This is a genomic window from Kitasatospora sp. NPDC092286 (assembly GCF_044755565.1).
Classification (GTDB): domain Bacteria; phylum Actinomycetota; class Actinomycetes; order Streptomycetales; family Streptomycetaceae; genus Kitasatospora.
In genome coordinates, this window is sequence record NZ_JBIVRD010000025.1 from 56,897 (window position 1) to 142,075 (window position 85,179).

Annotated in this window: 76 protein-coding genes (1 of these 76 running past the window's edge); 25 read left to right on the plus strand and 51 right to left on the minus strand. The window is 73.9% G+C overall.

Going from position 1 to position 85,179, the window contains the following annotated elements; all coding sequences use genetic code 11:
* Both ACIQIB_RS24435 and ACIQIB_RS24440 read left to right on the plus strand, forming a co-directional pair.
* Positions 1 to 419: the 3' portion of a response regulator transcription factor gene (locus tag ACIQIB_RS24435; protein ID WP_363609269.1), read on the plus strand. 409 nt of this gene lie to the left of the window's left edge; the window shows 419 of its 828 coding nt (coding positions 410-828); its start codon lies beyond the left edge, outside the window; the stop codon is at positions 417 to 419.
* The gene (locus ACIQIB_RS24440; RefSeq protein ID WP_400760594.1) at positions 416 to 1,735 is read left to right on the plus strand and encodes an ATP-binding protein; all 1,320 of its coding nucleotides are present in this window, start codon (positions 416 to 418) and stop codon (positions 1,733 to 1,735) included. The genes ACIQIB_RS24435 and ACIQIB_RS24440 overlap by 4 nt, the downstream gene beginning before the upstream one ends.
* 23 nt (positions 1,736 to 1,758) lie before the next feature.
* Here the strand turns inward: ACIQIB_RS24440 and ACIQIB_RS24445 are convergent, their stop codons facing one another.
* From ACIQIB_RS24445 to ACIQIB_RS24490, 10 genes are all read right to left on the minus strand, one after another.
* Positions 1,759 to 2,562 (minus strand): thioesterase family protein, encoded by an 804-nt coding sequence (locus ACIQIB_RS24445; protein WP_400760596.1) that lies wholly within the window; start codon positions 2,560 to 2,562, stop codon positions 1,759 to 1,761.
* A 150-nt stretch (positions 2,563 to 2,712) separates the two neighbouring features.
* The gene (locus ACIQIB_RS24450) at positions 2,713 to 3,624 is read right to left on the minus strand and encodes a VOC family protein (protein ID WP_400760598.1); all 912 of its coding nucleotides are present in this window, start codon (positions 3,622 to 3,624) and stop codon (positions 2,713 to 2,715) included.
* Positions 3,625 to 3,675: 51 nt separating this feature from the next.
* Positions 3,676 to 4,998 carry a hypothetical protein gene (locus ACIQIB_RS24455; RefSeq protein WP_363609262.1) on the minus strand — a complete coding sequence of 441 codons (1,323 nt, stop codon included), beginning with the start codon at positions 4,996 to 4,998 and terminating at the stop codon, positions 3,676 to 3,678.
* Positions 4,995 to 6,149, minus strand: a complete 1,155-nt coding sequence (locus ACIQIB_RS24460; RefSeq protein WP_400760600.1) for an NAD(P)/FAD-dependent oxidoreductase — start codon at positions 6,147 to 6,149, stop codon at positions 4,995 to 4,997. Before ACIQIB_RS24460 ends, ACIQIB_RS24455 begins: the two co-directional genes overlap by 4 nt.
* The gene (locus tag ACIQIB_RS24465) at positions 6,146 to 7,483 is read right to left on the minus strand and encodes a SidA/IucD/PvdA family monooxygenase (RefSeq protein WP_363609258.1); all 1,338 of its coding nucleotides are present in this window, start codon (positions 7,481 to 7,483) and stop codon (positions 6,146 to 6,148) included. Before ACIQIB_RS24465 ends, ACIQIB_RS24460 begins: the two co-directional genes overlap by 4 nt.
* 3 nt (positions 7,484 to 7,486) lie before the next feature.
* Positions 7,487 to 7,855, minus strand: coding sequence for an aspartate 1-decarboxylase (panD, locus tag ACIQIB_RS24470; RefSeq protein ID WP_363609256.1), 369 nt, complete (start codon positions 7,853 to 7,855; stop codon positions 7,487 to 7,489).
* 78 nt (positions 7,856 to 7,933) lie between these two features.
* Positions 7,934 to 9,508: a class I tRNA ligase family protein gene (locus ACIQIB_RS24475; protein ID WP_363609254.1), complete on the minus strand. Its 1,575-nt coding sequence runs from the start codon at positions 9,506 to 9,508 to the stop codon at positions 7,934 to 7,936.
* The gene (locus ACIQIB_RS24480; RefSeq protein ID WP_363609252.1) at positions 9,501 to 9,860 is read right to left on the minus strand and encodes a cupin domain-containing protein; all 360 of its coding nucleotides are present in this window, start codon (positions 9,858 to 9,860) and stop codon (positions 9,501 to 9,503) included. The genes ACIQIB_RS24475 and ACIQIB_RS24480 overlap by 8 nt, the downstream gene beginning before the upstream one ends.
* Before the next feature lie 655 nt (positions 9,861 to 10,515).
* A complete protein-coding gene (locus tag ACIQIB_RS24485) occupies positions 10,516 to 10,986 on the minus strand; it encodes a GNAT family N-acetyltransferase (protein WP_400658005.1) in 471 nt (156 codons plus the stop codon).
* 195 nt (positions 10,987 to 11,181) lie between these two features.
* On the minus strand, positions 11,182 to 12,450 hold the full coding sequence (locus ACIQIB_RS24490; protein ID WP_363609248.1) for an MFS transporter: 1,269 nt from the start codon (positions 12,448 to 12,450) through the stop codon (positions 11,182 to 11,184).
* A 71-nt stretch (positions 12,451 to 12,521) separates the two neighbouring features.
* On the opposite strand from ACIQIB_RS24490, the gene ACIQIB_RS24495 reads away from it, so the two are divergent.
* Positions 12,522 to 13,499 (plus strand): helix-turn-helix domain-containing protein, encoded by a 978-nt coding sequence (locus ACIQIB_RS24495; protein ID WP_400760603.1) that lies wholly within the window; start codon positions 12,522 to 12,524, stop codon positions 13,497 to 13,499.
* Positions 13,500 to 13,763: 264 nt separating this feature from the next.
* Complete coding sequence (locus ACIQIB_RS24500) at positions 13,764 to 15,158, plus strand: amino acid permease (RefSeq protein WP_400657999.1); 1,395 nt, start codon at positions 13,764 to 13,766, stop codon at positions 15,156 to 15,158.
* Positions 15,159 to 15,198: 40 nt separating this feature from the next.
* Here ACIQIB_RS24500 and soxR read toward each other — a convergent pair whose 3' ends face one another.
* Complete coding sequence (gene soxR, locus ACIQIB_RS24505) at positions 15,199 to 15,723, minus strand: redox-sensitive transcriptional activator SoxR (protein ID WP_363609243.1); 525 nt, start codon at positions 15,721 to 15,723, stop codon at positions 15,199 to 15,201.
* 56 nt (positions 15,724 to 15,779) lie between these two features.
* Here soxR and ACIQIB_RS24510 point away from each other — a divergent pair, with 56 nt between their 5' ends.
* Positions 15,780 to 16,493, plus strand: a complete 714-nt coding sequence (locus tag ACIQIB_RS24510) for a thiamine pyrophosphate-dependent enzyme (protein WP_400657996.1) — start codon at positions 15,780 to 15,782, stop codon at positions 16,491 to 16,493.
* A gap of 62 nt (positions 16,494 to 16,555) precedes the next feature.
* Positions 16,556 to 17,449 (plus strand): transketolase family protein, encoded by an 894-nt coding sequence (locus ACIQIB_RS24515; RefSeq protein ID WP_400760605.1) that lies wholly within the window; start codon positions 16,556 to 16,558, stop codon positions 17,447 to 17,449.
* A gap of 44 nt (positions 17,450 to 17,493) precedes the next feature.
* Here the strand turns inward: ACIQIB_RS24515 and treZ are convergent, their stop codons facing one another.
* From treZ to glgX, 3 genes are all read right to left on the minus strand, one after another.
* A complete protein-coding gene (gene treZ, locus ACIQIB_RS24520) occupies positions 17,494 to 19,224 on the minus strand; it encodes a malto-oligosyltrehalose trehalohydrolase (protein ID WP_400760607.1) in 1,731 nt (576 codons plus the stop codon).
* Entirely contained in the window at positions 19,221 to 21,743 is a 2,523-nt protein-coding gene (gene treY, locus ACIQIB_RS24525; protein WP_400760609.1) for a malto-oligosyltrehalose synthase, read from the minus strand. Before treY ends, treZ begins: the two co-directional genes overlap by 4 nt.
* Before the next feature lie 69 nt (positions 21,744 to 21,812).
* A complete protein-coding gene (gene glgX / locus ACIQIB_RS24530; protein ID WP_363609233.1) occupies positions 21,813 to 23,930 on the minus strand; it encodes a glycogen debranching protein GlgX in 2,118 nt (705 codons plus the stop codon).
* A 428-nt stretch (positions 23,931 to 24,358) separates the two neighbouring features.
* Here glgX and ACIQIB_RS24535 point away from each other — a divergent pair, with 428 nt between their 5' ends.
* The 3 genes from ACIQIB_RS24535 (at position 24,359) to ACIQIB_RS24545 (ending at position 26,995) form a co-directional block, all read left to right on the plus strand.
* Complete coding sequence (locus ACIQIB_RS24535; RefSeq protein WP_363609231.1) at positions 24,359 to 25,636, plus strand: SAV2148 family HEPN domain-containing protein; 1,278 nt, start codon at positions 24,359 to 24,361, stop codon at positions 25,634 to 25,636.
* A gap of 69 nt (positions 25,637 to 25,705) precedes the next feature.
* Positions 25,706 to 26,188 (plus strand): GNAT family N-acetyltransferase, encoded by a 483-nt coding sequence (locus ACIQIB_RS24540; RefSeq protein ID WP_400657986.1) that lies wholly within the window; start codon positions 25,706 to 25,708, stop codon positions 26,186 to 26,188.
* Positions 26,189 to 26,293: 105 nt separating this feature from the next.
* Positions 26,294 to 26,995 (plus strand): exonuclease domain-containing protein, encoded by a 702-nt coding sequence (locus ACIQIB_RS24545; protein ID WP_363609227.1) that lies wholly within the window; start codon positions 26,294 to 26,296, stop codon positions 26,993 to 26,995.
* A 10-nt stretch (positions 26,996 to 27,005) separates the two neighbouring features.
* Here ACIQIB_RS24545 and ACIQIB_RS24550 read toward each other — a convergent pair whose 3' ends face one another.
* The 4 genes from ACIQIB_RS24550 to ACIQIB_RS24565 form a co-directional block, all read right to left on the minus strand.
* Positions 27,006 to 27,749: a hypothetical protein gene (locus ACIQIB_RS24550; protein WP_363609225.1), complete on the minus strand. Its 744-nt coding sequence runs from the start codon at positions 27,747 to 27,749 to the stop codon at positions 27,006 to 27,008.
* Between the two features lie 218 nt (positions 27,750 to 27,967).
* Complete coding sequence (locus ACIQIB_RS24555) at positions 27,968 to 29,062, minus strand: polysaccharide deacetylase family protein (RefSeq protein ID WP_400760613.1); 1,095 nt, start codon at positions 29,060 to 29,062, stop codon at positions 27,968 to 27,970.
* Positions 29,063 to 29,176: 114 nt separating this feature from the next.
* The gene (locus ACIQIB_RS24560; protein WP_400760616.1) at positions 29,177 to 30,070 is read right to left on the minus strand and encodes a phosphotransferase enzyme family protein; all 894 of its coding nucleotides are present in this window, start codon (positions 30,068 to 30,070) and stop codon (positions 29,177 to 29,179) included.
* Between the two features lie 159 nt (positions 30,071 to 30,229).
* Positions 30,230 to 32,536, minus strand: coding sequence for an MMPL family transporter (locus ACIQIB_RS24565; protein WP_400658087.1), 2,307 nt, complete (start codon positions 32,534 to 32,536; stop codon positions 30,230 to 30,232).
* A 477-nt stretch (positions 32,537 to 33,013) separates the two neighbouring features.
* Here ACIQIB_RS24565 and ACIQIB_RS24570 point away from each other — a divergent pair, with 477 nt between their 5' ends.
* The 3 genes from ACIQIB_RS24570 to ACIQIB_RS24580 all read left to right on the plus strand — a co-directional run bounded on the left by ACIQIB_RS24570 (position 33,014) and on the right by ACIQIB_RS24580 (position 37,518).
* Entirely contained in the window at positions 33,014 to 35,194 is a 2,181-nt protein-coding gene (locus ACIQIB_RS24570) for an MMPL family transporter (protein ID WP_363609219.1), read from the plus strand.
* A gap of 298 nt (positions 35,195 to 35,492) precedes the next feature.
* The gene (locus tag ACIQIB_RS24575; RefSeq protein ID WP_363609217.1) at positions 35,493 to 35,696 is read left to right on the plus strand and encodes a cold-shock protein; all 204 of its coding nucleotides are present in this window, start codon (positions 35,493 to 35,495) and stop codon (positions 35,694 to 35,696) included.
* A gap of 157 nt (positions 35,697 to 35,853) precedes the next feature.
* The gene (locus tag ACIQIB_RS24580; RefSeq protein WP_363609215.1) at positions 35,854 to 37,518 is read left to right on the plus strand and encodes a DEAD/DEAH box helicase; all 1,665 of its coding nucleotides are present in this window, start codon (positions 35,854 to 35,856) and stop codon (positions 37,516 to 37,518) included.
* A 71-nt stretch (positions 37,519 to 37,589) separates the two neighbouring features.
* Here ACIQIB_RS24580 and ACIQIB_RS24585 read toward each other — a convergent pair whose 3' ends face one another.
* The 14 genes from ACIQIB_RS24585 to ACIQIB_RS24650 form a co-directional block, all read right to left on the minus strand.
* Complete coding sequence (locus ACIQIB_RS24585; RefSeq protein WP_363609213.1) at positions 37,590 to 37,799, minus strand: DUF397 domain-containing protein; 210 nt, start codon at positions 37,797 to 37,799, stop codon at positions 37,590 to 37,592.
* Positions 37,781 to 38,122, minus strand: coding sequence for a helix-turn-helix domain-containing protein (locus ACIQIB_RS24590; RefSeq protein WP_400760620.1), 342 nt, complete (start codon positions 38,120 to 38,122; stop codon positions 37,781 to 37,783). Before ACIQIB_RS24590 ends, ACIQIB_RS24585 begins: the two co-directional genes overlap by 19 nt.
* Positions 38,123 to 38,366: 244 nt before the next feature.
* Complete coding sequence (locus ACIQIB_RS24595) at positions 38,367 to 38,588, minus strand: hypothetical protein (protein WP_400760622.1); 222 nt, start codon at positions 38,586 to 38,588, stop codon at positions 38,367 to 38,369.
* A gap of 41 nt (positions 38,589 to 38,629) precedes the next feature.
* The gene (locus tag ACIQIB_RS24600) at positions 38,630 to 39,421 is read right to left on the minus strand and encodes a sirohydrochlorin chelatase (RefSeq protein WP_400760625.1); all 792 of its coding nucleotides are present in this window, start codon (positions 39,419 to 39,421) and stop codon (positions 38,630 to 38,632) included.
* 11 nt (positions 39,422 to 39,432) lie between these two features.
* On the minus strand, positions 39,433 to 40,335 hold the full coding sequence (locus ACIQIB_RS24605; RefSeq protein ID WP_363609205.1) for an ABC transporter permease: 903 nt from the start codon (positions 40,333 to 40,335) through the stop codon (positions 39,433 to 39,435).
* Positions 40,322 to 41,152: an ABC transporter ATP-binding protein gene (locus tag ACIQIB_RS24610; protein WP_400760627.1), complete on the minus strand. Its 831-nt coding sequence runs from the start codon at positions 41,150 to 41,152 to the stop codon at positions 40,322 to 40,324. Before ACIQIB_RS24610 ends, ACIQIB_RS24605 begins: the two co-directional genes overlap by 14 nt.
* A gap of 192 nt (positions 41,153 to 41,344) precedes the next feature.
* Positions 41,345 to 42,517, minus strand: a complete 1,173-nt coding sequence (locus ACIQIB_RS24615) for an aliphatic sulfonate ABC transporter substrate-binding protein (protein ID WP_363609203.1) — start codon at positions 42,515 to 42,517, stop codon at positions 41,345 to 41,347.
* A 272-nt stretch (positions 42,518 to 42,789) separates the two neighbouring features.
* Entirely contained in the window at positions 42,790 to 44,106 is a 1,317-nt protein-coding gene (locus ACIQIB_RS24620; RefSeq protein ID WP_363609201.1) for a GTP-binding protein, read from the minus strand.
* A gap of 2 nt (positions 44,107 to 44,108) precedes the next feature.
* A complete protein-coding gene (gene cysD / locus ACIQIB_RS24625; RefSeq protein WP_363609199.1) occupies positions 44,109 to 45,056 on the minus strand; it encodes a sulfate adenylyltransferase subunit CysD in 948 nt (315 codons plus the stop codon).
* The gene (gene cysC / locus ACIQIB_RS24630; protein ID WP_400657962.1) at positions 45,053 to 45,676 is read right to left on the minus strand and encodes an adenylyl-sulfate kinase; all 624 of its coding nucleotides are present in this window, start codon (positions 45,674 to 45,676) and stop codon (positions 45,053 to 45,055) included. The genes cysD and cysC overlap by 4 nt, the downstream gene beginning before the upstream one ends.
* A 32-nt stretch (positions 45,677 to 45,708) precedes the next feature.
* Positions 45,709 to 46,410: a phosphoadenylyl-sulfate reductase gene (locus ACIQIB_RS24635; RefSeq protein WP_363609197.1), complete on the minus strand. Its 702-nt coding sequence runs from the start codon at positions 46,408 to 46,410 to the stop codon at positions 45,709 to 45,711.
* The gene (locus tag ACIQIB_RS24640; RefSeq protein ID WP_363609195.1) at positions 46,391 to 46,570 is read right to left on the minus strand and encodes a hypothetical protein; all 180 of its coding nucleotides are present in this window, start codon (positions 46,568 to 46,570) and stop codon (positions 46,391 to 46,393) included. The genes ACIQIB_RS24635 and ACIQIB_RS24640 overlap by 20 nt, the downstream gene beginning before the upstream one ends.
* 34 nt (positions 46,571 to 46,604) lie before the next feature.
* Positions 46,605 to 48,329: a nitrite/sulfite reductase gene (locus ACIQIB_RS24645; protein ID WP_400760632.1), complete on the minus strand. Its 1,725-nt coding sequence runs from the start codon at positions 48,327 to 48,329 to the stop codon at positions 46,605 to 46,607.
* Between the two features lie 198 nt (positions 48,330 to 48,527).
* Entirely contained in the window at positions 48,528 to 48,683 is a 156-nt protein-coding gene (locus ACIQIB_RS24650) for a putative leader peptide (RefSeq protein WP_400760634.1), read from the minus strand.
* Positions 48,684 to 48,800: 117 nt separating this feature from the next.
* Here ACIQIB_RS24650 and ACIQIB_RS24655 point away from each other — a divergent pair, with 117 nt between their 5' ends.
* A complete protein-coding gene (locus tag ACIQIB_RS24655; protein WP_363609191.1) occupies positions 48,801 to 50,096 on the plus strand; it encodes a YihY/virulence factor BrkB family protein in 1,296 nt (431 codons plus the stop codon).
* Positions 50,097 to 50,109: 13 nt separating this feature from the next.
* Here the strand turns inward: ACIQIB_RS24655 and ACIQIB_RS24660 are convergent, their stop codons facing one another.
* Complete coding sequence (locus tag ACIQIB_RS24660) at positions 50,110 to 51,528, minus strand: FtsW/RodA/SpoVE family cell cycle protein (protein WP_400657957.1); 1,419 nt, start codon at positions 51,526 to 51,528, stop codon at positions 50,110 to 50,112.
* Positions 51,529 to 51,888: 360 nt separating this feature from the next.
* Between ACIQIB_RS24660 and ACIQIB_RS24665 the strand changes: the two genes are divergently transcribed.
* Both ACIQIB_RS24665 and rsgA read left to right on the plus strand, forming a co-directional pair.
* On the plus strand, positions 51,889 to 52,929 hold the full coding sequence (locus ACIQIB_RS24665; RefSeq protein WP_400760637.1) for a cytochrome c oxidase assembly protein: 1,041 nt from the start codon (positions 51,889 to 51,891) through the stop codon (positions 52,927 to 52,929).
* A gap of 304 nt (positions 52,930 to 53,233) precedes the next feature.
* A complete protein-coding gene (rsgA, locus tag ACIQIB_RS24670; RefSeq protein WP_400760639.1) occupies positions 53,234 to 54,349 on the plus strand; it encodes a ribosome small subunit-dependent GTPase A in 1,116 nt (371 codons plus the stop codon).
* Between the two features lie 150 nt (positions 54,350 to 54,499).
* Here rsgA and ACIQIB_RS24675 read toward each other — a convergent pair whose 3' ends face one another.
* On the minus strand, positions 54,500 to 54,955 hold the full coding sequence (locus tag ACIQIB_RS24675; RefSeq protein ID WP_363609183.1) for an ASCH domain-containing protein: 456 nt from the start codon (positions 54,953 to 54,955) through the stop codon (positions 54,500 to 54,502).
* 278 nt (positions 54,956 to 55,233) lie between these two features.
* Here ACIQIB_RS24675 and ACIQIB_RS24680 point away from each other — a divergent pair, with 278 nt between their 5' ends.
* Both ACIQIB_RS24680 and ACIQIB_RS24685 read left to right on the plus strand, forming a co-directional pair.
* Positions 55,234 to 56,754 carry a DNA-3-methyladenine glycosylase 2 family protein gene (locus ACIQIB_RS24680; RefSeq protein ID WP_400760642.1) on the plus strand — a complete coding sequence of 507 codons (1,521 nt, stop codon included), beginning with the start codon at positions 55,234 to 55,236 and terminating at the stop codon, positions 56,752 to 56,754.
* Positions 56,751 to 57,305, plus strand: coding sequence for a methylated-DNA--[protein]-cysteine S-methyltransferase (locus tag ACIQIB_RS24685; RefSeq protein WP_363609179.1), 555 nt, complete (start codon positions 56,751 to 56,753; stop codon positions 57,303 to 57,305). Before ACIQIB_RS24680 ends, ACIQIB_RS24685 begins: the two co-directional genes overlap by 4 nt.
* A gap of 125 nt (positions 57,306 to 57,430) precedes the next feature.
* Here ACIQIB_RS24685 and ACIQIB_RS24690 read toward each other — a convergent pair whose 3' ends face one another.
* A complete protein-coding gene (locus ACIQIB_RS24690; protein ID WP_363609177.1) occupies positions 57,431 to 58,024 on the minus strand; it encodes a MarR family winged helix-turn-helix transcriptional regulator in 594 nt (197 codons plus the stop codon).
* A gap of 100 nt (positions 58,025 to 58,124) precedes the next feature.
* Here ACIQIB_RS24690 and ACIQIB_RS24695 point away from each other — a divergent pair, with 100 nt between their 5' ends.
* Together ACIQIB_RS24695 and ACIQIB_RS24700 are read left to right on the plus strand one after the other, a co-directional pair.
* Positions 58,125 to 59,642: an MFS transporter gene (locus ACIQIB_RS24695; protein ID WP_400760645.1), complete on the plus strand. Its 1,518-nt coding sequence runs from the start codon at positions 58,125 to 58,127 to the stop codon at positions 59,640 to 59,642.
* Between the two features lie 20 nt (positions 59,643 to 59,662).
* On the plus strand, positions 59,663 to 59,857 hold the full coding sequence (locus tag ACIQIB_RS24700; protein ID WP_400760647.1) for a hypothetical protein: 195 nt from the start codon (positions 59,663 to 59,665) through the stop codon (positions 59,855 to 59,857).
* A gap of 80 nt (positions 59,858 to 59,937) precedes the next feature.
* Here the strand turns inward: ACIQIB_RS24700 and ACIQIB_RS24705 are convergent, their stop codons facing one another.
* The 3 genes from ACIQIB_RS24705 to ACIQIB_RS24715 all read right to left on the minus strand — a co-directional run bounded on the left by ACIQIB_RS24705 (position 59,938) and on the right by ACIQIB_RS24715 (position 61,931).
* Complete coding sequence (locus tag ACIQIB_RS24705; RefSeq protein WP_400760649.1) at positions 59,938 to 60,636, minus strand: DUF305 domain-containing protein; 699 nt, start codon at positions 60,634 to 60,636, stop codon at positions 59,938 to 59,940.
* Positions 60,633 to 61,298, minus strand: a complete 666-nt coding sequence (locus ACIQIB_RS24710) for a DUF3105 domain-containing protein (RefSeq protein ID WP_363614887.1) — start codon at positions 61,296 to 61,298, stop codon at positions 60,633 to 60,635. The genes ACIQIB_RS24705 and ACIQIB_RS24710 overlap by 4 nt, the downstream gene beginning before the upstream one ends.
* A 120-nt stretch (positions 61,299 to 61,418) precedes the next feature.
* Entirely contained in the window at positions 61,419 to 61,931 is a 513-nt protein-coding gene (locus ACIQIB_RS24715; RefSeq protein WP_400760652.1) for a hypothetical protein, read from the minus strand.
* 364 nt (positions 61,932 to 62,295) lie between these two features.
* On the opposite strand from ACIQIB_RS24715, the gene ACIQIB_RS24720 reads away from it, so the two are divergent.
* Positions 62,296 to 63,960, plus strand: coding sequence for a hypothetical protein (locus ACIQIB_RS24720; RefSeq protein ID WP_400760655.1), 1,665 nt, complete (start codon positions 62,296 to 62,298; stop codon positions 63,958 to 63,960).
* Positions 63,961 to 63,973: 13 nt separating this feature from the next.
* Here ACIQIB_RS24720 and ACIQIB_RS24725 read toward each other — a convergent pair whose 3' ends face one another.
* The 4 genes from ACIQIB_RS24725 to ureA all read right to left on the minus strand — a co-directional run bounded on the left by ACIQIB_RS24725 (position 63,974) and on the right by ureA (position 68,314).
* Positions 63,974 to 64,624 (minus strand): TetR family transcriptional regulator C-terminal domain-containing protein, encoded by a 651-nt coding sequence (locus ACIQIB_RS24725; protein WP_400760657.1) that lies wholly within the window; start codon positions 64,622 to 64,624, stop codon positions 63,974 to 63,976.
* Between the two features lie 115 nt (positions 64,625 to 64,739).
* A complete protein-coding gene (locus ACIQIB_RS24730) occupies positions 64,740 to 65,783 on the minus strand; it encodes an agmatine/peptidylarginine deiminase (RefSeq protein WP_400760659.1) in 1,044 nt (347 codons plus the stop codon).
* 28 nt (positions 65,784 to 65,811) lie between these two features.
* Positions 65,812 to 67,533, minus strand: a complete 1,722-nt coding sequence (locus ACIQIB_RS24735; RefSeq protein WP_363614897.1) for an urease subunit alpha — start codon at positions 67,531 to 67,533, stop codon at positions 65,812 to 65,814.
* Between the two features lie 70 nt (positions 67,534 to 67,603).
* A complete protein-coding gene (gene ureA / locus ACIQIB_RS24740) occupies positions 67,604 to 68,314 on the minus strand; it encodes an urease subunit gamma (RefSeq protein ID WP_363614899.1) in 711 nt (236 codons plus the stop codon).
* Positions 68,315 to 68,717: 403 nt separating this feature from the next.
* Here ureA and ACIQIB_RS24745 point away from each other — a divergent pair, with 403 nt between their 5' ends.
* Entirely contained in the window at positions 68,718 to 69,257 is a 540-nt protein-coding gene (locus ACIQIB_RS24745; protein WP_363614900.1) for an ATP-binding protein, read from the plus strand.
* A gap of 218 nt (positions 69,258 to 69,475) precedes the next feature.
* On the opposite strand, the gene ACIQIB_RS24750 is transcribed toward ACIQIB_RS24745, so the two are convergent.
* Positions 69,476 to 69,811, minus strand: a complete 336-nt coding sequence (locus ACIQIB_RS24750) for a hypothetical protein (protein ID WP_363614902.1) — start codon at positions 69,809 to 69,811, stop codon at positions 69,476 to 69,478.
* On the opposite strand from ACIQIB_RS24750, the gene ACIQIB_RS24755 reads away from it, so the two are divergent.
* Complete coding sequence (locus ACIQIB_RS24755) at positions 69,801 to 71,840, plus strand: SpoIIE family protein phosphatase (RefSeq protein WP_363614904.1); 2,040 nt, start codon at positions 69,801 to 69,803, stop codon at positions 71,838 to 71,840. The genes ACIQIB_RS24750 and ACIQIB_RS24755 overlap by 11 nt on opposite strands.
* A gap of 52 nt (positions 71,841 to 71,892) precedes the next feature.
* Here ACIQIB_RS24755 and ACIQIB_RS24760 read toward each other — a convergent pair whose 3' ends face one another.
* The 5 genes from ACIQIB_RS24760 to ACIQIB_RS24780 form a co-directional block, all read right to left on the minus strand.
* Entirely contained in the window at positions 71,893 to 72,945 is a 1,053-nt protein-coding gene (locus tag ACIQIB_RS24760) for a DUF2637 domain-containing protein (protein ID WP_400760661.1), read from the minus strand.
* Positions 72,946 to 73,170: 225 nt separating this feature from the next.
* On the minus strand, positions 73,171 to 74,106 hold the full coding sequence (locus ACIQIB_RS24765) for a (2Fe-2S)-binding protein (protein WP_363614908.1): 936 nt from the start codon (positions 74,104 to 74,106) through the stop codon (positions 73,171 to 73,173).
* 164 nt (positions 74,107 to 74,270) lie between these two features.
* Positions 74,271 to 75,113 (minus strand): hypothetical protein, encoded by an 843-nt coding sequence (locus ACIQIB_RS24770; RefSeq protein WP_363614910.1) that lies wholly within the window; start codon positions 75,111 to 75,113, stop codon positions 74,271 to 74,273.
* Between the two features lie 307 nt (positions 75,114 to 75,420).
* Positions 75,421 to 76,275, minus strand: coding sequence for a hypothetical protein (locus ACIQIB_RS24775; RefSeq protein ID WP_363615142.1), 855 nt, complete (start codon positions 76,273 to 76,275; stop codon positions 75,421 to 75,423).
* A 188-nt stretch (positions 76,276 to 76,463) separates the two neighbouring features.
* Positions 76,464 to 77,066, minus strand: a complete 603-nt coding sequence (locus ACIQIB_RS24780) for a nucleotidyltransferase family protein (RefSeq protein WP_363615154.1) — start codon at positions 77,064 to 77,066, stop codon at positions 76,464 to 76,466.
* Between the two features lie 168 nt (positions 77,067 to 77,234).
* Between ACIQIB_RS24780 and ACIQIB_RS24785 the strand changes: the two genes are divergently transcribed.
* Both ACIQIB_RS24785 and ACIQIB_RS24790 read left to right on the plus strand, forming a co-directional pair.
* Complete coding sequence (locus tag ACIQIB_RS24785; protein ID WP_363615144.1) at positions 77,235 to 78,005, plus strand: HNH endonuclease family protein; 771 nt, start codon at positions 77,235 to 77,237, stop codon at positions 78,003 to 78,005.
* A 121-nt stretch (positions 78,006 to 78,126) separates the two neighbouring features.
* Positions 78,127 to 79,728, plus strand: a complete 1,602-nt coding sequence (locus tag ACIQIB_RS24790) for an alpha/beta hydrolase (RefSeq protein ID WP_400760665.1) — start codon at positions 78,127 to 78,129, stop codon at positions 79,726 to 79,728.
* A gap of 103 nt (positions 79,729 to 79,831) precedes the next feature.
* Here the strand turns inward: ACIQIB_RS24790 and ACIQIB_RS24795 are convergent, their stop codons facing one another.
* Both ACIQIB_RS24795 and ACIQIB_RS24800 read right to left on the minus strand, forming a co-directional pair.
* Complete coding sequence (locus ACIQIB_RS24795) at positions 79,832 to 82,210, minus strand: ArnT family glycosyltransferase (RefSeq protein ID WP_400760667.1); 2,379 nt, start codon at positions 82,208 to 82,210, stop codon at positions 79,832 to 79,834.
* Between the two features lie 143 nt (positions 82,211 to 82,353).
* Positions 82,354 to 83,472 carry an alpha/beta hydrolase gene (locus tag ACIQIB_RS24800; protein WP_400660247.1) on the minus strand — a complete coding sequence of 373 codons (1,119 nt, stop codon included), beginning with the start codon at positions 83,470 to 83,472 and terminating at the stop codon, positions 82,354 to 82,356.
* 166 nt (positions 83,473 to 83,638) lie between these two features.
* Between ACIQIB_RS24800 and ACIQIB_RS24805 the strand changes: the two genes are divergently transcribed.
* Positions 83,639 to 84,586, plus strand: coding sequence for a hypothetical protein (locus ACIQIB_RS24805; protein ID WP_400760669.1), 948 nt, complete (start codon positions 83,639 to 83,641; stop codon positions 84,584 to 84,586).
* A 130-nt stretch (positions 84,587 to 84,716) separates the two neighbouring features.
* Here the strand turns inward: ACIQIB_RS24805 and ACIQIB_RS24810 are convergent.
* On the minus strand, positions 84,717 to 85,179 hold a 463-nt coding region (locus ACIQIB_RS24810), incomplete at its 5' end, for a transposase (RefSeq protein ID WP_400760671.1).

Below are 85,179 nucleotides of genomic sequence, written 5' to 3' on the forward strand. Positions count from 1 at the left end.
CGCCCGCCGCGGACGCCCCGCCGGCCCTCGCGCCGGTTCCCGTGCGGGCCGTTCCGACGGGCCCGACCGCCCCGACCGCCCCGGCCGTGCAGACGGCCCCGACCGTTCCGGCCGCACCGGCGCCGCGGACCGTGCGCAGCTTCGACGGGATGGAGGTGGACACCGAGAGCATGGAGGTACGGGTGCACGGCCGGCTCGTCCCGCTGACCCCGACCGAGCTGCGGCTGCTGCTGGAGTTCACCGCCGCGCCCGGCATCGTGCTGGAGCGCTCCGTCCTGTTGGAGCGGGTCTGGGACTACGACTGGGGCGCCGACACCCGGGTGGTGGACGTCCACGTGCAGCGGCTGCGCGCCAAGATCGGCGCCGGCCGGATCGAGACCGTCCGCGGGTTCGGCTACAAGCTGCGGCGCTCGGCATGACCCTGCGCCGCCAGATCGCCACCGCCGTCGCCGCCATCTCCGTCCTGGTCGCCGTGGCCGTCGGCCTGCTGGTCCACCAGGCGATGATCCGCCAGCACGTCGACCAGGCCCGGGCCTCCGCGCTGACCGCGCTGGACTCGGCGCTGGGCGCCTACGCGCGCGACGGCAAGGTCGCCGGCCTGGACGACCCGGCGCTGCCGCCCCGGCTGCGCGCCCTCGTGGCGGACGGCCGGCGGGGATCGCTGCTGGCCGGCGGTCCGCAGGGCGAGGCGATGTGGGCGGCCGGCCCGGTCCAGGGCGGAGTGGTCTCCGTCCGGGTCGACTTCGAGCCGGACCGGGCGGCGATCGCCGACCTGGACCGGATCATCCTGATCACCGTCGTCGCGTCGGTCTTCACGACGGTGCTGGTCGGGGTGCTGGTCGCGGACCGGATCAGCCGCCGGCTGCGCACTGCGGCGACGGCCGCCCGGGGGATCGCCGCCGGGCGCACGGACACCCGGATCGGAGAGCTGGTCGACGGGCGGGACGAGGTGGCCGACCTCGCGGCGGCCGTCGACCTGATGTCGCGGGCGCTGCACCGCCGACTGGAGGACGAGCAGCAGTTCACCGCGGACGTCGCCCACGAGCTGCGGACCCCGCTGACCGGGCTGGTCACCGCGGCCGAGCTGCTGCCGCCGGGCCGGCCCACCCAGCTCGTCCAGAACCGGGTGCAGGTGCTGCGTTCGCTGGTCGAGGACCTGCTGGAGGTGTCCCGGCTGGACGCGAACGTCGAGACGCCGTACCTGTCGGCCGTGCCGCTGGACCGGGCGGTGCGCCGTACCGTCACGCTCACCGGCCTGGACGTGGAGGTCGAGGTGGCGCCGGGCGCCGCCGACACGTCGGTCCGCACCGATCTGCGCCGGCTGGACCGCATCCTGGGCAATCTGCTCGTCAACGCCGACCGGCACGGCGGCGGTCCGGTCCGGCTGGGCGTGGACGGACTGCGGATCACCGTCCGCGACCACGGGCCCGGTTTCCCGGACGACCTGTTGCGGCACGGGCCCAAGCGCTTCCGGACGAGCGTGCGCGAGCGTGGGCGCGGCCACGGCCTGGGCCTGACGATAGCCACCGGCCATGCGCGGGTGATCGGCGCGGCCCTGACGTTCGCCAACCACCCGGACGGCGGCGCGGTGGCCACCCTGGTGCTGCCGCCCACGGTGACACCCGGCCAGGATGACGACCGGGCCGACGGACCGGCAGGCGACTCGACCGGCGGCCCGGCGCACGGCCCGGGCCAGGACGCCGGGGAGAAGCGGGGCGAGCGGCCGGCCCCCTGACGAGGGCGGCCCGGGCTCCCGCGTCAGCGGTCGGCGACGAGCAGGGTCTGGAGGATCCGGCCGCAGTCGCCGGCCGCGTCGTCGAGGCGGCCGGAGGCCAGGCCTGAGCCGTCCGGGCTGGCGGCCGTGGCGGCGGTCAGATGGAGCCAGGCGCCGACCGGGTCGCGGTGGAGGGCCAGCGTGACATCGGTGTTGATGACGAGCCGGCCCACGTGGTCGAGCTCGAAGGCGACCGCCCAGTTGCTGTCGGCGAGGGTGAGGGCGCGGGTCAGCGGGGTGTCCGGCTCGCCGTCGACGAGGGGGATCCGCTGCCGGGCCCACACTGTGCCGGGGCCGGGGGTGTCGAAGCCGCCGCCGGGCGGGAAGCGCCACTCCATCGCCGAGACGTACCCGCCGAGGTGCGCGCCGGCCATGACGGGCGGCGGCTGCGGGCCCGGAAGCGACGGTGGGGCCGTCTCCGGGCGGAGCGGCGGGGTCTCCCGCGGGCTCGCGGCGATGCGCCACGCCCGGGCCAGCAGGACGGGCCGACCGCCGGAGGTGAGCTCACCCTCCAGGAGTTCGGCGCGGCCGCCGGAGCGGATGGCGCGGACCTCGACCTGGAGGTCGCCGACGGGCACCGGGCGGGGGATCTCCAGCGTGATGCGGGCGATCCGGAAGCCCTCCCGCGCCCCGTGCCGTTCCAGGGCGCGGCCGAGCAGGGCGGACGGGGGGCCCGCGTGCTGCGCCTTCGGACTCCACGGCCCCGCCGTGGCGGCCGTGCTCTCGTAGCGCCCGTGGCCCACGGCCCGGTAGAAGGACCCGGGCAACTCCGCCGAATCCGGCGTCATCCGCCGACTCCCCTCATCGAGATCCACGAGAAGGTATACCGGTCGTCCGGGCCCGGCCGGGAGTGGCCCGGCCGCCATTCTCCCGCGCGGTTTCGGACGGAGGGCGGGTCAGGACCAGGCGGAGCCGCAGCCGTTCCGGGCCGGAGCCGGTCATGCCCGGTACGCGGTGGGCGGGCCGGCCCAGATCTCGGCCGACTCCCCACCGGGGAGCGGCACGACCGGGCGGCCGTCCACGCCGGAGCCCGGGCGGATGGCGGCGCCCGCCCGGGCGGCCGCCGCCTCGACCGACGGCGCCAGCAGGGCGAACGGGACCGGCGACGCGTCCTCGTGGGCGGCCTCGTCCGAGCCGACCAGCAGCAGGTTGCCCACGATCGCGAATCCGGCGCCGCCCGCCCGGCCCGGGGCGGGCGGCACGGCACCGGTCGCGGCCGCCGTCCCCGGAGTCGCCGACAGCGTCTCCGGGGCCGTCGCCGACGTCGTCTCCAGCGCCGTCTCGTAGAACCGGACGGCCCCGCCGAGCGAAGCGGCCGGCACGGCCCGCCGGACCAGGAGGCGCACGCCCCCGCCCCCGGGCCCGACTTGGCGAGGTACGGGCCGCTCCCCGGGCCGGGGCCGGTGCTCGACCAGCTCGGCGAGCGAGCCGTCCGGGTAACGCACCCGGGCCCGCGCGCCGGGCACGATCGCCTCGCGGGGCTCCAGCACGGTCGTGCCGGTGCGGCCCAGCAGGTCGAGCTGGCCGGCCAGCGAGGGCACGATCAGCGAGTACGCCGTCCGCCGCTGGACGGGGGTGAACGGCCGCTCGCTCGCGATCAGCAGAACGGTGCCCACGGCGGCCAGTTCGAGGCCGCCGAAGTCGGGGATCGGCATCCGCAGATCCGCGCGCACCCCGAGCAGCCGCTCGTAGAACGCGATCCGGTCGTCGAGGTCGGCCAGGTCGATCAGCGACCGGGCGAGCAGGCGTGGCCGGTCCAGGACGGACGAGTCGGGGGTGGTCCGGAACCAGCGCTCCGAGAGCCCGGGCGGGCCGGAGAGGCCGGACGGTGATGCGGTGCTTCCTGTCATGATGCTGTGCTCCCTCTTCCGACTGGGCTGTGATTCCCGTTCACCCGGCGGCTACCACCGCTGCGCCCGCAGCCCCCACGCGGCGAACTCGTCGGTGACGAGCCGGCGCAGGGACTCGGTGCCGCCGAAGTGGTCGGGCATCCCGGTGACGGTCACGGTCACCCGCTCGCCCGACCGCACCATGCACAGTGAGGCGCGCAGGGCGGCCTTCTCCGGCACCAGGCCCGGTACGTTCATCGTGCGCAGGGCGACGCTGTCCGCCTGTTCGCCGGCGAAGCGCGCCGCGGCCTCCGGTACGACGCCGAAGTTGGACGCGACGACGTCGGTCTGCTGCGCCCCGGGCGCCTTGAGACGGTCGGCGTACCGGCGGGGCAGCAGGTGCCACAGCGGCTCCGGCACGAGTGTGCCGCTGTGCTCGCCGGACTCCCGCAGGGTGGCCTTGGTGCTCCGGCGGGTCTGCCGCAGGTCCTCGTGCTGGGGTGCGCCCGCCGGGACCTCCAGCGGGACGACGACGAGGGCGTTGGCGCGGGCGTCGCCGTCCGGCCGACGCAGGTTCATCGGGATGCCGACCCTGACCGACGCGCGGTCGGCCAGCGGCACCCTGGCGCGGACCAGGTTGGCGGCGATCTCCACGAACAGGCTGTTCGCGGTGCCGCCGTACGCCGTCGCCCGTTCCTCCCACGACGCGGCGTCGAGGGTGAAGAGCGCGGTGGTGAAGAACCTGGGCTCCGAAGTCGCCTCGCTCCGGGGGGACTTCGCCGGGCCGGCCAGTGCCGACCTGATCCGGTCGAACTCCTGACGATTCGTCAGGACGCGTTCCGCCAGGGCGACCGAACCGGCGACGGCGAGTGCGCCCTGCTCCAGCAGCTCGCCGAGGTCCTCGCCGATCGGGCCGCCCGCCGGGGTGCCCCGGCGGGCGGCCGGGGAATCCCGCCGGTCGAGCGCGGTGAACACCCCGAGCCCGTCGGAGCGGAAGTGCGGCACGGTCAGTGACAGCAGCGTGCCGTTCCCGTACCGGGCGGCCGCGAGGCGCCACAGCGCGGTCGAGTCGGCCGGGAGCGGGGCGCGGACCTGCTCGTCGAGCCAGTCCGTCACCGTGTCGTCGGTCAGCCGCCCCGGGTACTCCCGCAGGGGTTCCCCGTTGTGCGCGCCGACCCACTTCCGCCGGGCCCCGGGCACCAGGGCCGGTACCGGCCGGCGGCTGAGCCTGCCGCGGTCCAGCCGCTCCCACTCCTCGCGCAGCGCGGCCGGGGACAGCTCGACCGGGAACCGCCAGAGGACCTGGACGATCCGGGAGGACCCGAGCTCCCGTTCGGCGCTGTAGAGCATCTCGTCGGTGGAGTTGAGGCGTGCGGTGGCCTCCCGGTGCGTCATGCGATCACCTCGCGGATCCGGGCCGCCGTGTGCCGTCCGACGGCCGGGGCCAGTTTGAAGCCGCCGCCGTTCCACCCGGTGGCGGTGACCAGCCCGTACGGCTCCGGCCAGACGGTCACGGCGCCCTTCCCGCCGGGCCCGAGGACGTCGTAGGCGGTGACCCCGCCGGTGGCGTCCGCGTCGGCCAGCGGCGGCCGGCGGTGCCGGACGACCTCGCGGATGCGCCGCTGTTCGGCGATCGGCACCCCCGCGGTCACGGTCGGCGGGACGTCGCACGCCGACGACGACACACCGGCCAGCACGCCGGTGCCGGAGTTCCAGCGGCGCAGCCAGGCACCCGTCGTCGAGTCGACGACGGTCGGCAACCCGTACGGCCCGCCGGGGCCTGCGCCGTGGACTGCGCCGGGGCCTGTGCCCGGACCCGCGCCGGGGCGGCCGCGCGGGGTGAAGACGCAGTAGCTCACCGCCCGTGTGCGCAAAGGCAGTTCCACGCCCGCCGTCCGTGCGAGCCCGGTGCTGTGGACCCCGGCGGCGAGCAGGACCGCGCGCGCCGACACGAGCCCGGCCGTGGTGCGGACGCCGGTCACCCGCCCGCGCGAGGTCACCACCTCGGTGGCCCGTGCCGAGCCGAGGAAGGTGACGCCGTCGGCGTCCCCGAGCATCGCCTCGGCGACCTCCCGCGCCGGCAGCCAGCCGGCGCGCGGCTCGTACACCCCGACGAAGTCCTCGGGCACGGTCAGACCGGGGAACGCGGCGGTGATCTCCGGTGCGGAGAGGACCAGCGCGGTGTGCCCGGCGGCCAGGACCTGGTCCGCGCCCGCCAGCGCGCGTTCGGTGCCGTCGGCGTCGAACAGCACCAGGCTGCCGTCCTCGCGCACCGCGGGCCAGCGGCCGCTCGGGCCCCGCCGCAGGTAGCAGGAGAGTCCCTCGGCCGCCCAGGGGTGGCCGTCGGTGCCGGCGGCGGGGTCGAACGCGCGGATCAGCCCGCCGGAGGCGCCGGTCGCCCCGCCCGCGACCCCGTGTTCGTCGATCACGACCACGGACAGCCGGTGCGCGGCGAGGCGTTCGGCGGTTGCCAGGCCGATGATGCCGCCGCCGACGATGACGACGTCGGCGGCGGCATCAACGGTGGTACGGGTGCCCGTGGTCACCGAACGGCCTCGACGGGGAGGCGTTCCGGGCCGGTGGGCTCACCCGGCTTGCCCAGGATGGACTCGGCGATGTCGGTCGACCGGGCGGACAGCACCGCCAGGGCTCCCGCGTCGCCCATGCCGTGGCTCGCCTCGCACAGGCCGTTGAGGTACAGCCGGAGCGGACGCGGCTGGTACGTCTGCCCGGTGACGGGCACTGAGTAGTCGCGTGCCACGTCCAGCAGCCCGTGCTCGTTGACGGCGAGCCGGTCGGCCACCTCTTCCAGCAGGGGGTGGCGCCGTTCGTCGTCCGGGCCCTCGCCGAAGTCGCGGAAGCCCGTCGCCAGGACGACGAGGTCGGCGTCGTAGGCGCTCTCCGTCCCGTAGTTGACGTCCCGCACCGTGAGCCGGTTCGCCGTGCCCTGGGCGTGCGGGGTGACCTGGACCACCTCGGAGTACGGCATGAGCCGGAACCGGTCCGAGCCGGTGATCTCGTACTCGTGCTGCACGCCCGCGAGCCGGTCGATCACGTCCTGGTCGCAGGCCGCGTAGTTGATCGACCTGAGCTCCCGCCGGATGCGGTTCTTGGCCTCGTTCGGAAGCGGGTAGAAGTAGTCGATGAAGTCGGGCAGGAAGACCCGCCGGCTGTACGGGCTGGTGTCCTTCAGCCGGAACCCGATGCCCCGCTGGAGCGACACCACCTGGTGGACCTCGGGCCGGTCGAGGAGGTCGAGCACGATCTCGATCGCGCTCTGGCTCGCACCGACCACCACCACCCGCAGCCCCTTGCCGGTCTGGCGCCGCAGGGAGCTGAGGTACCTGGTGGAGTGGAACACGGTGGGCCCCAGGCTCCGTTGGAACGGGGCCGGGATCCGGGGCGAGCGGCCCGTACCCACGGCGACGGTCTCGCCGAAGTACTGCCGTCCGCCGGCCGTCTCCACCCGGAACACCTCCCGGCCGCCGAGGTCCACCAGGGAGAGCCGGGTCGCCGACTGCCCGTAGTCGACCGACCCGCGGAACGAGTCGGCGACCCACCGGAGGTAGCCGGCGTACTCCCGCCGCAGCGGGAACTTGCTGTTGAGATGCAGGTAGTCGGTCAGCCGGCCCTGGCCGGCGAGGTAGTTGACGAAGGTGTACGGACTGCCCGTGTTGCGCGGCATCACCAGGTCACGGAAGGGGTTGTTCTGGATGTCGGCCCCGGGCAGCAGTTGCTCGCTCTGCCACTGGAAGCCGTCGGCCCGCTCGATGAACCGGGTCGTGCCGCTGTAGCCGAACTCCTCCAGGGTCACCGCCAGCGCGAGGTTGGCGGGCCCGAAGCCGATCCCGAGGACTGAGTGGATCTGCTGGTCTGCCATGGGTCACGCGCCGGCCGGGGCCGTTTCGAGCACCCGGTTCTGGTCGTCCACGTGGACGACGCGGGGCTCGTGCTTCTCCACCTCGTCATCGCTGAGCTGCCCGTACGCGATGATGATGACCTTGTCGCCGGTCGCCACGAGCCGCGCGGCGGCGCCGTTCACGATCACCTCGTTGGCGCCGGGGGCGCCGAGGATGGTGTAGGTCTCGAACCGCGCGCCGTTGTTGATGTTGACGACGTGCACCAGCTCGTGGATGCCGATGTCGGCGGTGTCCAGCAGCTCCGGCGAGATCGTGATCGACCCGATGTAGTTCAGGTTGCTGTCGGTGACGGTGGCACGGTGGATCTTCGAACGCATGAAGGTACGCAGCATGTCGGTATCCCTGTCTGGATTCATTCGGTGGACGGTTCTCACCGGCTCCGGCGGGTGGCTCTCACCGGGCCGGGTGGATCAGCCCGAGAGGCCCCGGAAGTGCCCGGCGGGCGGGGTGCGGACGTCCCGCAGCAGCGGGACGTCGCCGGGGGCGGCCTCGGCGCCGAACGCCAGGGCCACCTGCCGTGCGAGGTCCGGGGTGACGGGCCACGCGAGCGTGCGCAGGGTCCACAGGAAGAGCAGCGCGCCGGACACGTCGCCCGCGTCGTCGGTCCGGAGGTGCCCGCCGCGCAGGGCCAGCACCTCCAGGTGCAGCGCGAGCGCCTCGGCCGCCTTGCGGATGGAGAACGTCTCCAGGGCGTAGGCGGCCTCGAAGCGCCGCACGGACGCCTCGATGGCGGTCGTCCACCACAGGGAGGGCGGGGCGTCGACGGACCGGCCGGCCAGCTGCTCGCCGAACCTCGCCGTGATCGTGGCGAGCGGTGCGTCGAAGCGGGACTCCAGGGTGGCGGCGGCCACCTGCTCGGTGAACTCGGACTGCTGGAGCTCCGGGCTGGTGAGCGCGAGGACGAACCGCGCCCGGTCCCGGCCGGCCTTCTCCAGGAAGTCCCGCGCCCAGACCACGTCCCCCTTGCTGGTGGAGAACTTCCGGCCCTCCAGGAGGAAGTACTGGTTGGTGAGCGTGCGGGTCACCGGCAGTTCGACCGGCAGCCCGTGCCTGACCGCGAGGAGCTTGAGGGCCGGATAGACGAACGCGTTGTAGAACCCGTTGTCGATCCCGATGAACTGCACGAACTCGTCGCAGCCGGCCTGCCGTCCGGCCCGGACCCGCTGCGGCCAGTACAGGTGGCCGACGTAGATCTCCGGCCAGGCGTTGATGGCCTGCGGCTGCGCGCCCGGGCCGTCCCAGTCCACCGGGATGCCCCAGGTGCTCGGGTAGGTGACCGGGATGTAGGGCAGCCGGCCGGCGAGCGTCCGGGTGACGACGTTCTGCAGATCGGGCCTCAGCGGCACGTCGGAGGTCCGGTACCAGTTGCTGATCAGCGACCGGTAGCGCTCCAGGTCGAGGACCCAGATGGAGACCGGCTTCCTCGGCAGCGCCGTGGCCGTGTCGCCCGGCAGCAGCGAGCCGGGCAGGTTGTACAGGCCGCACGCCTCGCAGACGCCCGCCCTGGCGTGCGCCAGGCAGACCGGGCAGCGGCCCGTCACGAACGCCTCGGCCAGGTACTGCCCGGTTTCGGCGTCGTACGGCAGCTCGACCTCGCGCCGGTCGAACGCGCCGTGCCGCCACAGGTGGGTGAAGAAGTCCCGGACGAAGCGGTTGTAGTCCTCGTCGGGCCGTTCGAAGAGGTCGACGTCGACCCCGGCGAGGTCCAGCGACACCCGGACGCTGTCGAGCGCCTCCTGGATCAGCGCCTCGGGGGTCACTCCGAGCCGCTGCGCGGTCGTGACCACGTAGGTCTGGTTGTCGTCGGTGCTGCACGCGTACACCACGTCGTTGCCCAGGATCTTCTGCGACCGCGCGCACACGTCGCTGCCCAGCACGGGGCCCGCCAGGTGGCCCAGGTGCAGGTCGCCGTTGGGGGTCGGCGGCGAGAACGAGACGTTGACCTGGCGCGGGGCGCGTACGGCCGCGCTGTCCGGCTCAGGCATGCGCCGACTCCTCGGCCGGGGCCGGCTGGAGCCAGTAGATGCTGACGAAGGTCAGCGGGTCGCGGTCGCTGGTGTTGGTGACGATGTGCTGGTTGTCGTGCGGGATGTAGATGACGTCGCCCTCGGCGACCACCCGCTCCTCGTCACCGACCCGCACGACACCCTCGCCGCCGGTGAAGATGAACGTCTCGTCGGTGGCGTGGGCGTGCTGCTGGCTCGATTCCTGCGGCCGGATGGACACCAGGGAGCTGTTCCACGGCGGAACGACGACACCCTGCCAGGGGTAGATGCGCCGCAGGTCGCAGTTGTTCTCCCGGGTCTGGCCGTCCTTGACCGCACTGCGTACGTACATTCTGATTCCTTTCATGGTGGGACCGGCGGGGCGGGCTCCGCCGACGACAGGCCTCTGCTGCGTCGGCGGGCAGGCCGCAGGAAATCGCCGCAGGGTGCCAGGAATGGCGCCCGGGTGAATGCCGCCAAAATTCCAGGGAATTGCCTGGGTGGTGGCTGGATCGACCGCGCCGGATTGTTCGGCGGGATCGAGGAGAAGCTGGACATGGCTGTCACCCGTGTCCGGAGTATGGTCCTCCGGCCCGGGTGGGCTGCCGATCGGTGCGCTTGGCGGCTGGTCAGCCAGCGTCAACGGGCCTGACAGTTGGCCAATTTATATACCCCCTGGTGTCACAGCTCAGGAGCTGGTAAATGACATCTGGTGGCGCCGGATCGCTGTTGCCGTACCGGATGCACCGGTCCGCCGATGTTCTGCCCCGGGAGTGCCCGGGGACATAGACGATCCTCCATGAAAGATTGGTATGGGTCAACCCTGGATTTGCGCGGGCGGGCATTACGGGGTCTACCAGCGAAGATATCGGTGATCTTCCAAAATGTGTTTCGGAGGGGGGCATTCCGAATTCTGTGTACGCTCGAAAAGCGGCGACCGCGCCGGCTCCGGCCCTGGGCGGGCCGGGTCCGGCGCGGTCGGTCCGCGCGCGCGGCGGGGCGTGCCGCTACGCCTGGCCGGCCGGCGGCATGTCGTACGTCACCCACATGGTGCGCTTCGCCACCCGGTCGTACTTGGAGCGCGCCCGGTGGTTGTCGTCGGCCGTGATCCAGCGGACCACGCTCCAGCCGCGCTCGGCCGCGATCCGGCCCAGCCGGTCGAACAGCGCGTCCGCGGCGCCGCCGCCCCGGGCCGCGGGCGCGACGAACAGGTCGTCCAGGTAGCCGCCCACCGTCCCGGAGAGCGGCCGGGCGAAGGGCCGGTAGTGGGCCAGGCCGACCGGCGTGCCGTCCGCGTCGCGGGCCAGCAGGCCGTTCAGCTCGTGCGCCGGGTCGTGGAGCCACGACCAGACCGTCTTGAGCCGCTCCTCGGGCATGTCGACCCGGTAGAACTCGGCGTAGCCCAGGTAGAGCTCGCGCCAGGAGGCGAAGTCGGCCTCGGCGGGCGGGGTGACGGTCCAGGAGGCGGGGGTGGTCATCGGGTGGCTCCTTCGGTGGTCGGTGCGCGTCGGGGCGTGCTCTCGGACGCTACGGGGCGTCAGGCCGGGCGCGCGCTCACCGTCCCGTAGCCCGGGGCGAATTGACTGCTCCGCCGTGTCCGGTTGACAGCGCTGACGGGTCATCAGGAGGGAGTCGTGCGGTCGACGCGCGGTCGCGGGCCGGCCATCGTGCGGTCACGGGGCGGTCGGGGCGCCGGAGTCGGCCCGGCGGCCGCGCGTGGCCCCGGCCGCCGTCCACGCCAGCGTCAGGACGGCGAGCGCGGCCACGGCGAGCAGCAGCACGCTCGGCGACACCGAGTGCTGGAGCGCGGACAGCACGAACGGGACGGCGAAGCCCAGGTAGGAGAGCGCCTGGTAGACGGCGGTGAGCCGGGCCAGGTCCTCGGTACGGGCCAGGCGCTGCACCTCCAGCAGCCCGCACACCTGGCAGCAGCCGTAGCCCGCGCCGAGCACCAGGGTCGCCACGACGACGAGCGCCGGCTGCGTCGTCTGCGCGGCCGCCGAGGAGATCAGCAGACCGGCCACGACGATCGCCATCGCCATGACGAGCAGGCGGGGCCTGCGGGCGTCGTCCATCCTGCGGGCCAGCGGCTGGACCAGGATGCCGGCCAGCCCGGTCAGCATGGTGACCACGGCGCCGAACACCAGCGCGTTGCCGCCCATGCGCTCCCTGACCAGCGCGGGCAGATAGGCCAGCGCGATCGAGGCGGAGCCGAACACCCAGGGCGCCAGGGGCGCCACCACGGTACGGAACCGGCGTTCGCGCACCGCCGGCACCCGCAGCCGGCGCAACAGGCTGCCCCCCTGCTGCCCGGTCACCGTCTCCGGGGCGCCCAGGACCAGCGGGACGGCGACGGCCGTCAGGACGAGGTGCGGCAGATACGCCACCACGGTGGGGGACGGCGCCCACTGGGCCAGCAGCCCGGCGACCAGGGGGCCCGCGGCGAAGCCCGTGGTCATCGCCACGGTCGCCCGCCGGGGGCCGGGGTTGGCCTCGCGGGGGGAGCCGCCCAGCGAGAGTTCCTTGATCCAGGCGGTACCGGAACTGAAGGCCGCGCCGCTGGCGATGCCGGAGATCACCCGCCCGGCGAACAGCCAGCCGAGCCCCGTTCCGCCGGCGATCAGTGCCACGGTGGCGAGCAGGGAGGTGATCAGCGCCGGAAGCATCAGCCTGCGGCGGCCGTACCGGTCCGAGACCGGGCCGCCGAGCAGCAGGCCGGGGATCAGCCCGATGGCGTACATGCCGAAGGTGGCCTGGACCGTGGCGGCCGAGAGGCCCAGTTTGGCCTGATAGAGCAGGAGTAACGGCGCGAACTGATTGGCCCCCCAGCCCACCGCCGCCACGGCCACCCCGGCCCGCAGCCACGCCCGGTCGTCGCCGACGGCCGGGCGGTCGAGCGGACGCGCCGAGGTGTCGGCGGACGTCATCACGTGCTTGGTCATGTCCTCCATGCTGGCGACCGGTTCCGCCGAGCACGAGCGTCCGGAACGCCATCATGCGTACAGTTAAGGACATGGCTTCTGTTGCGCTGGCCGTCATCGACGGAATGCCGCTGTTCGAGCTCGCGGCTCCCTGCACGATCTTCGGCATCGACCGCCCCGACCTCGTCGACCCCTGGTACGAGTTCACCGTCTGCGCCCCGCCCGGCGTGCGGGTCGGGGGCTGGCTCCAGGCCGTCACGCCGCACGGGCTCGACGAGCTCGTCGCGGCGGACACGGTCATCGTCCCGGCCTGCTCCGACGTCACCGAGCCGCCGCCCGCCGACCTGGTCGAGGCCGTGCGCGCCGCGCACGAGGCCGGGGCCAGGGTCGCCTCCATCTGCACCGGGGCGTTCGTCCTGGCCGCCGCCGGCCTGCTCGACGGCCGCCGGGCCACCACCCACTGGATGCACACCGGGCTGCTGGCCGAGCGCTACCCCCGTGTCCAGGTCGACCCCGGGGTCCTCTACGTCGACGAGGGGAGCGTCCTGACCTCGGCCGGGAAGGCCGCCGGGATAGACCTGTGCCTGCACCTGGTCCGCACCGACCACGGCGGCGCCGTCGCCAACGCGCTGGCCCGCCGGCTCGTCGTGCCGCCGCACCGGTCGGGCGGCCAGGCCCAGTTCATCGCCGCGCCGGTGCCGGCCGACGACGGCCCCGCCCTCGCGGACCTGCTGGCCTGGGCGCTGGAGCATCTGGACCAGCCGCTGACCGTCACCGACCTCGCCCGCCGCGTCCACATGAGCACGCGCAACCTCGGCCGGCACTTCACCGCCGCCACCGGGACGACGCCGCTGCAGTGGCTGCTGACCCAGCGGATGCACCGCGCCCAGGAGCTGCTGGAGAGCACCGACGAGAGCGTCGACCAGGTGGCCGCCCGGGTCGGGATGGGCAGCGCGGCGACCCTGCGCCGCCACTTCAACCGCGTGGTCGGTGTCCCGCCGGACACCTACCGCCGCACCTTCCGCCCGGCCTCGGCTCCGGCTCCGGTCAGGCCGGCCGGACGGCGGTGACCGGACGGCGGTGATCGCACGCCGGTGATCGCACGCCGGTGATCGGGGGGCGTTTCGCCCGATTCCGCCCGGTTCCGGACGTGGCGGCCGCTGACGGGGTCGCAGGACGAGTGCCGGTGCGGAGCCGGTACGGCCGCCGTTTTTGCGGCGGTGTGCCGGGCGGACGGGAACAAATCGTTCCGTTTGGGTACGAAGTGCCGCCTGGGCGACCATGGCACCTGCTCCACAGAGCGCGAGCAGGACCACGAAAGGCGCACCACCCTGATGCAAGCCAGCCCGGCCGCCCTCCGGCGGACACCCGATTCGAGTGCGCCGGTCACGACCGGGGCGGGCGGGGGCGCGGTGCCCACCCCGTCCCCGCGCCGGGGCGGGCGCTTCGGCCTGGTGGCCGCCACCGCGCTGGTCATGGGGAACATCATCGGGGGCGGCATCTTCATGCTCCCCGCCGCCGTCGCGCCCTACGGGACGGTCAGCCTGGTCGCCCTGGGGGTGGTGACGGCGGGGGCCGTCGCGCTGGCGCTGGTCTTCGGGCGGCTCGCCCGGCGCGATCCGCGGACCGGTGGCCCGTACGTCTACGCCCGCGCCGCCTTCGGGGACTTCGCCGGGTTCCTCGCGGCGTGGTCGTACTGGATCACCACCGTGGTCAGCAACGCGGCGCTCGCCGTGGCCGCCGTCGGCTACCTCGACGTGCTGCTGCCCATCCAGCACTCCACCGGGCTGACGCTCGCCGCCGCGCTGGCCGTCCAGTGGCTGCCCGCGCTCGCCAACCTGGCGGGCACCCGCTACGTGGGTGTCGTCCAGGTGGTCTCCACCGTGCTGAAGCTCGTCCCGCTGGCGCTGGTCGCGATCGGTGGGCTGGGCTTCTTCGAGCCGGCCAACCTCGGCCCCTTCGACGCCTCCGGCAAGGGCGTGGTCGGCGGGGTGACGGCCGCTGCGGCGATCCTGCTCTTCAGCTACCTGGGCGTGGAGTCCGCCGCGATGAGCGCCGGCGAGGTCCGCGACCCGGAGCGCAACGTCGGCCGGGCCAGCGTGCTCGGGACACTGGGCGCGGCGGTGGTCTACCTGCTCGGGACGCTCGCGGTCTTCGGCACGGTCGCGCACGACCGGCTCGTCCACTCCACCGCGCCCTTCTCCGACGCCGTCGACGTCATGTTCGGCGGCTCGTGGGGCGGCACGGTCATCGCGGTCGCCGCGCTGGTGTCGATGGTCGGCGCGCTCAACGGCTGGACCCTGCTGTCGGCCCAGGCACCGTACGCGGCCGCGCGGGACGGGCTCTTCCCGGCCGCCTTCGCCACGAAGCGCCGCGGCGTCCCGGTCTTCGGCGTCCTGATCAGCGTCACCCTGGCCTCGCTGCTGACCGTCCTCAACTTCACCGCCGGATCCCGGGGTGCGTTCAACACCCTGGTGCTGATCACCACCTTCACCGCCGCCGTGCCGTACCTGCTGTCCGCCGCCGCGCAGTTGTACTGGCTGGTGGCCGGCGAGCGGGACCGGGTGACCCCCGGCCGGCTGGCCAGGGACGCGGCCCTCGGTCTCGGCGCCTTCGCCTTCTCCCTGTGGCTGGTCGCCGGCGCCGGCTACACGGCGGTCTACCAGGGCGTGCTCTTCCTCTTCGCCGGGATCCTGGTCTACGCCTGGATGGCGGCCCGCAAGGCCTGACGACGGCGCGGCCCGTGGGGGCCTCCGCGGGGGTGGGGGCTCAGGGCGCGTCCGGGGCGCCGCAGGAGTGGGCCTCGGCCGGGGCGGGTTCGGGGCCGGTGTCCGGGTCGCGGGTGAGGAGGTAGCGGGCGCCGGGGCCGGTGGCGGCGGCGCGGTCGGCGGCGTTGTAGAGGGTGCAGCGGGAGAGCGAGAGGCAGCCGCAGCCGATGCAGCCGGTGAGCTTGGCCTTGAGGCGCTGGAGTTCGGCGATCTGGTCGTCGATGCGGCTCTGCCAGGACCGGGCGACGCCGTCCCACTCGGCGGGGGTGGGCGCGCGGAGTTCGGGGAGCCGGTCGAGGGCGACCTTGGCCTCGTCGAGGGAGAGGCCGACGCGCTGGGCGGCCCGGACGAAGGCGACCCGGCGCAGCGTGGCGCGGGTGTAGCGGCGCTGGCCGCCGGTGGTGCGGGTGGCGTGGATCAGGCCGAGCTTCTCGTAGTAGCGCAGGGCGGAGGCGGCGAGGCCGCTGCGCTCGGCGAGCCGGCCGATGGTGAGCAGGTCGTGCCGGCTCGGTCCGGTGGCGGTCATGGCGCCCACTGTAACCGCTTGACTTCAAGCTGGCTTTAAGTTGCAGCATCGTGCGCATGAGCGCTGAAACGGCTGAAGCCGCCTTCGAAGACCTCCCGGGCCTGATGGCCCTGATGACCGGCGACGAGAAGCACGGCCCCGCCGCCACCTCCACCCTGGACGCCCTCTGGGTGCTCTACGACCGCGTGCTGCGGGTCACCCCCGCCACCGCCGAGGTGCAGGACCGTGACCGCTTCCTGCTCTCCAAGGGTCATGGCCCGATGGCCTACTACGCCGTGCTGGCCGCCAAGGGCTTCATCGAGCCGCGTCTGCTGTCCGGCTTCGGCGCCTACGACTCGCCGCTCGGCCACCACCCGGACCGCACGCTGATCCCGGGCGTCGAGATCGGCTCCGGCTCGCTCGGGCACGGGCTGCCGCTGGCCGTCGGCACCGCCCTCGGTCTGCGTGCCCAGGGGCTCACCGACCCGGCCGTCTGGGTGCTGGTCGGGGACGCCGAGTTCGACGAGGGCTCCAACCACGAGGCGGTGGCCTTCGCCGGCGCGTACGGGCTGGACCGGCTGCACACCGTGGTGATCGACAACTCCTCGGCCACGCACGGCTGGCAGGGCGGCATCGCGGCCCGGTTCGCCGCCGAGGGCTGGTCGGCCGAGACCGTGGACGGCCGCGACCACGAGGCGCTGTACGCGGCGTTCACCGCCGGGCACCCGGGACGGCCGCGGGTCGTGGTGGCCCGCGTCGAGCCCAAGGAGGACGGCTCCACGCGGGGGTAGCGGCCCCGCCCACCCCTGAACGCCCAGCCCGGCCCGACCCGCCCAGTGAGAGGGAACCTCCCGTGGACACCATGCGCGAACGCTTCTTCGACGTCACCACCCGCCTGCTCGACGACGACCCCCGGCTGGCCGTCGTGCTCGCCGACATCAGCGCCGCCGGCTTCGCCACGGCCGCCGGGCGCCACCCCGACCGGGTGATCAACGTGGGCATCCGCGAGCAGCTGCTGATCGGCGCCGCCGGCGGCCTGGCGCTCGCCGGGATGCGGCCGATCGCCCACACCTTCGCCGGCTTCCTGGTCGAACGCCCCTTTGAGCAGGTCAAGTTGGACCTCGTGCACCAGGGCGTCGGCGCGGTGCTGGTGAGCGCCGCCGGCTCGTACGACTGGCCGGCCGGTGGCCGCACCCACATGTCGCCCGGCGACGTCGCCCTGCTGGACACCCTGCCGGACTGGACCGTCCATGTGCCCGGACACCCCGACGAGGCCGAGCGGTTGCTGCGCCACGCCGTCGCCGACGGCGACCGCAATGTGTACGTCCGGCTCTCCGCGCACCAGAACGCGGCGGCGGTCCCGGTCGAGGCGGGCCGCTTCAGCACCGTCCGCCGGGGCTCGGCGGGCGTGGTGGTCGCGGTCGGGCCGATGCTGGACGCCGCGCTGGCGGCCACCGAGGGCCTGGACGTCACGGTGCTGTACGCGGTGACGGTGCGGCCGTTCGACGCGGCCGGGCTGCGCGCGGCCGCCGCCGGGCGGGCGGACGTGGTGCTGGTCGAGCCCTACCTGGCCGGGACCTCCGCCAACGAGGCGCACGCCGCGCTGAACGACCGGCCGCACCGGGTGCTGGGCCTCGGGGTGCCGCGCGAGGAGCACCGGCACTACGGCTCGATCCCCGAGCACCTGGCCGCCTACGGCCTGGACGCCGCCTCCCTGCGGGAGCGGATCGGCACCTTCCTCTGGTGAGCCGGTTTCCCCGGTGAGCCGGTTCCTTCGGTCGGCCGGACGGCTCAGGTCCGGACGACCGCGACCGACCCGGCGGCCAGCCGTGCCACCGTGCCGTCGAGCCCGCACCCGCCGAACGACGCCACCGTCTCCCGCCCGGCGGCGCCCAGCGGCACCTCGGCGGCCCCGGGGCCCAGGTTGACCGCCACCCGGTACGGCCCCCGGTGCACCACCAGCCAGCGGGCGGCCTCGTCGTACTCCACCCGGACGCCGGCGAGGTCCGGGTCGGACAGCTCCGGCCGGGCGCGCCGCAGCCGGATCAGCGTGCGGTACCAGGCGAGCAGCCCGGCGTGCGGGGCGCGCCGGGGTTCGGTCCAGTCGAGGACGGAGCGCAGTACGGTGGCCGGCTCCTGCGGGTCCGGCACCTCCCCGGCCTGCCAGCCGTGCTCGGTGAACTCCCGCCGCCGGCCCTGCCGGACGGCCTCCGCGAGGTCCGGGTCGGTGTGGTCGGTGAAGTACTGCCAGGGGGTGGTCGCGCCCCACTCCTCGCCCATGAACAGCATCGGGGTGAACGGCGAGGTGAGCACCAGCGCGGCCCCGGCGGCGAGCGGTCCGGGGCCGAGGCCGGCCGAGATCCGGTCGCCGAGCGCCCGGTTGCCGACCTGGTCGTGGGTCTGCAGGTAGCCGAGCAGCCGGTGTCCGCCGGCCGGCGGGAACGGGCGGCCGTGGCCGCGGCCGCGGAACGAGGACCGGCCGCCGTCGTGGAAGAAGCCGCGGGTGAGCGTTTTGGCGACGGCGGCCAGCGGCGCGCGCGCGAAGTCGCCGTAGTAGCCCTGGGATTCACCGGTGAGCGCGCTGTGCAGGGCGTGGTGGAAGTCGTCGCTCCACTGGGCGGTGAGGCCCTGGCCGCCGGCCTCGCGCGGGGCCGTGGTGCGGGGGGAGTTGAGGTCGGACTCGGCGACGAGGAACAGCGGGCGGTTGGTGGCGACGGCCAACCGGTCGACCGCGCCGGAGAGTTGTTCCAGGAAGTGGACGGCGCGGTCGTCGGCGAGGGCGTGCACCGCGTCCAGCCGCAGGCCGTCGATCCGGTAGTCGCGCAGCCAGGCCAGCGCGCTGCCGATCAGATAGTCGCGCACCTCGTCCGAGCCGGGGGCGTCCAGGTTGACCGCCGAGCCCCACGGGGTGTGGTGCCGGTCGGTGAAGTACGGGCCGAAGCGGGGAAGGTGGTTGCCGGACGGGCCGAGGTGGTTGTGCACCACGTCCAGGACGACGCCGAGGCCCTTGCGGTGGGCGGCGTCCACGAAGCGCTTCAGCCCCTCCGGGCCGCCGTAGGGCTCGTGCACGGCCCAGGGCGAGACCCCGTCGTAGCCCCAGCCGTGCCGGCCGGGGAACGGGCAGACCGGCATCAGTTCGACGAAGTCGACGCCCAACTCGACCAGGTGGTCCAGGCGTTCGGCGGCGGCCTGGAAGGTGCCGGCGGCGGTGAAGGTACCGATGTGCAGCTCGTACAGGACGGCGCCGGGCAGCGGACGGCCGCGCCAGCCGGTCCGCGACCAGCTGAACGCGGCGTGGTCCACCGGGCGGCTGGGCCCGTCCGGCCCGTACGGCTGCCGGGGCGAGCGCGGGTCGGGCAGCGGCGGGCCGCCGTCCAGGCGGAACGCGTAGTCCCCGGTGGGTGCCCCGCCGTGCCACCAGCCGGGCCGGGCGCCGTCCCGGGCCAGCGCGTGCCGCTCGCCGCCGACCTCCACCTCGACCCGTTCGGCGGCCGCCGGGGCCCACACCTCGTACGTCCTCACCCGCGGCCCCTCCGGGTCAGCAGCGCCACCGGGCAGGCGGCCAGCAGCTCGGCCACCGGCACCGCGCCCCCTGGGTAAGCCCGCCCGGTCAGCTCGTCCGTCCACACCGCGTCCGCCCCCGGTCCGCCGCTCCCGGTCCGGCCCGGCGGCAGCTCCAGCGCCGTGTCCCGCCAGCCGCCCGCCCGTTCGAGGCCGTACGGCAGCCGGGTGACCGCCGTGACCACGTCGTCCCCGCGCGCGAAGGCGAGCAGATGGCCGGCGGCGCGGCCGGTGGCGGTCAGCGGCCGGTAGGCGCCGAGCGGCCGCTCGCGCCGCAGGTGGAGCGCGGCCGCGGTGAGGTGCAGTTTCTCCCGCGCGAGGTCCCCGGTCCTGGCCGTGGCGGAGTCGGTGAGCCGGACGGCGAGCGCGCCGAGGTCCACCACGCCCCGGTTGTCCGGGTCCACCAGCGTGTACAGCGGCTCCTCGCCGCCCTGGTAGAGGTCCGGCACCCCGGGCACGGTCAGGTGCAGCAGCGCGGCGGAGAGGGTGTTGGCCCGGGCGTACGGCGCGAGCGTGTGCCCGTACCCCTCGATCCGGGGGAGCAGCCCGGGGTTGCCGTAGACGGCGCGGGCGCGGTCGGCGAGGGCCCGCTCGAAGCGGGCGTCGGGGGCCGTCCAGGAGGTGCGCAGCTTGGCCTCGCGGGCGGCCTTGAGCAGGGCGGTGACCAGCCGGTCCGGGTCGATCGGCCAGGCGGCGACCAGGGTCTGCCAGAGCGTCCAGTCGCTGTCCGGGTCACCGCCGGGGCCCGCGGCCGCGGACCAGGCGGCGGCCTCGGCGGCCCAGCGGTCCGGCTGCTCGGCGAGGACGGCGAGCCGGGCCCGGGCGTCGGCGCTGCGTTTGGTGTCGTGGGTGGAGAGCGCCGTCATGGTGTGCGGCCAGTGCGCCTCGATGTACCGGCACCAGTCGTGGAAGGCGCCGGGCGGGAGCCCGGGCCTGGCCGGTTCGCCGCCGACCTCGTTGAGGCTCAGCAGGGCGTTCCACCGGTAGAAGGCGGTGTCCTCGACGCCCTTGGCGGCGACGGCGGCGGCGGTCTGCCCGAAGCGGGCGCAGAACTCCTCCTTGGCCGGCCCGCCGCCGAGCCGCCCCAGCGCCAGGTCCGCGACCAGGGCGTCCGTGGCGTCCCCGGCCCCGTCCGCCGCCCCGGCCCCGTCCAGCGCGGCCCGCAACTGCCTGGCGGAGGCCTCCGGCACCGGCTCGCCGGGCCGCGCGTACGGGCGGTACGCGGGGTAGCCGGTGAGCACCCGCCGGAGCGCGGCCCGCAGCCGCCAGGGCGCGTGGTCGGCGTACGCGGGCTCGTCGGCGCCGATCCGGAGCGCGATCCGGACCAGCCGCTCGAGCTCGGCCGCCAGCTCGCCGTTCGGGCCGGTCATGTCGGACCGGCCGCGCCGGGCGGCGGCGACGGCCGGGTGCGGGTCGGCGCACGGCTCGCCGCCGCCGGGCACACCGCTGACGAAGGCCTCGTACGCCCCCGCCAGCCGGCAGGCGCCCGCGTGGTCGGTGAGCACGCCGTCGATCCGGCGCAGCGCGTCGTACCCGGTGGTGCCGGCGCACGGCCAGTCCGCGGGGAGCCGTTCGTCGCCGGTGAGGATCTTCTCGACCACGGTGTACGCCCCGCCGGTGGCCTCGGCGAAGCGGTTCAGATAGCCGCGCGGGTCGGCGAGGCCGTCCGGGTGGTCGATCCGGAAGCCGTCCAGGACGCCGTCGGCGTGCAGCCGCAGCAGCAGGCCGTGCGTCGCCTCGAACACCTCGGGCACCTCGACCCGGACGGCGATCAGCTCGTTGACGGTGAAGAACCGCCGGTAGTTCAGCTCGGTGCGGGCGAGGCGCCACCAGGCGAGCCGGTACCACTGCCGGGCGAGCAGCTGGTCGAGCGGGAGGCCGGCGGTGCCGGGCCGGAGCGGGAAGGCGTGGTCGTGGTAGCGCAGCACCTCGCCGTCGACGGTGAACTCGTCGAGGACGGTGCCGAGCCGGCCGCCGAGCAGCGGCAGCAGGACCCGGCCGCGGCCGGGGTCGTCGGCCGGCCCCGGCTGGGCCGCCCAGTCGATGTCGAACCAGCGGGCGTACGGCGAGTCGGGGCCGTCCCGCAGGACGTGCCAGAGCGGCTGGTTGAGCCGTTCGGGGACGGGGACGGCCATGTGGTTGGGCACCACGTCGGCGATCAGCCGCAGGCCGTGCCGGTGGGCCTCGGCGGCCAGCGCGCGCAGGGCGGCCTCGCCGCCGAGCTGCTCGCTGATCCGGCCGTGGTCGACGGTGTCGTAGCCGTGGGTGGAGCCGGGGGCGGCCGTCAGCAGGGGGGAGAGGTGCAGGTGCGAGACGCCGAGGGCGGCGAGGTAGGGGACGGCGGCGGTGGCGTCCCGGAGGGTGAAGCCGGGCTGGAGCTGGAGCCGGTAGCTGGCGGTGGGGGCGGCGGGCCCCGGGGCGGCCGCGGTGGACGGTACGGCGGCCGGGCGTGGCTGCGCGGGCTCGGCGGCGTAGGTCATGTGTCCATGACTACCCGGGCGAGCCCGCCGTCAAGACCCGTTGCTGATCCGAACAGGTGAACCACCTGCTCAGGCGGGCCGTTGCAGCACCATCAGCGAGCGGTCGGTGAGCCAGAGCACGTCCCCGGCCTTGACCCGGGCACCGGCGCCGGGGGCGGGCAGCCGGGGCTGGGCGGTGTCGACCACGACCTGCCACTCCTGCCCGTGGTCGGCCGGGACGGTGAACTCCAGCGGCTCGAAATGGGCGTTGAACATCAGCAGGAAGGAGTCGTCCACGATCCGCCCGCCGCGCCGGTCCGGCTCGGAGATGGCGTAGCCGTTGAGGAAGACGGTGAGCGACTTGGCGTAGTTGGCGCCCCAGTTGCGCTTGGTCATCTCCTCCCCGCTGGGGGTGAACCAGGCGATGTCGGTGAGGTCGTCGTGCGTTCCGGAGACCGGGCGGCCGTGGAAGAAGCGGCGGCGGCGGAAGACGGGGTGGTCGCGGCGGAGCCAGATCATGCCCTGGGTGAACTCCAGCAGCCGGGCCTCCGGGCCGTCGCCCTGCGGCCAGTGCATCCAGGACAGCTCGTTGTCCTGGCAGTAGGCGTTGTTGTTGCCCTGCTGGGTGCGGCCGAGTTCGTCGCCGTGCGAGAGCATCGGCACGCCCTGGGAGAGCATCAGGGTGGCGATCAGGTTCCGCTGCTGGCGGGCGCGCAGCTCCTCGACGGCGGGGTCGGTGCAGGGGCCCTCGGCGCCGCAGTTCCAGGAGCGGTTGAAGGATTCGCCGTCCCGGTTGTCCTCGCCGTTGGCCTCGTTGTGCTTCTCGTTGTAGGAGACCAGGTCGCGCAGGGTGAAGCCGTCGTGGCAGGTGACGAAGTTGATGGAGGCGATCGGGCGGCGGCCGTCGTCCTGGTAGAGGTCGGAGGAGCCGGTGAGCCGGGAGCCGAACTCGGCGAGCGTGGCGTTCTCGCCGCGCCACAGGTCGCGGACGGTGTCCCGGTACATGCCGTTCCACTCCGTCCACAGCGGGGGGAAGTTGCCGACCTGGTAGCCGCCCTCGCCGAGGTCCCAGGGCTCGGCGATCAGCTTGGCCTGGGAGACCACCGGGTCCTGCTGGACCAGGTCGAAGAAGGAGGAGAGCCGGTCCACCTCGTGGAACTGCCGGGCCAGGGTGGCGGCGAGGTCGAAGCGGAAGCCGTCCACGTGCATCTCGGTGACCCAGTAGCGCAGCGAGTCCATGATCAGCTGGAGCACGTGCGGGCTGCGCATCAGCAGGCTGTTGCCGGTGCCGGTGGTGTCCTCGTAGAACCGCTGGTCCCGGGCGAGCCGGTAGTAGGAGACGTTGTCCAGGCCGCGCAGCGAGAGGGTGGGGCCGAGGTGGTTGCCCTCGGCGGTGTGGTTGTAGACGACGTCCAGGATCACCTCGATGCCGGCCGCGTGCAGGGCCTTCACCATCGACTTGAACTCCTGCACCTGCTGGCCGCGGTCCCCGGTGGAGGAGTAGGAGGAGTGCGGGGCGAAGAAGCCGATGGTGTTGTACCCCCAGTAGTTGGCCAGGCCCAGGTCGCGCAGCCGGTGGTCGCGGACGAACTGGTGCACCGGCATCAGCTCGATCGCGGTGACGCCGAGCTTGGCCAGGTGCTCGATCACGGCCGGGTGGGCCAGGCCCGCGTACGTCCCCCGGATCTCCTCGGGGATGCCCGGGTGGAGCTTGGTCAGCCCCTTCACATGGGCCTCGTAGACCACCGTGCGGTGGTAGTCGGTGCGCGGCGGGCGGTCGGTGCCCCAGTCGAAGTACGGGTTGATCACCACGGAGTGCATGGTGTGCGGGGCGGAGTCCAGGTCGTTGCGGCGCTCCGGCGCGCCGAAGTGGTAGCCGTAGACGGCCTCGTCCCAGCCGATGTGCCCGCTCATGGCCTTGGCGTACGGGTCCAGCAGCAGCTTGGCGCTGTTGTGCCGCTGGCCGAGGCCCGGGTTGTGCGGGCCGTGGACGCGGAATCCGTAGCGCTGGCCGGGCTGGACGCCCGGGAGGTAGGCGTGCCGGACGAAGGCGTCGGTCTCCCGCAGCTCCACGGCCGTCTCCGAGCCGTTCGCGTCGAGCAGGCAGAGCTCGATCCGGTCGGCGCTCTCCGAGAACACCGCGAAGTTGGTGCCGGCCCCGTCGAAGGTGGCACCGAGGGGGTAGGGCGCCCCTGGCCAGACCTGCATGAGTCCTCAACTCCCCTGTAGTCAACGGAAACTGACGTGCAGTCCGATCGTGCTCCGGGCTCGGTTGCTCTCTTCCCGGCCGGGCGGCCGGGCATGTGCGGCGGTCGCGTGCCGCGCTGGACGGCACAGTCCGCATACTCCCCGACGCTTCGCCCGGCGGCGGGACCATTTGCCCTGTGTTCGCCCGAACGGGTGTCCGGCGGGTGATCGGCGGGTGCCCCCGGGGCCGCCGGGGCGCGGCCGGGCGCGGCTGGGCGTGGCGGGGCGGGCCCGTCGGTCAACCGGCTGCGGGCCGCTCGCGGCGGGCAGTACTCTTGATCGTCCGGCCGCTTCGTGTCCGTGGCGATCCATCAGAAGAAACGATCAGCAGAGCCTTCCGGCAGAACCGGCGGAAGCGGGGCTCCAGCAGGAACCAGGTGAGGTGGCGCATGGTGTTCCCCGCCGGCGGCCGTGGCGGTGGGCCCGGTGGCCCCGACCGTGGCAGCACCCGCAGCGAGGCGCCGACCGTCGTCATGCGCCCCACCCTGACCGGCCGCGCCGTCGTCCCGGCCCAGGGCGGCCCGGTCGAGATCCCCGCCCTGGCCTGGTCCGGCGCCGAGTGGGAGGACGCCTACCAGCGGGTCCGGCTCGCCGGGCGCGCGTACGTCTGGCTCAACCTGGTCGAACAGCGGCTGCGCTCGCTCGTCGACGAGGTGCTCCACCCCATCTACGCCCCCGCCCACGGCGAGGACTGGGTGACGGCCGCGGCCGGACCGGCCGGCGAGGAGTGGGCCCACCGGGCCGGCGCGGTCCGCGAGGTCAGCCGCCGCAAGGGCTATCTGCTCGACCCGGCCGACGACGACCCGCTGGTCTTCCTCACCCTGCCCCAGCTGCGCGAACTGATGGTCCAGCACTGGCCCTGCTTCGAGCCGTACCTCGCCGACCGGCGGGAGATCGAGCTGGCCCTGGACGAACTGGAGGTCGCCCGGCACGTGGTCTCCCGCAACCGCGTCCTCACCCAGACCGTCCTCGCCCAGACCGAACGCGCCGCCGCCCGGCTGCTCGCGGTGCTCGACGGCGGCGCCGGCGGCGTCCCGGCCGACGTGGTCGAGTCCCTGGTGGCCGGCCGCTACGCGGACGTGGTCGCGGTGCACGCCGACCGGGTCCGGCTCCAGCGCGACCTGCCGGTGGAGGACCTGCTGGACGGCGCCCGGCGGCTGGACGCGCTCGGCATCGGCCTCGGCATGCTCTGCCAGAACTACACCGGCAAGCGGCTGGTGCGCCTGGCCACCGACGGCTGCCGGGTCCGGCTGCTCTTCCTCAACCCGGCCAGCAGCGCGGTCCGCCGCCGCGAGCGCGAGCTGGGCCTCGGCCGCGGCGAGCTGGCCCGCTCGATCGAGATGAACATCATGCACGTCCGCCGGGTCCGGGCCCGGCTGCGCGACCAGGGCGGCTTCGAGATCCGGGTCTTCGACGAGACCCCGCGGTTCACCGCCTACCTGGTCGAGGGTCCGCGCCCGGCCGGCCAGAGCGGCGGCGGCCGCCGCCAGACCCGCGACCTCGGCGTCGTCCAGCCCTACCTGCGGCGGGCCCGGGGCATGGAGTCGCCCGCCCTGGTGCTGCGCGGCGGCGCCGGCCAGCAGCCGGGCGGCACCGAGGCCGGGCTGCTGGAGGTCTACCGCGAGGAGTTCGAGGGCGTCTGGGCGGACTCCCGGCCGGTGTCCTGACACCCGTTCGCCGGGGCGGCCGGACGGCTGGGGTGCTACGGCCATGAGGCGGGCTGGGAGACTACGGCCATGAACAGCCCCGCCGACGCCCCCGCCTGGACCCTGCGCACCGCCGAGGCCGCCGACGTCGAACCCGTCGCCGAACTCCGCGCCGTGGTGATGCGCCCCGACCTCGAACGGCTCGGCCGCTACGACGAGGACCGGGTCCGCCGGCGCCTGCGGGACTCCTTCTCCACCCGCTACACCTCGATCGTCCTGGTGGACGGCGAGTTCGCGGGCTGCGTCACCGTCCGCCCCGCCGAGCAGGGCGGCCGGCTGCTGGAGCACTTCTACCTCGCCCCGCACCACCAGGGCCGCGGCCTCGGCTCCGCCGTCCTGCGCACCGTCCTGGCCGCCGCCGACGCCGCGGGCGAGCCCGTCCGGCTCGACGTGCTCCGGGGCAGCGCCGCCCGCCGCCTCTACGAACGCCACGGCTTCGCCCTGGAGTCCGAGGACCCGGTCGACGTCCGCCTGGTCCGCCCGGCCGGGTCGCGCGAGGCGGCCGCCGCGTAGCAGGGGGCCGCTGGGCCGGGCCCGCCCGCCCCAGCGGCGGCATTGTCGGTGGGGCGGGCGATGATAGGGGCTGCTTCGACCAACCGGACGGAAGGACACACCCCTATGAGCTGGTGGCAGCAGCCACTGGTCGGCTTCGACCTGGAGACCACGGGTACGGACCCGGCCGCGTCCCGCATCGTCACGGCCGCCCTCGTGGACACCGTCGGAGCCCGCCGGCTGAGCGCCACCGGCTGGCTGCTCGACCCCGGTGTCCCGATCCCCGCCGAGGCCGAGGCGATCCACGGCATCGGCGACGACCTGGCCCGGAGCAAGGGCCGCCCGGCCAAGGAAGCGGTGGACGAGATAGCCGCGGCGCTGTGCGAACGGCTCGCCGCCGGCCGCCCGGTGGTCGCCTTCAACGCGCCCTTCGACCTCTCGCTGCTCGACGCCGAACTGCGTCGCCACGGCCTGGCGCCGCTCGCCGAGCGGCTCGGCGGCCCGGTCGCGCCGGTGCTGGACGCGCTGGTCATCGACCGGGCCGTGGACAAGTACCGCAAGGGCTCCCGCACCCTCCAGCGGGTCTGCGAGGTGTACGGCGTGGAGCTGACCGACGCGCACGAGGCCGGCAGCGACGCGCTGGCCGCCGTCCGGGTCGCCGTCGCCCTCGCCGAGCGCTACCCCGGCCAGGTCGGCGACGTCCCGCTGGCCGAGCTGCACGACCTCCAGATCGGCTGGCACCACGACTGGGCGGAGGGCCTCCAGGCCTGGCTGCGCCGCGCCAAGGACCCGCAGGCCGTCATCGACCCCCGCTGGCCGCTGCGCTGAGCCCCTCGGCTCAGCTGTACGCGATCTTCTCCACCTCGTACAGCTGGGCGGCGCCGATCCGGTCCTCGCCCAGGGAGAGCAGCCAGGGCAGCAACTCGGCCGTGGCGTCCAGCTCGTCGTAGAAGCCGAGCCGGAGCCCGGAGAGCTGCCCGTAGGACAGCCAGCCGGCCATGGCGTCGGAGAGGTGGCGCTCCGCCGCCTCGGTGCGGGTCGCGGCCCAGATGCCGAGCCACGGTGCCAGGGAGCCGGTACTGACGGCGATCGTCTCCAGCACGCCGGTGACGGGGGCGACGCCGGGGTGCCGGTGCAGGGTCGCCCGCCACCAGGCCGACCAGACCGCGTCCAGCGCCTCCCGCTCGGGGCCCGGCCAGTCGCGCCAGCCGGCTTCGAGCAGCCGGGAGGCGATCAGGCCGTGGTCGACGTGCAGCCGGCCGGTGGCCAGCGCCCGGACGATTCGGGGCGTCATTTTTCGGTACAGGCCCGGACCGTCGTCCCAGTGGCCGATCGATTTGGCGGAGACGGACGGGATCAGCTCCTCGGGCACCAGCCGGGCGGGCCCGGCGAGCGCCGCGAGCCCGGCGTCGGGGTAGCAGTAGGCGCAGCCGCCCACGTCGAACGGCTGGTCGGAGAACGGTGCGAAGGCGGCGTCCAGCGCGTCGAGCGCGGTGCGGAGCCGCTGGTCGGGGTCGGTCACGATCACCTGCGGGGGGACCTCGTCCGGCGTGCCGGAGAAGAGATCGACGCTATCACGCACGCTCAGCCGGGTCGCGCCCGAGGGCCCGGGTCTTGGCGAGGGCGAACTCGGCGGCGTCCAGGGCGCCTTCGCGGTGCAGGGCGGACAGCCGCTCCAGCTCGTCGACCAGCCGCGGGTCGCCATCGCGGTCGGGGGCGGCGTCGGCGGGGCCGGGCGTGGGGAAGGTGACCCGGGCGGTGCCCGGGTGCAGCGGGTCCAGGTGTCGGAGATAGGGGAGTTCAGCTCGCCGGGAAGTCGAAGCGGTAGCCCTGGGCGATCAGCCAGGGAATCAACTGCCGCAGCGCGGCCACGGTTTGGCTGCGGTCGCCGCCGCCGTCGTGCAGCAGGATCACGCCGCCGGGCTTCAGCTGGCTCCGCACGGTGGAGACGATCGAGGCGACGCCAGGGCGGGACCAGTCGCGCGGGTCCACGGACCAGCCGAGCGGCCGCATGCCCAGGTCGGCGGAGATGCGCTCGTTGTCGGCGTTGAACCCGCCGCCGGGGGCGCGGAACCAGCCGACCCCGGTGCCCGGCCCGCCGGCCCGGACGATCATGTCCTTGGCGGCGGAGATCTCGTACACGGCCTTGTCGTGCGGGAGCGCGGCGAACGGCTGCGGGTGGTGCACGGTGTGGTCGCAGAGCCGGTGGCCGGCCGCCAGGACACGCCTGACCATCGCGGGGTCGGCCGCGGCCTGCCGGCCGATCTGACAGAACGTCGCCTTGACGCCGTACTGCGCGAGCAGGTCCAGGACCTGGCCGGTGGCGGGGCCCGGGCCGTCGTCGAAGGTGAGCGCCACGGTCCGTCCGCCGGAGGCGGTGGAGCGGACGACCGCGGCGGATCCACCGCTCGCGGGCGGAGCGGGCTGCGCGGGCGGGGTCTGGGCCCCGGTGGCCGGCGGGGCGGCCGGCGTCGGCGTCGTCGGGGGCTGCGAGGGCGTCCGGACCGGCGGCTTCGACGCGGTCGGCGGTGTGGCGGCGCCCGTCACGGGCCTGGGCGCGGACGGCTTCGGGGTGCCGGCCGGCCGGCCGGGCGGGGTGGGGGCGGAGTCCGGGGAGACCGGCACGCCGTCCGAGCCCGGCGCCGGGACGACGGACGGACCGCCGGGCGGCCCACCGGACGGTGCGCCGGGCACCGACGGCGCGCCGGTGCCCGGCTGCGGCTGGAGCGCCCCGTTGGCCGTGCCGCAGGCCGCCAGGGCCAGCGAGGTGGCCACCGCGAGGCAGCCCGTGATCAGCGGGCGACGGCGCCGGACCGACGGACACGACGGACGCGGCGGCCTCGGTGGGACGGAGGGGCTCGACGACGGTCGTGGCGGGGTGGCGTGCTCAGGCATGGCGGCGGCTCCTGAGATGGTGAGGCGGCGCGATCCCTCGGTCAGGGCAGGGCGCTCTCCGGTGGGACGCCGGTGCCAGGCCTCCCGGTTGCGTCCCCGTCCGTCCCCGTCCGGTCAGAACGGGTACCAGCGCACGTCCGTCGCCCCCTCGCGCAGCGAGTCCACCCGGCGGCGGAACTCGGCGAGCGCGGCCGGATTGCCCGGCGCCTGCTGCGCCACCCAGGAGGCGCTGGCCGTCTCGCGGGCCCCGCGCAGCACCGCGAAGCCGGGCCACTCGCGGACGTCCCAGCCGTACCCCTCGGTGAACGCCCGGTAGTCCTCACCCGGTACGCCGTACCGGTCGTGGCTGAGCGCGAGCACCACCAGGTCGTGCTCGCGCAGGTCGTGCGAGACGTTCTCCAGGTCGAGCAGGACCGGGCCGTCCGGGCCGACGTGGACGTTGCGCGGCAGTGCGTCGCCGTGGATCAGCCCCGGCGTCAGATGCGGGGTCAGGTCCGGCAGGGCGGCGGTGAAGGCGTCCCGGCGGTGGCGCAGGAAGGCGACGTCGACGGGGTCGACGTGTCCCTCGGCCGAGGCCAGCCAGCGTTCGACCGGGGCCAGCAGGTCGCGCCGGGCCAGCGGGAAGGGCGGCAGCGGCAGCCGGTGCAGGGCGCGCAGCAGCGGGGCGAGGTCGGCGGGGCGGGCGGGCCGCTCGGGGGGCGCGAGCCGGTGCCAGAAGGTGACGGGGTGCCCGTGGGCGAGCTGCGGCTCGGGCTCGACGGCGTCGTACGGGCGGACCACCGGGATGCCCTGCCCGGCCAGCCAGTCGGCGACGGCCAGCTCGTGGTGGGCCCGGTCGTAGAGCTCGGGGCCGCGGCCGACCTTGGCGACCACGGCCGGGTCGCCGAGGTCGAAGACGGCGTTCTCGCCGAGCGCCAGCAGCCGGGCGTTGCCCGGGCCGGGCAGGCCGGCGGACTCGCAGGCGTGGGCGAGCAGCAGCCGGGCGCGGCCCTCGTCGAAGGGGATCATGGACGCGGCTCCGTTCCTCGGGGTGGCCGAGCGGCTCGGCCGGGGGTGGGGGACGGTGATCATCATGACGCACGAGGGCCGGACCCCGCGTGACGCGGGGCCCGGCCGTGGAGCGGAGGAGCCGGTGGTTCCGGTGGTGGTGTGGTGCCGGTGGTGGTGTCAGACCTCGATCCGGCGGTGCCGCGCCCCCTCCGCCGGGGCGCCGGCGGGGGCGGGGACGGTGCCCTGCGAAACCTGGCCGGCATCGACCGGCGGGAAGCTCTCGCCGTGCGAGAGCTCGGGCAGCCAGCGCAGCCAGGACGGCAGGTACCAGTTGCGCTCGCCGAGCAGGGTCATCACCGAGGGCAGCAGCACCGCGCGGATCACGGTCGCGTCGATCAGCACCGCGACCGCCAGGCCGACGCCCATCTGCTTCATCGCCTGCATGGAGAGGGTGCCGAAGACCCCGAACACCGCCACCATGATCACCGCGGCGCTGGTGACCACCCCGGCCGTGGAACGGATGCCGTGCGCGATGGCCGTCCGGGTCGGCAGGCCGCGGTCGCGGCCCTCCTTGATCCGGGAGACCACGAAGACGTGGTAGTCCATCGAGAGGCCGAAGAGGATCACGAAGAGGAAGAGCGGCACCCAGGACTCGACCGCGCCGACCCCGGCGGTGCCCAGCAGCGAGGCGCCCACCCCGTGCTGGAAGACCAGCGTCAGCACCCCGTACGCGGCGCCGACCGAGAGCAGGTTGAGCACCACGGCGGTGGCGGCGACGGCCAGCGAGCGGAACGAGGTCAGCATCAGCAGGAAGGCGAAGAGCACCACGAAGCCGAAGACCAGCGGCATCGAGCCGGTCATCTTCGCGTTGAAGTCGTAGGAGCCGGCGGTGCGGCCGGTGACCGGGGCCTCGGTGCCGGGCACCTTGAGCACGGTGGCGGGCACGATCTCGCCGCGCAACGTCTTCAGCGCGTCGTTGCTGGCGGTGTCGTTGCCGCTGCCCTGCAGCGGGATGTCGACGGTGGCGATGTTCTTCTCGGGGTGCACGGCGACCTCGATCGGGCCGTGCATCCGGCCGCTGGCCAGGGCCCTGGTCCTGAGGTCGGCGATCGCGGCGGTCATCGCCGGGGAGGTGATGTCGGTGGCCTTGATCACCACGGTGGCGGGGGCGGGGCTGCCGGGGAAGGCGGCCTCGATCTTCTCCGAGGTGGTGACCAGTTCGTTGCCCTTGGGCAGCTGCTGCTGGAAGGTGAGGTTGGCGGTGTGCATGGTCAGCATCGGCGCGGCGAGGCCGACCAGGAGCGCCCCGGCGAGCACGGTGGCGGCCAGCGGGTGGCGCAGCACGGGGGTGAGGACGGCGTTCCAGACCCGGCCGCCGGTCGCGGCGGCGTCCGGGCGGCGCAGCCGGGCCAGCAGCGGGACGCGGCCCTTCTCGACCTTGTCGCCGAGCATCGACAGCAGCGCGGGCAGGACGGTCAGCGAGCCCAGCACGGCGGTGATCACGACCACGATGGTGGCGTAGGACATGGCCTGGAACTCGGCGATGCCGGTGAGGAACATGCCGGCCATGGCGACCACGACGGTGACACCGGAGACCAGGACGGCCCGGCCGCTGGTGGCGGCGGCGATCTTCAGCGCGGTCTCCAGGTCGCGCCCGGCGGCCCGCTCCTCGCGCTCGCGGCGCAGGTAGAAGAGGCAGTAGTCGACGCCGACCGCGAGGCCGACCAGCAGCATCACCGAGCTGGCGTTGTCGCTGGTGTGCAGGAAGCCGCTGCTCAGCGCGACCAGCCCGCCGGCCGCGACGAAGGCGGTGATGGCCAGCACCACCGGCAGCACGGCGGCGACCAGCGCGCCGAAGGCGATCAGCAGGATGCCGAGCGCGAGCGGCACGGCGGTCCACTCGGCGCGGGCGAAGTCGTCGGAGAACTGGTCCTGGATCCACTTGTTGGAGCTGGCGTCGCCCAGCTCGACCACGGTCAGGTCCGGGTGCTGCTTCTGCACCTGGGCGACGGCGTCCATGATGGCCGGGACGTTCTCGACGGCCTCCTTGCGCTCGCCCTTGACGGTGAACTGGACGAGCGCCGAGTGCCCGTCCGCGGAGACCGCCTTGGTGTCGTACGGGGATTGGACACCTTCGGCCTTGCCGGTGCCGTTGACGGCGCTCACCACCTGGTCGACGGCGGTTCGGAAGGTCGGGGCGTCGGCGGTCAGCGCGGTGCTCTGGACGAGGACGGTCTCACTGGCGGGGGGCTTGAGGCCTGCCTCGTCGAGGATCTTGGCGGCGCGGGCGACCTGGCCCGGCATCGACTCGGAGTCGGCGACCTTCTCGCTGCCGTGCAGGCCGCCGAGGAAGGTGGCGAGGACGACGAAGAGCAGCCAGCCGAAGACGGCTGTCTTTCTGTTCCGGGCGCTCCAGGCGCCCATCGAGGCAGCCATGCCGAGCTTGGTCTTCACGGGATTTCCCCCAGGGAGAGCGGCGGTCATCGCCGGGTGAGCGGCGGTGGCCACCCCGGCGGGATCAGGTCGCGGGCGGTGCGCCCGGCGTCGCAATCGACAGTAGGGAAAAGGCCGTTGACCAGGTATCCGGCTGGCGGGGGAGTTCTTCCTGGGGGTTTCCTCGGGGGAGGGGTGGGGTTATCCCTACCCCCCTACCCTGATGTCTCCTCCCTCGGGGTGGGGGAGGGAAGTCCACCCTGAGGGGGAGCGGTCTCCACCCCGAGTACGAGGTACGGGGGTCGTCCGGCGGGTGAAGATGGTCGGGGCTCGCCGTTCGGCGACCCTGAGGGGGGTCGGCCACGGGGGCTGCTTGCCGGGCGGCAAGCAAGTTCTCGTAGGATGATGTCCTCTGAACACTTACCTGCCGACCGGCAAGGGGGCTCCGCGTTCCCCGCCGGTCCTGCCGTCGCCCGACGTCCCGTCCCTCAGGGCTGCGGTGAGTCATGCCCAGGAGGCATCACGAGCATGTTCCACCGAATAGGACAATTCGTCGTCCGCTACGCCTGGTGGGTGATCGCGGCGTGGATGGTCGCGGCCATCGCGATCATCGGGACGGCGCCCAAGCTGACCGCCAACACGGACGAGTCGGCGTTCCTGCCCAAGCACTACGAGTCCATCCAGGCCATGCAGGTCCAGGAGAAGGCCTTCCCGTCCGCCGTCTCGCCGTCGGCGCTGCTGCTCTTCGAGCGTACCGACGGCGGCAAGCTGGACGAAGCGGACAAGGCCGCCATGGCCAAGGTCGTGCAGGGCCTGACCGACAAGAACATCCCGCTGGTCCAGAAGGTCCTCCCGGTCAGTGACGAGTCCGTCTCCAAGGACGGCAAGTACGCCATGTCGATGGTCGCCATCGACAAGTCGAAGATGCAGACCGACGAGTACAGCGACGCCGCCAAGAAGCTGCGCGAGGAGGGGACTTCGCTCGCTTCCGGCAGCGCCCTGAAGTTCCAGGTCGGCGGCCCGGCCGCGAGCGCCCTGGACCAGAAGGACTCCGGCAAGACGGCGGAGATGCTGATCGGCGTCGGCACCATCGTGATCATCCTGCTCACGCTGGGGATCATCTTCCGCAGCCCGATCATCGCGCTGCTGCCGGTCATCTCGGTGGCCATCTACTCGATGGTCGCCAACGGGCTGATCGCCGACGCCAGCAAGCTGTTCGGCCTCAAGGCCGACAACTCGATGTCCGCGATCCTGATCGTGGTGCTGTACGGCGTCGGTACCGACTACTTCCTGTTCCTGATGTTCCGCTACCGCGAACGGCTGCGGGCCGGGGACACCCGCAAGGAGGCCGTGGCCAACGCCGTCGGCCGGGTCGGCGAGGCGATCGCCTCCGCGGCCGGCGCCGTCGTGGTCGCCTTCGCGGTGCTCGTCCTCTCCAGCCTCGGCATGTTCAAGGCGCTCGGCCCCTCGCTGGCCATCGCCGTGGCGGTCACCGCGGTCGCCTCGGTCACCCTGGTGCCGGCGATCCTCTGCCTGATCCCGGAGCGGGTGCTGTTCTGGCCGTCCAAGGCCTGGCAGCGCGAGCCCTCCAGCGCCCGCTTCGCCGCGATCGGCCGCGGCGTCAGCCGCCGCCCGGCCATGGCCGCCCTGGTCTCCGGTCTGGTGATGGTCGGCCTGGCGCTCGCCGCCCTCGGCTACAAGGGCACCTTCGACCTGGCCGGCAGCTCCATGCCGAAGACCAAGGAGTCGATGGTCGTCCAGGACACGATGATCAAGGCGTACTCGGCCGGCGCCGCCGACCCCGCCCACGTCTACGTCTCCAGCCAGAACGGCACCAAGCTCGACGCCGCCGGCCTCCAGGGCTACGTGGCGGAGCTCGGCAAGGTCGACGGCGTCAGCGGCGCCGTCCTGGCCGACCCGGCGCGCAACATCAGCGCGGACGGCCTCACCGCCGACATCACCGTGGTGCTGAAGGACGAGTCGGCCAGCAACGCGGCCATCGACACCATCGGCGCGGTCCGTGATGTCGCTCACGACAAGGCCCCGGCCGGCACCAAGGCGTACGTCGCCGGCACCAGCTCCGTGTACAAGGACATCAACACGGCGATGGTGCACGACTACACGCTGGTCTTCCCGGTCGCCGCCCTGCTGATCATGATCATCCTCGGCCTGCTGCTGCGCAGCGTGGTCGCCCCCTGGTACCTGATGGCCTCGGTCGGCCTCGGCTTCGGCGCCACCCTCGGCGCCACCAAGCTGGTCTTCCAGGACATGAAGGGCGAGGCGGGACTGATGTTCATGCTGCCGATCTTCATCTACCTGTTCGTGGTGGCGATCGGCACCGACTACAACATCCTGATGATCGCCCGCCTGCGGGAGGAGGCCCGGGAGGGCCGCAGCCCGCGCGAGGCGGCCGGTCAGGCGATCCGCCACGGTGGTCCGACGGTGGCCGCGGCCGGGTTCATCCTGGCGGCGACCTTCGCCACCATGCTGCTCGCGGGCAACACCATGCTCAGCGAGATGGGCTTCTCGATCGCCATCGGCATCATCGTCTCGGCCTTCGTGATGTCGATGTTCTTCACCCCGGCGCTCACCGCGCTGCTCGGCCACCGCGCCTGGTGGCCCGGCCACGGCGACACCGTCGGCCACGGTTCCGGCCCGGCGCCGCTCGCCGGCGCGCACGACGTACCGGAACCGGCCGGACGGCACTGACCGTTCGTAGTCGGCCAGGGGCGGGCGGTACTCTCTTCGGGGGGTGCCGCCTGCCCCCTTTCCCCGGCCGGCAAACGTGACGTGCTGGGCAAAAAAGCCCCGGTCACTCGGGGTGTCGTCGTGCTACAGTCGAACCAGTTGCAGTTTTGGTTCCCATGAACGTGTGTGTGCGCCTGCTGGTTCCAACCAACAGGCGCATTTGTTTTGTCCGGTGTTTCAGTCTCCGGATGGGGATCGCGGCTACTTTGGGGCCCGCGAGGTGCGGGTTCCGATGCCCCAGTTTTTAGAGGAGACGGTTATGGCTACCGGCACCGTGAAGTGGTTCAACAGCGAAAAGGGCTTCGGCTTCATCGAGCAGGACGGTGGCGGCGCCGACGTGTTCGCCCACTACTCGAACATCGAGGCGCAGGGCTTCCGTGAGCTCGTCGAGGGCCAGAAGGTCGAGTTCGACGTCACGCAGGGCCAGAAGGGCCCGCAGGCCGAGCACATCCGCGTCATCTGAGTCCAGCCACAGAGCTGACTCGCGATCTCGCGCAGCGAGGGCCCGTACCGCACGGTGCGGGCCCTCGCCCATGCCGCCGAACGGCCGGGGCGGCACCTGACTCCCGACGGCCGAACCGCCCCGATCCCGGGGTGCCAGACGACCGGACGGAGACTCCGTGACCACCCCTGCCCGCTCGCCCCGCGAGGGCGACCGCAACCGTAAGCCCCGCAGCCGCAACACCGGCGCGGGTGCACCGCGCAGCGCCGGCACCCGTGGTGGCGCCCCCCGCAACGGCGCACCCCGCAAGAGCGCCCCGCGCGCCGCCGAGCCCGCCGACTTCACCGTGGTCGAGGGCACCCCGCCCCGCCCGCCGGTGGCGAGCTTCGCCGAGCTGGAGCTGCCCAAGGGCATCCTGAGCGCGCTCACCCGTGAGGGTGTCATCGAGCCGTTCCCGATCCAGGCCGCCACCCTGCCGGACTCCATGGCCGGCCGCGACGTGCTCGGCCGCGGCCGCACCGGCTCCGGCAAGACCCTCGCCTTCGGCCTGCCGCTGCTCGCCCGCACGGCCGGCCGTCGCGCCGACGCCCGGTACCCGCTGGCGCTCGTCCTGGTACCCACCCGCGAGCTGGCCCAGCAGGTGACCGACGCGCTCACCCCCTACGCCACCGCGGTCAACCTGCGGATCGCCACCGTCGTCGGCGGCATGTCGATCACCCGGCAGGCCAACGCCGTGCGCCGCGGCGCCGAGGTCCTGGTCGCCACCCCGGGCCGGCTGGACGACCTGATCAACCGCGGCGACGTCCGGCTGGACCACGTCGCCATCACGGTCCTCGACGAGGCCGACCAGATGGCCGACATGGGCTTCCTGCCGCAGGTCACCAAGCTGCTGGAGCAGGTCGCCGAGGGCGGGCAGCGGATGCTGTTCTCCGCCACCCTGGACCGCAACGTGGACCGCCTGGTGCGGCGCTTCCTGACCGACCCGGTGACCCACTCGGTCGACCCGTCGGCCGGCGCGGTGACCACCATGGACCACCACGTGCTCCAGCTGGACGCGTCCGACAAGGCGTCCGCCACCGCGCACATCGCCTCCCGCGAGGGGCGCCTGATCATGTTCGTGCACACCAAGCACGGCGCCGACCGCCTCGCCAAGCAGCTGCTGGCCAACGGCGTGAAGGCGGCCGCCCTGCACGGCGGCAAGTCCCAGCCGCAGCGCAACCGGGTGCTCGACCAGTTCCGCGACGGCCACGTCACCGCGCTGATCGCCACCAACGTCGCCGCCCGCGGCATCCACATCGACGGCCTCGACCTGGTCGTCAACGTCGATCCGCCGATCGACCACAAGGACTACCTGCACCGCGGCGGCCGCACCGCCCGGGCCGGCGAGTCCGGCACGGTCGTCACCCTGGTCCTGCCCGAGCAGCGCCGCGAGGTCAGCCGGCTGATGACGGTGGCCGGCATCCGCCCGACCACCACCAAGATCCGCCCCGGCGACGCCGAGCTCAGCCGCATCACCGGCGCCCGCACCCCCAGCGGCGTGCCGGTCACGGTGGCCGTCCCGGTCGTCACCCAGCCGGCCGCCGCCGCGGACGGGAAGGCCGGCGCCCCGCGCCGCCGCCCCGCCAAGCGCTCCGGCCTGCCGACCGACGTCGACATGAACGGCAACCCCCGCCGCCCCCGCCCCAAGCAGCGCATGGGCGCGGCCGGCGGCGGCCAGGGCGGCGGCGGCTCCCGCCAGGCGGCCGGCTTCATCGGCCGCTCCTCCGGTCGCGCCAAGCCCGGCTCCGGCACCAAGTCCGGCTCCAACTACGGCACCGGCCGCCAGCGCCGCAAGTCGGACTGACGCCACCTGACCAACGGCCCGGCACCCCTGACGAGGGGTGCCGGGCCGTTCTGCACTCCTGTGGGCAACGGTCAGACCGTGCCGAACTCGCCATCCTGGACGGCCGCCACGAAGGACTGCCAGGCGTCGGCCGGGAAGATCAGAGCGGGGCCGGCCGGGTCCTTGGAGTCGCGGACGGGCATGAGGCCGGCGAACCCCGGCGCGACCTCGACGCATGCGCCGCCGTTGCTGCTGTAGCTGGACTTGATCCAGTGTGCGCGGGTCAGGTCAGTGCTGGACATGGGGATGGTTCCTCCCGGACGGCGCGGATCATGGCAAGGGAATCGGCCCTCGACAGTGCTAGCAGGGCCGTGTGCTTGTGCTGGAACCACATCAGCACCAGCGTGCCGCCTGTGTTCAGTACTTCGTCGACCTTGCGCGCGAACTGCTCGCTGGGCGCCTCGCGGGATGCAAGTTCGGTGTAGGAGACGTACGAGGGGTCGTAACCGACCTTCCTGGCCAACTCCGCCTGCGTCAGCCCCGCAGCCTCGCGTGACCTGCGAAGTTGCACGCCGAAAGGCGCCCAGTGGCTTGATGCCGGATCAAGTTGCTTTCGATTCACCATGGTTCACCAACCTGGGAAGGCGTCAGTCTCCTGTCAGGAGATGAGGCCGATCGTACGCCAGCAAGGTCCGTCGTGGGTACGGATTGTGAGAGTTCATGAGCACAGAGCTACCTGTGGCGGTTGGAACATGGTGATGGATCGCAGGATTCCCAAGATGGGGTCGTTGTCTCCAGCCGGAAGATCAGCCTCCGGGGCCTCGGGTCTCGGCCGGTTCGGCCGTTCGTGCGAGGGTGTCGCTCGTGGTCTAGGCCTCGCGCAGTTCCGTCCGGATGATCCGCTTGGCCTCGGCGGCGAGGTTGGGGTTGGCGCTGACGCCTGTCCCGGTGAAGCTCAGCCGGTGGCGTGGCGGGGTCTCGCCCTCACCTGTCGGGCGGAGTGTGTGACGGCGGATCTCCTCGGCCTGCCCGGCATTCAGTCGCCCGATGAGGTCGGGGAGTTCGGGTTGGCGGTCGTGGGCGACACTCATGTCACGAGGCTACCGACCCCGTACCCGTCGCTGCGGGTGGCTCAGGCGGTGCGGGCCGGGGCGGCGAGGGTGGCCGGGCGGGCGGCGTCGTAGCGGGTCAGGAGGAGGCGGGCGACCTCGGGGGCGGGGCCCAGGACGCCGGCCAGGAGGTCGGCGCCGGCGTCCTCGGCGGCGGTCGCGATGCGGTCCGGGAGGAGGCCGGGGGCGAGCAGGTACGGCGCGACGGCGACCTGCCGGGCGCCCGCGGCGCGCAGGGCGGCGACGGCGTCGGGGACGCGGGGCCCGGCGGCGGAGGCGTAGGCGACCTCGGCGGCGGCCCAGCCGCGGGTGCGGCGCCACTCGGCGGCCACCGCCCGGGTGGCGGCGTCGGCGGCCGGGTCGGAGGAGCCCGCGGCGGCGAGGACGACACCGGTGCGGGCCCGGACGGCGGCGGAGGAGACGTCCAGCCCGGCCTCGGCGAGGCGGCGGTCCAGGGCGGCGAGCAGCAGCGGCGAGGGGCCGAGCACGTCCGCCACGGGCAGGGCGGCGCCGGCCGCGCGCAGGGCGGCGGGGATGTCGTGCTTGGCGTGGAAGGCGCGGTTGAGCAGCAGCGGCACGGCCACGGCGGCGGTGAGGCGGGCGACCACCTGCGGGATGCGCGGCGCGCAGTGGTCCAGGTAGGCGGTGGCCACCTCCAGACCGGGCTGCAGGGCGCGGACCTGCCCGACCAGCGCGGCCACCGTCGCGGCGTGCCGGGGGTCGCGGCTGCCGTGGGCGATCAGCAGCAGGGCGGGGCCGCCCGCCACCACCGGTGCGGTGGCGGCGGACAGCCGGCCTTCGTTCCTGCGGAGCATGCGGAGCGGCCTTACTTGACGGCGGCCAGCAGGCCGCGGTTGCGCAGCACCCGGCGCTCGATCGGGGTGAACACCAGCAGCTCGATGGCGATCCCGACGAACAGGATGAGGATGATACCGAGCAGCACCCCGGCCATGTCGGAGAACTCCCGCTGGTTCTCCAGGTACCGGCCCAGGCCCAGGCCCAGGTCGGGGGAGGAGGCGACGAGTTCGGCCGCCATCAGGGAGCGCCAGGAGAACGCCCAGCCCTGCTTGAGGCCGGCCAGGTAGCCGGGCAGCGCGGCCGGCAGCAGGATGTGCCTGGCCCCGGCCAGGCCGGTGGCGCCGATGGTCCGTCCGGCCCGCAGGAACAGCGGCGGCACCTGGTCGATGCCGGACACCAGCCCGTTGGCGATGGACGGGACGGCGCCGAGCAGGATCACCGCGTACATCATCGAGTCGTTGATGCCGAGCCAGATGACGGCGGCCGGCACCCAGGCGACCGACGGCAGCGACTGCAGACCGGAGAGCACCGGCCCGAGGGCGGCCCGCACCGGCTTGACCCGGGCGACCACCAGGCCGATCGGGGTGCCGATGACGACGGCGACCACGAAGCCGGACAGGCCGCGCCAGACGCTGGTCCAGATGATTGAGAACAGCGTGCCTTCCGTCCAGAGGTCCCCTGCGGCCCCCAGGACGTCGGCCGGGCTGGGCAGCTTGTACGAGGGGGTGAGGTGCAGGCTGTAGGCGCCCTGCCAGAGGGCGAGCACCAGCACCACGCCGAGCAGCGGCGGCAGCGCCTTCTGCCGGAGCACCTCGCCGAGCGAACTGCGCTGCGCGGTGACGGAGTCCAGCGCGTCCAGGCCGGCCCCGACGTCGGCCGAGTCGGTGGGCGCGGCCTTGTCCAGGACCGGGGTGGTGTCAGTGCTGGCCATGGCGACGGATCTCCCCACGCAGTTCTTCGGTGATCTCGATGGACAGGTCGGCGACGCCGGCGGACTCGATCCGGCGCGGCTGTGGCAGGTCGATCCGCCACTCACGGGCGACCCGGCCGGGACGGGAGGAGAGCAGCACCACGCGCTGGGCGAGCCGGACGGCCTCCCGCACGTTGTGGGTGACGAACAGGACGGAGAGCTGCCGCTCGGCCCAGATCCGGGTGATCTCGTCGTGCAGGACGTCCCGGGTGATGGCGTCGAGCGCGGCGAACGGTTCGTCCATCAGCAGCACCGAGCCGCCCTGGGCGAGCGCGCGGGCCATCGCCACGCGCTGGCGCATGCCGCCGGAGAGCTCGTGCACGCGCTTGCCGTACGAGCCGCCGAGGCGGACGAGTTCGAGCAGCCGCTCGGCCTCGGCCTTGCGTTCGGGGCGGGCCACGCCGTTGAGCCGCAGGGCCAGTTCGATGTTCTTGCCGGCCGTGAGCCAGGGGAACAGCGCGTGCTCCTGGAACATCAGCGCGGGGCGACCCCCGGCCACCTCGATCGAGCCCGCGGTGGGCTTGTCGAGTCCGGCGACCAGGTTGAGCAGGGTGGACTTGCCGCAGCCCGAGGCTCCGAGCAGCGTGACGAACTCTCCCGGCGCGACATCGAGCGTGATGTCGTCCAGGACGGGGGTCTCCGAGCCTGCGCGGCCGAAGGACTTGTGCACGTGCGAGATCCGGACGGCGGGCGAGCCGCCGCGGGCGTCGACGCCGGTGGCGTCTTCCGAGGTGGTCAGTGCCGGGGACATCCGGGCACCTCCTGCATGAGTGGTCATGGGCCCCTCCTGCCGTTGGCGGGCAGGGAGGGAGAGGCTGGCGACGCGGGGCCGGGGTCCGGCCCCGCCCGTCCCGTGCTTGCGGGCATCGATTGGGCATCGACCGGGCGGGCGGGGTCCGGACCGCGGAGCTTGGAGCGCGGCGGCGCGCCACGGGTGTGACGCGGCCGGCCGCGGGTGGGGCGGGCCGCGCTACTTGGTGCCGAGTCCGGCGTCCGCCACGGCGCTCTGGCCCTGGGCCGCGAGCACCTTGTTGAGCAGGGTGAGGTCGTAGATGCCGTTCAGGTTCGGCTTCTTGAGCAGGCCCGCGGTGACGGCGTGGTCGGCCTCGGCCTGGAGGGTGTTGGCCAGCGGGTCGTCCAGGAAGTCGATGTCCTGCCAGGCCGGGTCGAGGATGGCCGCGTCCAGCGCGCTGCCGGCCTCCTTCTTGATGGCCTCGTTGGCGTCGGCCTTGGCCTTGTCCGGGTTGGCCTTGATGAAGGCGTTGGTGTTCACCGAGCCGCGCAGCACGGCCTCGACCACGTCCGGGTGCTCCTTGAGGAACTTCTGCGAGACGATGATGTTGGTGATCACGAACTTCTTGTCCGGCCAGATGTCCTTCTCGTTGAGCAGGACCTTCGCGCCGAGGGTGACCAGCTTGGACGCGGTGGGCTCGGGCGCCCAGGCGCCGTCGATCGAGCCCTGCTTGTAGGCGTCCGGGGTGACCTTGTTGTCCGAGCGGACCACCGAGACGTCACCGGCGCCGGTCTTGGCGTCCACCTTGTAGCCCTTGCCGGCCAGGTAGTTGAGCAGCGCCACGTCCTGGGTGTTGCCCGCCTGCGGGGTGGCGATCTTCTTGCCCTTGAGGTCGTCCAGGGAGGAGATCTTGTCGGGGTTGACCACCAGCTTGACGCCGCCGGAGGCCGAACCGCCGATGATCTTCAGCGACTCGCCGTTGGACTGGGTGTAGCCGTTGATCGCGGGGGAGGGGCCGATCCAGCCGATGTCGATGGAGCCGGCGTTGAGCGCCTCGATCTCGGACGGGCCGGCGTTGAAGACCTGGGTCTTGATCTGGGTGGCGCCCAGCTCCTTCTGGAAGATGCCCTCCTGGAGCCCGACCAGCGGGGTGCCGTGGGTCAGGTTGGCGAAGTAGCCGATCTTGACCGTGTCGGCGGAGAGCTTCGCACCGGAGGCGGAACCGGCGGCGGGGGCCGCGGAGCCGGACTTCTTGTCCTCGCTCTTCGAACCGTAGCCGCAGGCCGAGAGCAGGGCCACGGCGGTGAGGCCGGCTATGGCGGCCGCGGCGGAGCGTCTGATCCGACCGGCGGCCGGGCGTGCGGGCCTATGGGGAAGCGGGCTGTGCGGGAGTGCCTGGTTCGGTGCCATGGGCGGAGTCCTGTTCACGGACGGACCGTCAGGAGGCGGTCTCGGGGCGGAAGTCGGGCGGTGGTGCTTGCGGCATCGGGATGCCGGGCAAGCCGGGCCCGCGTCGCTGTACCGGCTGTGGGGCGGGACAGCGGCGGCGGGGCCCGGTGACAGGGCTGCCAGTCAGCCCTGTCGGCCCGCACATCGGGTCAGGCCGCCCTGGCCACTGCCGAGGACGCCGCTGCCGATGCGGCCGCCTTCCTTGTCCATGCCCGAGAACGCCTCGCTGGGCATCAGACCCAGTCCTCCTCGTTGGATGCGTCGGGTGCGTCGGTGCGTACGGTGTCGAACGCCTCGCCCGCCATGCCGGCGGTGAGGGTGGTGCCGTCGGCCGGGTCGATCAGCAGGAACGAGCCGGTCCGGCGGTTGTCGGAGTAGGCGTCGAGGGCCAGCGGCTCGGCGGTGCGGAGCACCACGTGGCCGAGGTCGTTGACGTTCAGCCCCTCGGCGCCGGAGCGCCGTTCGAGCGTGTCGATGTCGATGCGGTAGGTGATGTCCTTGACCAGCGCCCGGACGGTGCGGGTGGTGTGCTTGAGCAGCACCTTGTCACCGGCGCGCAGCGGGCGCTCGCTGAGGTGGCTGACGGTGGCCTCGATGTCCTTGGTGGGCACCGGGGCCGGGCCGGCCGCGATCAGGTCGCCGCGCGAGATGTCGATGTCGTCGGCGAGCCGGACGGTGACCGACTGGGGGGCCCAGGCGACGTCGGTCTCGGTGCCGAGCGCGTCGATGCCCGCGACGGTGGTGGTGTGGCCCGAGGGCAGCACCGTCACCGCGTCGCCGACCCGCAGCACACCGGAGGCCAACTGCCCGGCGTAGCCGCGGTAGTCGGGGTGCTCCTCGGTCTGCGGGCGGATCACGTACTGGACCGGGAAGCGGACCGGTTCGGCGCTCGGGTCGCTGCCGACGGGCACCGTCTCCAGGTGCTCCAGCAGGGTCGGGCCGCCGTACCAGTCCATGTGGGCGGACGGCTCGACCACGTTGTCCCCGGCGAGCGCGGAGATCGGGACGGCGACCACGTCCTTGACGCCCAGCGAGGCGGCGTAGACGGTGAACTCCTCGGCGATGCGGGCGAAGACGGGCTCCGCGTAGTCGACGAGGTCCATCTTGTTGACGGCCAGCACGACGTGCGGCACCCGCAGCAGCGCCGCGACGGCGGCGTGCCGGCGGGTCTGCTCGACCACGCCGTTGCGGGCGTCGACCAGCACGACCGCGAGTTCGGCGGTGGAGGCTCCGGTCACCATGTTCCGGGTGTACTGCACGTGCCCGGGGGTGTCGGCGAGGATGAACCGCCGCCGGGGGGTGGCGAAGTAGCGGTAGGCGACGTCGATGGTGATGCCCTGCTCGCGCTCGGCGCGCAGGCCGTCGGTGAGCAGCGCGAGGTCGGGCGCGTCCTGGCCGCGGCTCAGGGAGGCGCGCTCGACGGCCTCCAGCTGGTCGGCCAGCACGGACTTGGAGTCGTGCAGCAGTCGGCCGACCAGGGTGGACTTGCCGTCGTCGACCGATCCCGCGGTGGCGAAGCGCAGCAGGGCGGTGGCGGTTGCGGTGGTCATGGTTAGAAGTACCCCTCGCGCTTGCGGTCTTCCATCGCTGCCTCGGAGAGCTTGTCGTCGGCGCGGGTGGCGCCGCGTTCGGTGAGGCGGCTGGCGGCGATCTCGGCGATGACGTCGGCGATGGTGACGGCGTCGGAGTCGACGGCTCCGGTGCAGGACATGTCGCCGACGGTGCGGTAGCGGATCAGGCGCCGCTCGACGGGTTCGTGGTCCTTGGGGCCGCCCCAGTCGCCGGCGGTGAGCCACATGCCGGAACGGGAGAAGACGTCGCGCTCGTGGGCGTAGTAGATCTCGGGGAGTTCGATGTTCTCGCGCTCGATGTACTGCCAGACGTCCAGCTCGGTCCAGTTGGAGAGCGGGAAGACGCGGACGTGCTCGCCGGGCGCGTGGCGGCCGTTGTAGAGCGACCAGAGCTCGGGGCGCTGGCGGCGCGGGTCCCAGGCGCCGAACTCGTCGCGCAGGGAGAAGACGCGCTCCTTGGCGCGGGCCTTCTCCTCGTCGCGGCGGCCGCCGCCGAAGACGGCGTCGAACTTGTGGGACTCGATGGCGTCGAGCAGCGGGACGGTCTGGAGCGGGTTGCGGGTGCCGTCGGGGCGCTCGCGCAGGCGGCCGTCGTCGATGAAGTCCTGGACGTGGGCGACGTGCAGGCGCAGGGAGTGCCGGGCCGCGACGCGGTCGCGGTAGGCGATCACCTCGGGGAAGTTGTGGCCGGTGTCGACGTGCAGCAGCGAGAACGGGATCGCGGCCGGCCGGAACGCCTTCAGCGCCAGGTGCAGCATGACGATGGAGTCCTTGCCGCCCGAGAAGAGGATCACCGGGCGCTCGAACTCCCCCGCGACCTCGCGGAAGATGTGCACCGACTCCGCTTCCAGCGCGTCCAGGTGGGACAGCGCGAAGGGGTTCTTCGAACCGTCGTCGGTGTGGACCGGGCTGTCGGTCGCGGTGGTCATGCGAGGCCCCTCTCGGTCAGGAAGGCGTGCAGCTCGGCGGCGGAGTCGGCCACCTCGCGGCCCTGGGTCTGGAGGCGCAACTCCGGGTTCTCCGGGGCCTCGTACGGGTCGTCGACACCGGTCAGGCCGGAGATCTCGCCGGCCGCCTGCTTCGCGTACAGCCCCTTGACGTCGCGCTCGGCGCAGAGTTCCACCGGGGTGGCGACGTGGATCTCCAGGAACTCGGTGCCGGCCGCGGCGTGCCGCTCGCGGACGGCGGTGCGGGAGTCCGCGTACGGGGCGATGACCGGGGCGAGCACCTTGACGCCGTGGGCGGCGAGCTTCTCGGCCACGAAGCCGATCCGGGTGACGTTGGTGTGGCGGTCCTCGCGGGTGAAACCGAGGCCCTTGGAGAGGAACTCGCGGATCTCGTCGCCGTCCAGGACCTCGACCCGGTGGCCCTCGGCGCGCAGCCGCTCGGCCAGGGCGAAGGCGAGCGTGGTCTTGCCGGCGCTCGGCAGCCCGGTCAGCCACACGGTGGCGCCGCGCTCGCGGGGGGCGGCCGCGCGGGCCGTCCCTGCGGCTCCGTCGGCGGCCGGGCCCGCGGCGGAGCCGCTGATGGACACAGGGGCTGTCGTCACGGTGAAGTCTCCATAGGGGTGTTGACGGTGGATCAGAGGTGGATGCCGCACTCGGTCTTGCCGGATCCCGACCAGCGGCCGGCCCGGGCGTCCTCGCCCTCGGCGGGCTTGCGGGTGCAGGACAGCGGCGCGCAGCCGACGGACGTGTAGCCCTCCCACAGCAGCGGGTTGAGCAGGACGCCGTTGGCGTTGACGTAGGCGTCCACGTCCTCCTGCGTCCAGCGGGCGATCGGGGCGAGCTTGACCTTGCGGCGCTTGGCGTCCCAGGCGACCACGGGGGTGTTCGCCCGGCTGGGCGACTCGTCGCGGCGCAGCCCGGTGGCCCAGGCGTCGTAGCCGCCGAGGCCGCGGTTGAGCGGCTCGACCTTCCGCAGCGCGCAGCACAGGTCGGGGTCGCGGTCGTGCAGGGCGGGCCCGTACCGGGCGTCCTGCTCGGCCACGGTCTGCAGCGGCTTGAGGGTGATGACGTTGACCGGCATCACCGCCGCCACCGCGTCCCGGGTGCCGATGGTCTCCGGGAAGTGGTAGCCGGTGTCGAGGAACACCACGTCCACGCCGGGGAGGACCGAGGAGGCGAGGTGGGCCACGACCGCGTCCTCCATGGAGGAGGTGACGCAGAACCGCTTGCCGAAGGTGTCGGCGGCCCAGGCCAGGATCTCCTGCGGGGTCGCCTCCTCCAGCTCGCGGGCGGCCCGGACGGCGAGCGCCTCGTGGTCAGGCGTCGTGCCGGTCATGCGGCCCACCCCCGTTGGTCGTCGACAGCAGGCCGAGGAACTTCAGCTGGAAGGCCCGGCGGCAGGCGTGGCACTCCCAGGCGCCGTGCCCGGCCTCGGAGGGCCGCAGGTCCTCGTCGCCGCAGTACGGGCAGAAGAACGGTGCCGCTCGCTCACTCATGCGCCCACCTCGCCGGCTCGTCCGCTTCGCTCGTTCACGAGAGCTGCTCCTCGCCGGCCCGGGCCGCCCACTGGGCGAAGCGCTCGCCCTCGGCGCGGTCGGCCTGGTAGCGGGTCAGAACGCGCTCGACGTAGTCGGGCAGGCCGTCCTTGGTGACCTTGAGCCCGCGGACCTTGCGGCCGAAGCCGGCCTCCAGGCCCAGCGCGCCGCCCAGGTGCACCTGGTAGCCCTCGACCTGCTCGCCGTTCTCGTCGGTGACCAGCTGGCCCTTGAGGCCGATGTCGGCGACCTGGATGCGGGCGCAGGCGTTGGGGCAGCCGTTGATGTTGATGGTCAGCGGCTCCTCGAAGTCCGGCAGGCGCTTCTCCAGCTCGTCGATGAGCGTGCGGCCGCGCTCCTTGGTCTCGACGATGGCGAGCTTGCAGTACTCGATGCCGGTGCAGGCCATGGTGCCGCGGCGGAACGGCGACGGGGTGACCCGCAGGTCCAGCGCCTCCAGACCGGCCACCAGCGACTCGACCCGGTCCTCGGCGATGTCGAGGACGATCATCTTCTGCTCGGCGGTGGTGCGCAGCCGGTCGCTGCCGTGCTCGGCGGCGAGGTCGGCGATCCGGCCGAGCAGTCGGCCGTCGACCCGGCCGACGCGCGGCGCGAAGCCGACGTAGTAGCGGCCGTCCTGCTGCCGGTGCACGCCGACGTGGTCGCGCCAGCGGCCGCTGGGCTCGCTCGGCGCCGGGCCGTCGACGAGCCGGTACTTGAGGTACTCGTCCTCCAGGACCTGGCGGAACTTCTCCACGCCCCAGTCGGCGACCAGGAACTTCAGCCGGGCGCGGTTGCGCAGCCGGCGGTAGCCGTAGTCGCGGAAGATGCCGATGACGCCGCCGTAGACGTCCGCGACCTCGTCCAGCGGGACCCAGGCGCCCAGGCGTACGCCGAGCTTGGGGTTGGTGGAGAGCCCGCCGCCGACCCAGAGGTCGAAGCCGGGGCCGTGCTCGGGGTGGACGACGCCGACGAAGGCGACGTCGTTGATCTCGTGCGCGACGTCCAGCAGCGGGGAGCCGGAGACGGCGGACTTGAACTTGCGCGGCAGGTTGGAGAAGTCCGGGTTGCCGATGAAACGGCGCTGGATCTCCTCGATGGCGGAGGTGCCGTCGATGATCTCGTTCTCGGCGATGCCGGCCACCGGGGAGCCGAGGATGACGCGCGGGGTGTCGCCGCAGGCCTCGGTGGTGGAGAGGCCGACGGCCTCCAGCTTCTGCCAGATCGCGGGGACGTCCTCGATCCTGATCCAGTGGTACTGGATGTTCTGCCGGTCGGTCAGGTCGGCGGTGTTGCGGCCGTACTGCTCGGAGACCTCGGCGATCGCCTTCAGCTGGGCGACGGTGAGCCGGCCGCCGTCGATGCGGACGCGGAGCATGAAGTACTCGGCGTCGAGCTCGTGCGGGTCCAGGATCGCGGTCTTGCCGCCGTCGATGCCCTCCTTGCGCTGGGTGTAGAGACCCCACCAGCGCATCCGGCCGCGCAGATCGGCGGGGTCGATCGAGTCGAAGCCGCGCTTCGCGTAGATCGTCTCAACACGTGTCCGTACGTTGAGACCGTCGTCGTCCTTTTTGAACTGTTCGTTGGCGTTCAGCGGCGTGAAGTGGCCCATGCCCCACTGGCCCTCGCCGCGGTGGCGGGTCACCTTGCGAGCCGCCGCGGGGCGGCGCGCGCCGGCGCTGTCGGCCGTGGGCTCGGCGGTCTCGGGAGTGGTGGCCATGGTGAAGTCCTTCGGAGGCAGGTGGCTCTGACGCCGGGTGGGTCGCTGGGCGTGCTCGGCCGTGCGCTGCTGCTGTGACCTGCGGGTTTCTCAGGACCGGGGGAGCAGTGGCCGTGGCCGGGCGGGCGCCTGCGCATCCGCTTCGGCGGGGATGGCGAGAGGTGGCGCCGGGGGCGGTGGGTGGCGGCGGGGTAAGGCTCAGGTCACCGGACAGATGGCGCTGGACACGCGAAGGAGATCGACGTGGAGTCGACCAACTAGGGTGGTTCCGGCGCTAGGCATGGACAAGAGATTCGCACGGAGCACGACTCGCGGTCCACTAACGTCCGTATAATGGACGTAAAGGTTTCGCATGCCGAGATGTCGGAGCGTTCCCGCCGCTCGTCGGATTCCGCCCCCGGCGCGGGCCCTCGCGCCGGTACCGCGACACGGAGATCAACGGACCGGTTCCGGCCCGATACCGTTAGCCCTGTGCAACCAGCAGGCGAAACGACGAGACCGAACCCCGAGCGGCCCTCCCGTCGTCGGGGCAAGGGCTCCCGGCGGGGGGTCAGGAAGCAGGCCACCTGGCGCAGTACGGCCTGGGGGCTGGTCAAGGACACCACCAACACCTGTGTCGAGTACCGGGTCACCGGCCTGGCGGCCGAGGCGGCGTTCTTCACCCTGCTCTCGATCCCGCCCCTGCTGCTCTGCCTCGCCGGAACCCTCGGCTACCTGGACGAGTTCCTCGGCGCGGGCACCATCGACAGGCTGAAGCAGGACATCGTCAAGGCGGCCGGGACGGTCCTGTCGGACTCGTCGATCAAGCAGGTCGTGGTCCCCCTGCTGAACGACGTCTTCGACCACACCAGGCCAGACCTGATCTCGATCGGCTTCCTGCTCTCGCTCTGGTCCGGCTCCCGGGCGCTGTACATCTTCATCGACACCATCACCGTGATGTACGGGCTCGACGGCAAGCGCGGCATCGTCAAGACCCGGCTGATGTCGCTCGGCCTCTATCTCGGCGCCCTGGTCATAGGCTCCCTGGTGCTGCCGCTGCTGCTGGCCGGCCCGGGGCTGGTGCTGAACGCCGTCCCCGACATCGCGACACTGGTCAACGCCGCCTACTGGCCGTTCGCCATCCTGCTGCTGATCGTCTTCCTCACCACGCTCTACCACCTCGCCGTGCCGGTCTCCACGCCCTGGCGGGAGGACATCCCCGGTGCGCTGGTGGCCCTGGTCGTCCTGGTGTTCTGCAGCGTGGCCCTGCGCCTCTACCTGGTCAGCTCGGTCGAGGGCCCCTCGGTGTACGGCTCGCTGGCCGCGCCGGTGGCCGTGCTGCTGTGGATCTTCGTGGTCGCGCTCGCGGTGCTCATCGGCGCCGCCATGAACGCCGCCATAGACCGGCGCTGGCCCACCCTGGAGACCGCCGACGCCCGCGCCGAGAACGAGCGCGCCAACGAGGAGGCCGCCGCCGCGGTGGTCCGCGAGGTCGCCGCCCGCCGCGCCGTCGAGCGGGCCCGCCGGGCCCGTGAACTCGGCCTCGCCGAGGGCGCCGAGGAGGAGTACTACGAGGACGAGGGCGACGACGTCGACGTGCCCTCCGAGTACCCCGAGCGCTGGGCCGACGTGCTGGCCGCCGACAACGTCCGCGGCCGGATCACCGCGCGCGGCGGACCGCACCACCGGCCCACCCCGCCCCCGCCGGACAGCGACCGGCCCACCGCGCCGCCGCCCGACCGCACCCTGCCCAGCTATCCGCCCCGGCCGCCGTGGGAGCAGCGGTAGCGCGGTCGGGCCGTTAGACCGCCGGCACCGCCGCCGTCACCAGGTTCGACACCGGTGGCGGCTCCAGGGCGGTCCGGCCGGCCGAGTCGCTCAGCTTGACCAGCAGGGCGATCATCAGCCAGTTCGCCACCATCGACGAGCCGCCGGCCGCCAGGAACGGCAGCGCCTTGCCGGTCAGCGGGATCAGCCCGCTGACCCCGCCCACCACCACGAACACCTGGAGCGCCAGCGCCGCGGACAGCCCGGTCGCCAGCAGCTTGCCGAACGGGTCGGAGAGCCCGACCGCCGTCCGCAGCCCGCGCTGCACCAGCAGCCCGTAGACCAGCAGCACCGCCGTCACCCCGGTCAGGCCCAGCTCCTCGCCGATGGTGGTGAAGATGAAGTCGCTGCGCCCGGCGAAGCCGATCAGCCAGGGCCGGCCCTCGCCGAGCCCCGTCCCGGTCAGATGTCCGGTGGCCAGGCTGAACAGCGCCTCGGCGGGCTGGTCGGAGACCAGCGCCTTGTCGTGGACCGGCAGGTAGATGTCCAGCGGGTGCAGCCAGGCCTCCACCCGGCCGTGCACATGCGGCTCCAGGGTGCCGACCACGGCCGCGCCCCCGACGGCCATCAGCAGGCCGAGCACCATCCAGCTGGTGCGCTCGGTCGCCACGTACAGCATCACCACGAAGACACCGAAGAAGATCAGCGAGGTGCCGAGGTCGCGCTCGAAGACCAGCACCAGCAGGCTGGCCACCCAGATCGCCAGCACCGGCCCGGCGTGCCGGCCGCGCGGCAGGGTCAGTCCCCAGACCTTGCGGCCGGCCAGCGCCAGCGCGTCCCGGGAGGCCATCAGATAGCCGGCGAAGAAGACGGTGATGGCGACCTTGACGAACTCGTCCGGCTCGAACGAGAGCCCGGCCACCCGGATCCAGCGCTTGGCCCCGAAGCTGTCGCCCGGGAAGAACGCGGGAGCGGCCAGCAGGACCAGCGCGCCCGCCATGATCAGGTAGACGTAGCGCTGGAAGAACCGGTGGTGCCGGATCGTCACGATCAGCGCGACGGCCGCCACCACCGCGATCACCACCCAGGTCAGCTGGGACGGCGCGGTCGGCAGCTTCTGGTAGTCGCCCTTGGCCGCGTGCACGGCCGCGTACGACTTGTCGAGCCGGTCGAGCAGCAGCAGCCCGAGCCCGTTCAGCAGCACCGCGAGCGGCAGGATCAGCGGGTCCGCGTACGGGGCGAACCGGCGGACCGCCAGATGGGCGGCCAGGACCAGCAGACCCAGGCCGCCGCCGTGCACCAGCAGGCCGGGCGGCAGCTTCCCGGTCATCGCCAGGTCGGCGTCGACGTGTCCGGCGAGACAGACCACCACCGCGAGGGCCAGCAGGCCGAGCTCGATGTTGCGGTGGCGCGCGGCCAGCCGGCGGCCCTCGCCGCGTGCACTGCTTCGCACCCTGTTGTCCCCTTGTCCACCCCCGTGGCCGGAATGCCGCGGTGCATCCTCCCAGACGAAGGCGGTGGCCGGGCGGTTGCGGTTTTCGGGGCCGGCCCCGGTGGGCCGGTCCTGCGGGCCCGGTTCCGGGCCGTAGCCCTGGGTCATCGGTTGGGAGCCGGGTGGCCGTGGGTGGCCGTGGGCCTGCGCCGGGATTCGCCCGTCCGGGGGACCCTGGCGGTGGTGATCCACTCGGGATCGGCCATCATGGCCGGGCGCCGTCGCCCGCCCGGGTGACGGCCGCGGGTTGACGGCCGTGCGCTGACGGCGGGCGGTGACGGCGGCGCGGTCGCGGTGGAGCGAGAACGGGGTGACGGACGGATGGACGGCTCGGTACAGGCGATCGGCTACCACGGACCGCCGCCCTGGCAGTGGGCCGACCTGGTGACCTCGTGGACGGCCGAGCCGCTGGTGCTCACCCTCGCGGTGCTGCTCGGCGGCTGGTACCTGTACGCGGTGCGGACCGTCACGCGCGCGGGCGCGGGCGCGGGCGCGGGCGCCGGTACGGGCGCGGTGTCGGGTGAGGGCTGGCAGCCGACCCGGACCGCGGCCTTCCTCGGCGGGCTGCTGCTCTGGGTCTGGGCCACCTGTTCCGGCCTCGGGGTGTACGAGCGGGTGCTGTTCACCGACCGGGCCGTGCAGGTGGTGCTGCTGCTGATGCTGGTCCCGCTGCTGCTGGCGCTGGGGGCACCGGTCTCGCTGCTGGTGCGCTCCTCGCCCCCGGCCCGCCGGGAGCGGATCCTGCGGGCGCTGCGCGGCCGCCCGTCCAAGGTGCTGATGTTCCCGGCCGTGTCGACCGCGCTGCTGATGGCCCCGCCGTGGCTGCTCTACTTCACCCCCTGGTACCAGGAGTCGCTGGCCAGCGGGCTGGGAAACGCCGCCCTGCACCTCGTGCTGGTCGCGCTCGGCCTGGCGTACTTCTGGCCGCGACTGCAGATCGACCCGGTCGGGCACGAGTACCCGCACCTGGTCGGGCTGTTCATCACCTTCGCCGAGGTGATCTTCGACGCGGCGCTCGGCCTGGTGCTGATCTACGGCGGCCATCTGGTCGCCGGGCACTACTACGAGGCGCTCGGCCGGCCGTGGGGGCCGAGCCCGGCACAGGACCAGACCTGGGGCGGCAACGTGCTCTGGGTGCTCGGGGACCTGGTCGGGCTGCCGTTCCTGGTCGCGCTGGTCCGCCGCATGATCGTGCAGGGGCGGGAGGAGAACGCCGCGGTGGACGCGGCGCTGGACGCCCGCTTCGAGGCGGCGGCCGCCGAGGCGAAGGCGGCGGGCGGGCCGGCCGAGGAGGAGCAGGGCATGCGGCCCTGGTGGCTGGACGACCCCGGCCTGCGGCACCGTTTCGGCGGTCCGTCGTAGGGCTTGTCCGGGCGGCCGCGCCGGTGCGGCGGCCGTCGAAAACCGCAGGTCAAAAATCGGTTGGCGGCCTCGGAGGCGTTGGCTACGGTGTGACCAGTCCGATTCGGGGCCGTTGTCGCGGCCCAAGGAGAGAAACAGGAGGTGAGCCTCGTGGCTGTCACTGCCGTCACGGCTGCCCTGGGCAGCGCTCGCATAGACCACCTCCCCCTCCCGGCCGCCGGCTGACGCACCCGAGACGCCCGACTCCTCGTCTCACGCAGCCGCAGCCCGCCGGGATCACGTTCCTCCCGAAGGGCCCACTGCGTTGTTCAACGCTGCCTCCGAATCCGTCACCTTCTCCGACTCCTCCGGCTCCCCGCTGTCCGGCTACGGCTGGACGTCCACGCTCGACGAGCTCTTCGCGCCGCTCGCCGAGGCCGGGCTGACCCCTGCCCGGATCGTCCGGGTCGACCGCGGCCAGTGCGACGCCGTGCTGACCGACCCCGGGACGGGTGAGCTGCGCACCGTCCGGGCCGACACCCGGCCGGTCGGCGACGCCGACATGATCAACTGCCCCTGCACCGGCGACTGGGCGGCGGTGGACCTGGCGGCCGCGCCGATGCCCACCGTCGCCGCGCTGCTGCCGCGCTCCACCGCGATCATCCGCAAGGTCGCCGGCAAGCGGTCCGACGGCCAGGTGCTGGCCGCCAACGTGGACACCGTCCTGATCGCCGCCTCGCTCGCCGCCGAACCGGACCTCGGCCGGATCGAGCGCTTCCTCGCCCTGGCCTGGGAGTCCGGCGCCGAGCCGCTGGTCGTGCTCACCAAGGCCGACCTGGTCGACGACGCCGATTTCATCCGCGCCGACGTCGAGGGCATCGCGCCCGGTGTGACGGTGCTGACCGTCAGCGCCGGGACCGGCGAGGGGGTGGACGTGCTGCGCGCCTGCACGCCCGGCACCACCGCGCTGATCGGCCAGTCCGGCGTGGGCAAGTCCACCTTGACCAATGTGCTGGCCGGCGCCGAGGTGATGGCCGTCCAGCAGGCCCGCGCGGCCGACCAGAAGGGCCGTCACACCACGACCACCCGCGAGCTGATCCCGCTGCCCGGCGGCGGGGTACTGATCGACACGCCCGGCCTGCGCGAGGTCGGCCTCTATGGTGGCGAGGGGGTGGCGATGGCCTTCGCCGACATCGCGGAGCTGGCCGAGGAGTGCCGCTTCCACGACTGCGGCCACCACACCGAGCCCGGCTGCGCGGTGCGGGCCGCGCTGGAGGACGGCACCCTGCCGCAGCGCCGGATGGACAGCTATCTCAAGCTCCAGCGCGAGAACGAGTGGATCGCCTCCCGCTCGGACGCCCGGCTGGCCTCCGCCCGGCTGAAGAAGTGGAAGGCCATCACCAAGTCGGTGCGGGCCGCGGGAGGTCCCGTGAAGAGGTGAGGCCGGCCGGGCAGCCGTTCGCGATCGCCCGGCCCCCTGCGGCGGGGTGCCGGGCGGCCAGGCGCCACCAGCAGGGGCGGGTCGGCCCGTCGGCGGCCTGCCCGGCCCCCTGCGGCGCAGGCCCACCCGGGCCTGCGCCTGCGGCACGGGTCAGCGCAGGTCGGCCACCACGCGGAAGCGCTCCAGCACGACGGGCGTGGTGTCGTCCACGGTGAAGTCCGGGTCGTCCAGGGCGGCCCGCAGTTCGGGGCTGTGCCAGAAGCGCTCGTGGCCGGCCCGCCAGTCGGCGACCGTGGTGTAGCCCTCGCCCTCGTCCACGGCGTGCCGCAGACCGACCCCGGCCAGCGCGACGACCCGGACGTCGGTGAGCTCGATCACGGCCACCGGCCGCCCGTCCGAATCGATCACCGCCCCGTGCGCGCCCGCCTGCCGCAGCGGCTCGCCCTCGTGCTCGTACTCGGCGAGCAGCCCGGTGGTGCTGGTCTTGGCGCCGCTCAGGATCGCCGCGACCAACCGGTCGCGCAGCGGCCCGGGGAAGGCGAACTTCTCCACGTCCAGGGAGGCCACCCTGGGGTCGTCCGGACCGGTGTACGGCTGCGCGTTCATGGGGGCTCCTGTCGGGCGTCGGCCATCGGGCACTGGGCACTGGGGCCGGGCACCGTTCGGGCCGGGCGGGGCCTGGCCGGCCCGGGCCGGGGGTTGAAGGGCCCCGTCAGGGTAGTCGCGGGCCGGCCCGAACGGCTCGTGGTTTTCCGCCCCGCCCGTACCCTGCCCGCGGCCCGTCCGCGGCCCGTCCGCAGCCGGTCCGCAGCCGGTCCGGGTCCGCGACGCCCATGTCCGATTCCCGCCAGTCGAGGGGCCTCCGGTGCCGCAGACTGGAGAGCGTGATCGACGACGACATCCGGTACCGAGCCGTGGACAGCCGGGACGCCCGCTTCGACGGCGTCTTCTTCACGGCCGTCACCTCGACCGGCATCTACTGCCGACCGAGCTGCCCCGCCGTGACCCCCAAACGCGCCAACTGCACCTTCTACCCCAGCGCCGCCGCCGCCCAGGGCGCCGGCTTCCGCGCCTGCCGCCGCTGCCGCCCCGACTCGGTGCCCGGCTCGCCGGAGTGGAACCACCGGGCCGACCTGGTCGGCCGCGCGATGCGGCTGATCGGCGACGGCATCGTGGACCGGGAAGGCGTCGCCGGCCTCGCCCAGCGCCTCGGCTACAGCTCCCGCCAGCTCCAGCGCCAGCTCAGCGCCGAACTCGGCGCCGGGCCGATCGCCCTGGCCCGCGCCCGCCGGGCCCAGACCGCCCGGCTGCTGCTCCAGACCACCGAGCTGCCCGTCACCGAGATCGCCTTCGCGGCCGGCTTCGCCTCGGTGCGGCAGTTCAACGACACCGTCCGCGAGGTCTACGACCGCACGCCCAGCGGGCTGCGCGCCGAGGTGACCGCCGGGCGGCGCACCGCGACCCCGGCCGGCGGCCTGACCCTGCGCCTCGCCTACCGCGGGGCGATCGACAGCGACCACCTGATCGACTTCCTCGCCCTGCGTGCCGTCCCCGGCGTGGAGGAGGTCGTCCCCGGCGCCCGGCCCGGCGTCCGCACCTATCGCCGCACTCTCGCGCTCCCGTACGGCCACGGCATCGCCGAGGTGGACGGCCTCGCGGCCGAGCACCCGCGCACCCGCGGCTGGCTGGACTGCCGGCTCTTCCTCGCCGACCTCCGTGACCTGCCGACCGCCGTGCAGCGCCTGCGGATCCTGTTCGACCTGGACGCCGACCCGGACGCGGTGGACGAGCAGCTCGGCACCGACCCGGTGCTCGGCGCGCTGGTCCGGGCCCGCCCCGGCCTGCGCTCGCCCGGCCATGTGGACCCGCACGAGCTGGCCGTCCGCGCCGTGCTCGGCCAGCAGATCACCGTCGGCGCGGCCCGCACCCTGGCCGGCCGGCTCGCCGGGAAGTACGGCACCGAGCTGCCCGAACCCGACGGCGGACTGCGGCTGCTCTTCCCGACCGCCGGCGCCCTGGCGGTGGCCGACCCCGAGGACTTCGCGATGCCCGCCGCCCGCCGCCGGGCGCTCACCGGCCTCTGCGCGGCCCTCGCCGAGGGCGCCGTCCGGCTCGACGGCGGCGTGGACCGCGCGGAGGCGGCGGCCCAGCTGCTCGCCCTGCCCGGCATCGGCCCGTGGACCGTCGGCTATCTGCGGATGCGGGCCCTCGCCGACCCCGACGTCTTCCTGCCGAGTGACGTCGGCATCCGCCACGGCCTCACCCGGCTCGGCGCCCCCGGCGACCCGAAGTCCGCCGCCCGCGCCGCCGAGGCCTGGGCACCCTGGCGCTCGTACGCCGTGCACCGGCTCTGGGCGGGCGCCGCGAGCGACATCAGCACTGGAACGGAGAACACCCGCGCATGAGCACCACCGTCTTCACCACCATGGACAGCCCGTTCGGGCCCCTGCTGCTGAGCGGGGTCCGGCCGGAGGACGGCGGACCGGCCGCGCTGGCCACCGTCACCGCCCCCGGGCAGAAGTACGCGCTCGCCGAACCCGCCGACGACTGGGTCCACGACCCGGACGCCCTCGCCCGGGCCGTCGAACAGCTCACCGCCTACTTCGCCGGCGAGCGCACCACCTTCGACCTGCCGCTCGCCCCCGTCGGCACCGAGTTCCGCCGCCGGATCTGGGACGCCCTCGACGACATCCCCTACGGCGAGACGGTCACCTACGGCCAGCTCGCCGAGGCGGCGGGCCTCTCACCCCGGGCCGTGCGCGCGGTCGGCGGCGCGGTCGGCGCCAACCCGCTGCTCGTCGTCCGCCCCTGCCACCGCGTCATCGGCGCCAACGGCACCCTCACCGGCTTCGCCGCCGGGGTGGAGAACAAGCGCTGGCTGCTCCAGCTGGAGAGCGGCGCGCCGGGCAACGGTCAGCCCGGCAACGGTGAGCCGGAGCACGGGGTGCTGTTCTGACGGTACGACCGGGCCGCCGACGTGCCGCCTCGTCTCCGGGGTGTTGACCCGGTGCGGCAGCCGCAGGATCGCCGTCCGTCCAGGGCTCGATCCGTAGCCGCGGTGCGGCGCCGGGCGACAGCGGATTATTCGGGCGGGGCGCCGGCGCCGGGCTCGGCGAGGGCGCGGGCGAGGTGTTCGAGTGCCGGGAGTGCCTGCATGACGGCCTCCCGGTCGGCGGGGGAGAGGGTGCCGAGGGCGGTGGCGATGCGGCGTTCGTGGGCGCGCTGCCAGTCGTCCAGCTGTCGCTGACCGGCCTCGGTGAGGGCGATCCGGGCGGTGCGGCGGTCGCCGGGATCGGCCTGGCGGTCCACGAACCCGGCCTCCAGCAGCTTGCCGACCAGGCCGCTGACGGTGTTCGGGGCGAGCCGCTGGCGGGCGGCCAGTTCGCCGACCCGCAGGGGTGCGGCGGCGAGCGTCTGGAGGAGTTCGACCTGCGCCATCGGCAGGGACTCCCACGGGTAGTCGGTCCGGATGCTGCTGCGCAGTGCGCGGCGCAGCCGGGTGACCACGTCGGTGAGCCGCCGGGCGCGCTCGTTCGCCGGGCCGCCGCCGGGGTCCGTGGGGTCTGCCGGGTCTGTGGGGCCGCCGGGGTCCGCCGGGTCCAGGACGTCCGGACAGGTCCCGCCCTCGGTCCGGGGTCCGGCGGCGGGATCGGGAACGGGCGGTGACGACGGCATGGCGGACAGCGTAGCGCCTGGTGGCGGCCTTCCCGGCGTTCTGATCGCATACCGAACAGCTCGTAGAAAGAACATATCTGTATCCGATATATTTCGCTGTATGAACGCCACCGCCCTTGCGAGCCGGCTGCTCACCGAGCGGCCCCGGCCGCGTGGTGTCGCCGGCTGGCGGCACGCCCACTGGCTGGCCGTCGCCACCGTCTGCCTGGGCGCGTTCCTGGGACAGCTGACCGCCAGCGTCACCGCGCTGGTCTTTCCGGAGCTCGGACGGCATTTCGGAGCCGGCTTCGCCGCCGTCGAGTGGGTCGCGCTGGCCTATCTGCTGGTGCTGGTGGCCCTGTTGGCGCCGATCGGCTGGCTCTCCGACCTGGTCGGCCGCAAGACCGTGTACCTCGGCGGCTTCGGTGTCTTCGCCCTGGCCTCGCTCGGTGCCGGGTTCGCCGGCGGTCTCTGGATCCTGGTGGCCTGCCGGGCCGTCCAGGCGGTCGGCGGCGCGATGATGCAGGCCAACAGCGTCGCCCTGGTGGCACGCGGTGTCCCCGAGCGGGCGATGCGGCGTGCGCTGGGCATCCAGGCCGCCGCCCAGGGGCTCGGCCTGGCGCTCGGCCCGAGCCTCGGCGGGCTGCTGGTGGAGCACGCCTCCTGGCGGTGGGTGTTCTGGATCAACGTGCCGATCGGCCTGCTCGGCATCCTGGCCGGCTGGTACCTGCTGCCGCGCACCCACCCCGACCGCGCCGCTCCGGTCGGTACCGCGCGGATCGGCACCGCTTGGCCCGGCGGCGCCGCGGGCGTGACCTCGGGCGTGACCTCGGACGGCCCGTTCGACCTGCCCGGGCTGCTGCTGCTCACCGGCGCGTCCACCGCGCTGCTGCTCGCCCTCTCCGCCGCCTCCGGCCTGCCGCTGCCCGGCTGGGCGGTGGCCGTGCTGCTGCTCGCCGCCGTGCTGCTCGCCCTCGGGCTGGTCCGGCAGGAGCGGCGGGCCGCCCGGCCGATCCTCGCACCCGGGCTGGTCAACACCCCGGGTGTGCGGTCCGGCCTGCTGGTCGCGCTGATCGGGTACCTGCTGCTGTTCTGTCCGCTGGTGCTGGGCCCGGTACTGCTCACCGGGTCGGGTGTGCCGGTGGGCCGGGCGGGCCTGGTGATCACCCTGCTGCCGGCCGCGTTCGTGGTGGCCGCGACCGTCGGCGGCGGTCTGCTGCCCCGGGGCTGGTCGGACGTCACCCGCTGCCGCTTCGGCGCGTCCGCCGCGGGTGCCGGGCTGCTGCTGTTCGCGCTGGTTCCGGCCACCGGCACGGCGGCGGCCGCGCCGCTGCTGGTCACCGGGTACGGGCTGGGCCTGCTGCTGCCCGCCAACAACGCCCTGGTGATGCGGGCGATACCGGCGGGGTGCTCGGCGGTCGGCGGCGGCATGGTCAACATGGCGCGCAGCCTGGGTACGGCGCTCGGCACCGCCCTGCCCGTGCTCGGTGTCCACCTGGCGGGCACGGCGTCCGGCGGTCGGACGGTGCTGATCGGGCTCGCCGTCGTCGCGGCCCTCGCGGTCGCCCTGACCCGCCCGGCCCGGCGCCCCGCCCCGGCCGGTCGCCCGGTCGCCCGCTCCCGGTCGGACACCTTGTAGCCCTCCGCCCCATCGGCGCCATGCGCGGAACCGCCGGATCCACCGGCTGCCCGTTCCGCCGCCGCACGCTGCCCGGACGCACCTGGCCGTGGGGTTCAGGGGCCAACGCCGTCGTCCACCACAACGGGATGACGCGTTCCACCGATCTGGGCGGCCTGCCACTCGAACCGCGCCACCAGCCCCCGCACTGCCTGGTCACCGTCCGCCGGGCCTGACCCGCGCGCTGCGGCGAACGGCCGGGGTGCGGTGGACGGGGAGACCGTCCGCCGCACCCCGGCCGGGTGGGGCGAGCCGTTCAGGAGGCCGGGACGCCGGGGGCGGCGTCGCGCTCCTTGAGCATGTCGGTGATCAGCTGGATCTCCGAGGTCTGCCCGACCACCATGGACTGGGCGAGCCGCTTCTCGGTGTCGTTCTTCGCCAGGTCCACATAGCCCTGGGCCATCTCGACCCCGCCCTTGTGGTGTTCCAGCATCAGCTGCAGGTAGAACACCTCGGCGTCGCGCCCGCTGAGCGTGCGCAGCTTCGCCAGCTGGGTGTTGGTGGCCATGCCCGGCATCAGCGAGCCGTCGTGCGCCTGGTAGCCGTGGTCCATCGCCATCCACACCATCGGCTTGGCCGGTGAGTGCTGGGAGAGCCCCCACTGGTCGAGCCAGCCCATCATCATCCCGCGCTGGTTGGCCTGGGTGTTGATGATGTCGAAGGCCAGGGTGCGGACGGGCTCGTCGGCCGTCCGGTCCCGGACGATGAACGACAGGTCCACGGCCTGCTGGTGGTGGGTCGCCATGTCGCGGGCGAACCCGGCCTCGGGCGAGTCGGTCGCCGGCGCGGTCAGGGAGGACGAGCCGGAGGCCGACGTCCCGCTCGCCACCAGGGCGGGCACGCCGAGTGCCAGCGCCAGGGCGGCGGCCAGCGCGGCCGGCCACCAGAGCCTCCGGCGGCTCGCCGCCGGGGCCCCGTCGTCCTCGGCCGGGGCCTCGGACGCGTCGGCGGTCACATCGCCCCCATGGTGCAGGAGGCGCCGGGCTCCTGGGTCTGCTGGCCCTGGACGTACTTGGTGAAGAACTCGTTCACCCGGGGGTCGCTGGCGCTCTCCACGATCAGCTGGGTGCTCCAGGCGCTGAGGGTGATGGTGCCCTTCTCGTCCGGGTACGGGCTCATCAGCGAGTACGGGGTGGTCTTCACCTTGTCGGAGAGCGTCTTGAGGTCCTCCGGCGTGGCCTTGCCGTTGTACGTCACCCAGACCGCGCCGTGCTCCAGCGAGTGGACGGCGCGCTCGTTCTCGACCGGCTGGTCGTAGACGTGGCCCATGCAGTCCAGCCAGATCGCGTTGTGGTCGCCGCCGACCGGCGGGGTCTGCGGGTAGGTGACCTTGTCCTTGACGTGGTTGCGGCTGAGGTCGCCGAAGGTCTGCACGCCGTCGATCGGCGCGGCGGCGGCGGCCTGCTTGGCCTTCTTGTCCTGGTTGGCGTCCACCACGACCCAGGTGCCGGTGGCGATCGCGCCGACCACCAGGACACCGGCGACCACCGACGCGACGATCTTGTTCCTGCGGTCGCGGCGCTCCTCGACGGCGCGCAGCTCGGCGATCCGGGCGCGGCGGTCGAGGCCGGCCTGCTTGCCGGTCGGCTTGTTGGACTGCTTGGAGGCGGAACCCATGGGTTGTCCTTGTCCCCGCCGCGCGCTGTGGGCACGGCGGTCTGAAGAGAGAGCGGAAGGGCGGACCCGCCGGTCACCGCCGTCGGCGAAAGCCGCGGGGGACCAGGCGGTGGGCTCCGCTCAGGACCGGTGTACCTGGAGTTCGTGCAGGTCGGGCGCCGGGTGCGGGCCGACCAGAAGCCCGGCGCGGGGCAGCCGGGGCAGCGTCTCGGCCGCCTCCGTCCGGGGCGCCACCGCGGGCTGCGGCTGCGGCGGCGGGTTGGGCAGCTGGGCTTCCTGGGCGCAGTACGGGTGGCTGGAGCAGCCGTTGTTGCGCTGCGGCAGCTCGCCGTCGGCCGAGCACCAGGTCCAGTGGCGGTGGCCCCCGGCGTCCGGACGGTCGGCGGTCCGGTGTGCGGGGCCGGTGTGCGGGGCGGCGGACTGCCGGTCGGGCCCGCCCGCGCGGGCCTGGCGTACGCCGGGCGCCCCCGCCGCCCCGGCGGCCGGACCGGCGAGGGTGGTGGTCAGGGCGGTCGTGGCCGCGGCGGCCACCTGCGAAGAGGCGTGGCGGTGGCCCGTGACCGCCTGGGCCTGCCCCGCGCACGGCAGTGAGGTGAGCAGCCCGACCAGCAGCAGGATCCACAGCGCACCCACCGGGTGGCCCGTGAGTGCGGCCCTCCCCGGTCGGGGTGATCTGGGGGCCGACGCGGTCATGCGCACATTTAATCAGCCGAACGGGTGAACCGATGCCCCTGCTCCGGGGCCATTTTCGGCGGCCGACGGACCGGAACGTCCCGGAAACGCCCTGCTCGGGACGGTTCCGGTAAGCACGAATGGAACGGCGGCGGAACCGGGGGCGAACCCGGGGACCGACCCGGTGGCCGGGATCATCCGATCAGTGCGTGTCCGTGTCCGGTTGTCGCCGAAACCCGGACAGCGTCGTTGCACTTGGGGAGAATGACGTCGAGTCCGGCCCCGCCGGGGGCGGCGCGACCACGGACCGACCAGGAGCCGCCAGATGAGCAATCAGGGTGCACCCGCGAAGCAGCAGCAGCGGTCGGAGGACGGCTGGTGGGATGCGGTCTACCAAGGCCCGGCGGGCACCCTTCCCGACACCCCGGACGCCGTGTCGGGGGAGGGCAGTGTCGACGACTGGTTCGAGACGGCGGCCGGGTTGATCGGCCGGCAGCGGACGGGCGAGCCGGCGGTTCCGGCGGCGGACGCCGCGGTGGCGGAGGTGCCGGCAGCGCCGGAGCCGGCCGAGCCCCCGGCGGCCGAGGAGCCGGCCGAGGAGCCGGCCGAAGCGGCGCCGCTGTCGGAGGTGGCGCCGACGGGGGACGAGGGACCGGCGCGGGACAGCATCGACGACTGGTTCGACACCGCGGCCGGGGTGATCGGCCAGCAGCCCGCAGCGGAGGAGACCCACAGGTTCCCGGCCCCGTCCTGGGCGGCCGACGCGCGGGCCGAGGAGCCGGCGGACGCTCCGGTACCGGCGGCGGAGCCCGAGGCCGTACCCGAGCCCGAGCCTGTTCTCCAGAAGCCGGAGCCGGTGCCGGTTGCCCAGAAGCCGGAGCCCGAGCCCGCGTCGGAGCCCGCCCCGGTCCTGACGAAGCCCGAACCCGAACCCGAACCCGCCCCGGCCGTCCGGCCACCCGCCCCCGAGGCGGCTGCCCCCGCTCCCGCGCTCTCCGCGCCCCGCCCCACCCCCCGCTCGCCGCGCCCCGGCGCCGGGCCCGTCGTGCCGCACGTCGGTGAGCGCCCGCCCACGTACGGGCCGGAGCCGACCGCTGTCCCGGAGACGGCCCCCGGCACGCTGGCCGCCGTCGTGCCGGACACCGCGCTGGAGGGCGCCCAGTACGCCTCCGCCACGCTGCGCGCCGTCTCCGTCCGGGGCGACTCCGCCCGCCACCGGGGCGAGCCGCGCCGCGACACCCTGCTGGTCACCAGGTTCGGCGACGGCCCCGACGGACTGCTGCTCGCGGCCGTCGGCAGCTTCGACCGCTCCGCCACCGAGTCCGCGACCGCCCCGGGCGCCGAGCCCGGGACCGGCACCGCCACCGACGCCGCCCCGGAGGCCGTCGCCACGGCTACCGCCGAGGCCTGCCGCCAGCTCGCCGCCGCGATCGGCCGCAGCCGGTCCGGGCTCGCCGCCGACCTCCGGGACGGCGCCCGCGACCGGCTCCGGTACGGACTCCAGCGGCTGGCCACCAGCGCCGCCGCCCCGCTGCGCGCGCTCGCGCCCCGGGCGGAGGGCGACGACGCGCCGTCCCCCGCCTCGCTGCACTGTCTGCTGCTCTCGCTCGACCCGGCGGCCACCTACCGGGCGGCGTTCGGGGTCGGTCCCGGCGGGCTGTTCCTGCTGCGCTCGGGCCACTGGATCGACGCCTACGCGGCCCGTCTGCTGCACCACCCGGACGGCCAGCCGCCGCTGCCCGACGCCCCGGTGCCGGAGCCGCGCCCGTTCCGCTTCCGGATGGTCCCGGCCACCCCGGGTGACATCCTGCTGCTCTGCAGCCCGGGCCTGGCGCGTCCGATCGCCGACGAACCGGCCGTCGCCCACTTCCTCGCCGCCCACTGGGCCCACCCCCACCCGCCGGGCACCGTGGACTTCCTCCGCCAGGTGCAGGTCCGCGCCAAGGGGTACGCCGACGACCGCACGGCGGCCGCGATCTGGACGGAGTGAGCGGGGCGAGCGGTCAGTTGGCCGCCCCCAGCAGGGCCCGGCAGGCCGAATCCGCCAGGTGCAGCGCCTTGGTGCGGCGCGCGCCGGGCAGCCCGAGGGCGAGCGGGACGGCGAGACCGTCCAGCAGGGCGCGGATCTGGAAGGCGCGCTCAACGGCCGGGCCGGGCGCGAAGTGGCCTGCGGCGGTGCCGTTCTCGATCAGGACGACCAGGTCCGCCTGCCACGGGGCCTCGATCTCCAGCTGCCCCTGCCGGAGTTCCTCGCTGGCGGGGGAGCGGCCCCACACCTCCACCCAGAGGATCCAGCGCGGGTCGCCCGGCCCCTCGGGCAGGTAGAGCCGGACGTACTCGCCGAGCCGCGCCCAGGCGTCCGGTCCGGCGCCGGGCCGGATGCCGTCGGTCAGGGCGCCGTCGGTCGGGACGCCGTCGGTCAGGGCGGCGTGGCGGCGGGTGCCGAGCTGCTCCTCGCTCCAGCGCAGGGTCTCCAGCAGCAGCTGGTCCTTGCTGCCGAAGTAGTAGAGGAGGTGTCCGGCGCTCATCTGGAGCTGTCTGCCCAGGCCCGCCATGGTGAGTCTGGCGAGCCCGTGCTCGGCGATCGCCGCCCGCGCGGTGGCGAAGACCTCCTCGCGGGGGCGCGCCGGCCGGCGCGGGCGGGGCTCCGTCATCTGCTCGTCTCCTCTGTGCCGTGCCGTGCCTGCGTCGTACCTGTGTTGTGGGGGCATGCCGTGCGGGCCCTGTCCGGCAGGATCGGCCGGACAGGGCCCAGTCGGGGCAGTCGGGTCAGACGGCCTTCGGCTGCTGCTGCGTGATGCAGTGGATGCCGCCGCCGTTGGCGAAGATCTCGCGGGCGTCGACCAGTTCGACCGTGCGGCCGGGATAGGCCCGGCCCAGGACGGCGGCGGCCTCCTGGTCACGGGGGTCGTCGAAGCCGCAGAGGATCACGGCGCCGTTGGCCACGTAGTGGTTGATGTAGGAGTAGTCGACCGGCTCGCCCTCCTCGTCCAGCAGGACGGTGGGGGCGGGCAGTTCGACGACCTCCAGCGGCCGGCCCTGGGCGTCGGTGGCGGCGCGCAGGACCGCCACCAGCTCCTGGCAGACCTCGTGGTCGGGGTGGGACGGGTCCGGCTGGACGTGCGCGACCACGACGCCGGGGCGGACGAAGGAGGCGACGATGTCGATGTGGCCCCGGGTGCCGAACTCGTCGTAGTCGCGGGTGAGTCCGCGCGGCAGCCAGATCGCCTTGGTGGTGCCGAGGAAGGCGTGCAGCTCGGCCTCGACCTCCTCCTTGGTCCAGTCGGCGTTGCGGCCCTCGCCGAGCTGGACGGTCTCGGTGACGAGCACGGTGCCCTCGCCGTCGACGTGGATGCCGCCGCCCTCGTTGATCAGCCGGGAGGCGAACCGCTGAACACCCGTCAGTCCGCCGATGTGCTCGGCGATGTGCTGGTCGTTGTCCCAGCGGGCCCAGGACTGCGCGCCCCAGCCGTTGAAGATCCAGTCGGTGGCGGCGACCGAGCCCCTGTCGTCGATCAGGAAGGACGGGCCGATGTCGCGCATCCAGGCGTCGTCCAGCGGGCGTTCGACGATCTCGACCTCGGGGGCGACGTACTTGCGCGCCTCCTCGGTCTCACCGGTGTTGACGACCAGGGTCACCGGCTCGTACCGGACGATGGTGTTGGCCACCCGGGCCCAGGCCTCGCGGCCGGCGTGCAGGTGCTCCGGGCTGTCGAAGGTCGGGTTGGCGGTCGGGAACGCCATCCAGGTGCGGTCGTGCGGGTGCCACTCGGCGGGCATCCGGTAGCCGAGCGAGGCGGGGGTCGGGGTCATCGTCAAGTCCTAAGGCGGGTGAGGGCGTTCAGAGGAAGTACAGGCGGCTGAGCGAGACGCTGTCGGCGGGCTCGGAGCGCAGCGGGGAGCCGTCGAGGGAGACCAGCCCGGTCTCGGTGACCTGGACGTCGCCGATCCGGGCGTTGCGCACCATGTCGCGCGGGCCGATGCCACGGGTGTTCCGGACGCCGACCCGGCGCCGCCGGGTGGGCATGCCGTCGGCCGGGCGGTCCAGGTACGCGCCGTCGGCGGCGGCCTGGGCGACGAAGGCGACGGAGAGGTCGGCGGCGGTCGCGCCGTGGGCGCCGAACTGGGGGCCGAGGACGAGGGGTTCGCAGCGGTCGGTGGAGGCGTTGGGGTCGCCGACCACGCCGTAGGCGGGGAAGCCGGCCTTCAGGACGAGCTGCGGCTTGGCACCGAAGTGGTCGGGGCGCCAGAGCACGATGTCGGCGAGCTTGCCGATCTCGATGGAGCCGACCTCGTGGGCCAGGCCGTGGGCGATCGCCGGGTTGATGGTGAGCTTCGCGATGTAGCGGAGCACGCGCTCGTTGTCGTCGCCGCCGTCGGTGGTGCCGTAGGAGCCGGTGCCGTCGAGCGGGCCGAGCTCGGCCTTCATCTTGCCGGCCATGGCGAAGGTGCGGCGGACGGTCTCGCCGGCGCGGCCCATGCCCTGGGCGTCGGAGGAGGTGATGCCGATGACGCCGAGGTCGTGGAGGACGTCCTCGGCGCCCATCGTGCCGGCGCGGATCCGGTCGCGGGCCATCGCGGCGTCACCGGGGAGGTCGACCTTGAGGTCGTGGGCGGAGACGATCATGCCGAAGTGCTCGCCGAGGGCGTCACGGCCGAACGGCAGGGTGGGGTTGGTGGAGGAGCCGATGACGTTCTCCACACCGGCCATCTTCAGCACGTTGGGGACGTGTCCGCCGCCGCAGCCCTCGATGTGGAAGGCGTGGATGGTCCGGCCCTCCAGCACCTTCAGTGTGTCCTCGACGGAGAGGCACTCGTTGAGGCCGTCGGTGTGCAGGGCGACCTGGACGTCGTACTCCTCGGCGACCCGCAGCGCGGTGTCCAGCGCACGGGTGTGGGCGCCCATGTCCTCGTGGACCTTGAAGCCGGAGGCGCCGCCCTCGGCCAGCGCCTCGACCAGCGGCGCCGCGTCGGAGGACGAGCCCCGGCCCAGGAAGCCGATGTTGACCGGCCAGGCGTCGAAGGCGTTGAACGCGTGCCGCAGCGCCCATGGCGAGTTGACGCCGACGCCCCAGACCGGGCCGAACTCCTGGCCGATGATCGTGGTCACGCCGGAGGCCAGCGAGGCCTCCATGATCCGCGGCGAGAGCAGGTGGACATGGGTGTCGACGGCGCCGGCGGTGGCGATCAGGCCCTCGCCGGAGACGATCGTGGTCCCGGTGCCGACGACCACGTCGACGCCGTCCAGGGTGTCGGGGTTGCCGGCCCGGCCGATGGAGGCGATCCGGCCGTCGATCAGGCCGATGGAGGTCTTGCGGATGCCCTGGACGGCGTCGATGACCAGGACGTTGCTGATCACGACGTCGCAGGTGTCGCGGACGGCGGCGGCCTTGAGGTGCAGGCCGTCGCGGGCGGTCTTGCCGAAGCCGGCCAGGAACTCCTCACCCGGCGCCTGCGAGTCCGACTCCACCCGGACGATCAGTCCGGAGTCCCCGAGCCGGACCCGGTCCCCGGCCCGCGGGCCGTGCACCGAGATGTAGTCGTGGGGGGTGATGGCACTCATGCTCCGGCCTCGCTTCGCTCGTCGGCCCGCGTCCCCGCGGCGGCCGTGTCCATCTGTCGGCTCCGTCCGCTCACGACTGCACCTCGGCGTCGTCGAAGCCGGTCAGGTAGCCGGTGGCGCGCGCCTTCGCCAGGGCGGCCTCCTTCGCGCCGGGCGCGTCCAGCGGGCCGTCGACCAGGCCGGCGAAGCCGATCGCGACCCGCTCGCCGGCGATCGGGACGAGGCCGACCTCCACGGTGGCACCCGGGTCGAAGCGGACCGAGGAGCCGGCCGGTACCGCCAGATGGGTGCCGTAGGCGGCGGCGCGGTCGAAGGCCAGGCGCGGGTTGGACTCGAAGAAGTGGAAGTGCGAGGTGACCGAGATCGGCACCGCGGAGGTGTTGTGGACGGGCAGCAGCACCGTCTCCTCGACCGGGTCGTAGCCCGCGCCGTCACCGAGCAGCGTGCCGCCGGGGGCCTCGTGGTCGAGCGATCCCGCGCCCTTGAACGGGTCGTTGACCACGGCCAGCCGGGTGCCGTCCTCGAAGACCGCCTCGACCTGGACCACGGTGACCACGTCCGCCACACCGGGCAGCACGTCCTCGGCGCCGAGCACGGAGCGCCCGGCCTCGATCGCCTCGGCGAGGCGCCGGCCGTCCCGGGCGGCCTCGCAGACGGTGTCCGCGATCAGGGCGTGCGCCTCCGGGATGTTGAGGCGTACGCCCCGGGCGCGGCGGGCGCGGGCCAGCTCGGCTGCTGTGAAGATCAGCAGCCGGTCCCGCTCGGTGGGGGTCAGTCGCACGGTTCCTCGCTCGCGGTCGCCGGGGGAATGACGTTAGAACGGCGTTCAAACATCTCGGGTCATTGAACCCGGACCCGGCCGCCCTGTCCAGCGTTGCCCGTCCCCGGACGTTCGGCTCGCCGGGCACCGCCATCGGGTCCGCGGCGGGCCGGGGGCGGCGTACGCGGGCGCGGCGGGCCGCGGCCCGGCTTCGAAAATGGCTTGTACGCATCGCAAACCTGTCCGGCCCGGGCAGTTGGATCACGCCGGCCACCCCGTGCCCCTTTCACCCCAGGTGATCGGACGCACACTGTTGAAAGCGCCGCAGGCTGGGCATGAGGATGAGTGGTCAGAACGAGGGGGCCACCCGGTCGGCAGGGGATCCGGCAGCGGGAGCCCGGATTGAGGGCGGGGGCATGTGTTGATGGACGGTCAGTCGCGATTCCCGCGGCAGCGGACGAGTTCGGGGGACGCATTTCGGCCGAGGCCCCAGGGGGGCGGGCCCGGGGCGTCCGGCCTGCCGGGCACCACCGGGCGGGCGGGCCCGGCACTGCCGAGTGCTCCGGCACCCGGCTGCGCGCTGCACCGCCGGCTGCATCTGACGCTGGAGGCGGCCGACCTGGTCGCGGTCGGGGCGGTGCGCAGCCGGCTGAGGTCCGCGCTGCGGATCTGGGGGGTGCCCGAGCTGGCCGACACGGCCGAGCTGCTCTCCTCCGAGCTGGTCACCAACGCGCTCCTGCACACCGGCCAGGGCGCGGCGTTCGACGCGGCGCTCGGCGCCGACCTGCGGCTGCGGATCGAGGTCCAGGACGGCACCACCCGGCTGCCCCGCCGCCGCGACCCGGAGGGCGAGTACGCCACCTCGGGGCGCGGGCTGCTGCTGGTCGAGGCGCTGGCCGACTCCTGGGGGGTGCAGCTGCGCGGGGACGGCAAGGTCACCTGGTTCGAGCTGGCCTCGCCCTGATCGAGGCGGGCCCGGACGGGCGGGCGCCCCGGCGGCCGTGCCCGGCCCGGACCGGTGGGCCGGGGCCGGCCTTGGAAGATCAGGTCGTTCGCCGCCGAACGGCGCCCGTGACGGAAGGCCGGGCGGAAGATTTCCGGCCCGTTGCCATTGCCGCTCGGCCGAACATTGGACAGGATGGTGGGAATGTGTGCCCGCGTGCGGGAAGCAGCGGGGAGCCATCACCTCGACTGACCACCGTCCGTCGGCACCGTCCGATCCAGCACCACCCACCACACCGCCATGCGGCCCGCCCGGACGGTCGGCGCGGTCCACCACGGCAGCGGCAGGAGCAGCATGCCCACTGAGCCCGAGTCACCGGGGCCGGCGCTTCCTCCCGGCTCGTCCACGGCCGGGTCGGGGCGGGCGAGACCACCCGCCCAGGCGGCGCGCAGGCATGCGCTGCGGACGGCACCGGGGCTGGCGGCCGGGCGGCTGGCGCCGATGCTCTCCGGCGGCCTGCCGATCTCCTCCGGGGACTCCACGCCGGACTGGCTGGAGCCCGCGATGGCCGCCAACGGCATCGGCTCCTTCGACTGGGACATCCGCCGCGACGTCCTGGAGGGCGACCAGCGGGCCTGCGCCATCATCGGCCTGGACGCCGCGGACAAGAGCCGATTCGACCGCACCTCCGCCTCCTTCCTGGCCCTGCTGCACCCCGAGGACGCCCCCGTGGTGCGCCGCCGGGTCGAGCGCGCGGTGGCCGAGCTGGGCCAGTGCGGCGCCTACTACCGCACGGTCGGGCCGAGCGGGGCGATGAAGGCGGTGCGCTTCCGCGGCCGGGTGCTCGCGGACGCCTTCGGCCGCGCCTCACGGATGGTCGGCTTCGTCTGGGACGCCACCGTCGAGCTGCACAAGCGCGACCGCGCCGACCGGCTGGCCCTGCTGCGCGAGGAGCGCTCACGGTTCATCAAGGAGGCCGCCCGCGCGCTCTCCGAGGCCGTCACCGTCCGCGACGTCGCCCGGGTCTTCACCGAGCTGCCGCTGCCCGGCCTGCCGCCGGACGGCCTGGTGCTGGCCGCCTTCGAGGCGGGCCGGGTCCGGGTGCTCGGCGCCTCCGGCTACCGGCCGGGGGAGATCTCCGGTTACGACCGCTCGGTGCTGCCCGTCGCCCACCCGGCGGCCGAGGCGCTGCGCAACCGCGCGCCGGTCTTCGTCACCGGCCGCGAGGAGTACCGCGAGCGCTACCCGGAGGTGTGGGAGTCGACCAGCCGGAGCGGCCGCGGCTCCTGGGCGTTCCTGCCGCTGGTGGCCAGCGGCCGGGCGATCGGCGTCTGCCTGGTCAGCTTCGACGACGACCGCCAGCTGGACGCCGACGAGCGCACCCTGCTCTCCACCCTGGGCGGCCTGGTCGCCCAGTCGCTGGCCCGGGCCCGGCTGCACGACGCCGAGCACGAGCTGGCGGCCGGCCTGCAACGGGTGATGCTGCCGCGCAGCGTGCCGTCGGTGCCCGGCGTCACCACCGCCGTCCGCTATCTGGCCGCCGGTTCGGGGCTCCAGATCGGCGGCGACTGGTACGACGTGGTCCCGCTGCCCGGCGGGCACGTCGGCCTGGTGATCGGCGACGTCCAGGGGCACGACGTGCACGCCGCCGGGATCATGGGCCAGCTGCGGATCGCCCTGCGGGCGTACGCCGCGGAGGGCCACCCGCCGGCCGCCGTGATGGCCCGCGCCTCGCGCTTCCTCGCCGACCTGGACACCGACCACTTCGCCACCTGCACCTACGCCGAGGTGAACGTCGACTACGGCGTGGTCTACGCCGTCCGGGCCGGCCACCTCGACCCGGTGGTCCGCCGGGCCGACGGCACCGCCGCCGTCCAGCCGGTCGCGGGCGGTCTGCCGCTGGGCATCGCCTCGGACGAGGAGTACCGCGTCACCCGGTTCAGCCTGGACCCGGGCGAGACGGTGTTGCTCTGCACCGACGGCCTGGTCGAGGCGCGCGGCATGGATCTCGACGACGGCATCGCCCGGCTCACCCGGGCGCTCGCCGGCCCGGTCGCGGCCGGGGAGGAGAGCGCCCGTGACCCGTTGGAGGACCTCGCGGACCGGATCGCCTCCCAGGCCGCCGACTCCAGCGAGCGCGAGGACGACATAGCGCTGCTGCTCCTGCGCTGGGACGGCCCGGCGGGCGGCCTGGCCGCCCAGCAGCTCCGCCGCCGGATCGGGCAGGCCGACCTTGCCCGGATCTCCGAGGTGCGGGCCGAACTGTGCGACGCGCTGCGCCGCTGGGGTGTGGCCGAGCTGGTCGACACGGCCGAGCTGCTGGCGTCCGAGCTGGTCACCAACGCCATCCGGCACACCGACCGGGATGCGATGTTCACCGCCCGGCTCTACCGCGAGCCGACGGCCGACGGCGGCCGGGCCCGGCTCCGGGTCGAGGTGGAGGACGAGTCGGACCTCTGGCCGACCCGCCGGACACCGGGGGAGCAGGCGTCCTCCGGCCGCGGGCTGATGCTGGTCGAGGCGCTGGCGGACGGCTGGGGCGTGGAGCCGCGGGGCACCGGCAAGCGGATGTGGTTCGAGCTCACCGCGACGCCCGCGGCCTGAGGCCGGGGCCGGAGCCGGAGCCGGGGCCTGTCGGACAGGCCCCGGGCCGACCTCAGCCGAACTGCTGCTCCAGGTCCTTCAGCTTGCGCTCCAGCGAGTCCAGCCGGGGCAGTGCCACGGTGTCCTCCTCCACGGTGAGGTCGATGGTGCGCCGGTCAGGTCGGGCCGGCAGGCCCGGCTTGACCACGGTGCCCTCGGCGGCGGGCGCCGCGGCCGGCCCCGGTGGCTCGACGGCGGGCCGGTCGGTCGAGGGGCCGGCGGCTATGGCGGACTCCGAGCCGGACTCCAGCTGCCGGGCCGGTCCGCCGCGCTGGCGCCAGACGCTGTTGGTGCGGTTGATGGCCCTGATCTCGGCCCGCTCGCGGCGGCCGGCCAGCTTGCGGCGCTCGCGCTCGGCGCTCTTCTCCCGTTTGTCCTCGCGGACCTCGTCGACCGCCTCGTCCAGGCTCCGGACGCCCTCCAGCAGCATCAGCGACCAGGCCGCGTAGGTCTCGCGCGGGGCGCGCAGCCAGCGGACGATGCGGATCTGCGGCAGCGGGCGCGGGACGAGACCCTGCTCGCGCAGGGCGGCCCGGCGGGTCTGCTTGAGCGCGCGGTCGAACAGGACGGCCGCCGAGAGCGACATCCCCGCGAAGAACTGCGGGGCGCCGGCGTGGCCGAAGCCGCGCGGGGCGTGCACCCAGTTGAACCAGGCGGAGGCGCCGGCGAACAGCCAGACCAGCAGGCGCGAGCCGAGCGCGGCGTCACCGTGGCTGGCCTCGCGGACGGCGAGCACCGAGCAGAACATCGCCGCGCCGTCCAGGCCGAACGGCACCAGGTACTCCCAGCCCCCGGAGAGGTTGAGGTTCTGGATCCCGAAGCCGACCAGTCCGTGGAAGGAGAGCGCGGCGGCGACGGCGGCGCAGCAGAACAGCAGGGTGTACGAGGCGGCGCCGTAGAGCGATTCCTTGCGCCGGCGCCGTTCCTCGGACCGCTCCCAGGAATCCGGGCCGCTGGAGGTGGTGGGGCCGCCCCGGTTCCGGGCCAGGGCCACCAGGAGGGCGGTGACCAGCAGCACCGCGACGGCGGTGATGGCCCAACCGAGCGGTATGTCGGACATTTTCATCGCCTGGACCAGCCTCGCTTTCCTGCGTCGCTTTCCGCCGCCGTGACGGTGGGGACCATCATGACGGATAAGCGGCCGGAGAATGACTGACTCGCCCTCAATGCGCTGGTGAGGGGGATTTCTGGGGCAAATTCAATATCATTGTCGCATTAATTTGGGGTGGTTATTTCCCGGAATTCCGGGCTTGGCGCACTCTGCCCCGATGCGTATTCGGTCATCCTTGCGTCAACCCCGTGCCACCCGGGGGCAGCCGCCGCACATGGCCTCGGGCCGGACGGTGTAGACGAGGCAGCAGCTCGCCCGGGTCCGGTCGGCGGTCCGGGCGTCCTGGGTGTCCTGGGCATTCGGGGCGTCAGGGCCGGGGCGCGCTCCGGAGGTGAAGCCCGCGCCGGGCGTGAAGGGCGCGGGGGCGCCGGTACCCGAGCGTCCCGCGCCCGGTGCGCACGCCGGGAGCTCCGGCGTGAGCAGCGCGGAGAGTTCGGCGCGGGCCCGCTCCTCCTCGCCGAGCAGCCGGCCGACGTACCAGAGGCCCTCCACCACCGCGTCCGTCGCCATCGCCCAGAGCGTGCGCGGGCCGCGCCGTACCTGCGGGCGGAAGGCGGCGAGCACCGGCGTCAGGAGGTCGGCCAGGGCCGCCCGGAGCCCGGCGGCCAGCGCGGGCCCGTCGGGTACCGTCCGGGCGCCGCGCAGGCCGGCGGCGGGGTCGTCGGGCAGGCAGAGGAAGGCCTCCGGGCGGACCGTCAGCTCGCCGGTGCCACGGCGCACCGAGACGTCCCCGGGGGTGAGCAGCGGCACCCGGCGCTCCAGGAACCACGGCAGGGTGGCGAGCACCGAAACCGGCCAGACGAAGCGGTGCAGACCGAAGCCGGCCGCCACGTCCGGGCGCAGCGGGCGGCCGTACCGGGCCAGGCCCTGCCGGGCGTCATGGGCGATCAGCTCGCGCAGCGCCTCCGGGCGGGCGAGCAGATCGGCGCCGGAGACCCAGCCGTCGCCGCTGCGCGGCGGGGCGCAGTACACCCGCAGGGCGGGGAGCAGTCCGGTGAGCCGGCCGTAGCTCGCGGCGCAGGGGGCGGGGGCGCCCGGGATGAGGGTGACGGCGTGCGCGGGGGTGGTGCGGGGGGCGTGCGGCGCGGGGCCGGGCCGGGTGCTGCTCGCGGTCATGGGGCGGGCCCTATCGGGTCGACCGGAGACCGCCCGGGACCGCCCGGCCCGCCCCGGACGGTGCGGACTCCGGCCGGGCCCGGCCGGGCGGGGCCTGGCGGAGCCCGGGAACGGCGAGGCGAGCCGGCCGGGGCACTGCTCACCCCAGCCAGGTTAGGCTCACCTTAGCTGATGGTTCCCCGGGCCTCCCGCCCGACGCGTCCGTCCGGGGGCGTGACCGGTGGGCGCACCGCGCTCAGCTGGCGCGCGAGCCACACCGGTACGCCCCCGAGCGCCTGGACCAGCCGGGCCGCCTCGGCCCGCAGCCGGACGGCCTCGTCCGGCTCGACGACCTCGGCCAGCGCGGCCAGCGCGGGCGCGACACCCACCGTGAAGCCGAGCTGTTCGCGCAGCCGCAGTGAGGCGTCGAACCCCTCCCGGGCCCGGTCGTGGTCCCCGGTGGCCAGCGCCAGCGCGGCCAGGTGCCGCCAGGTGTAGGAGCGCAGCAGCTCGTCCCCCCGCTCGCCCGCGCCCTCGTGCGCCCGGCGGTAGGCGATCCAGGCCGCCGTCGGGTCGCGCAGCAGGTTCTCGGCGACCAGCCCCCGGCGGAAGTCCAGCAGCGGCCGCCCGGGGGCGTCCGGCGGCAGCAGCGCGGAGGTGCGGCCGAGCGCCGCCTGCGCCTCGTCCAGCCGGTCCCGCGGGCCGAGCACGCTGGCCACGTACGCCAGGAAGCCGCGGGCGCAGGAGGCCGCCGCGCGCTGTTCGGTGGTGGCCACCACGGCCTCGGCCAGCCGCAGTGCCTGCTCCGCCTGGGGCCAGTGGGCCGCGGTGAACAGGCATTGTTCGATGAGGAGTTCGGCCCGGCCGAGCGCTGCCCCGGGGTCGCGCTCGGCGGCCGGGCGTAACAGCTCCGCGGCTTCCTGCCAGCACGCCCGGGACCGCAGCCGCCACACGGTGTCCCCCGGCTCCTGGGGCGCTGTCGGCCCCCGTCCGTCCTGGCCGCTCGGGCCCGATCCGTGCTCCGACAACGCCACCTCCTTGTGCGCGCCATCCAGCAGGACACAGGCCTCCCCCCGAGGCCCGCGTTGTGGCGGCAATTCAACACGGGGGTGAGCTTGTGCACCAGATCACGAGCGCAGGTTGTTGCGGTCGGCTTGTTGTGGCCGGTTCGTCGGGGCCGGTTCGTCGGGGCCGACGGCGGTGGGCCCGGGCCCGGCCCGGGCGCACCGGCCGGTGGGTCACCGGCGGGGCGGACGGTCCGGCCGGTGGGCCGCCGGTGCGGCAGGGCGTCCGGCCGGTGGGTTCACCGGTGCGGCAGGGCGTCCGGCCGCCGGGTCAGGAGGTCCAGCCGGTCTCCATCAGGGCCTCGGCGGCGCCGTTGGCGGGCTGCGGCACCCCGGCCAGGTCCAGGCTGAACAGGGCGACCAGCAGCTGTTCGCCGCGGACGGTGGCCTGGTGGGAGTAGCCGGCCAGGGTGAACATCGCGGCGGCCATCTCCTCGGCGTGCAGGGTCTGCAGCCAGAGGCACTCCACCGACTTCACGTCGGCCGGCTCGGTCCAGGTGTCCACCTGGGCGACCATCCGGCTGCCGAGCAGGGTGACCCCGTCGCGCTCCTGGGCCTCCGTCAGCTCCAGGTCGTCGAAGCCCAGCCACTCCAGATAGCGGGCGGCGGTGAACACCGCGTCCTGCGAGGTGCGCACCGGGTGCGGGCGGAACGGCGCGCGCCGCCGCCAGGGCGTCGCCGCGGTGCCGGACCCGGCCGGCGGGGTCGGGACCGGGGCGCCCAGCGGGTGGGCCGGCTGCGGGCGGGTGCCCTGCGGGCCGGTGCTGCCGAGCGGCCCCGCGGTCGCACTGCCGCCCAGCCGGGTGGTGCGGTCCACCGGCAGCCGGACGGTGGCGCCGCAGTTGCAGGTGAACTCGGGCTGGGGCCACTGGTCGGAGCGGCCGCAGTGCGGGCAGCGCATGTTCAGCCAGGAGTCCTCCCAGGAGCGGAACCGCACCTGGACCGGCACGCCGCCGCGCAGCAGCGGCACCTTCAGCGAGGCGCCGCAGGGGCAGGGCAGCGACGGCGGCTCGTACAGGTGCTCGCGGCGGCAGGCGGGGCAGCGGATCGCCCGGGCGCCACCGCCCGCCCCCGGCCCGTGCTGCGCGGGGTCGCGCCCGGTGAAGTCGTCGGGCAGTCCGGACATCGAGGGCACCGTCCGTTCGAGTCGGGAGGAAGGACGTGTCCCATGCTCCCCGAAACGCGGGGGCCGTGGCGCGGAATGGGGCAATCCTCAGGGACAGATCAGGGGTGTGCGGCCGATCTCTCCCCGGTGAGGAGGAGCCGCTCTCACCTCGGCGGGGGAGCGGGCGCCCCGGCCCAGGCCGGAGGCGGTCACCCGGCGGCCCAGCGGGCGAGGTCGGCCCGGGTGTCGAGGTCGTCCGGGACGGCGATATCGGCGCATTCGACCAGCGCGACTTCGTCGGCGTGCGCCCCCAGTAGTGCGCGTGCTCCGGTGTCGCCGGTCGCGCCCGCCGCCGCCTCGGCGAAGTACCGGGCGCCGATCAGCACCGGGTGCCCGCGCCGCCCGCCGTACGCCGCCGCGGCCAGGTCCGCGCCCGCCCGGTGGGCCGTCAGCAGCCGGGCCACCGCGGCCGGGGTGACCCCGGGGGTGTCCACCAGCATCACCAGCGCGGCCGAGGCCTCCGGTGCCAGCGCGGCCAGCCCGGCGCGCAGCGACGAACCCATGCCGTCCGCCCAGTCCGGGTTGTCCGCCAGTCGGCAGCCCGGCAGATGGGCGGTGGCCCGCACCCGCTCCCGGGCCGCGCCCAGCACCACCGCCACCTCCGTGCAGCCGCCGGCCCGGACCACCGCCACCGCGTGCTCCACCAGCGGCCGGCCCCGGTACCGGACCAGGGCCTTGGGCCGACCGCCCAGCCGCCGTCCGCCCCCCGCGGCCAGGACCAGTGCGGCCACGGGTCGTTCACTGTTCCGCATGTGCCCAGCCTGCCCGTCCGCGGCGCCGCCGCGCAGCCGGTCCCCGGCCCGGTACCGGAATGTGAGCTTCGACATGCTCGAACGCTTCGCGTTGCGCCGCCTTGACGGGGTGTCGGGCGGCTGGTCTGCTGGGTCGCCGTCAGCCGCCCACCACCTCGGGAGTCATCCGTGCCCGCCCGCCGTACCGCCCTCTCCGCCACCGCCGTGTTCCTGATATCCACCCTGGCGCTGGCCGGCTGCTCCGGCGCCAAGAAGTCGTCCACCGACGGTGCCGCGTCCTCCGGGGCGCCGGCCGCCGCCGGGGACCTGGGCACCAGCCCGCTGCAGAACCCCGACGGCACCAAGCCCGGCCTGGCGCCGCTGACCTCGCCCGAGGACCAGAAGGCCGGCCGGGACATCATCGCCAAGGTCGCCACCGCCGCCAACGGCTCCAAGGACGGCTACGACCGCAACGAGTTCGGCCCCGCCTGGACGGACAACGTGGACGGCGTCCCGTTCGGCCACAACAGCTGCGACACCCGCAACGACCTGCTCGCCCGCGACGGCAAGTCGCTGGAGCGCAAGGACGGTTCGAACTGCGTGGTCACCGCGATGACCATCTACGACCCGTACACCGGCAAGACCGTCCAGTGGACCAAGCAGCAGGCCACGAAGATCCAGATCGACCACGTGATGCCGCTCTCCTACGACTGGCAGATGGGCGCGTCCAAGTGGGACAAGGCCAAGCGCGTGCAGATCGCCAACGACCCGCTCAACCTCATCCCGGCCGACGGCTCGCAGAACGCCTCCAAGGGTGACTCCGGTCCGGCCTCCTGGCTGCCGGCCAACACCGCGATCCGCTGCTCCTACGCGGTGCGCTTCGCCCAGGTCTCGCTGAAGTACCAACTCCCGGTCACCGAGGCGGACAAGAAGGCCATGCTGCAGCAGTGCGGCGGCTGACGAAACGTTTCATCAGCCTTTGTCCTTATGTGTGGAGGCTTTGGTGGGGGCGTGGTGGCGGCGCGGCGATAACGATATGACTCATGTGATGACCGGGTGATATTCGTGTGCGGTGCACTCGATGATCATCCGGTTCTCCCGGCGCGCGCTGCCCGCCGCCGTCGCCGCCGCCCTCCTGGCCGGCTGCACCGGCTCCGGCGGGACGGACACGGCCTCCACCGCGTCCGCCACCGCACCGAGCCCCGCCACGACGCCCACCCCGACCGCGACGCCCACCCCGACGCCCACGCCCACCGGCGCGGCGGACCCGGCGCTCAAGGCGTTCTACGGCCAGCAGCTCAACTGGGCGCCCTGCGCCGACGATCCGGCGACCAAGAAGGTCGACGAGTCGGCGGTGCAGTGCGCGACCCTCAAGGTCCCGCTCGACTACGCCCACCCGGCGGGCGACGCGATCGACGTCGCGCTCTCCCGGATTCCCTCCGCCAGGCCGGACCAGCGGGTCGGCTCCCTGCTGGTCAACCCCGGCGGGCCCGGCGGCTCCGGCGTCCGCATGGTCCAGACCGGGCAGACGGACTACGACGGGCCGCTGCACGACCACTTCGACGTGGTCGGCTTCGACCCGCGCGGCGTCGGACGCACCAGCCCCGTCAACTGCCTGGACGACAAGGCCCGCGACGGGTGGCTCACCACCGACGAACCCGGCGACGCCCACGGCAAGACCCTCGCCGACGCCTGCCAGGCCAAGTACGGCAAGGCGCTGCCCTTCCTCGGCACCCGCGACACCGTCCGGGACATGGACGTCCTGCGCGGGGCCCTCGGTGACGAGAAGCTCAACTACCTCGGCCTCTCCTACGGCACCTACCTCGGCAGCATCTACGCCGAGGAGTTCCCGGACCGTACCGGCCGACTGGTCCTGGACGGTGCCACGGACCGGTCCGTGCCGCTGATCCAGCACAACATCGACCAACAGGCCGGGTTCGAGCGGGCGTTCCAGGAATTCGCCGCAGACTGCGTCAAGCAGAAGGGCTGCCCCCTCGGCAAGGACCCGGACAAAGCCGCGCAGAAGCTCGCCGGCTTCCTCGACGGGCTCAAGGACCACCCGCTCACCGCCACCAACGGGCGCACCGTCACCGCCAACGCCGCCTGGACCGGTGTGATCGACAACCTCTACGGGGGCGAGAAGGCCCGCGCCGACCTGCGCGCCATCCTGACCCTGGCCATGGAGCACGACAAGGGCGACTACCTGCTCACCCTTGCCGACGACTACAACAAGCGCGACGAACAGGGCCACTACGGCGTCTCCGCCGACGCCTACACCGCCATCCACTGCGCGGACGCCGCCATGGCGCCCACGGACGCGGAGCTCCAGGCGGCCCTCGCCGAGCTCGCCGCCAAGGCCCCGCTGATCAGCAAGCACAACCCGCTGTCGGCCCTGTTCGACCCGGACTGCCGCACCTGGCCGTTCCGTTCGGCCGAGAAGCCGCACACCGTCAAGGCCGAGGGCAGCGCGCCGATCCTGGTGGTCGGCTCCACCGGCGACCCGACCACGCCGTACGCGTGGTCGGAGAAGCTGGCCGCCGGGCTCGCCCACGGCGTGCTGCTCACCCGCGAGGGCGACGGGCACACCGCGTACGGGAGGAGCGCGTGCATCCGCACCGCGGTCCACACCTTCCTGGTGGACGGCACCGTGCCGGCCGCCGGGACGCGCTGCCCGACGGACTGATGCGCCGGGCTGATGTGAGGGACTGACGTGCCGGGCCCGTCGGCCCCGCACGAGAAGGGGGCGCACCGCTGCCGCGCGGTGCGCCCCCTTCGTCATGGGGTGGTCAGGACGTCGGCGCCGTCAGGTCGTAGAGCGTGGAGCCGCCCACGGTCTTCGCGGTGAAGTGGCTCTCCACCCAGCTCTCGATCTGTGCGGTCTGCGTCTCCCGCGCCTCGCCGTCGGCGCCGCCGGGCGTCCGGCGCGAGCCTCCGCCGCCGATGAACCAGTGCACCTTGCCCTCCTGCACGTACTGCTGGAAGGCGCTCAGACTGAGCGACGGGTCGGTGCTGTTGAAACCGCCGAGGGCCATCACCGGGACGCCGGAGGCGAGTTGGTAGCTGGCGGCGTTCTGCGAGCCGCTGGTCGCGGCGGCCCAGGTGTAGCGGTCGGCGTCCTGCCTGAGCGCTTCGGCGGCCTCGCTGCCGACCTTGGCGCCGTTGAGCAGCCCGCCCATGCCGCCCTGGCCGCCCTGGCCGGTGGTGCCGTTGCCCCGGCCGCCGGCGGTACCGCGCTCGCGCCAGCCGTCGGTGCCGTCGCCGGTGCCCGCGCCCGGCCAGGCGCCGCCGAAGCCGCCGCCCGGAGCGCCCTGGCCGCCCTGCGGGGGCGTGAACGTCCCGCCGTTGGCCACGAAGGCAGGCCCGCCGGGCCCGCCGTGCCTGCCGCCACCCGGTCCGAAGGAGCCCTTCACCGACGGGCCCGCCGTCACGATCGAGCCGGTGTGCGGGGTGCCGACGGTGTCCACCGCGTACGCGGCCGGCCCGCCGAACGCCGCCGCCAGGCCCACCAGTCCCGCCGCCGTGGCGAGTCGTCCGCCGAGTCGTCCGCCGACCCCCGAAGCGCCGGGCGTACCCGCCGACCGTGTCGCCAGGCGTGCCGCCGGCGGACCGGCCAGTAGCAGCCCCACCGCCGCGACCAGCCCGCCGACCAGCACCGCCCAGCGCAGCCACGGAAGGAACTCCGCGCTTCGCCCGAGCAGGACGTACGCCCAGACCGCCGTCACCGCCAGGGTGCCGGCCAGCACCGCCGCGTACGGCAGCCGGTGCCGGGCCCGCCAGAGCCCGTCCGCGCCCATGCCGACCAGGGCGGCCACCGCGGGCGCGAGCGCCACCGTGTAGTACTGGTGGAAGATGCCGGACATGAAGCTGAAGGTCAGCGCGGTGCAGAGGAGCCAGCCGCCCCAGACCAGGAAGGCCGCGCGGGCGGTGTCGGTACGGGCGTAGCGGCGGGTCGCCCAGAGCCCGAGGAGCAGCAGGATCAGCGCGGCCGGCAGCAGCCAGGCGATCTGCCCGCCGACGTCGCCGTCGAACAGCCGGGTGATGCCGGTCTCGCCCCAGCCACCGCCACGCGTGCTGCCGGCCGCCGCGCCGGGCATCCCGCCGGGGACCTCCGTCATCCCGGTCGGGAACCGGCCGCCGCCCACGCTGCCGGTCTCGTTGCCGTTGAGGCGGCCGAAGCCGTTGTAGCCGAAGGTGAGGGAGAGGAAGCTGTCGTCCTGCGAGCCGCCGATGTACGGCCGGGCCGAGGCCGGCACCAGTTCGACCACCGCGACCCACCAGCCGCCCGCGACCACCATCGCCAGCCCGGCGGCCAGCAGTTGGCGCGCCCGTCGCCAGAGCCCGGTCGGCGCCACCACCAGGTAGACCACCGCGAAGGCGGGGAGCACCAGGAAGGCCTGGAGGGTCTTGGTGAGGAAGCCCAGCCCGAACATCACCCCGGTGAACACCAGCCACCGGGTGCTCGCCGTCTCGGTGGCCCGCACCAGCCCGTACGCGGCCAGCGTGAGGAGCAGGACCAGCAGCGCGTCCGGGTTGTTGAAGCGGAACATCAGCGCCGCCACCGGGGTCAGCGCCAGCGCGGCGCCGGCCAGCAGGCCGCCGAGCGGGGAGAAGCGGCGGCGCACCGCCGCGTAGAGGGTGCCCACGGTGGCGACCGCCATCAGTGCCTGCGGGGCGAGGACGGACCAGGAGGAGAGCCCGAAGATCCGGGCGGACAGCGCCATCGGCCAGAGCGACAGCGGGGGCTTGTCGACGGTGATGAAGTTGCCGGCGTCCGAGGAACCGTAGAAGAAGGCCTTCCAGCTCTGGCTGCCGGCCTGGACGGCGGCCGAGTAGAAGGCGTTGGCCCAACCGGAGGCGCTCAGCCCCCAGAGGTAGAGGACCGCGGTCGCGGCCAGCAGCGCCAGCAGGGCGGGCCGCACCCAGCGCGGGTCGTCCGCCCGCCCGCGCCAGGCGCGGGCGGGGAGGGTGCGCAGCCGGCCGCTCCAGGACGCCGGGCCCCTGGGGCCGGTGGGCGGCAGCGGGAACTCCGGGAAGAGCGGGCCGGCCGCGGGGGTCCGGGCGGGCCCGGCGGCGTCCGGTGCCGGCTGCGGCACCTCCGGCGGCGGGTGGCTCGCGGCCTCGGGCCACGGTTCGCCGGCCGGAGGGGAGAAGCTGGTCGTGGTCATGGACGATACGGTCGGCCGCGCGGCTGAGAGAACCGTGAGACGACGCTATGAGCCGTCTGTGATCCTGCCTTCCGGCCGCCGGATCCCGGCACCGTGCGGCCGTCCCGGTGGCGGGCTCCGGTGGCCGTCAGGAGGCCGCCGCCCTAGGCGGACTGAGGCTCCGTCAGGTGGCGGCCCAGCCACTCCAGCGCCGGCGGGATCTCCCTGGTCCAGGTGTGGAAGTTGTGCCCACCGGTGTCCAGGGTGATCGTCGACAGCTTGGTCGGTGCCTTGAACGCCCCCACCATGGCCTGGGTGCCGGCGTAGTTGTTCTCGTCGTAGCTGGTGGCGAGCAGCAGCGAGACGGGGGCGGCCGGGGTGTTCTTCAGCCGCCACACCAGGTCGTTCTCCTGCTTCAACTGGGCGTTTCCGCCGAACAGATCGCCGGTGGTCTCGTCGATCGGCGCGGTGTAGTAGCCGGAGAGCGAGATCGCCGAGCGGTACGCGTCCGGCTTGCGCAGCGCGAACTTGAGCGCGCAGTAGCCGCCGGTGGAGTTGCCGATCACGGCCCGGGAGGAGGGGTCGGAGCCGAGTCGGTAGGTGGCGGCGAGCGCCTTGGGCAGGTCGCTGGTGAAGAAGGTCTCCACCTGCGGGCCGCCGGGGATGTCCATGCACTCGGTGTCGCGGTTGCCGGAGAGCGTCGGGCGCATCAGCACGAGCACGGTCGGCGGCAGCTTCTTCTGCTCGATCGCGGTCAGCGTGGACGCCGGGTACTGCATCAGCGAGATCAGCTTCTCCGCCGAGCCCGGGTAGCCGGCCAGCACCAGCGCCATCGGGAACCGCTTCTGCGCGTACTCCGGCTGGAAGTACTGCGGGGGCAGGTAGACGTACGCGTCGCTGCTCAGACCGCTCGCGGCTCCTTTGACGGCGACCTCCTGGATCAGTCCGGAGCGGTCCCGGGCCGAGCCCTGCGCCGAGTACATGCTCTTCTCGGCCGTGACGGCGAGGGCGGCACTGGGCTGGTGGTCGACCACCGTGCCGGGCTTGCCGTTGGTGCCGAGCAGGTCGCTCCAGGAGCTGTAGAAACCGAAGTAGCCGTTGGCGATCAGACCCATCGCGACCAGGACCGCGATCTGGGTGGCGAAGAACGCGCCGAGCCGGCCGGCCCAGGGCTTCCAGCCCCGGCCGCCGAATCTCGGCCAGAGCCACATCGTGGCGGCGAAGGCGGCGATCGCGAGGACGGAGGAGATGATCTGCAGCGGAAGTCCCGTAAGGCTGAGCACGAGCCCGATCGTAGTTGACGGCGAGGAGCGTTCCGTGCGCCGCGTATGCGCCCCGCACGCGCTCCCATACGCCTCTTGCACGCCCCGTTGACCGGGCCCCGTCCGCTCGGGATCATGTCGGCGGGGGCGTGCACGCTGCGCGCATGAGAGCTCACCGGGGGCGGTTATGAAGTCCATCACCAAGGCAGGCCTGGCGGCCGGCACCGCGCTGCTGCTGGCGGCCTGCTCCGGCGGAGGCGCGACCACGACGGCGGACCAGCAGCCCACCGGCGCCGTCACCGCCACCTCGTCGCCGAGCCCGACGCCCACGCCCACCCCGACGCCCACACGGCCGCCGTACGGCCCGGTGCTCGCCCGGTACGTCGACCCGGTCAACGCGGCGCTCGCCAAGCTCACCTCGGCCACGACCACCGACGCCATCTCCACCGTCCTGCAGGAGGTGGCCGGCGCGGCGACCACGGCCGGCAGCGGCCTGGGCTACGCGGACGAGCCGGCCAGCGTCACCACCGTCCAGCGCCAGCTGGTGACGGCCCTCACCCAACTCGCCACCGACCTGACCAAGGTCCGCACCGACATCAAGAAGAAGACCCTCTGCGCCGTCCCCTCCGCCCTCGCCAGGATCGGCGAGTCGGAGGGCCTCAAGGCCGTCCCCGCCGCCCTGGCGCAGATGACCGCCGCCGGCTACCCGACCACCTTCGCCCCGCCGCAGTTCCCGCAGCTCCAGACCCGCTCCCTCGACAACGGCGCCATGGTCCGCGAGGGCCGCCTCCGGGGCTCGGGCGTCTTCAAGGTGGACAACGGCGGCAGCGCGGACGCCGTGGTCTCCCTCGCCCAGAAGGGCAAGTCGATCCACTCCGTCTACGTCGGCAAGGGCAAGAAGGCCTCCATCGAGGGCATCGAGGACGGCACCTACGAGATCTACTTCTCCGGCGGCGTCGACTGGGACTCCAACCTGAAGGCCTTCACCCAGAACTGCGACTTCAGCAAGTTCGACGACACCCTGGAGTTCGAGACCGGCCGCACCTACACCTCCTGGTCCATCACCCTCCAGCCGACCGTCGGCGGCAACGCCAAGACCAGCGACGTCGACGAGAACACCTTCCCGACGCCGTAACGCCCCGACGCCGACGCGAACGGGCCCGCCGTCACCTCCCGGTGGTGGCGGGCGGGACTATCACGATCTAGGTGTACGGCACCCGTTTGTACTAGGTGTTGATCTTCCTGGCGGGTGTGGGCCGGGTGGCCTACGCCCGTCCGGCTGACAGGCGTCCGTCGAAGGCGATGTCGAAGGCGTTGAGGGCGGCCATCCAGCGGTTGCTCCAGCGCTGTCGGCCGCGGCCGGTGGGGTCGAGGGCGAGGGTGGCCAGGTAGAGCCGTTTGAGGGCGGCCTGGTCGTTGGGGAAGTGGCCGCAGGCGCCGGCGGCCCTGCGGTAGCGGGAGTTGAGGCTCTCGATGGCGTTGGTGGTGCAGATGATCTTGCGGATCTCGGCGTCGAAGGCGAGGAAGGGGACCATCTCGGACCAGGCCTTCTCCCACAGTCGCACCACGGCCGGGTAGGTCGCCTCCCAGGCGGCGGCGAACTCGGCGAACCGGTCCAGGGCCGCCTGCTCGTTCGGCGCGGTGTAGACGGGCTTGAGATCCCGGGCGACCGCCGCCCAGTCCCGCTTGGAGGTGTAGCGGAAGGAGTTCCGCAGCAGGTGAAGCCGT

Excerpts from the sequence above, each read along its gene's own strand:
- ACIQIB_RS24440 (WP_400760594.1), top strand. The coding sequence starts at position 416 with ATGACCCTGCGCCGCCAGATCGCCACCGCCGTCGCCGCCATCTCCGTC.
- ACIQIB_RS24445 (WP_400760596.1), bottom strand. The coding sequence starts at position 2,562 with ATGACGCCGGATTCGGCGGAGTTGCCCGGGTCCTTCTACCGGGCCGTG.
- ACIQIB_RS24450 (WP_400760598.1), bottom strand. The coding sequence starts at position 3,624 with ATGACAGGAAGCACCGCATCACCGTCCGGCCTCTCCGGCCCGCCCGGG.
- ACIQIB_RS24455 (WP_363609262.1), bottom strand. The coding sequence starts at position 4,998 with ATGACGCACCGGGAGGCCACCGCACGCCTCAACTCCACCGACGAGATG.
- ACIQIB_RS24465 (WP_363609258.1), bottom strand. The coding sequence starts at position 7,483 with ATGGCAGACCAGCAGATCCACTCAGTCCTCGGGATCGGCTTCGGGCCC.
- panD (WP_363609256.1), bottom strand. The coding sequence starts at position 7,855 with ATGCTGCGTACCTTCATGCGTTCGAAGATCCACCGTGCCACCGTCACC.
- ACIQIB_RS24475 (WP_363609254.1), bottom strand. The coding sequence starts at position 9,508 with ATGCCTGAGCCGGACAGCGCGGCCGTACGCGCCCCGCGCCAGGTCAAC.
- ACIQIB_RS24480 (WP_363609252.1), bottom strand. The coding sequence starts at position 9,860 with ATGTACGTACGCAGTGCGGTCAAGGACGGCCAGACCCGGGAGAACAAC.
- ACIQIB_RS24485 (WP_400658005.1), bottom strand. The coding sequence starts at position 10,986 with ATGACCACCCCCGCCTCCTGGACCGTCACCCCGCCCGCCGAGGCCGAC.
- ACIQIB_RS24490 (WP_363609248.1), bottom strand. The coding sequence starts at position 12,450 with ATGACCAAGCACGTGATGACGTCCGCCGACACCTCGGCGCGTCCGCTC.
- ACIQIB_RS24495 (WP_400760603.1), top strand. The coding sequence starts at position 12,522 with ATGGCTTCTGTTGCGCTGGCCGTCATCGACGGAATGCCGCTGTTCGAG.
- ACIQIB_RS24500 (WP_400657999.1), top strand. The coding sequence starts at position 13,764 with ATGCAAGCCAGCCCGGCCGCCCTCCGGCGGACACCCGATTCGAGTGCG.
- soxR (WP_363609243.1), bottom strand. The coding sequence starts at position 15,723 with ATGACCGCCACCGGACCGAGCCGGCACGACCTGCTCACCATCGGCCGG.
- ACIQIB_RS24510 (WP_400657996.1), top strand. The coding sequence starts at position 15,780 with ATGAGCGCTGAAACGGCTGAAGCCGCCTTCGAAGACCTCCCGGGCCTG.
- treY (WP_400760609.1), bottom strand. The coding sequence starts at position 21,743 with ATGACCTACGCCGCCGAGCCCGCGCAGCCACGCCCGGCCGCCGTACCG.
- glgX (WP_363609233.1), bottom strand. The coding sequence starts at position 23,930 with ATGCAGGTCTGGCCAGGGGCGCCCTACCCCCTCGGTGCCACCTTCGAC.
- ACIQIB_RS24535 (WP_363609231.1), top strand. The coding sequence starts at position 24,359 with ATGGTGTTCCCCGCCGGCGGCCGTGGCGGTGGGCCCGGTGGCCCCGAC.
- ACIQIB_RS24540 (WP_400657986.1), top strand. The coding sequence starts at position 25,706 with ATGAACAGCCCCGCCGACGCCCCCGCCTGGACCCTGCGCACCGCCGAG.
- ACIQIB_RS24545 (WP_363609227.1), top strand. The coding sequence starts at position 26,294 with ATGAGCTGGTGGCAGCAGCCACTGGTCGGCTTCGACCTGGAGACCACG.
- ACIQIB_RS24555 (WP_400760613.1), bottom strand. The coding sequence starts at position 29,062 with ATGCCTGAGCACGCCACCCCGCCACGACCGTCGTCGAGCCCCTCCGTC.
- ACIQIB_RS24560 (WP_400760616.1), bottom strand. The coding sequence starts at position 30,070 with ATGATCCCCTTCGACGAGGGCCGCGCCCGGCTGCTGCTCGCCCACGCC.
- ACIQIB_RS24565 (WP_400658087.1), bottom strand. The coding sequence starts at position 32,536 with ATGACCGCCGCTCTCCCTGGGGGAAATCCCGTGAAGACCAAGCTCGGC.
- ACIQIB_RS24570 (WP_363609219.1), top strand. The coding sequence starts at position 33,014 with ATGTTCCACCGAATAGGACAATTCGTCGTCCGCTACGCCTGGTGGGTG.
- ACIQIB_RS24575 (WP_363609217.1), top strand. The coding sequence starts at position 35,493 with ATGGCTACCGGCACCGTGAAGTGGTTCAACAGCGAAAAGGGCTTCGGC.
- ACIQIB_RS24585 (WP_363609213.1), bottom strand. The coding sequence starts at position 37,799 with ATGTCCAGCACTGACCTGACCCGCGCACACTGGATCAAGTCCAGCTAC.
- ACIQIB_RS24590 (WP_400760620.1), bottom strand. The coding sequence starts at position 38,122 with ATGGTGAATCGAAAGCAACTTGATCCGGCATCAAGCCACTGGGCGCCT.
- ACIQIB_RS24595 (WP_400760622.1), bottom strand. The coding sequence starts at position 38,588 with ATGAGTGTCGCCCACGACCGCCAACCCGAACTCCCCGACCTCATCGGG.
- ACIQIB_RS24600 (WP_400760625.1), bottom strand. The coding sequence starts at position 39,421 with ATGCTCCGCAGGAACGAAGGCCGGCTGTCCGCCGCCACCGCACCGGTG.
- ACIQIB_RS24605 (WP_363609205.1), bottom strand. The coding sequence starts at position 40,335 with ATGGCCAGCACTGACACCACCCCGGTCCTGGACAAGGCCGCGCCCACC.
- ACIQIB_RS24610 (WP_400760627.1), bottom strand. The coding sequence starts at position 41,152 with ATGACCACTCATGCAGGAGGTGCCCGGATGTCCCCGGCACTGACCACC.
- ACIQIB_RS24615 (WP_363609203.1), bottom strand. The coding sequence starts at position 42,517 with ATGGCACCGAACCAGGCACTCCCGCACAGCCCGCTTCCCCATAGGCCC.
- ACIQIB_RS24620 (WP_363609201.1), bottom strand. The coding sequence starts at position 44,106 with ATGACCACCGCAACCGCCACCGCCCTGCTGCGCTTCGCCACCGCGGGA.
- cysD (WP_363609199.1), bottom strand. The coding sequence starts at position 45,056 with ATGACCACCGCGACCGACAGCCCGGTCCACACCGACGACGGTTCGAAG.
- ACIQIB_RS24635 (WP_363609197.1), bottom strand. The coding sequence starts at position 46,410 with ATGACCGGCACGACGCCTGACCACGAGGCGCTCGCCGTCCGGGCCGCC.
- ACIQIB_RS24640 (WP_363609195.1), bottom strand. The coding sequence starts at position 46,570 with ATGAGTGAGCGAGCGGCACCGTTCTTCTGCCCGTACTGCGGCGACGAG.
- ACIQIB_RS24645 (WP_400760632.1), bottom strand. The coding sequence starts at position 48,329 with ATGGCCACCACTCCCGAGACCGCCGAGCCCACGGCCGACAGCGCCGGC.
- ACIQIB_RS24650 (WP_400760634.1), bottom strand. The coding sequence starts at position 48,683 with ATGCGAAACCTTTACGTCCATTATACGGACGTTAGTGGACCGCGAGTC.
- ACIQIB_RS24665 (WP_400760637.1), top strand. The coding sequence starts at position 51,889 with ATGGACGGCTCGGTACAGGCGATCGGCTACCACGGACCGCCGCCCTGG.
- ACIQIB_RS24675 (WP_363609183.1), bottom strand. The coding sequence starts at position 54,955 with ATGAACGCGCAGCCGTACACCGGTCCGGACGACCCCAGGGTGGCCTCC.
- ACIQIB_RS24685 (WP_363609179.1), top strand. The coding sequence starts at position 56,751 with ATGAGCACCACCGTCTTCACCACCATGGACAGCCCGTTCGGGCCCCTG.
- ACIQIB_RS24690 (WP_363609177.1), bottom strand. The coding sequence starts at position 58,024 with ATGCCGTCGTCACCGCCCGTTCCCGATCCCGCCGCCGGACCCCGGACC.
- ACIQIB_RS24695 (WP_400760645.1), top strand. The coding sequence starts at position 58,125 with ATGAACGCCACCGCCCTTGCGAGCCGGCTGCTCACCGAGCGGCCCCGG.
- ACIQIB_RS24700 (WP_400760647.1), top strand. The coding sequence starts at position 59,663 with ATGCGCGGAACCGCCGGATCCACCGGCTGCCCGTTCCGCCGCCGCACG.
- ACIQIB_RS24710 (WP_363614887.1), bottom strand. The coding sequence starts at position 61,298 with ATGGGTTCCGCCTCCAAGCAGTCCAACAAGCCGACCGGCAAGCAGGCC.
- ACIQIB_RS24720 (WP_400760655.1), top strand. The coding sequence starts at position 62,296 with ATGAGCAATCAGGGTGCACCCGCGAAGCAGCAGCAGCGGTCGGAGGAC.
- ACIQIB_RS24725 (WP_400760657.1), bottom strand. The coding sequence starts at position 64,624 with ATGACGGAGCCCCGCCCGCGCCGGCCGGCGCGCCCCCGCGAGGAGGTC.
- ACIQIB_RS24730 (WP_400760659.1), bottom strand. The coding sequence starts at position 65,783 with ATGACCCCGACCCCCGCCTCGCTCGGCTACCGGATGCCCGCCGAGTGG.
- ACIQIB_RS24735 (WP_363614897.1), bottom strand. The coding sequence starts at position 67,533 with ATGAGTGCCATCACCCCCCACGACTACATCTCGGTGCACGGCCCGCGG.
- ACIQIB_RS24745 (WP_363614900.1), top strand. The coding sequence starts at position 68,718 with ATGGACGGTCAGTCGCGATTCCCGCGGCAGCGGACGAGTTCGGGGGAC.
- ACIQIB_RS24755 (WP_363614904.1), top strand. The coding sequence starts at position 69,801 with ATGGCCGCCAACGGCATCGGCTCCTTCGACTGGGACATCCGCCGCGAC.
- ACIQIB_RS24760 (WP_400760661.1), bottom strand. The coding sequence starts at position 72,945 with ATGAAAATGTCCGACATACCGCTCGGTTGGGCCATCACCGCCGTCGCG.
- ACIQIB_RS24765 (WP_363614908.1), bottom strand. The coding sequence starts at position 74,106 with ATGACCGCGAGCAGCACCCGGCCCGGCCCCGCGCCGCACGCCCCCCGC.
- ACIQIB_RS24775 (WP_363615142.1), bottom strand. The coding sequence starts at position 76,275 with ATGTCCGGACTGCCCGACGACTTCACCGGGCGCGACCCCGCGCAGCAC.
- ACIQIB_RS24780 (WP_363615154.1), bottom strand. The coding sequence starts at position 77,066 with ATGCGGAACAGTGAACGACCCGTGGCCGCACTGGTCCTGGCCGCGGGG.
- ACIQIB_RS24790 (WP_400760665.1), top strand. The coding sequence starts at position 78,127 with ATGATCATCCGGTTCTCCCGGCGCGCGCTGCCCGCCGCCGTCGCCGCC.
- ACIQIB_RS24795 (WP_400760667.1), bottom strand. The coding sequence starts at position 82,210 with ATGACCACGACCAGCTTCTCCCCTCCGGCCGGCGAACCGTGGCCCGAG.
- ACIQIB_RS24805 (WP_400760669.1), top strand. The coding sequence starts at position 83,639 with ATGAAGTCCATCACCAAGGCAGGCCTGGCGGCCGGCACCGCGCTGCTG.